The sequence below is a fragment of the Sinomonas atrocyanea genome, assembly GCF_030812675.1.
Lineage (GTDB): Bacteria > Actinomycetota > Actinomycetes > Actinomycetales > Micrococcaceae > Sinomonas > Sinomonas atrocyanea_B.
Genome location: NZ_JAUSTE010000002.1, coordinates 114,639 through 225,534 on the forward strand (window position 1 = coordinate 114,639; position 110,896 = coordinate 225,534).

Here is a 110,896-nt window from a genome sequence, read left to right on the forward strand (position 1 = left end):
ATCTGGTCGAGGAGCGCCACCAGCGCCTCGGCTGCCGGCTGGACTTCCGCCTCCGTCCTGCGGACGTCGTTGGCCTCGAGGGACAGCGTTCCCCGCCGCGCGCCGACGGCCACATGCCGCTCCCCGGTGCCGTCCGGGAGCTCGTACACCACCGCGTAGGCGGCATCCCCCCGGGGAACGGCCGCCAGCGGCCTGAGGGAGGACCAGGCCCGGGTCTGCGAGACCCCCATGACGTCCTCGGTGACGGACGTGCAGGTCCGCAGCGCCTCGGCCCGGGCATCGAAGGGGTAGGGCTGCGGGATGGAGTCGGCCATGCTGACCGCGAGCACGGTGATGAACGACTTGCCGGCCTGGCTTCCCGAATACTGTGCCTGGGCCATCGAGGAACCGGCGAGGGCGCCGAGGTATGCGGCGTCGTCGTAGGTGCAGGGCGCCTCGCTGGGGCGCGCGGTGGACGTGGCGCTGGCCGGGATGAGCTGGGCGTTGACCAGCGGGGCGCTGCCGCCGGGACCGGGCACTCCCCTGACCAGGGCGGCCAGCTGCTCCGGCGTCCGGGAGTTCGGCGTCGGCGTGCTCACGGTGGGTGGGTGGCTGGCGGCCTGGTCGATGATCTTCCGGGCGATTCCGGCCAGGGCGTCCAGGGCGGACTGGGCGTCGGCGTCCTGCGCCACGCTGAGCGAGAGGGAGATCGAGAGGGTGCCGGCCAGCACGTGCAGCGTGGCCCCGCCCAGATCGCCCGGTCCGCCCGGCGTTGTCTTCTGGAGCATCGCGAAGGCCCGCTCCCCCACCTTCGGGGCGGGGAGCATCCGGAGGCTGTACGCCGAGGCACTGGTCCCCTGGTCAATCTTCAGTGTGAACTGGCTGCAGCGGGAGGCGAGGCTGTCGCTGTAGTTGAAGTCGGACGCGGCCAGCGCGTCCGCGGCGGCACTCCTGACGATGACGATCGCGGTCGTCGTCGGCCCTCCCGAGCCGGGGCCGGCCGAGGGCGCGACCTCGGACCCGCCGAATGCGGGCAGGGCGCCCTGGGCGAAGGCGACGTTCGCGTCCCGGGCGATGTCGAACGGGTTCTTGGCCGCGAAGGGCTGGCATTCGGCGGGCGTCGCCGTGGACGTGATCGCCGGCCACGAATTGGCCGTGGCACCGATCCGGAAGCTGCGCGAGTCAGAGGCGCCGTAAGGGCGCGTGGTCACCGCGTTGACGATCGCCATGAGCTCGTCGTCCGTGAAGACCCTGGTGGGCTGGCCTGCGGAGGCCCCGGCCGACGGGCTCGCGGCGGATTCCGTGGGTGCTGCCGGAGCACCCCCGGGCGAGCACGCCGCGATGCCCAGGGCGGCCAGCAGGGCCACCAAGGTGAGGCGCAGGCGGCCCGGGCGCCGGCGAGGGCCCCTGACTCGGCGGTGCACGTCCGGGCCTTCATCCGCTCGTCCTGGCATCCCCGCTCCCCTCCCGGTCAGGCTCCCAGCCTCACCGGCCGCGCCGGGGACTGCCAGAGGAGTTCGTCCTACGATGCTGCGGGGATGGCAGCGGACAGCCCATGTCCTCTTCGAGCCTCCGGACCCTTCCGGGGGCGGGGTGGGCCGCCTAGCGTGGGCCCATGGCGTACACCTTCCAAGTGGTCATCGACAGCCACGATCCCCACGCGCAGGCCGACTGGTGGGCCGAGACGCTCGGCTGGACCGTCGAGCCGAGCGACGAGGACTTCATCCGGCGCATGGTCGCCGAGGGCTACGCGGGCGAGGACGAGACGATGACGCACCGCGGCGTCCTCGTGTGGGCGTCCGCGCAGGCCATCTGCCCGGCAGACCAGGTCGGGGACAGGGGCCGGCAGCGGTTCCTGTTCCAGTCGGTGCCCGAGGGCAAGTCGGTGAAGAACCGGGTGCACTGGGACGTGCGGATCGGCGGCGACGACAAGGACGAGGTGCGGGCGCGGCTCGAGGCCCGCGGCGCAACGTTCCTGTGGGAGGGCCACGAGGGGCCGCACGGGTGGTACACGATGGCCGATCCCGAGGGGAACGAGTTCTGCATCTCGTGAGCGCCCGGGGCTCCCCCGCGGCTGCCGGTACCCCCGCGGCTGCCGGTACCCGCCCGGCTGCTAGTACCCGAGCGACTGCGCCGAGGCGCGCAGAGCCTCGGCCGAGCGCCCGAGCCGCGCCAGCTCGCCGTCGTCCATCGGGACTTCGAGGACGCGCCGGACCCCGCCCGCGCCCACCACGGAGGGCAGGCTGAGGGCCACGCCGTGGATGCCGCTCTGGCCCGAGAGCACCGAGGAGACGGGCAGCACGGCGTCCTCCCGGCCCAGGACCGCCTCGACGATGCGGGCGGCGGAGAGCCCGATCGCGTAGTTCGTGGCGCCCTTGCCCTCGATCACGCGGTAGGCCGCGGTGCGGACGTTGTGCGCGAGGGCCTCGAGGGACTCGGGCGTGAACGCGCGGGAGCCGTCGTCGGCCGTCCAGTCCCGGAGCGGCACGCCGCCGATACTCGCGCAGGCCCAGAGCGGGAACTCGGTGTCGCCGTGCTCGCCCACGATGTAGGCGTGGACGGAGGAGCGGGACACCCCGACCCGCTCGCCCAGCAGCCACCGCAGGCGGGAGGTGTCCAGCACCGTGCCCGAGGCGAACACCCGGCCGGCCGGAAGGCCGGAGATGCGCTGCGCGATGACGGTCAGCACATCGCACGGGTTGGTCACGAGCACGTAGACAGCGTCCGGCGCCTGCGCGACCAGCCGCGGCATGAGGGCCTCGAGGATGCGCGCGTTGGTCCCGGCGAGCTCGAGCCGGGTCTGCCCCGGCCGCTGCTTTGCCCCGGCGGTGATCACCACGATGTCCGCTCCCGCCGCAAGCGCCAGGTCCGTCCCGCCGGTGATGCTCGAGGCTCCGGTGAACTGGGTCCCATGCGCGAGGTCGAGGACCTCGGCCTCGGCCTTCGCCTGGTCGATGTCGTAGAGGACCACCTCGCGCGCCGAACCGCGGATGAGGCAGGCGTAGGCCACCGAGCTCCCCACCGCGCCGGCGCCGACCACCACGAGCTTGCCTGCCTGAGCCGCCATGGTCACAGCGTAGCCCGCACCCTCGGGCACGGCTCCCCCCGCGTGCGCCGCCGACTAGACTCTTTCCACGTGACCACCACTTCCGCGAATGAGCAGCCCGCCCTGCCCGAGAAGGTCTCCGACATCTTCGACCCGACGCGGTGGCGCGCGGTCGAAGGCTTCGACTTCGAGGACCTCACCTACCACCGGCAGGTCGAGCGGGACGGGAGCGGCGCCGTCGTCCGCGACCTGCCCACGGTGCGGATTGCGTTCAACCGGCCGGAGGTGCGCAACGCGTTCCGGCCGGGCACGGTCGACGAGCTCTACCGCGCGATGGACCACGCCCGGATGACGCCGGACGTCGCGACCGTCCTCCTCACCGGCAACGGGCCGTCCCCCAGGGATGGCGGCCACGCGTTCTGCTCCGGCGGCGACCAGCGCATCCGCGGGCGCGCGGGCTACCAGTACGCCTCCGGCGAGACCGCCGAGACGATCGACCCGGCCCGCGCGGGGCGCCTCCACATCCTGGAGGTGCAGCGCCTCATGCGCACCATGCCGAAGGTCGTCATCGCCGTGGTCAACGGGTGGGCTGCCGGCGGCGGCCACTCCCTCCATGTGGTCTCCGACCTCACCATCGCCTCCCGCGAGCACGGGAAGTTCAAGCAGACCGACGCGACGGTGGGCTCGTTCGACGCCGGCTACGGCTCGGCGCTGCTGGCGCGCCAGATCGGGCAGAAGCGTGCTCGGGAGATCTTCTTCCTGGCCCGCGAGTACTCGGCCGACGACATGGTGGCCATGGGCGCGGTCAACGAGGCGGTGGAGCATGCACGGCTCGAGGAGGTCGCGCTCGAATACGCAGCGGACATCGCGCGCCAGTCCCCCCAGGCCGTCCGAATGCTCAAGTTCGCGTTCAACCTGGCCGACGACGGCCTCGCGGGCCAGCAGGTGTTCGCGGGCGAGGCCACCCGGCTGGCGTACATGACGGACGAGGCAGTGGAGGGCCGCGACGCGTTCCTCCAGAAGCGCGATCCGGACTGGTCCGCGTTCCCGTACTACTTCTGAGCGCACGGCCGCCAGAGACCCCGCACCACCCCGCCAGAGACCCCGCAACGAGAGGCGCCCCCGCACCGTGAACCTGGACCCCGTGCTCTCAGCCCTCGCCGCCGCACTCGCGGGCGAGGGCCCGGCGGTCGAGTTCGGCCCGGGCGGCCCCGCATTGGCTGGGCACAGCAACGGGTCCGCGCTGCCCGAGGGCACGGCGATCGTGGTCCGCACGTCCGGCTCGACGGGGGAACCCAAGGCGACCGCCCTCACCGTCGAGGCCCTCGCTGCGTCCTCGGCGGCCACGGCGATGCGCCTCAGGGGCGAGGGCCAGTGGCTGCTCGCGCTGCCCCTCGCCTACGTCGCCGGCGCGCAGGTCCTGGTCCGCTCCCTGTTCGCCGGGACGCGGCCCTGGGCGATGGACCTCTCTGGCGGATTCAGGCCCGAGGCCTTCGCCGACGCCGCGGAGGCCCTCACCGATCCGATCCGGTTCACCTCCCTCGTGCCCACCCAGCTGCGCCGCCTGCTCGACGACGGCTCGCCCCGGGTGCTCGCAGCCCTCACCCGCTTCGACGCCGTGCTGCTCGGCGGCGCGGCGATGTCGCAGGACCTCCTCGACCAGGCCCGCGAGGCCGGGGTGCGGGTGGTGACGACGTACGGCTCCGCGGAGACCTGCGGCGGCTGCGTGTACGACGGCGTGCCGCTGGACGGCGTCGACGTCGAGCTCGTGGACGGCCGGGTGTGGCTCGGCGGAGACGTGGTGGCCGCCGGGTATGTGGGAGACCCGGAGCGCACCGAGGCGCACTTCCGCACCGACGCGGACGGCCGCCGGTGGTACCTCAGCTCCGACGTGGGCGAGTTCGCGCCCGACGGTCGCCTCCGGATCCTGGGGAGGGCGGACGACGTCGTCATCACCGGCGGCGTCAAGGCCTCCGCCGCTCGGGTCGCGGCGGCTGTCGAGGCCCTGCCGGGAGTGCGTGAGGCGTTCGTGGCCGGCGTCGACGATCCGGAGTGGGGGCAGGCGCTCGCCGCTGCCGTGGTCCTCGCGGCGCCCGAAGGCCGGGCTGGAGAGCAAGCGGTGCCGGAGGACATCCGCGCGGCGGCCGCGGAGCGGCTCGGCCGGCTCGCGCCGAAGTCGTGGCTGGCCCTGGAGTCCCTCCCGCTCCTGCCGAACGGGAAACCGGACCGCAGGGCCCTCACCGAACTCCTGGCCGCCAGGCACCGCAGGCCCTAGCGCACGCCGCCCCTCAGCCTTCACCCACCCCCACCACCGTCAGAGGAATCAGCCCGTGGCAACACCCGCCCAATGGATCTCCGGCTCCCGGCCGCGAACCCTGCCCATGGCCGTCGCGCCCGTGGTGATCGGCACCGCGGCGGCGTACGGCCTGGGGGCGTTCAAGCCGGTCAACGCCGTGCTGGCCGCCCTCGTTGCGGTCCTGCTCCAGATCGGCGTGAACTACGCGAACGACTACTCCGACGGGATCCGCGGCACCGACGACGACCGCGTGGGGCCCTTCCGGCTCACTGGCTCCAAGGCTGCGGCGCCCGCCCAGGTCAAGCGCGCCGCCTTCATCGCGTTCGGGGCCGCCATGGTGTTCGGCCTCGTGCTCGTGGTGATCTCGCAGGCCTGGTGGCTGCTGCTCGTCGGGGCAGGATGCGTCGCGGCGGCCTGGGGCTACACCGGCGGCAAGAACCCGTACGGCTATCTGGGACTCGGCGACGTCTTCGTGTTCGTGTTCTTCGGCCTCGTGGCCACGCTGGGCACCACGTACACGCAGGCCGGAACCCTCAGTGCGGCGTCCTGGATCGGGGCCGTCGGCACGGGCCTCATCGCGGATGGGCTCCTCATGGCCAACAACGTCCGCGACATCCCGACAGATGAGACGGCTGGCAAGCGGACCCTCGCCGTGCGTCTGGGCGACTACCGTGCGCGGCGGGCCTACGTCTGGATGCTCGGAGTGGCGGTGCTCGGGCCCCTCCTGCTGGCGCCGTGGAACCCGTGGATGCTGATCATGCTGCTGCTCGTCCCGGCGTGCCTCACGCCATCGTGGCTCATGCTCGGCGGGAAGAAGGGACCGCGCCTCATCCCGGTCCTCCAGCAGACCGGATTCATCAACCTCGGCTATGCCGGGCTCTTCACGATCGCCGTGGTGCTGAAGACCCTGTTCTAGACCGTCGGAAGTGACGGCGGCCAGCGGCCGTCCGGGGCAGCCAGAAATGTCGTAGTGGCGTTCTAGTATGTGCCTATGGGAATCGGACAGGGGTTCGAGGACGGCGCTGGGGCCACCGGCTCCGCCGGGGAGAGCGGGCCGTGGGGGGCCGCCCTCGAGCTCGAGGCGATCCGTGAGGCCGAAGAGGAGCGTGCCGCCGCCGGCAGCCCCGTCGAGCCCGAGCCCTGGCTGCTCAGCGCGTGGGAGCGCCGCGACGACCCGTCGACGAGGCCCGTGCTGCCTCCGTGCCCCGATTCCGAACTGCTGGCCCTCATCGCAGATGACCTCGCCGTGGAACACCACCGGGCGAGGAAACGACGGGGGCGGCCCCCGGCCCACTGCCCGAAGGCACCGATCCTGGCGGCGGTCTCCCGTCCCCTGCGGCAATCGTGGCCAGCATCGAGGCCGAGACCGCCCAGCTCCTGATCGCCCGCCTAGAGCGCCTCGACCGCGACGACTCCGCGCGCGCCGCCGAACGCATCGTCACTCTGGCCTCCCTGGCGCGCGCGGTGGGCGGCTCATCGGATGCCCCCTTCCGGCGTCTCGGGGCCCCGTCGATCGCAGCGTCCGAGGTCTCGGCAACACTGAAGCTCTCGGCCCGCACGGCGAAGGGAATGGTCACCGAAGCGCTCGAGCTCTCCCGGCCGGCCTGGCGCCCACTGCTCGAGGCCATGCACGCCGGGCTCGTCCCCCAGCGCCGGGCGCGGACGATCCTCGACGCTGCAACGCCGGTCCCGCAGGAAAGGCTGGCCGCCTTTGTAGCCGAGGCCGTCGCCGTGGCAGCCCCCACCGGCCCTGATGGCAGCCCAGACGCCGACGGGATCCCGAGCCCCGGCGCTCTGGGCCGGAAGCTCCGGCGGCTGGCCGAGAGGCACGCGGCCGAACCCCTCGCTGTCCGCAAGGCGAAGGCGCGCGAGCACCGCCGGGTGGACATCGAGCCCGCGGGAGACGCGATGTGCTGGCTCACGGCCTACCTGCCGCTCGAGGACGCGGCCGCAATCGACACGCGCCTCGAGAGCATGGCACGGTCCCTGCAGGGCCCCTCCGAGAGCCGTACGCTCCCCCAGCTGCGGGCCGATGTGTTCGCGGACCTCGTCAGTGGCGCGTCGCCGGCAGACCTCCGGGCTGCCGCCAGCCCGGGAGCCCAGATCGTCGTCACGGTCCCGCTGGCCACCCTTGAGGGTTCGGGCGACGCTCCCGGGGAGATCCTCGGCTACGGCCCCCTCGATCCTGACGCGGCGCGCCTCGTGGCCGCCGGGGCTGCCACGTGGACCCGCCTGTGGGTCGATCCGAGGACCGGCGCGCCCCTCGCGCTCGGCCGCACGCGGTACCGGCCGAGCGCCGCCATGCGCCAGCAGCTCGGGGCCCGGGACATGGTGTGCCGGTTCCCCGGTTGCGACAGGCCCTCCACGGCCACCGACGCCGACCACACCATGTCATGGGCAAGCGGCGGCGAGACCGGCACCGACAACCTTGCCCTCCTGTGCAGGGAGCACCATCGGCTCAAGAGCGAGGGCCACTGGAGGGCGCGGCAGATCGGGCGCCCGGGGTCAGCTCCGGACGGTCCGGGCCGCCCGGAGGCTCCGGCCGCTGTGCCCCGGCACCTCCCTCCGCCGGGGACGATCGAATGGACCTCTCCCGCCGGCCGGCGCTACATTACCTATCCCGAGGGCGACCCGCCGCCCCCGTTCTAGCGCTAGGAGGCCGTTCCCTCGCCACCGGGGTTCTGGGGGTTCTGGGCCTTCCGGTCCTGCAGCGTCCGGTCTCGGTTCTCATCCGCTGCCCTCTCAGCGGGAACCCCGGTGCGCTCGGTGGCGGTGGCCTCGGTCGCATTGTGCTCGGTCGCGGTGCCCTCGGCGTCGGTGCGCTCGGTCGCGGTGCCCTCGGCGTCGTCGTACTCGGCGTCCTCGTCGGCGCGCTGTGCGTCGTCGAGCGCGTCCTCCACCTCGGCGTCCGCGACCTCGCGCTTGGTGCGCACCTGCTTGCGGCCGCCGAAGACATCGCGGACCTCGCTGGCGGCGGCGTTGCGCTGGCGCGTCAGGAACAGGAAGTTGATCGCGAAGGCGATGAGCACGGCGTAGACGGCAGAGAGGACCACTCCGATGCGCAGCACCATGAACACCGCGAACGGCACAACGAACAGGACGGCACGGAGCAGGAAGTACTTGAGGGAGGCCACTGGACGAGTTTACTAAAATGGTCCTATGATCCGCGTCCTGCCCTGGCTCATCGTCCTGGTCGCATGGCTGTATGGCATGGTCGACTGCGCACTCAGTGACCGCCGCGCCGTCCGGGGTGGCATCTCGAAGACGCTCTGGTTCCTCATCTCGGTGCTCCCTGCCGTGGGCACCATCCTGTGGTTCGCCTTCGGCCGGCCACGGGGCACCACCCCGCCGCGCGGCAGGGACGGAAAGGGCCGCCGCCCGATGGCACCGGACGACGACCCTGACTTCCTCCGCGGACTCTGAGCGCCGCGTCCGCTCTCCCGACGGTCAGCCGGCTCTCCCTACTGTCAGCCGGCGCTGACGCCCGCGTAGGAGTGCAGGCCGGAGAAGTAGATGTTCACCACCGTGAAGTTGAAGATGACGCACAGGTAGCCGACGATCGAGAGCCACGCGGCGCGGACGCCCGTCCAGCCGCGGGTCGCGCGGGCGTGGAGGTAGGCCGCGTAGACGACCCAGATGACGAAGCTCCAGACTTCCTTGGTGTCCCAGCCCCAGAACCGGCCCCACGCCTTCTCGGCCCAGATCGAGCCGAACATCACGGTCAGCGTCCAGCCCACGAACGCGATGGTGTTGATGCGGTAGGACAGGGCCTCGAGGGTCAGCGAGCTCGGCACGAGGCGCATGAACGACCCCGTGTCCAGGCCGCCCGCGGCAATCTTCGCCTCGCGCCGGCTCTGCAGGAGCTGGAGGACGGCCATCGAGAACGTCAGCGTGAACAGCGCCGAGGAGAGCACGGCGATCGAGACGTGGATGACGAGCCAGTAGCTCTGCAGCGCGGGGACGAGGTGGCCCACCGGGATGTAGAACGCGACCGCCGCGGCCACCATCATGACCACCGCGAGGCCGAGCACGAACGTGCCGAGGAAGCGCAGGTCCCGGCGGATGAGCACCACGAGGAACACCGCGACGACGAGGAAGGCGCCCGTGGTGCAGAACTCGTACATGTTGCCCCACGGCACCCGGCCGGCCGCGATGCCGCGGCTGAGCACGCCGGCCGCGTGGATCAGGAGGCCGAGGATGCTCAGGGCGACGCCGACACGGGCGCCCTTGCGGCGCGAGCGGTACTTGAGGTCGGCGTCGGCCACCTCCACGACGCCGGAACCCGAGGCCTTCGACGGGGCGGGGCTGGAGCTGTCCACCGTCGTGGTGCCGCCGCCGGCGCCGGCGAGCACGGCCTGCTTGGCCTCCGCCTTCGCGGCGGACTGCGCCTTCTCTCCGGCCAGCAGGGCGGCGTCGCGCTGGGCGACCTTCCCGCTGGTGGCCATGTCCCACGCGAAGGCGAGGAACGCGACGACGTATGTTCCGGCGGCAAGCAGCATGAACAGCTCGCTGTACGCACCGAGAGTGAAATTGATCTGCGGCATCAGGCGTCCTTCTGAGTACTGGCCGAGGTGGTTGTACTGGCCGACGTGGTTGTACTTGCCGACGTGGTGTTGCTGGCCGACGGGGTCTTCGCATTCCCAGTCTGCGCCCCCGGGTCCTCGCCGGGAACGTCCCAGGCCTTGGCGAGCGCGGCGCGCACGGCCCGGCCCTCGGCGGCCAGGCCGCCGTGGTCCTCGCCGCGGGTGAGGAGGCCGTACTCGATCATGGTGCGCCCGTCCTCGTGCTGGCCCACCCGCACCCACAGGCGCCGCCGGGTCAGGAAGAGGGAGCAGATGAGTCCGGCCAGGGAGAACAGGGCGAAGCCGAGGGCCCATTCCTGTCCCGGGTTGTGGTGGATGTCGAGGGCAACGTAGCGCTTGAGGCCGTCGAAGCTGATCGACCCCTGCCCGTTCGGCAGGCTGTAGGACTGGCCCGCGCCCAGCACGATGCCCCCGGCAGGCTTGTCGCGGCCGTTGACCTGGGTCAGCTTGGCGACGTCGAGCGCGTAGACGTTCTGGGGCTTGCCCTTGTCGAGCCCGAGGTCGCCCACGTACGAGTTCAGGTTGAGCTGGACGTTGAGCGGATCGGGATCGGCGCTGAAGGCGACGTTGTTCGCGCCCTTCTCGGCGGTCGGGAGGAAGAATCCCACGAAGCCGAGCTGGGTGGGCTTGGCGTCGGGGACCTTGATGACGACCGTCGAGGTGTAGACGGCGTCGGTCGGGATGGCCGGAACAGGGCCCTGGAAGGCCACCTTCCCGTCGCCGCCGCGGACCGTCACCACCGGCGCGTAGCCGTTGCCGACGAGGTAGACGTCCGTGGCGCCGATCGAGATCGGGTCGTTGACCTTGAGGTCCTGCTGCCGCTCCGGATCGCCTGGCGAGTCCCGCGTGGTCACGTGCGCGGTGAAGTCGAGCGGCTGGCCGAACTGCTTGACCGACTCGCGGTCGTAGCGGACGTCGAACTTGTCCAGGCGGAGCGAGTACGGGGCGAGCCAGCTGGACTGGAAGTCGGTGCCCGGGTTGAACGTGTCGTACCCGACGAGGGTGTTGACGAACGACTCGCCCTCGATCAGGGTGCGCTGGCCGCTGTAGCCGAACAGGCCGCCGATCGCCACAGACACGAGCACGCCCACGAGCCCGGAGTGGAAGCAGAGGTTTCCGAACTCCTTGAGGTAGCCCTTCTCGGCCCCCACGGAGTGGAACGCGGACGCACGACGGCGAGCACCGCCGTCGGGCGCGTCCGTCGCCTCGGTCTCGGGCGCGGCAGGGCGGAGGTCGACGCGGTAGCCGCGCTTCTTGAGGAGGGCTGCGGCCTGCTCGGCGGCATCCGCCGCGGCGAGGCCGCGCGCGGCCGGGACCACGAGCGTGCCGTAGACCGGCATGCGGGACAGCCGGGCGGGGGTGCGCGGCGGCTTCGAGCGCCAGGACTTCCAGTGGGCGATCGCCCGCGGGACGACGCAGCCGATCAGCGAGATGAACAGCAGCAGGTAGATGGCCGAGAACCAGACCGACGAGTAGACGTCGAACATCTGGAGCTTGTCCAGGAGCGGCCCGTAGTCGGCGTGGTCCTTGAGGTACTGGGTCACGACGGCCGGGTTCGTGGGCCGCTGGGGGAACAGCGATCCGGGAACGGCGGCGACGGCCAGGAGCAGGAGGAGGAAGAGCGCCGTGCGCATGCTCGTCAGCTGGGTCCAGGCCCAGCGGAGCATGCCCACCACCCCCAAGGCGGGCAGGGCTACGTCGGTGCCCGCGGCCTGCCTGCCCTTGCGGCCCTTGGCGGGCTTCGGGCTCTTCTTGTCCTGGGTCTCAGGCTTTGACTTCGTCTCACTCATCAGACGGGCAGCTCCACGGTTCCGATCCAGATCTGCAGCTGGCTGATCCAGTAGGTCCACACCCCGGAGACCATGAGGACTCCGACAAGGATCAGCAGGCCGCCGCCGGCCCCCTGGAGGGCGCGGCGGTGCTTCTTGAAGAACGCCATGGCCCCGAGGCCGCGGCGCAGGCCCAGGGCAATGAGCAGGAACGGCACACCCAGCCCGAGGCAGTAGAAGAACGTCAGCAGGGCGCCCTTGTATGCGCTCGGCCCGTCCGAGAAGGCGAGGACCTGCACGGCAGCGAGGGTCGGCCCGATGCAGGGGACCCAGCCGAGGCCGAACGTGATGCCCAGGAGCGGGGCGCCCCAGAGGCCGGCGGGCGGTCGGGCGTGGACGCGCGCCTCCCGCTGGAAGATGCCGAGGCCGCCCATGAAGACGATCCCCATGAGCACCACGACGATCCCGAGCACGCGTGTGAGCCATCCGGAGGAGATGGCGAGCCACGAGCCGAGCTGGCCGAACACCGCGCCGGTCGCGACGAAGACCACGGTGAAGCCGAGCACGAACAGGCCGATGCCGGCGACCATGCGGCCGCGGCGCTGCTTGGCCAGGTCCACGCCCGTCAGGCCGGTGACGTACCCGAGGTAGCCGGGCACGAGCGGCAGGACGCACGGCGAGAGGAACGAGACGACGCCTGCGAGCAGGGCCACGGGCAGCGCGAGCAGGAGGGAGCCGTTGAGGACGGTGTCGCTGAAGATCCCGCCCACTATTCGGCCGCCGCGGACGTGATGAGGGCCTTGAGCGTGCCCTTGTCGAGCTGGCCGAGCACGCGCGAGGCCACCCGCCCCTGCTTGTCCAGCACGATCGTGGTGGGCACGGCCCCGGGCGGGACGGCGCCGGACATGGCCAGCAGCACCTGGCCGTCCTTGTCGTTGAAACTCGGATAGGTGAGCTTGAAGCTCTGCTCGAAGGCCTCCGCCGTGCCCTTCTCGTCGCGGAGGTTGACGCCGTAGAAGGCCACTCCCTGCGGCTTGAACTCGGTGTGCAGCGCCTCGAGCTCGGGCGCCTCGAGGCGGCACGGGGCGCATGCGGCGAACCAGAAGTTCAGCACCGTCACGTGCCCGGCGAGGTCCTTGGAGCTGACCTTCGTGCCGTCGTAGAGCGTGCCGTCGAAGTCGACCGGAGGCTTGCGCGTGTCCTTCGCGTACTCCGTCACCGAGCCGTCGCCGGCCACGTAGTTCTTGTTGTCCCCCGCGCGCGCCTGCTGGGCGAGCGGGTCGGAGGCCGCGCAGCCCGAGAGCGTGGCGACGAGGAGGGCCGCCGCGGCACCCGTCGCGGCGAGCATCCGGCGGCGGGTCGGACGGATGGAGGCTGCGGGGGCGGCGGACCCGAGGGGCAGCTCGGCACGGGACATCTGGTGCTCCTGGGGCATTCAGGCCCCCGGGGTCGTGGCCGCGCCCGGCAGCAGCCGGGCGGCGGGCTCGGTGTAGCGGACGGAGGTCACGGCGCCCGTGAGGGTGTCGATCGTGAGGGAGGTCAGGGAGGCGAGCGTGCACTCGCGCCTGCGCGGATCGTGGGGCAGGGGCCTGCCCTCGGCCTTGAGGCGGGCCAGCCAGATGGGCAGCTGGTGCGCCACGAGGATGGCCTCCGCACCCTCGCCGCCCAGCTCGGCGGCCCGGCGGGCGGCGTCCCGTGCGGCCTCGAGGACCCGGGCCGCCTGCTCCTCGTAGGGCTCGCCCCAGGAGGGCCGGAGGGGGTTCACGAGGTAGGGCCAGTGCTTGGGCTTGAGGAGCTCGCGCGGGGTGACCTTGAGCCCCTCGAAGTGGTTCTCCGCCTCGATGATGCGCGGCTCGGTCCGGACGGTGAGATTGAGCACCTTGGCGCTCGGCTCCGCGGTCTCCTGGGCCCGGGTCAGGGGCGAGGCCGCGAGCAGGACCACCCGAGCGCCGTCGAGCGCACGCTGCGCGAAGTGGGAGGCGACCGTATTGGCCATCTGGCGGCCTCGCTCGGACAGGTGGAAGTCCGGCAGCCGGCCGTAGAGCACGCCAGCGGGGTTGTACACCTCGCCGTGGCGCAGCAGATGGACGGTCGAAGAGGGCATGGCTCCAGTTTCTCAAACGTGGTGGGCGGCCGTGAAATCGCAGGAGACGGCCCTGCCCGAGATTCTACAAAGGGTAGAACTATCACGCCCACCCTAGAGTTCCCTGTGTAACGTGGGCCACAGCCGCTTGCGGTCCATGCATCTGCATGTTTTGATGGAATCAGCGGTTAGTTGACGCTTCAATCAAAAGTGCTCCGGCACACCTACTCAGGAGGAACCACAGTGACTCTGCCCCACGGCCTCACCCCCGGAACCTGGACCCTCGACGGCTCGCACAGCGAGATCGGCTTCACCGTCCGCCACGCCGGCATCTCCAAGGTGCGCGGCCGCTTCAACGAGGCCACCGCCACGGTGTCGGTCGGCTCGACCGCCGCGGACACCACCGCCACCGCCGTCGTCAAGACCGCGTCCTTCGACTCGGGCGACGCCAACCGCGACGGCCACGTCAAGGGCCCCGACTTCTTCGACGTCGAGCAGTTCCCGGAGATGACCTTCGAGGCCACCTCGATCGAGGCGAAGGGTGACGAGTTCGACGTCACCGGCAACCTCACGATCAAGGGCGTCACCCGGCCCGTCACCATCGAGACCGAGTTCAACGGCGTGGCGGTGGACCCCTTCGGCGCCACCCGCGCCGGCCTCTCCGGCGAGACGACGATCTCCCGCAAGGACTTCGGCCTGACCTGGAACGCGGTCCTCGAGGCCGGCGGCGTCCTCGTCTCCGACAAGGTCGTGATCTCCCTGGACCTCGCGTTCATCGCACCCCAGGCCTGATCCTCCGTAGTCCGGAATGACTGCCCGGGCCTGAGGGGATCAGGCCCGCGGCGATCGGGCCTGCGGCCCCCCGTCCACGACGGTGACCGTGAGCGGCATGCGGCTGGCCCTGCGGAGGCGCCCTGTCAGGAGGCTGCGCAATCCGCGGGCCACCAGCGTCGGCCCGCGGAGGTCCCGGAACTCGGGGGCCCCGTGGTGACGAGGTGGAGCAGGGGGCGCGCGGCGTCGTCGGGAGCCTGTCCCCAGAGGCCCACGACGACCTGCAGCGCCCCCAGGCGCTGCTCTAGCCGCGCTGGGCGGTGACGCGGCCCAGCAGGTCCGTCATGACGAGGCCGGGGTTGAACCCGTGGACCCGGACCCCCGTGCCCTTGGCCTCCCGCTGCAGCGTCTCTGTGAACTGCCGCACCCAGCGCTTGGACGAGGCGTAGGCGTTCTGCAGCGCCACCGGCCCGCGGTCGCCCTGACCGTAGAGGTTGACGAGGTCGCCGTGGCCCTGGGCGAGGAACACGGGCAGGGCAGTCCGGGCGCCATGGAAGGTCCCGAGGATGTTCGTGCGGACCACTCTCTCGAAGTCCTCCGGCGGAGTGGAGGCGGTGGGCCCGTAGACGCCCGAGGTGCCGGCGTTGTTCACCCAGATGTCGAGCATGCCGTGGGCGAGGGCCTCATCCCGGAGTGCCTCGACGTCCGCCATGGCGCCCGTGTCGCAGCGGCGCCCGTGCACCGTGAGGCCCTCCGCCCGCAGGAGGTCGACGGCCGCCCGGACGTGGTCGTCCGATCTGGACGCGAGCACCACCGTGGCGCCGTGGCGGCCCAGCAGCCGCGCCATCGCGAGCCCCAGGCCTCGCGTCGATCCAGTGACCACGGCCACCCGTCCGTGCAGCGGGGCCCCTGCGCCCATGCGCCCTCCGTCTCCCCCGGCCCGCTCCGCGGCAGAGCCCGATAGTCCGGTGCGCCTCAGTGGGAGGGCATCGTGCGGTGGTGGGCCTCCACGGCTGGCCGGACGGCCGCGGCCGTCACCCCTGCTGCGACGATCCCCGCGATCCAGGACGTCCAGGCCGCGCCGGTGTGGTCGGAGTAGGCGCCCATCCAGGGCGAGGCGAAGAGCAGCACGCCCAGGGCGCACTGCGCGTACTCGAGCCACGGGGTGCCGGGCATCGACAGGTTCAGCGCCGCCGCGGCAACCAGGAGGATGCCGAAGACCAGCATGAGGGTCCTCGAGCCGGCCGTCTGCGCAGTCCACAGGACCGCCACCGCGGCATAGAGGCCGCAGACGCCCGCGACGTAGTCCTCCCACCGGCTCCATGTCTTCATTGCCCTTCCTTCCCTTTCTTCCTTCCCGGGGCTCACCAGACGGCGTCGCCGCGGATGACGGCGTCGCTTCCGCCGTCGACGTAGACGATCTGGCCGCAGAGGTGGGTGTTCTCCTCGCCTCCGAGCCACGCCAGGGCGCGGGCCACGACGACCGGCTCGGCGATGCCGTTCAGGGGCATCGGGACCCTCTCGAGCAGCGCCTGCCGCTGCTCGTCCGTGGAGATCATCGCGGCGGTCATGGGCGTGGCGATGATTCCGGGGGCGACGGCGTTGAGGGGGATCCCGGCGCCGGCCCACTCCGGCGAGGCCGCCTGCCGGCGGACCCAGCGCGAGAGCGCGAGCTTGGTCGAGGAGTAGATCAGGCCACCGGTTGTCTCGGGGGCCTTGGCGAGGACCTCTGCGCGGGCCAGCGCCGCCGGTTCGTCCTCGGCGGTGAGCAGCGAGACCAGTTCCGCGTCGCTCGGCAGCAGCGCCGCCATCGACGACACCAGCACGGCCCTCGGCGATGGCGATCCGGCCAGGAGCGGGCGGAGTCCCGCGAGCGTGGCGAGGGTCCCGAAGTAGTTGACGGCGACGGTGGCCGGGGCCGGTGCCGCCAGCCCCGCGACGGCGTACACGGAGTCGATCCGGCCGCCGCTGAGCCGGCGCACGCCCTCGGCCAGGGCAGCCCGGCCTTCGGGCCCCGAAAGGTCGGCGACCACGTCGGCGTCGTGGACGTCGACGCCGATGACGGCCTCGCCCCGCTGTGCGAGCAGATCCCGGGTTGCCCTGCCGATGCCCGACGCCGACCCGGTCACCACTGCTGTCCGAGGCATGATCCGCTCCTCCTGGCACCGGGATCCCCGCCTCCCACTCTCCGACGCGCCCCCGGAGCGGGCCAGAGTCGAAGGGCCTGACGGCCCTGTTCCCCAAGCGGTGGCGTCGGTCCGCCGTACGCTCTCGTGCGGTGGCCTAAGGCCCTATCAGGCGGATCGGCACGGTCCTACCCTCGGTGGCATCAGGCCAGCGATCGAGGAGGCAGACGTGAGCGCTGAGGTCACGATCATCGGCAGCGGAAGGATGGCCCGAGGGCTCGCGCAGACGGCCCTGCGGGGCGGGCGTGCCGTCCAGATCCTGGGCCGCGATGGGGGCCAGACCCGCGACCTCGTGGAGTCGCTCGGCGCGGGCGCCAGCGGCGGAGTCATCGGTGCCCCTGTGGAAGGCGGGCTGGTCATCCTGGCCGTCCCCTACCGGGAGGTCGCCAATGTGGTGCGCGAGCTCGGCGACGCGGTCGACGGGCGTGTGGTCGTGGACATCGCGAACCCCGTGGACGTCGCGACCTTCGACGGGCTCCTCACGCCAGCGGGGACGTCGGCGGCGGAAGAGGTCGCCACGATGGTCCGGGGCCGCGCCGAGGTGGTCAAGGCCTTCAACACCGTCTTCGCCGCGACCCTCGAGGCCGGTTCGGCGGGAGGCCAGCATCTGGACGTCTTCATCGCGGGAGACTCGGAGACTGCCAAGGAGAAGGTGAGCGCGCTGGTCGCCAAGGCCGGGATGCGGCCGATCGACGCAGGACCGCTGCGCCGCTCGCGCGAGCTGGAGGCGTTCATGCTCCTGATCTTCGGCCTCCAGGTCAGCCCGGCCCACGAGACCTTCAACTGGGACACCTCGCTGCGGATCTTCCCCTAGGCCATCGCGCGTCATCCCGCCGGCCCCGCTCGGCCCTTCGCCGGCAGAACGATTGAGACTCCGGCCCGCGGGTACGTCAGGTGGTATCCCCGGGCGCGGAGCCCGGGGGGTTCGCCGACGCGGATGAAGGGAACCCGACCATGGCACATGAGCCGCTCGAATTGGCCTTTGCCTTCTTCGAAGCGTCCCAGAAGGAGGGCACCAGCTCCGCCGAGATCGCGGGATGCCTCGAGCAGGCGCGCACCACGGCGCTGCTGAGCATCGCCGAAAGCCTTGCCGTCATCGCGGCGGCAACGGTGGAGGAACCGACCAGCTGACCGCGGCCCTGCGCGGGCTGACCGTGCAGCAGGGCCGCCGCGCGCGGCACGCCCTCACTGACATCAGGGAGGGGTGCCGGGCCGGTGCCCTCTGGCGCTACAGTGGGGTCAACGCGGCGGGGGCGCGTAGCCGTTCCCCCGTCGGGCCACCTTCAACGATTGGACCCGCATGAGCACGCCCCCTGTCCCGCCGAACGGCGCCGAGCAGCACCACGGGGATCAGCAGCCCGGGCCCGAGCAGGCTGGCCAGGGACAGGCAGGGCAGCGACCGGGGCAGGGCCAGCCGGGACGGCCCGCGCCGAAGTACGGACAGTACGCTCCCGGATACGGGGAGGCGCAGCAGCAGGCGCCAGCGTACGGCCAGCAGCAGCCCCCAACGTACGGCCAGCAGCAGCCGCCGGCCTACGGACAACAGCAACCGCCGGCCTACGGCCAGGCGTGGCAGCAGCCGGGTGCCCCGGGCTACGGAGCCCCGGGCTACGGGCCTCAGGGGTACGGCGCCCCTGGCTACGGCCCCCAGGGCTATGGCACCCCCGCCCCCGGCCCGGACGCCCAGCGCACGGCGGTGCGCCGGGCCTCCCTGCTGATCTTCATCACGGCGGCCGCCGAGGTCGTCATCGGCCTCTTCGCCACGCTTGTCACCCTCAACACGCCGACGTCCGCCCTACGGACCCTCTTCAACGACGCCGGCGGCGCCTCGTCCGGCATCACCTTCGAGCAGTTCCGCCAGATCATCAGCACGTTCGTGTGGCTCGCCCTGGCAGGAGTCGTGGTCAACGCCGTCGTGCTCGTGCTGTGCGGGGTCTTCCTGATGCGCGGGCGGAAGTGGGCCCGGACCCTCGGCACCGTCTTCCTCTGCCTCACCCTCGGCGCCTTCCTCGCGGGCGGGGTGTTCTCCCTCATCACGATCGGCCTCGCAGTCGCATCGATCGTGCTCCTGTTCAGGCCCGCGGTGACGGCCTTCCTCACCGCCCAGAACCAGTTCGCCAATCCCTACACGCCCCCGAAGGGACCGACCTTCGGCAATCCCTACGGACAGTGACGCCATGAGCCAGCAGCCCACGCCGCCCCCGTACCAGCCCGGTCCGCCGGCATACCAGCCGGGCCCCCCGGCCTACCAGGGCGCGCCGCAGCCCGGCGGAGCGCCCGCCTACGGTCCTCCCCCACCCCAGGGCTCATACCAGGGGCCGTGGCCGAGCCAGCTGCCCAGCGGCTCCTTCCCTGGAATGCCGGCCGTCGGGATCGCGCGGCCGCTCACCATCACCCTCGCCGCCTGGTTCCTCGTCGCGAGCTCCATCGCGCCGCTGGCCGGCATCCCGGCGATCCTCGACTGGATGGGCACCTACATGCACACCAGCCTGATGCAGGCCACCACCCGGGCCAACAGGGCCAACGCGGCCGCCTTCGCCAGCCAGTTCACGGCCATCATGACCCCCGCCCTGTGGGTCTCCGCCCTCGTCGGGGTGGCCGTCACCGTGCTGATCGCGCTCGGGATCCGGGCCGGGATGAACTGGGTGCGGATCCTGCTCACGGTGTTCGCGGGCCTCTCGGTCCTCGGCTATGTCAGCAACCTTGCGCTCTCCGCGGTTCTGCCCACCGCGGGCGCCTTCCCGATGCCGGCCTTCGTCTACGTCCTCTCGTTCCTCTCGGGGGCGCTGTACATCGCCGCAGCGGTGCTCACGTGGCTGCGGCCCTCGAGCCAGTACATCGCCGCCCGCCGGGCAGCGAAGCTCGGCGGCGGCTACCTCCGCTGACCCTCCGGGCCCAGCGGGCGCTGGCGCACGACGGCGGCCCCCGCCTCAGGCGGGCTGCCCGCCCGGGTGCGGAACGTCGTCGTACGACGGATCGGGGTCCGAAGGCGTGCCCGTCTCCCCGCCTGCCTCTCCGCGCTGGGCGTGGTAGGCGAGGATCTGGAGCTCGGTGGCCATGTCCACCTTCCGCAGCGTCACCCCGGGCGGGACCTGCAGGATGGTGGGCGCAAAGCTGAGGATGCTGCGGACGCCCACGGCGACCACGCGGTCGCACACCTCCTGGGCCACGGACGCCGGGAGGGCGAGGACGGCCATGTTCGCGCGGGTGCGCTGGAAGACAGCCTCCAGGTTGGCGGCGTCGGAGATGCGGAGCCAACCGATCTCGTTGCCGATGATCTGCGGGTCGGTGTCGAGCAGCGCGACGACGTCGAAGCCGCGTGTACCGAAGCCGCCGTACCTGGCCAGGGCGCGGCCGAGGTTGCCGGCGCCCACGATCGCGACGCGCCAGTCGCGCGTCAGGCCGAGGGCCACGGAGAGGTGCTGGCGGAGGTTCTCGACCTCGTACCCCACGCCGCGGGTGCCATAGGAGCCGAGCTGCGAGAGGTCCTTGCGCAGGGTCGCGGAGCTGACCCCGGACGCCTCGGCGAGCGCATCCGAGGAGACCCGGTCCACCCCGTCCGCGAGGAACGAGTTGAGGGCACGCAGGTAGACGGTCAGGCGGGAGACGACCGCGGGCGGCAGCTGCTTCCCGTCGGTCGCGGGCGCGGCGCCTCGGCTTCCCGACTGGGACCGTCCTGCCACTGCCACCTCATTCCCTCGCGGGCCACGCGCGTGCGCGCTCTACGCTCGGACGCCGCCGTCGCGGCGGCCCCATTCACTCTAGGACCGGGGCGCCCCGGGCACCAAAAGGGCCGCCGCCCTCCGCCGCCGGGCCGTCCGCCGCGCGCCGGCGGTCAGCCCTGACGGGACGCATCGACGGTGCGCCGCAGCCGGGCCTCGTTGATCCGCCAGAAATCCCGCTGGACGCCGTCCACGAGCACCACCGGCACCTCCTCGGCGAACCGGTCGCGCAGGACGGGGTCGTCGTCGATGCTGCGCTCCTCCCAGCCGAGGCCGGCGTCCGACGCCACCCGTCCGACCACGTCCCTGGCCTCTTCGCACAGGTGGCACTGGCTCTTCGTCACGAGAACGATCTCGGGGATGCGCATGCCTCCACGGTAGCGCGCGGCTGTGGCCGAGCTGTGAATCGCTAGACTCGGACCATGCCCGCAGAGAAGAAGGCGCTGGATCCAGCGCGCCCGGCGCCCGTGGGGCGCCAGGTCGAGGCGGCCTTCTTCGACGTGGACAACACCCTCATGAAGGGCGCCAGCCTCTTCCACGTGGCCCGCAAGATGTACGAGCGCGGCGCCTTCACCCTGCGCGACGCGGCCGGGTTCGCCTGGAAGCACCTCGCGTTCCTGTTCCGCGGCGAGAGCCTCGAGGATGTCCGCTCCATCGAGGCCTCCGCGCTGGCGCTCGGCGCCGGGATCCTCGCGGTCGACGTCGAGACGATCGGCCACGAGGTCTACGACGAGTTCATCGAGTCGCGCATCTGGCCGGGCACCAAGGCCCTCGCCGAGCAGCACCTGCGCGTGGGCCGGCGGGTGTGGCTTGTGACGGCGACGCCCATCGAGGTTGCCACCGTGATCGCCGACAGGCTGGGGCTCACCGGGGCGCTGGGAACCGTGGGCGAGATCGAGGACGGCGCCTACACCGGCCGCCTGGTGGGCGAGATCCTGCATGGGAAGGCCAAGGCCGCGGCGGCCTCAGAGCTCGCCGAGCGGGAGGGCCTCGACCTCGAGCGCTGCTGGGCCTACTCGGACTCGCACAACGACATCCCGCTGCTGACGCTCGTGGGGCACCCCGTGGCCATCAACCCCGACGCGCGGCTGCGTTCGCACGCGAACGCGCACAACTGGCCCATCTACGACTTCCGCGCCGGGCGCCGGGCCGCCACGCTCGGGCTCAAGGCCGCCACCGTCGGCGGCGCGCTGTACGGGCTCTGGCGCGGCTACGCCCGCTTCCGCCGCTAGCCCGAACTCACCCCGTGCGCGCGAGGTCACCCGCGGGAAGAACGTGGCCCGGACGCACGTGAGGCCCGCTCCCACGGAGGGAACGGGCCTCACCCACCATCGCCCCTCAAGGGGGCGGCGCGCCTACTTCTTGTTGCGGCGCTGGTGACGAGTCTTGCGAAGCAGCTTGCGGTGCTTCTTCTTGGCCATGCGCTTGCGGCGCTTCTTGATAACCGAACCCATGAAAAGTTCCTTACCGTAGTTGGTGCCCCGGGCTGCTGGCCGGGTCGCGCGCAAGGGCGCCGTTCAACCAACTGCTGGTGACGTGACGTGAAACGTTCCTGAACAGGATACCGTACGCGTCAGGCCGACTCGGTCCTGCCGTCCACGACCGAGTTCTTCAGGTACTGCTCGACCGCCGCCTCGGGAACCCGGTAGGAGCGGCCGAAGCGCACGGCAGGCATCTCCCCCGAGTGCACCAGACGGTAGACCGTCATCTTCGACACCCGCATCATCTCCGCGACCTCAGCGACTGTGAGGAACCGCGACGAGGAGAAATCAGACATACAAACAACTCTAGTTGCTGGAGTGGCCCTTGGGAACGCGCCGGGTGCGAACCGCTCCCGCGAGGTGGTCGAGGATCTGCTCGGTGACCTCCCACTCCATGCACTTGTCCGTGACGCTCTGCCCGTAGGCGAGCTGCGCACGGCCGGCAGCGAACTCGGCGACGTCGAGCGGCTGGGCCCCGCCCACGAGGAAGCTCTCGAGCATGACGCCGGCCACGGCCCCCGCCGTGTCCCCGCCCGCGGCGAGCTCCGCGCCGATCTCGAGGGCCACCTCGGCCTGGCGGTGGTGGTCCTTGCCGCTGTTTGCGTGGCTCGCGTCCACGATGAGACGCGGGTTGAGGCCCTTGCCGGCCATCCGCGCCGAGGCCGCGGCGACGTGCTCGGCGCCGTAGTTCGGTCCAGCAGATCCCCCACGGAGGATGAGGTGGGTGTCCGGGTTGCCGGCGGTCTCCACGAGGGCGGCGCGGCCGCCGTCGTCGATCCCGAGGAAGGCCTGCGCGGCCGCCGCGGCCCCGCAGGCGTCGACGGCGACCCCGAGCCCGCCGTCCGTGCCGTTCTTGAAGCCGACCGGCATCGAGAGGCCGGAGACGAGCTGGCGGTGGATCTGGCTCTCCGTGGTGCGCGCCCCGATCGCGCCCCAGACGATCGCGTCGGCGGTGTACTGCGGGCTGATGGGCTCGAGGAACTCGGTGGCCGTGGGCAGGCCGAGCGCGAGGACGTCGAGGAGGAAGCGCCGCGCGGTCCGGAGCCCGGCGGGGATGTCGTGGCTGCCGTCCAGATGCGGGTCGTTGATCAGGCCCTTCCAGCCCACCGTGGTGCGGGGCTTCTCGAAGTACGTGCGCATCACCACGAGCAGGTCCTCGCGGTGCTCGCGGGCGACGTCGGCCAGTCGCCGCGCGTAGTCGAGGCCGGCCTCGGGATCGTGGATGGAGCAGGGGCCCACGATCACGAGGAGGCGGTCGTCGAGCCCGTCCATGATGGCGCGCACCTCGTCGCGGGCGCGGGCCACGGTCCGGGCGGCACCGTCGGAGAGGGGCAGCTCGTCCAGGACCTCGCCGGGGGACGGGAGCGCGGTGAACTCGGCGACGCGGAGGTTGCCGGTGGCCGAGCTGGCCGGGACGGAGCTGGCGGTCGGGGCGGCGGGCTGGGGATTCATGGGGTCCTGTCCTTCATCTGCAGGCCCCGCGGGGTCCAGAGCCTGCCGTTGGTATGGCAAAGGGCAAGGACCGTGAGGTCCCTGCCCTGTTGGCTCTGGAAGTCGGTACGCGAAACTCTACGCTTGGCCCTCCAGAGCCAACGCAAAATACGCATACCAACGCTTGAACATGCGCTCAGGCTAGCCCGTACGGTCCGCCGTCGCCAAACGCCGCATCAGGACATGCCGTAATACTCCGAAGTTTCCGGCGCGTCCTGATGCGGCGTTGAGGGGACGGGAGATCAGACGAGGCCCTGGGCGAGCATGGCCTCGGCGACCTTGACGAACCCGGCGATGTTCGCACCGAGCACGTAGTTGCCCGGCTCGCCGTACTCCTCGGCGGTCTCGGCGCAGCGGTCGTGGATGCCCACCATGATCTCGGCGAGGCGCTGCTCCGTGTACTCGAAGGACCACGAGTCACGGCTCGCGTTCTGCTGCATCTCGAGCGCGGAGGTGGCCACGCCGCCGGCGTTCGCCGCCTTGCCGGGGGCGAAGAGCACACCGGCCTTCTGGAACACCGCGACGGCCTCCGGGGTGCACGGCATGTTGGCGCCCTCGGCGACGACCTTCACGTCGGCCCGGACGAGGCGCACGGCGGCGGCCTCATCCAGCTCGTTCTGGGTGGCGCACGGCAGGGCGATCTCCGCGTCGACGTCCCACACGCTCCCTCCGTCGACATAGTGGACGCCCGGCCCGCGCCGCTCGGCGTACTCCTTGAGCCGGCCGCGCTCGACCTCCTTGATCTGCCGGACGAGCCCGACGTCGATCCCTGCCTCGTCCACGACGTAGCCGTTCGAGTCCGAACAGGCCGCCACCTTGCCGCCGAGCTGCTGCGCCTTGGCCATGGCGTAGATCGCCACGTTGCCGGAGCCGGAGACCACCACGCGACGGCCCTCGAAGCCGCCGCCGCGCGAGGCGGCCATCTCGTGGGCGAACAGGACGGTGCCGAAGCCGGTGGCCTCGGGGCGCACGAGGGAGCCGCCCCAGCCGAGGCCCTTGCCGGTGAGGACCCCGGACTCGTAGCGGTTGGTGATGCGTTTGTACTGGCCGAAGAGGTAGCCGATCTCGCGGCCCCCTACGCCGATGTCCCCCGCGGGCACGTCGGTGTACTCCCCGATGTGGCGGTAGAGCTCCGTCATGAAGGACTGGCAGAAGCGCATGACCTCGGCGTCGGAGCGGCCGCGCGGGTCGAAGTCGGAGCCTCCTTTGCCGCCGCCGATCGGCATGCCCGTCAGGGCGTTCTTGAAGATCTGCTCGAAGCCGAGGAACTTCACGATGCCCAGGTAGACCGAGGGGTGGAACCGCAGGCCGCCCTTGTAGGGGCCGAGGGCGGAGTTGTACTCCACCCGGAAGCCACGGTTGATCTGGACGCGGCCGGCGTCGTCCGTCCACGGCACGCGGAAGATGATCTGCCGTTCCGGCTCGCAGAGCCGCTCGAGGACCGCCGCCTCGAGATATTCGGGGTGGCGTTCCATCACGGGCCCGAGGCTCTCGAAGACCTCGTTGACGGCCTGGTGGAACTCGACCTCGCCGGGATTGCGGGCATGGACCTGGTCGCGGACGGCGAGCAGCTTTGAATGCATCAGGGCATTTCCTCACAGGGGTTGGGGCTCGCGGCCGGCCTTTCCCCACCGACCGCGCTGCCATTCTCGCACCGGCCTGGGACGTCCCGAGATTTGACCGTTTCGCGGGCGTTCGTCAAGATGATCGACAGGGCAGCGCCGAGCGCCGCCCTGTGCTCAGGAAAAGGGCCGACTTCAGTCCACGCGGCCGACGCTCCTGCGACGGCCGTGCCCCCGAAGGAGCACACCGATGGCCGCCCGGCCCGAGCCACGTCCCGCCACGCACGACCTTCTCCACCTGCTGCTGGCGTACTCCGGGCTCGATGCCTTCCTCTCCGCTCTCGCAGAGCGCACGGGCCGCCGGCTCGCCCCGCTGGGCCGCCCCGACGCCGCGCTGGCCCTCTACCGCCGCAACCGTCCCGTCCTCACGGCCGGGGGCGCCTCCTCGCTCGTCCGGCTCACCCGGGAGCGCCTGGCGGACGACGACGCGTACCTCGCCTCCGCGCTCGAGCACTCCCGGTCTGCGTCCGAGGAGCGGCTGCCCGAGGCCTGGGCGTCGGGAATCGCGTGGGGCGTCGACGCTGGGCTGTTCGTGGCGCCCGTCGCCGCCGGGCCCACGGCCACGGCGGCGCTCGTCCTCGTGGGCACGCCGCCGGCGGGCGCGGCCGCCCGGCGTGCCGCGCTCGCCCTGCTCGGCCGGGCCCGCAATGAGGCCTCGTGGGCACTGCGGATGGCCGTGCGGCTCGCGGACGAGGCAGACCTCGCGGAGCACCGGGCGCACGCGATGCAGAACCGGACCGTCATCGACGTCGCCATCGGAGCGATCATGGCCCAGAGCCGCTGCTCCGCGGACGAGGCCTTCGACGTGCTGCGGCGGGCGTCGAACAACCGCAACGTCAAGCTGCACACCGTCGCGGCCGAGCTCGTCCAGCGCATCCATCCGGTGCTGCCGCAGACGGCCTTCGCCGACTGAGCTGGCCCGGGCCGGCCCAGCCCGTCCCCCGGCCGGCCTCAGCCCGCCCTGCGCATCCCGGAGGCAAGCAGGGCATCGAGCGAGCTGAACGCCTCGTAGGCAACACGGGCTCCCGGAGCATGCGGGAGCGAGCCGAGCCCGGCGTCCTGCTCGAAGCGGCGCTGCGCGGCACGCACCGTGGAACGGGCCGCGTCCGTGTCCCCCGGGTGGCGCAGGAGGCTGACCACCACGCTCTGCAGCGGCCGCAGCGCCGCCTCGAGCGCCTTGGCCTCGCGCCCGTTGCCGCGGTCCCGTTCGTGCCGGCGCCGCAGGTTGATCAGGTCCCAGGCCTCGAGCGCGCCGAGGCACGCGGCCTCGGTGCGCGCGCGGCCGTCCGGGGCGCCCTCCAGGACGAGCAGGGTGCGGACGCTCTCCCAGCGGGCCAGGAGGCCGCGGCGGCGGGGAGTCATGGGCGAGACGCTCATGAGAGCTGCCCTTCCCCGGCTCCCGGGAGGGCCTGTCCACCGGCTTCCGCCTCCCAGACGCCGTCCCTCCACCGGAGCGATTCGGGTGGCGCGGTTCCCGCCGTCGAGAGCACAGCTTCTGCGACGCCGCCTCCGCGGAGCTGGTTGTCGATCAGCTGCGAGGCGAGGATGCGGGCGGATTCGGGCGACGCTGCCCGGAACTGGACGGGGTGCGACCAGCGGGACGCAGGATTGATGAACGTGAGCTCGTAGTGCGGCATCGTCGGGTCTCCTCTGCACGTGCGGGCTTTTAGCCAGCATCTCTGCCCCGTGCGGAGGGTCCACAGGGGAAAAGGTCCCTGCCCGGCTCAGCGCCTGCGAGGGGCGCGCCCGGCCTGGCCGTCCCCGTTCCTGGCGGCCACGTGGAGCGCAGCCTGGGTCCGGTGCTTGAGTCCGAGCTTGGTCAGGACCGAGGAGACGTAGTTCTTCGCGGTCTTCTCCGCGAGGTCGAGCTCCCGGGCGATCTGCCGGTTGGTCAGGCCCTCGGCGATGAGGTCCAGCACCCGGTGCTCCTGCGGGGTCAGCGAGTCGACGAGGGGGTCCCTGGGCTCGGCCGACGAGAGCCGGGCCTTCGCGCGCGCCTCGGCGCCGGGTTCGAAGAGCGGCTCCCCGGCAGCGGCGCGGCCGATGGCCTCCACGAGGGCAGCTGCCGGGGTGTCCTTCGGGAAGTACCCGGCCGCACCTGCGAGCACCGCCTCGAGGACGGCCTGGTCATCGTGGGCGTCATTGAGGATGATGCACTGCACGCTCGGCGCCGCGGACCTGAGCCTGCGGCACACTTCGATCCCGATCCCGTCCGTCAGCAGCGTCCCGAGGACCGCCACATGGGGCTCGAGCCGCGGGACCTGGGCGAGGCCGTCGCGTACTGAACCGGATTCCCCGACGACCGTCATCCCTGCGCTCTCGAGGAGTCCCCGCAGGCCGAGGCGGACCACCTCGTGGCGGTCGAGGATGAACACGCGGACGGACGCACCTGCTGGACTTCCGCTCCCGGTGCCGGAATCACGGCGCTCCATGCCGACCCCCATCTCGCCGCGGCGGCAGCCCCTTCGCTGCAGCCCACGTCATCGTAGGTCCGGGCGCTCGCAGGGGGTCAGGGCACAAGGTCACTGGCGCCGGAGAGCGGCCGCGCGGCAGAGGCCCGCGCGGCGCGGTGGGAGGCCAGGACCTTTTGTCAAAACGGAGGACTTTTAGCAGGACCCGGGACTTTTGGCCCTCCAAGGACGGGGCGACGGTCGGAGACTCTGGAAGGGAGCCGCAGCGATCCGGGTCCCCACGGCATCGGGGCCGACGAGCCGCGGCCGCTGCACCACGTCCTGATCCAGCCCCTGCCCCAGCGCTGCTGGCGCGGGCTGGCGAATTGAGCGGAAACCCATGAAGAGAGCCCCAGCACTCGCACACTACCGCACCCGCACCGCAGAAGCGGCGCTGCACGCCCACCCCTCGAGCCACGTTCCCCCGGTTCCGCCGCGCCCGGCCACCGAGGAGGAACTGGCCGGCCGGTGGAACCGCCTGCACGCCACCTTGGTCCGCGCCGGGCTCGATGAGGAGCAGGCCTGGACCGAGGTGGCGCGCATCGCGGCAGGAGAGCTGTGGTCCGAGGCCGCGGACCAGCTGCGCGGGCACCGCGCCGCGGCCCAGCGGGAGGACGCCCGGGCGTTCGCGCTCGCCCTGCAGTCCGTCCGCGGCGTCCTGCAGCCGCTGACCCTGCGGCCGGGCGACCTGCCCGCCGCCCGCACGGCCGTGACGAAGGCGCGCCTCCGGCTCCAGCACAACGGCGAGCTCCTGCAGCGGCTGCAGCGGCCCCACCCCGCCTTCGAGCGGACCGGGCAGGCCTTCGCGGCCCTCGAGGCCTTCCTCGCCCCCGGGGCGAGGCCCTCGGTCGCCGGGGCCGGCTCCCCCGACGCTGATCTCCGCCCGCGGCCGCGGCGCGGGCACGTCTCCAGGTCGGGGTCGCGCGGCTGAAGCGGCGCGGGGTCCCCAGAGGCTCGGCTGCCCAACCGGAACGGAACCCGGCTCGTATGTCCGCCTGACTCGGATGTCGGAGGCGGCAGGGATGATCCAGCCATGAGTGAGCTGAACAAGATCGGCGAGCCCGAGCCGGACCCGATCGTGGCGCCGGTCGGGGAGGCCGGCCGGAAGGGGGCCGTCCGCGCGCACCGTCCCCTTCCGGTGTGGGTGCGGCTGACGTTCGACGACGGCCGCCCGGACCGCACCGAGAAGGGCTTCGCGCTGGGCTGGAGCGGGCAGCACGTGCTCGTGCAGGTGCTCTGGGGCATGTCCTACTACCGCGGGGCGCGCGAGTTCTGGGTCGAGGCCGACCAGGTGCGGCGACGGCACCTCGAACCCCAGTGGCTCGGACGCTCCGCCTGAGCGCCAGGGGCCCTTGGCCCGTACCGCGGTCCGGGCACCACCGCTAGCGTCGAAGCCGTGGGGGCTCCCTGCCCTCTGTGCGGACACCCGCTGCACCATCCCCTGAGGAGGTTCCACCATGAAGGCGCTCGTCTACCACGGCCCGGGCCAGAAGGCCTGGGAAGAGGTGCCCGACCCGGTCATCAAGGATCCGACGGACGCGATCGTGAAGGTGGAGACCACCACGATCTGCGGTACGGACCTGCACATCCTCAAGGGGGACGTCCCGGCGGTCACGGACGGTCGGATCCTCGGCCACGAGGGGGTCGGCGTCGTGACCGAGACGGGCCCCGACTGCACCCGCGTCAAGGTCGGCGACCGGGTGATCATCTCCTGCATCAGCAAGTGCATGGAATGCGACTTCTGCACCGCCGGCCTCACCTCCCACTGCCGCACCCTGGGCGGCATCGGCTGGATCTTCGGCCACCTCATCGACGGCACCCAGGCCGAGTACGTGCGGGTCCCCTTCGCCGACAACGGGCTCATCCCGCTGCCCGACGGCGTCACTGCGGAACAGGGCGCGATGCTCAGCGACATCCTGCCCACCGGCTACGAGATCGGCGTCCTCTACGGCAAGGTCGGCCCCGGTGACGAGGTCGCGGTCATCGGCTCCGGTCCGGTGGGCCTCGCGTCGATCATGACGGCGGGCCCGGCCGGCGCCGCGAAGGTCATCGCCGTGGACGGCAACGAGTACCGGCTCGAGCAGGCCAGGGCGTTCGGCGCGACCGACACGCTCCGGGCCGGAGAGGGCGTGGACGTCGCGGCCGAGATCAAACGGCTCAGCCGCGACGGGCTGGGCGTGGACGTCGCGATCGAGGCCGTGGGGATCCCCGCGACCTTCGGCGCGGCGCTCGGCGCGATCCGCCCGGGCGGCCGTGTCGCCAACGTCGGCGTGCACGGCAAGCCGGTCGACTTCCCGCTCGACCGCGACTGGATCAACAACATCACCGTCACCACGGGCCTCGTGAACGCGACGACCGCCCCGGAGCTGCTCGCCAAGATCACCGCGGGCGAGATCGACCCCGGCAAGTTCGTCACCCACAGGTTCGCGTTCGGCGAGATCATGGCGGCCTACGACACCTTCGCCAACGCCGCCTCCGAGCACGCGCTCAAGGTGGTCATCAACGCCGCGTGAGCGGTGGCCGAGCGGGGCTCCGGCCCCGCTCGGCCCCCTGGGCCCCCTCAGACGGCCTCGAGCACGCTGACGTAGTTGGCGATCGCCAGGCCGCCCATGTTGTGCACCGCGGCCCGCCGGGCGCCGGGCAGCTGCATCTCCCCCGCAGTCCCCGCCAACTGCATGGCCGTGATGACGTGCTGGGAGACGCCGGTCGCGCCGACGGGGTGGCCCTTGGCCTTCAGGCCGCCGGAGAGGTTCACCGGCAGCCGGCCGCCGCGGAAGACCGAGCCGTCCTCGATGGCCACGCTGCCCTTGCCGCGCTCGGCCAGGCCCATGGCCTCGTACATGACCAGCTCGGCGATCGTGAAGCAGTCGTGCACCTCGGCGAGGTCGAGGTCCGCGAGCCCCACGCCGGCCATCCCGAGTGCCCGGGACCAGGCCGCGCGGCTGCCGGCGAACTCGAGCGGGTCCCGCTTGGCGGCCGGCAGGAAGTCGTTGGCGTGGCCGAAGCCGGCCAGGCGCACCGGAGCGGCGGCGGCGCCCGACGGCGCGTGGTCGGCCGAGAGTACGACTGCTGCGGCGCCGTCGGACACCGGGGAGCAGTCCGTGCGGCGCAGGGGCGCGTCGATGAGGGGGTTCTTCTCGGAGACGGTGCGGCAGAACTCGACGCCGAAGTCGCGGTGCATCTGGGCGTACGGGTTGGCCATGCCGTTGTGGTGGTTCTTGGCCGCGATCGAGCCGAGCACGTCCGATACGGCGCCGTAGCGCTCCTCGTAGGCGCGGGCGACCTCGGCGAACAGGCCAGTGAAGCCGGTGCGCGAGGGGTGGCCCGCGGACTCGTAGCCCGCGGCGAGGAGCGCGGCGCCGACCGTGTCCGCCCCGGCGGAGGTCATCTTCTCCGCCCCGATGACGAGGACGTTCCGGGCGGTCCCGGCGAGCAGTGCCTTCACGCCCTGCTGGAACGCGCCGGAGCCGGAGGCGCAGGCGTTCTCGACCCGCGTTGCGGGGACGTTCGCGAGCTCGTCGGAGACCTGGAGGGCGAGCGAGGAGGTGAACGCGAGCGGCACCATGCCGGCGTTGTAGTTGCCCACGTAGATCTCGTCGATCTGGCCCGGCTCGAGGCCGGAGTTGGCGATGGCCTCGGCGGCCGCGGCGACGATGAGCGACTCGAGCGTCTGGTCCTCGAGCTTGCCGAAGCGCGTGTGGCCCCAGCCGGTGAGCAGGACGTCGGTGCCGAACTGGTCCTTGAGCGCCATCAGAGCGCCACCTCCACGCGCGCCTCGTCCGCCGAGGCCGCATCGTCCGCCTCGGGCGCGACGTCGAACTCCGCGCCCGTCTTCTCCCGCAGCTCCTCGAGCCCGACACCGGGGGCGCGGCGCACGAGCGTGAGCCGCCGTGCGCCGTCGGCCGCCGCTGCCACGTCGAAGACGGCGAGGTCCGTGACAATCCGGTCCACGACGCCGACCCCGGTGAGCGGCAGGCTGCACTCGGCGACGATCTTGGGCGTGCCGTCCTTGGCGACGTGCTCGGTGAGGACGACGACGCGCGGGGTCCCCGCGACGAGGTCCATCGCCCCGCCCATGCCCTTGACCATCTTCCCGGGGATCTGCCAGTTCGCGAGGTCGCCGTTGCCCGCGACCTGCATCGCGCCGAGGATCGCAACCTTGACGTGGCCGCCGCGGATCATGCCGAAGCTCGTCGCCGAGTCGAAGATCGAGCCTCCCGGCAGGACGGTGACGGTCTGCTTGCCGGCATTGATGAGGTCGGCGTCCTCGTCGCCCTCATACGGGAACGGGCCCATGCCGAGCAGGCCGTTCTCGCTCTGCAGGTGCACAGTCACGCCGTCGGGGAGGTGGTTGGCCACGAGGGTCGGGATGCCGATCCCGAGGTTCACGTAGTCGCCGTCGGAAAGCTCGGTGGCGGCGATGGCCGCCATCTCGTCGCGGGTCCAGGCCATGGGATGGCCCTCCTTCTGGGAGTCAGGTTCTGGGGGTCAGGTTCTGGGAGTCAGGTTCTGGGAGTCAGGTTCTGGGAGTCACCTTCTGGAGGTCACGCGAGGTGACTCCCAGAAGCTGACCTTCAGATGGACGCGGGTCAGCCGGCGACGGCCGCGGCCGCCTTCTCGGGCTCGGGCCGCGGGCGCGTGGTGACCTGCTCGATGTGCTTCGCCCGGTCGCTCGCCTGGAGGAGCCGCTGGACGTACACGCCCGGGGTCACGATGTGGTTGGGGTCGAGCGCTCCGGCGGGGACGATGTGCTCGGCCTCCGCGACCGTGAGCCGGCCGGCCGTCGCGACGACCGGGTTGAAGTTCCGCGCCGTGTACCGGTACACGAGGTTGCCGGCGGTGTCCGCTGTGTGGGCGTGCACGAGCGCGACGTCGGCCACGATCCCGCGCTCCTGGACGTACAGCTCGCCGTCGAACGTCTCGTGCGGCTTGCCCTCGGCGACGAGGGTCCCCACGCCGGTCTTCGTGTAGAAGGCCGGGATGCCGGCCCCGCCGGCGCGCAGGCGCTCGGCGAGCGTGCCCTGCGGGGTGAACTCGACCTCGAGCCGGCCGGCGAGGTACTGCTCGGCGAACAGCCGGTTCTCGCCGACGTAGCTCGCGATGACCTTGGCGACCTGCCCGGCCTCGATGAGCACGCCGAGGCCCTTGCCGTCCACGCCCATGTTGTTCGAGACGACCGTCAGGCCCGTCACGCCGGAGTCCCGCACGGCGTCGATGAGGTCGGCGGGGATGCCGCTCAGGCCGAAGCCTCCCACGGCCAGGGTCATACCGTCGGCGAGCGCCCCGGCGAGGGACTCGGCGGCGTCGGTGTACAGGGTGGGCATGGGCTCCTCCTCGAGCTGACGGTGTCCTGCGGCCCGCACCGGCCACGTTGTGGACTGTTCTGGTCAGCGAGCCTAGGCACGTGTTGCGCGCGTCACAAGGGATGTGCGGCGCTGACGTTCACGTCGTGGCAGCGGCGCCGTAGAATGTCCACATTGTGGCGGATTTCTGCTGAGGGAGGCCATGTCCGGGATCCAGGGCACCCAGGTGGTGGGGCGGGTGGCCCTCGTCCTGCGGGTCATCGCGCGCACCGGCGGCGCGGGCCTGTCGCTCGCTGGGATCGTGCGCGCCTCCGGCCTCACGCGTCCGACCGTCCATCGGCTGCTCAAGGCCCTCGCCGCGGACGGGCTGCTGGACTTCGACGAGGCCTCCGGGCGCTGGCACCTTGGCCCTGAGCTGTACGTCATGGGCACGGTCGCCGCGGGCAGGTTCGCCGTCGAGCACCTCGCCCGCCCCGCCCTCCGCCGGCTCGCCGAGGCCACCGGCGAGTCCGCGTTCCTCTCGATCCGCCGGGGCGAGGAGACCGTGTGCCTCGCGCGCGAGGAGGGCAGCTTCCCGGTGCGCTCGTTCGTGCTGTACGAGGGCAAGCGCTTCCCGCTCGGCGTCGCCTCGGCCGGGATCGCGATCCTCGCCTTCCTCCCCGCCGGAGAGGCCGAGCCGATCATCGAGGACGACCGCGAGCGCATCGCGGAGTACGGCCCCACCCATGCCGCGGCCCCCCTGCGGGAGCGGCTGGCGGAGACCCGCGAACTCGGCTACTCGGTGAACCCGGGGCTCGTGGTCGAGGGGTCCTACGGGCTGGGGGCCGCGGTGTTCGACCCTTCCGGGCGGCCGGCGTGGGCCCTCTCGCTCACGGGCATCGAGCCGCGCTTCCGGCCGGGCCGGCGCGAGGAGCTCGGCCAGGAGCTCCTCGCCGAGGCCCACCGGCTCTCGACGGCGATCGCCTCGCCGCGGCCCTGACGGCTGCCCGCCCCGGCCGAGCAGCCCGCACGATGACGGTGCTCCCCGGTCGGCTCAGGCCGCCGCGCCGCCGAGGTGCCGGGCGAAGAACGCGAGCGAGCTCGCGTCCTCGTGGTCCGGGACGTCGCCGTGGACCCCGGGATTGGCGTGCAGCGTCTTGTCCTTCGAGCCGACCAGGTCGAACAGGCGCAGTGCGCTGACGCGGGAGACGAGCGGATCGTCCCACTGCATGACGAACTGGAGCGGCACCCGGATCGCCCGGGCGCTCTCCGCCACGGTCTCGCCGATCAGGCCCAGAACGGCGGCCTGGATGCGTCCTTCCGCCGCGACGAGCGGGAAGCCGATGGCGGCGCCGAGGGAGTAGCCCCAGTACCCGGCGTGGGCAGCGCCGGCCACGCCTTCCGCCTCGAGGGCGTCGAGCAGCAGGCCCCACTCGGGGACCGCGTCGTGGGCCACGGCCGCGTTGAGGTCGGCGACGGCGACGCCGAAGTCCGGGCTGCCCTGCGCGTCCCGCATGCGCTCGATCCGCTGCTCGAGGTCCGCCGTCCTGGGCCGGCCGCCGTGGCCGGGGGCGTCCAGCGCGGCCACCGCGTAGCCGCTGTCCACGAGGGCCTCGGCGCGGGCACGCATCCCCGGCGCCTGGGTGCTCTGCCCTCCCCCGTGGCCCAGCAGCACGAGGGGCCGCGCGGCGGCGTCCTCCGTGCCCCAGAGCACCCCGGTGGCGGTGTCCCCGATCCGGAACGCACGTCTGGCGGCCGCGCCTGCCGGCGCCGAACCGATGTACTGCAGCATGTCGGTCTCCTCCTCGAACCCCCGCCGTGAAAGGTCCCGTGGGAGGCTTGCCGCCCCACATGGTGCGAGTAGCCTAGCCTCCATGGGGGACGATCTCACCGGATGGCTCCTCGACGCCGATCCCTCCCTGCGATGGCAGGTCGAGCGCGACCTGGCCGGTGCCGCGCCCGGGGTCTGGCAGGCCACCCGGACCAGGGTGGCGACCGAGGGCGATGGAGCCCGGCTGCTCGCGCTCCAGGACCCCGACGGGCAGTGGGCCGGGGGCGCGTTCTTCCCCGCGGACTTCGACTTCCACGGCACGGAGGCGGCTCCGGAGGCCGGCCAACCCTGGACGGCGACGACGTGGACGCTCACGACCCTGCGCGAGTGGGGCCTCGACGCCGCGGCCCTGGCTGGGACCGCGGAGAAGCTCGCCGCCAGCTGCCGCTGGGAGTACGACGACCTGCCCTACTGGGGCGGCGAGGTCGACGCCTGCATCAACGCCGCCACGCTCGCCAACGGCGCCTGGCTCGGGGCGGACGTCGGGGCGCTCGCCCAGTGGTTCGTGGACCACCAGACGCCTGAGGGCGGGTGGAACTGCGAATGGGTCAACGGCTCGGTCCGCTCGTCGTTCGACTCGACCCTGAGCTGCCTGCGGGGCATCCTCGCGTTCGAACAGTCCGGCCAGGGGCGCACGACGGCCGTCGAGGGGCTCCGCGAGGCCCGCAGGGCCGGCGAGGAGTACCTCCTGGCCCGGCGCCTGCTGTACCGCGCCACCACGGGCGAGCTGGTCCGTCCGCGGTTCCGGGTGCTCGCGTACCCCTTCCGCTGGCACTACACCGCACTCCGCGCGCTGGACTACTTCCGTGCGGCGGCCCTCCACGACGGCGCGGCCCCTGATCCGCGCCTCGAGGACGCCGTTGCCCTGGTCCGCGGCAGGCGGCGTCCCGACGGCACGTGGGTGCAGGAGCACCGGTACCCGGGGCGGACGTGGTTCGACGTCGACGTCCCTCCCGGGGAGCCCTCGAAGTGGCTTACGTTCCACGCCGCCCGGGTCCTGGACTGGTGGGACGGGCGCGCCTGAGGGCTACTTGCGGCGCCCGAACTTCGGCAGGTTCGCCATGAGTTCCGTGGCCCGGGCGGCAGCCCGCTCGACCGTGCGCTGGATCTGTGCGGGGCGGCTCCCCTCCGGCCTCGCCTCGAGCCGCTCGGCCGGCGCGGGCACGACGGCGGCCGGCACCAGCGCGGCCTCCTCGCCGGGGCGAGGGCCGGGAGCGGCGGGCTCGACGGGAGGCGCCTCGGCCGGCACCGGGCCGGCCGCAGCGGCGGGCGGGACGGCAGCGGCGGCCGGGGACGGCGCCGTCGTGCGCAGGCCCGCGAGCCAGCCGCCGACCTCGTCGAGCGGCTCCAGCCGGAGGGCGTAGAAGCGCTTCTGCCCCTGGGCTCGGGTGGTCACGAGGCCCGCGTCGCGGAGGACCTTGAGGTGCTTGGACACCGTCGGCTGGCTCGCGGCGAGGGCCTCGACGAGTTCGCCCACTGCCTTGTCACCGGTCCGCAGCGTGTCGAGGATGTCCCTCCGCGTGCGGTCAGCGATGACGGCGAAGATGTCAGTCACCATGCTTCCAGCCTACCCATCCCGGCGAGGGCCGCGGGCTCAGTCGAACCACGGATCGAGGCCGTGCAGCGGGAAGATCTCCTTGCGGGTGGCCATGACGGCGCGGTCCACCGGGTCGTTCGGGTTGAAGCCGATCTCCCACGAGCGCCACCACGTGTCGGCGTCCTCCCCCATGAGCGCCGGGGCGTTCCTGCCGTACTTCTCGTGCACGTAGTCGCGCCACGGCTGGGGCGTCGGCGTGCGGAGGTTCACGGGATGCCCCGCCGCGATCCCGACTAGGTGGGCCCACGCACGCGGGACGACCTGGACGACCTCGTAGCCGCCGCCGCCCGTGGCGATCCAGCGGCCGCCGCAGAACCGGCGGGCGAGCGCCGAGAGGGACAGCGCAGCCTCGCGCTGGGCGTCCACCGTGACCTTGAGGTTGGTCAGGGGGTCGAGGTGGTGGGAGTCGCAGCCGTGCTGGCTCACGATCACCTCGGGCCGGAACGCCTCGACGAGCTGGGGGACGACGGCGTGGAAGGCCCGGAGCCAGCCTGCGTCCCGGGTGCCGGCGGGCAGGGCGACGTTGACCGCGGTGCCCTCCGCGTGCGGGCCGCCCACCTCGTTCGGGAAGCCGGATCCGGGGAAGAGCGTCAGGCCGCTCTCGTGGAGCGAGATCGTCAGGACGCGCGGCTCGTCCCAGAAGATGCGCTCCGTGCCGTCGCCGTGGTGGGCATCCGTGTCGATGTACGCCACCCGCTCCACGCCCCGGTCCAGGAGCCGGCGGATCGCCGCGGCGGCGTCGTTGTAGATGCAGAAGCCGCTGCCGCGGTCGGCGGCGGCGTGGTGCATGCCCCCGGCGAAGTTGACGGCGTGCACCGCGGAGCCGTCGAGGACGGCGTCGGCCGCGGCCAGCGATCCCCCGACGATCCGGGCGCTCGCCTCGTGCATGCCGGCGAAGGCTGGATCGTCCTCGGTCCCGAGTCCGCGGCCCGGCTCGGGCTCGGACGGGTTCTCGCTCACACGGCGGACGGCGGCGATGTACTCGCGCGTGTGGACCGTGGCGAGCTCGTCGTCGGTGGCCACGGGCGGCTCGACGACGCGCACCACCGGCAGGCCGAACAGCCCGAGCTCCTCGCACAGCCGCGCGGTCAGGTCCAGGCGCGCCGGGCTCATGGGGTGGTGCGGGCCGAAGTCGTAGGCGAGGACGTCCTCGCTCCACGCGACGACGGTGGGGTACTCGACCCTGCGGACGGCGCTGGCGGGGCCGCTGGCCTGCTGCGCTGCGCCGTCGGACATGCGCCTAGGCTACCGGAGACCCCCTCGCGTGCGGTCCTCGGGGGCCGTTGGTGGTTTACTGTGACACGAAGCCGCCGCCCGGGCCCTCCGGGCGGCCAGGACGCACACAGGACACGCTCTCCATGGCCCAGACGAAGCCGACATGGCAGCCCATGCCGCAGCGCGAGGGCCTCGGTCCCCTCACGGGCCTGCGGGACTTCGTGGACCGCCTCGCGGCGTCGTCTCCCGCACGGCTCGCGATGCTCGCGTTCGCCGCCGTCATCATCGTCTTCACGCTCCTGCTCTCCCTGCCCGCCTCCTCCGCGGACGGCCACGTCACGCCCCTGCACGAGGCCCTCTTCACCGCCGCGTCCGCGGTGTGCGTGACCGGCCTGACCGTGGTCTCCACGGCCGCGCACTGGACGTTCTTCGGCCAGCTCGTGATCCTGGTCGGCATCTTCGTGGGAGGCCTCGGCACACTCACGATCGCCTCGCTCCTGACCCTCATGGTGAGCCGGCGGCTCGGGCTGCGCAGCAAGCTGATCGCCCAGGAGGCGCTGAACAACTCGAGCCGGCTCGGGGAGGTCGGCGAGCTGCTGCGGATCGTGATCATGACCTCGATCGTGATCGAGGGCTCCCTCGCTGTGGTGCTCACCGGGCGGTTCCTGGCCCTCGGCGAGGGCTGGTGGACGGCGGTGTGGCACGGCGTCTTCTACTCGATCTCGGCCTTCAACAACGCGGGATTCACGCCCCACTCGGACGGGATCGTGCCGTACGAGGAGGACCTGTGGATCCTCGTCCCGCTGGCCCTGGGCGCGTTCGTCGGCTCGCTCGGCTTCCCGGTGATCCTCGGGCTGCGCCAGGCCGGCTTCCGCTGGCGGCGGTGGAGCCTGCACGTCAAGCTGACCATCCAGGTCTCCGCGATCCTCGTGGCGGTCGGCAGCGTCCTGTGGGGCTGGATGGAGTGGGACAATCCCCGCACGATCGGCAGCATGGGCGTGGGGGAGAAGATCATCCACGCGGTCTTCGCGTCGATCATGACCCGCTCGTGCGGCTTCAACCTCGTGGACCAGAACCATCTGGAGGGCACCACCCGGCTGCTCACGGACGCCCTCATGTTCGCCGGCGGCGGCTCCGCGTCCACGGCGGGCGGCATCAAGGTCACGACGATCGCCGTGCTGTTCCTCGCCATCGTGGCGGAGGGCCGCGGGGACAGCGACGTGAAGGTGTACGGGCGCACCATCCCGCAGAGTGCTCTGCGGGTGGCCATCTCCGTGATCGTCGCCGGGGCCACGCTCGTCCTCGTCGGCTCGTTCCTGATGTCCGCCATCACCCAGCAGTCGCTGGACCGGGTCCTGTTCGAGGTGATCTCTGCCTTCGCGACGTGCGGGCTGAGTTCGGGGCTGAGCGCGGAGTCGCCCCCGGCCGGCATGTACGTCCTGACCGCCCTCATGATCGCCGGCCGCCTCGGCACGATCACGCTCGCCTCCGCCCTCGCGGTCCGCCAGCGCATCCAGCTGTACCACTACCCGGAAGAGAGGCCGATCATTGGCTAATCCCACGCCCAGCGCCACGGGCGCCAGCCGGCGGCCCAACCCCTCGGCCCCGGTCCTCGTCATCGGCCTCGGCCGCTTCGGCGCGGCCACCGCCGAGCAGCTCGTCAAGCAGGGCCGCGAGGTCCTCGCGATCGAGCGCGACATCAATCTCGTCCAGAAGTGGTCGGGGACCCTGACCCACGTGGTGCAGGCGGACGCGACGAACATCGACGCCCTCCGGCAGCTCGGCGCCCAGGAGTTCCAGTCCGCGGTGGTGGGCGTGGGCACGTCGATCGAGTCCTCCGTGCTCATCACCGCCAACCTCGTGGACCTCGGGATCGAGCACCTGTGGGTCAAGGCGATCACGCCCTCCCACGGCAAGATCCTCACCCGCATCGGCGCCAACCACGTGATCTACCCGGAGGCCGACGCCGGGGTGCGCGCCGCCCACCTCGTCAGCGGGCGGATGCTCGACTTCATCGAGTTCGACGACGACTTCGCGATCGTGAAGATGTACCCGCCCAAGGAGACCCAGGGGTTCACCCTCGCCGAGTCCGCGGTCCGCTCCAAGTACGGGGTCACGATCGTGGGGGTCAAGAGCCCCGGCGAGGACTTCACGTACGCCCAGCCCCACACCAAGGTCACGAGCCGGGACATGCTCATCGTCTCCGGCCATGTGGACCTGCTCGAACGGTTCGCGGCGCGCCCCTAGGCATCGGCGTCTCTGCGGCCGGGCGGGGCCCCGCCGCTCTTGCTTCGGGTGCTCCTGCACGGGTAAGCCTCCTCAGACCGCCTGTCCGGGGGCCCGGGTGGATCGATGTCTGGGGAGGCAGCAGCCGTCGTGACGATGGCCCTCGGAAGTCCCTGCGGCAGACGCACACCTTCGAGGAGCACGAATGCCCGAGAACGAGAACATCCAGATCCCCGGCTCCCCCGGGGCCGTTCCGCCCGAGGTCGCGGAACAGACGACGCCGCACGAACCCCTGCCGCCCAAGCCGGACCAGCGCGGGCCCGAGCAGGTCTCCCCGACGGGCACGCCGACCGGCGCACCGGAGACCTCCCGAGCCCAGTCGGGGCCCTTCCTGACCACGGCGCAGGGTGCCAGACTCCCCGACACCGACCATTCCCTGAAGGCGGGCGCGCGGGGGCCGATCCTGCTGCAGGACCACCACCTGCGCGAGAAGATCACGCACTTCGACCACGAGCGCATCCCGGAGCGCGTGGTGCACGCCCGCGGCTCGGCCGCGCACGGCGTCTTCCGCTCCTATGGCACCGCGGCGAACATCACCAAGGCCGGATTCCTCGCGAAGGACGTCGAGACGCCGGTCTTCGTGCGCTTCTCCACGGTCCTCGGCTCGCGCGGCTCGGCGGACGCCGTCCGCGACACCCGGGGGTTCGCCACGAAGTTCTACACCGACGAGGGGACCTATGACCTCGTCGGCAACAACATCCCTGTCTTCTTCATCCAGGACGGGATCAAGTTCCCCGACGTGGTGCACGCGGCCAAGCCGCATCCGGACCGTGAGATCCCGCAGGCGCAGAGCGCGCACGACACCTTCTGGGACTTCGTCTCGCTGCACACCGAGGCCCAGGCGCACACGATGTGGAACATGTCCGACCGGGCGCTCCCGCGGTCCCTGCGCACCATGGAGGGCTTCGGCGTCCACACCTTCCGCTTCGTCGCGGCCGACGGCGGGACCACGCTCGTCAAGTTCCACTGGAAGCCGAAGCAGGGCGTGCATTCGCTGCTGTGGGAGGAAGCCCAGATCATCAACGGCATGGACCCCGACTTCCACCGCCGCGATCTGGCCGACTCCATCGAGGCCGGCGCCTGTCCCGAGTGGGAGCTGGGGGTGCAGACGTTCCCTGACACCGAGGACCAGATGTTCGAGGGCATCGACCTGCTCGATCCCACCAAGTTCGTCCCCGAGGAGCTCGCTCCCGTGCAGCCGATCGGGCTCATGACGCTGACCAGGAACCCGGTGAACTTCTTCGCCGAGACCGAGCAGGTCGCCTTCCACCCGGGCCACCTCGTCCCCGGCATCGACGTGACCAACGATCCGCTGCTCCAGGCGAGGCTGTTCTCCTACCTCGACACGCAGATCTCGCGGCTCGGGGGCCCCAACTTCAGCCAGATCCCGATCAACCGCCCTCAGGCCCCGGTCAACGACATGCTGCGCGACGCCATGCACCAGAGCGCAGTGCACACCGGAGTGGCGCCCTACCGGCCCAACTCGCTCGATGGCGGCTGCCCCTTCCGTGCCGGTGCGGACGCGGGGGCCTACGTGGAGGTGCCGGAGCCGGTCGCCGCCTCCGTGAAGGAGCGCGCGCCCCAGTCGTCCTTCGAGGACCACTTCAGCCAGGCGGGGCTGGTCTTCCGGAGCCTCAGCCCCGTGGAGAAGGACCACGTGATCCAGGCCTACACCTTCGAGTTGGGCAAGTGCTTCGAGACGGCAGTCCGCGAACGGCAGCTGCAGGCGCTGGCCAACATCGATGCGGCCCTCTGCGCCGCGGTGGCCGCCGGGCTCGGCCTGCCCGCACCGGAGCCTTCCGAGGCCCCCACCGACGCCGCGGAGAGTCCGGCCCTGTCCCAGCTCGCGGGCACGTGGCCGGTGGCGGGGAGGGTCATCGGGATCGTCGCGGACGGCTCGAGTGACCTCGCTGCCGTGGAGGCGGCCCGCGAGGCCGCCGTCGCGGCCGGCATGGTCCCGCTCGTCGTGGCGCCATCGGGGGGCTCGCTCGGCGACGGCGGCGTGACGGTCCAGCGGACCTACCTCACCGCGCGCTCCATCGAGTTCGACGCGCTCCTCCTCGCCGGCACCGCCGCGCCGGCGCCCGACGCGCGCCAGGGGCTGGATGCCGAGGCCGCTGGGGCCCAGGACCACTCGGTCGATCCGCGCGTGGCGCTGCTGCTCACCGAGGCCTTCCGGCATGCCAAGGCGATCGCGGGGCTCGACGGGGCCGAGCCGGTGCTCACAGCGGCGGGGATCCGCGCGGGGGCGCCCGGCGTCGTCGTCGGCGATGTCCCGGCAGTCATGGAGGAACTGACCACGCTCCTGGCCGCCCACCGCGTCTGGGAGCGCTTCCCGGCGGCGAGCGCCTAAGCGGCCCCCCGCACCGTGGCCGGCGCCGTCCTACGCCGCCCTCAGAGGCGGCGGAGGACGGCGTCGAGCATCTCCTCGGTCAGCCGCCTCGTGGACGTGTTGTGGGGACTCACGTGGTAGCTGCCCAGTAGCCGGACGCCGCCACCGCCGGGAAGGCCCAGGACCGTCTCTGCGCTGTGGCCGAAGGCGGGCTTGGGCCGGGGCACCGCCCAGCCGAGCCGGCGCGCCGCGGCGAGGGCCGCGCTCCACGCCACCCCGCCGAGCGCCAGGACGGAGTCCAGTCCCCCAGCCGAGGCGGCGGTGAGGTCGAGGTCGCGGTCGAGCCAGTGCCCGCACGTGGCGAGCTCGGCCGGCGTCGGCCGGTTCGCCGGAGGTGCGCAGCGCACCGAGGCGACGATCCGGATGCCGGTGAGCACGAGCCCGTCCCCTGCCGCCGAGGAGGTGGCCTGGTTGGCGTAGCCGGTGCGGTGGAGGGCCGCGTAGAGCCAGTCGCCGGAGCGGTCCCCCGTGAACATGCGCCCCGTCCGGTTCGTCCCGTTCGCGGCGGGAGCGAGGCCCAGCACGAGCTTCGACGCGGCGGGGTCGCCGAACGAGGGGCCGGGGCGGCCCCAGTAGGGCTGGTCCGCGAACGCGGCACGGCGCCCCGAGACCGCAACCGCCTCGCGCCACTGGACCAGGCGCGGGCACGCCCGGCACACCGAGCTCAGCGCGTCCACGTCCTGGACCGTGTCGGCGGCGGCCGCGAGGCGGGAGACGTCCGCGGCGTCGTGGGCGACCGGCGTGCTGGCGGTGGCCGGGTCCCCAGGCCATCCCGTGCCCGGCGGGACGGGCGAGGGGAACAGCGCTGCGGTGGCGGGGTGGGGCTCGAGGGTCATCTCTTCACGCTAGCGGCCGGGGCATGGCCTCGTCCCAGAGCGCGGCGAGGGACGCCGCGACGCGCTCCGGCTCGGCGCGGTGCGGAGGGTCGAAGTGGTGCCTGCCGGGGAACACCTCGAGCCGGAACCGGGGGAAGACGCCGGAGAGCCGGTCGGCGATCTCGCCGTAGTCGTCGGGGTTGGAGAGGCCTCCGAGGGCGAAGTAGACCGGGCGGTCGAACCGCTCCAGGGCGCTGCGGTCGAGGCTGTACGTGGAGAACGTGGCCAGGAAGGCCCGGATGCCCGCGGGCCGAAGGGCCATCCAGGGCGGCTGTTCCCCGCCCGGCACCGGCAGGCCCGCCGTCACGCCGGGGCGCACGCCGAGACGGACGAACCGGGCCATGAACTCATCCGGCGGGAGCCCGTCCAGGTGGGCGTACTGCTTCCAGAGGGCGCGGTGGGCGGGACTCCATTCCCAGTTCCCCGCCCACGCCGGCTCGAGCAGCGCGAGCGACTCGAGCAGCTCGGGGTGTCTCGCCGCGACGGCGAGGGCTGAGGCTCCCCCGCCGGAGTACCCCACGAGATGGAAGGTGTCCCAGTGCAGCTCACGGGCTGCGCGCACGACGCCGGCCACCTCCTTGTCGAGGGAATAGTCGGCGGGCGGCGTGGTCCCGGCATAGACCTCGAGGTCCTTGGCGACGGGCTGGACCGCAGCCCCGAGCCTGGCCTGCAGGGCCGCGATGAGCGCCCCGTAGGCCGGGGCTGCGGGGAGGACGGTGCCGGGGAGGAGGAGGACACGGTGTACGGCTGCGGTGTTCATGTCCCAAGGATCCGTCTGCTCGGGCCGCGCCGCATCGCGCGATCGCGCTATGCCGCCCCGCTGCCCGGCCGACGCTGTACGGCCGACGCTGTACGGGCGCCTCCGCCCGCGCGATCATCGTCGCATGACGCGCCCGTTGCGCCTGGCCGAATTCGCCGCCGCCGCATCCCTCGCCACCGACCTCGGCATGGGCCAGCCGCTCGAGCAGGGCCTGCGGACCTGTCTCACGGCCCTCGAACTGGCAGATGCCGCGGGCGTGGACCGTGGCCTGCTGCCCGAGGTGTACTACACCGCGCTCCTGCGGTTCCTCGGCTGCACCGCCGACGCGGCCGCGGCAGCGGCGCTCGCGGGCGGCGACGAGATCGCGCTGCGTGCCGCGATCGCGCCCGTGCTCGGCGCGCCGCCGCGGGAGTTCCTCCGCGCAGTCCTGCCCGGGCTCGCCCCCGACCGCGCCCTCCTGCCCCGCCTCGGGGCCGCGGCGGTCTTCCTCGCCCGGGGCCGGGAGACGCTCCGCGCCGGGGTCCGCGCCCACTGCGAGGCCGGCGAGGTCCTCGCCGCACGGCTCGGCCTTCCCCCGGGGACGAGGGCGGCGCTGAGGGCAGCATTCGAGACCTGGGACGGCCGGGGCTTCCCCGACGGCGTGGCCGGCGAGGAGATCCCGCTTCCCGCGCGGATCGCGTTCGCTGCCCGTGACATCGAGGTCATCGGACGGCTCCGGGGCCGGGAGGCCCTGAGCGCGGCGCTCCGGGACCGGTCGGGGCGCTCCCTCGACCCGGAGCTGGTGGGCACCGCCCTGAGGCACCTCGACGGGCTTCTCGACGCCGCCGGCACCGAGCGGCCCTGGGACGAGGCCCTGCGCCGCGAGCCCGCGCCGCTCGCCGTCCTCCCGGCGGACCGGATGGACGAGGTCCTCGCGGTGCTCGCCGACTTCGCGGACCTCAAGGTGCCCGCCCGCGCCGGGTTCTCGCGCGACGTCGCCGCGCTCGCCGCCTCCGCGGCCCCCGACCATGCCGAGGCCGTGCGCCGTGCGGGCCTGGTGCAGGACCTCGGGCGGGTGGCGGTCCCGGCGGGACCGGCGTCCGGGTCGCTGGAGGTGTCCGAGCGGCTCCGGCTGCACCCGTACTACAGCGAGCGCATCCTGGCCCGGATCCCGGCCACGGCGCCGCTCGCGCGGCTGGCGGGCCTGCACCACGAACGGCTCGACGGCTCCGGCTACTACCGGGGCGCCACGGCCGGGGACCTGCCGTGGGAGGCCAAGGTCCTTGCTGCCGCGGACGCGTTCCGGGAACTGCTCATCGCCCCGGCCGGCCGGCAGCAGGTCCCCCTCGCGGACGCCGCAGAGGCCCTCAGCCGGGAGGCACCGGACCGCCTCGACCGCGAGGCGGTCGACGCCGTCCTCGCCGCCGCAGGGGCGAGGGGCCGCCGCACACGGCCGGCGTGGCCGGCGGGCCTCACCGCGCGGGAAGTCGACGTCCTCCGCCTCCTCTGCCGCGGCGCGACCAAGAAGGAGGTCGCTGCCGCCCTGGGGATCTCGCCGGCGACCGCGGACCACCACGTGCGCCACATCTACAGCAAGACCGGGTGCTCCACGCGGGCCGGAGCAGCCCTGTATGCCGCGGGCCATGACCTCCTCTGAGGCTGGCCGGGATCAGCCCTGCGGTGCGCGGCTGAGCTCGCGGGTGATCTCGTCCGAACGTTCGACGGCGGCGCGGGCCCCCTCGGCGATGATCCCGGGCAGGCCCCGCTCGTCGAAGACCCGGATGGCCTGCTCGGTGGTGCCCTTGGGGCTCGTCACGGCGCGCCGGAGGGCGGCGGGGTCCGCGCCGGGCTCGTCCAGCATGTACCCGGCCCCGACCACGGTCTCGCGGGCCAGCTGGAGGGCGAGCCCGGGCTCGAGGCCCAGCGACTCGCCGGCCTTGGCCATGGCCTCGGCGAGGTAGAAGGCGTACGCGGGGCCGGAGCCGCTCACCGCGCTCACGGCGGCGATCTGGTCCTCGGAAACCTCCACCACGAGCCCGAGACCGCTGAAGAGCTTCTTGACGTGCTCGACCTGGTCGGTGGTGGCGTGCGTTCCGCGCGCGACGGCGACCACGCCCTTGCCGAGCCGGGAGGGGGTGTTGGGCATGGTGCGGATCACCGGCTGGCCTTCGGGGAGCTCACCCTCGAGCTGCTCGACCGACACGGCGGCGGCGACGCTCACCACGACGGCTCCGGGGCTGAGCACCGGCGCGATCTCGCGTGCCACGGCCGCGACCCCGACGGGCTTGACGCCGATGACGACGATCGAGGCCCCGCGGGCTGCCTGCGCGTTGGAGTCGCCCTCCTCGTCCCAGGCCATGACGGTCACGCCGTAGCGTTCAGCCAGCTCGGAGGCGCTCTCCCTGCGCCGCACCGTGGCGACGATGTCCGTCTTGGGGAAGCCGGCCGCGAGCAGGCCGCCCATGATGGCCCCGTTCATGGAACCCGTGCCGAGGAATGCGATCTTGTTGCTCATGCCCCCATCCTGCCAGCCGAGCGCGGCGGCCGCATGCTGGCCGGTGGCACCTTTCCCAGCCTTTTCCCACCCTCGCCCCGGTGTTCTCCCATACTCCGTCCCTACAGTAATAACTACCTCACAGGGTGCGAGTGATGGGGCGGTCAGTCTCCCCCCAAGACTGACCGCCAGGCACTGGCAGTTCGGATGTATGGTCCCCTAACCTTCCCCGAACTGCCAGTGCCGAACTCGTTTAAGGGGTCCTCGTCCTCAAGGGCGCGCGGACTGCTCCGGCGCCGGCCCCGGGCAGAGGCCGCCGCCGAAGCCCCTGCCTAGATTCCGCTGCCGGCGTCGAGGCGGGCGCGCTGGCCCAGATGGGTGCGGGCGAATTCGAGGGTCTCGGCGAGCATGCGCTCGCGCTCCCCCGCCACCTTGGCCTTGCGCGTGCTGATCTCGGCGACCACCGCGCCGTCGAATCCGTTCCCGCCCAGGTGCGCGAGGCACTCCGCGACCCGCTGCGTCCCCTGGCCGGGGAGGAGGTGCTCATCGCGGAACGAGCGTCCGGACCCGTCGGTCAGGTGGACGTGCCGCAGCGTGCTGCCGAGCGCCTTGATCGCCGCGAGGCTGTCCTCGCGCGCGGTGGCCGCGTGCGAGAAGTCCCACGTGACGTCCTGGTAGCCCTGTCCGATCGGGTCCCAGTGCGGGAGGTAGGCGAGGGTCTCGCGGCCGCGGACGCGCCAGGGGTACATGTTCTCGACCGCGATCCGGACCCCGTACGCGTCGGAGAGGTCCCGGACACCGTGCGCGAACGTCTCCGCGTAGTTGCCCTGCCAGCGGAACGGCGGGTGCACCACCACGGTCTCGCAGCCGACGTCGACCGCCATCTTGCAGGACTGGCTGATCTTGTTCCACGGCGACCCCCACACCTGCTGGGTCAGCAGGAGCGTGGGCGCATGGATGGACACGATCGGCTGGTCGTAGTGCTGCGCGAGCTGGATGAGCTCCTCGGCCTTCTGGCTCGTGGAGTTGTTGGTCACCATGACCTCGACGCCGTCGAAGCCGAGGTCGGCGGCCACCGCGAAGGCGTCGTGGACGCTCAGCGGATAGACCGAGGCGCTCGAGAGGGCCACCGGGATCTCCCCTCCGTCCGGGCGCTGGTCCGCCTCTGGTGCCGCCTGGGGTGCTGTCTCCACGTGGGTTCCCGCTTCCGCTCCGGTGCCGCTGGATGAGTTCATACGCGCGCCCTCGAGGGGTGCATGCGCTCTGACCGCCGACGCTCGCTCTGGATGGGCCCGATGTGGGCCGGGGGCTCGAGCGGGCCGTCGTGGACAAGCTGGTCGAGCCGGCGCAGGATCAGGCCCTCGCGCAGGGCCCAGGGGCAGATCTCGAGTTCCTCGACCTCGAACTGCTCCATCGCCGCCTCGGCGGCGAGGGCGCCGGCGAGGAGCTGGGGGGCGCGCGCCTCCGAGACCCCGGGGAGGTGGACCCGGTCGGAGGCCGCCATCGCGGAGATGCGCTGGGCCCACAGGCCGAGGTCGGTCCGCTGCAGGACGCGCCGCACGTACGGCCCTGCGCCCGACGGCGCGGCGCCGGCGATGCGGGCGAGCGAGCGGAAGGTCTTGGAGGTCCCGGTGACCAGGTTGGGCCGGCCGGCCTTCTCGAAGCCCTTGACCACCGGCCGCAGCGTGTCCCGGAGGTGCTTGCGCAGCTCCTTGATGCTCTTGGCGGTCGGGGGGTCCTGGGCCAGCCAGTCGCGCGTAAGGCGCTGGGCGCCGAGCGGGACGGAGGTCGCGACGGCGGGCAGCGAATCGTGCCCCATCGCCATCTCGAACGAGCCGCCGCCGATGTCGAGGTCGAGGATGGTCCCGGCGCCCCAGCCGTACCAGCGCCGGACGGCGAAGAAGGTCATCGCGGCCTCCTCGGGCCCGGTGAGCTCCTGCAGCGTCACGCCGGCCTCCTGCTGGACCCGGTCGAGGACGGCGTCGCCGTTGGGCGCCTCGCGGATCGCGGAGGTGCAGAACGCGAGGAGGTCCTCGGCGTGGTGCCGGCCGGCGAACGCCCAGGCCTCCTGGACGAAGTCGACGAGCTCCTTCTGGCCGCGCTCGCTGATGCTGCCGTCCTGCTCGAGGTACCGCACGAGGGAGAGCGGCCGCTTGTGCGAGGCGTAGGCCACCGGCTGCGCACCCGGATGGGCGTCCACCAGGAGCAGGTGCACGGTGTTCGAGCCGATGTCGAGGACGCCTAGCCGCATGTGCCCATTATTCCCCGGCTGGACCCGCCGGGCCGTCCTGGCCCAGCTCGCCCGGCTCGGCGGGGCGGAAGTCGCGCAGCACGGCGGCCACGTGCTCCGCGTTCAGCTCGAAGCCGTAGGCGCTGCCCGGGTTCAGCACCAGGCCGAGTTCGCTGCCGAGGTTCTGCAGCAGCAGGGCGCCCTGGGTCTGCACCACGGTCGGCGCGTGCTCGAGGAAGTCCGGCCGGATCCGCGCGCGGTGGGTGAAGGCCGCGACCACGGGCTGGCCCTCGCCGTTGGAGAGGATGAGCGGCTCGACTGTGTCCCCACCCCCCGCCTCCCCCGCCGGCTCCGGCACGAGGAGGCACACGAGGCTGTTGAGGAAGACCAGGATGGACTGCTGGGCGTCGTCGTCCGCCCCGGAGGCCGTTGCCGAGGCCAGTGCGGCCTCGAGCTCGGTCAGGGGCACCGGATCGAGGTGCGCGGGCACCGCCGTCGGGTCCGCGGACGACGCCGCGTGCTCGCCGCCAGTGACCGGCTCGCCGTCGTGCATGCTCACTTGGCACCCGCCTTCGCTCGGCCGCCCGACGACCGCCGGGCGGGCTTCTTGGCGGGCCCCTTGGCCCGCTTCTCCGCGAGGAGCTCGATGGCGTGCTCCCGCGTCAGTTCCTCGATCGCGGTGGACCGGGGAACGGTGATGTTCGTCTCGCCGTCGGTGATGTACGGGCCGAAGCGGCCCTCCTTGACCACGATGGGTTTTCCTGAGGCCGGGTCGTCGCCGAACTCGGCCAGCGGGGCCGCGGCCGTCCGGCCGCCGCGGGTCTTGGGCTGGGAGTAGATCTCGAGCGCCTGCTCGAGGGTGATCGTGAAGATCTCCTCCTCGGAGCCAATCGAGCGCGAGTCCGTGCCCTTCTTCAGGTACGGTCCGAACCGGCCGTTCTGCACCGTGATCGCGGTGCCCTCCGCGTCCTCGCCGAGGCGGCGCGGGAGCGTGAGGAGCTGCAGCGCCTGCTCGAGGGTCACGGTGTCCAGGGTCATCGACTTGAACAGGCTGGCCGTGCGGGGCTTGACCTTGACGGGCTTCTTGGGCGGCTTCGGCTTGCCGTTCTTGTAGTACTCGACCGGCTGCGCCGCGAGCTGCTCGGGGGTCATCTCGGGGATCACCTCGGTGACGTAGGCCCCGTACCGGCCGTTCTTGGCGACCACGGTGTGCCCGGTGTGGGGGTCCTGGCCGAGGACGCGCTCCTCGGGGCCCGCGCTCTCCATGAGCTCGAGCGCCTTCTCGGCGGTGAGCTCGTCCGGGGCGAGGTCCTCGGGAACGTTGGCCCGCTCGGGCACGGTGCCCTCGGGGGCGTCCGCTGGGAGGGGCTTCTCGAGGTACGGCCCGTACTTGCCGACGCGCAGCACGATGCCGGGGGCGATCTCGACCGAGTTGACCTCGCGCGCGTCGATCTCGCCGAGGCCGCTCACGATCGTGGTCAGTCCCGGGTTGGTCCCGTCGCCGAAGTAGAAGTGGCTGAGCCAGTCGGCGCCGGCCTGCTGGCCGGCGGCGATCTTGTCGAGGTCCTCCTCCATCTCGGCGGTGAAGTCGTAGTCGACGTAGTCGTGGAAGTGCTCCTCGAGCAGCCGGACCACCGAGAACGCGATCCAGCTCGGCACGAGCGCCGTGCCGCGGGTGCGCACGTAGCCGCGGTCCATGATCGTGGAGATCGTCGCCGCGTAGGTGGACGGGCGCCCGATCCCGCGCTCCTCGAGCGTCTTCACGAGCGAGGCCTCGGTGTAGCGCGGGGGCGGGGAGGTCTGGTGGCCGTTGGCGGCGATGTCGAGGGCGTCGAGGGCCTGCCCCTGGGCGAGGACCGGGAGGCGGCCGCCCTCGCCGGACCCTGCCCCTGCGCCGTTCGCGGCGCTCTCGGCGTCTTCGCGGACCTCGTCGCGGCCCTCCTCGTACGCGGCGAGGAAGCCGCGGAACGTGATGACGGTGCCGGACGCGGCGAACTCGGCGTCCCGGCCGGCCGCGTCGCCCGAGACGGCCGTCGCGCCGAGGCGGACCGTCGCGGTGGAGCCCTTCGCGTCCTCCATCTGCGAGGCGACCGTGCGCTTCCAGATGAGCTCGTAGAGGCGGAACTCGTCCCCGCGGAGCTGCTTGGCGACCTGGGCGGGGGTGCGGAAGGAGTCGCCCGAGGGGCGGATGGCCTCGTGGGCCTCCTGGGCGTTCTTGGACTTGGACGCGTACACGCGGGGCCGCGACGGGATGTACTCCGCGCCGTAGAGCTCCGAGGCCTGCCGCCGCGCGGCCGTGACGGCCTGGTCGGACAGCGCCGTCGAGTCGGTACGCATGTAGGTGATGTAGCCGTTCTCGTACAGGCGCTGGGCGACCTGCATCGTCACCTTCGCGGAGAAGCGCAGCTTGCGCGCCGCCTCCTGCTGCAGGGTGGAGGTGGTGAAGGGGGCGGCGGGGCGCCGGGTGTAGGGCTTCTCCTCGACGGAGCGGACGGCGAACGCTGCGTCCCGCAGGCCCTCTGCGAGGGCGGTGGCGGTCGCCTCCGTGAGGAGCTCGGCGTTCTTGGCCTTGAGCTGGCCGCGGTCGTCGAAGTCGCGGCCGGTGGCGACCTTCTTCCCGTCCACCTGCGCGAGGCGCGCCTGGAAGCTCTGGCGGGAGGCGGCGTCGTCCGTGCCCTCCGCCGCGGGGGCGAGGGTCGCGAGGAGGTCCCAGTAGCTCGCGGCGCGGAACGCCATGCGTTCCCGTTCGCGCTCCACCACGAGCCGGGTGGCCACCGACTGCACGCGGCCCGCGGAGAGGCCGCCGGCGACCTTGCGCCAGAGCACCGGGGAGATCTCGTAGCCGTACAGGCGGTCCAGGACGCGGCGCGTCTCCTGGGCGTCCACGAGCGACTCGTCGACGTCGCGCAGCTCCGCCATGGCGCGCTGGATCGCTTCCTTGGTGATCTCGGGGAACGTCAGGCGGTGCACGGGCACCTTGGGCTTGAGCACCTCGAGCAGGTGCCACGCGATGGCCTCGCCCTCGCGATCGCCATCGGTGGCGAGGTAGAGCTCGTCGGCGTCCTTGAGCTTGGCCTTGAGCTCGGCGACCTTCTTCTTCTTGTCCGGCGAGACGACGTAGTACGGCTCGAAGCCGTGCTCGATGTCCACGGCGAACTTGCCCACCGAGGACTTCTTCAGCTCGGCGGGCAGGTCCGAGGGCTGGGGGAGGTCGCGGATGTGGCCCATCGACGCGTCGACTTCGAAGCCGTCGCCCAGGTACTGGGCGATCGTCTTGCTCTTGGCCGGCGACTCGACGATCACGAGCTTCTTGCCGGTTCTAGCCTTCGTGGCCACGGTACTCCTCGCCAAACTGCTGCAGATCTCCCGTGCCCTGGCAGACCCGGAGCAGGCCGGCGTCGTGGCACGAGGGGGCGCGGCGGAGCGCCGCGCAAGTCCCTAGTTCACCATACGACGGCCGCCCACGCGCAAGCCGGGCCTGGAGCTGTGGACAGCCGGCCTCAGGAGCCCGCGACGGCGGCGGGGTGCGCCGCGCCGCCCGAGGACGCCCGCCCCGGGGCTTCCGCGCCGGGCTTGCGGGCCGCGCCCCGGCGCGCGGCGGGGCGCCGCCCCTCGCCCGCCTCCTTGGGCGCAGACTTCACCGCCTCGCGCACCTCGGGCAGCATCGACCAGACGAAGTACATGCGCTCGGTGTCCTCGTCCCCGGGATGCTCCTCGAGCTCGAACTCGTCCATGAGCTCGAGCATCCGCTGCTTGAAGCGGGCCCGCTGCTCGAGGGTGAGCTTGAGGACGTTGCCCGAGATCATCATGACGGGGGACTCGTCCGGCTCGCCTCGCCGCCGGGCCGCGTCGCGGTGCTTGGCGTGGCTGGCGATGCGCGTGCGCAGCGAGTCGATCTCCATGTCGATGATCGCGAGGCCCGGGGTCTGGCCGGTCGTGGCCGTGTCCAGGTTCAGGTCGGTGCCGGCGGCCTTCCAGCGCCGCTCCCGGCCGTCGCCGTCGCTCGGCGCGTCCACCACGATGCCCCACTTCTTCAGGGCGCGGAGGTGATAGCTCATCGCACTCGGGGTGAGCCCGGTGAACGCTGCCAGTTCGGTGGCGGTGCGGCTTTCCTGGCTCGAGTAGAGCTCGTTGATGGCCTCGAGGCGGGCCGCGTGGGCGAGCGCGCGGATGGCCTTGGGGTCTGTGATCCGGACCGGGTTCTCGGTGCGGGAACTGCGCTTCTTGTCCGTCATGCTGCTTTTTCGTTGTGCCGGTATTGGAGTGTAATAAACGCCACACTCGGGGCGATGTCAAGCTGTCTCTTCACGGTTTGCCCTCCCCGCGTCATGGGCGTCTCCGGCGGCGGTTCCGGCCGGGTCTCCGGCCCCGGTTCCGGCCGGAAGGAGGAAGCCGTCGGCGACCAGGTTCGCGGCCTCGGCGAGGAGGCCCGGGCGGAAGCCCTCGTCGTCGCGGTCCAGGAGCGCCGCGAGCGCGGACGCGATCTGCCCGGCCGTGAGCCCGCCGTCGCACGCCGAGACGAAGCCGGCCAGCTCGGTGCTCAGCAGGCTCGTGCGGCGGAACCCCGCGCCCTGGCGCAGGAGGATCACCCCGGGATGCTCCGCCCCGGGCCGCTGATGGCGCTCCTCGGTGACGTCGTCCGCGACGACGAGGCGCTCGGCTGCCAGGTCGGGGTGGGCGGCGAGCCAGTCGGCACGCTCCACGGCCGAGGCCCAGTGCGGCCCGATCGGCTGCTCGAGCGGATGGGTGAGCTCCTCGAAGCGGTCCAGGCGGGCCTGGCCCGGCGCGGGGCGCCGCAGCCAGATCGCGCCGAAGCCGATCGCGGCGGTCCCGCGGGCCGCGAAGTCCGCGAGGTAGGCGGCGTAGGCCTCCTCGTAGGCGGCGGCGTCGCGCTGCTGCGAGGCGTCGGCGAGCCACGTCTCCGCGTACTGCCCGGGGCCGACCTGCTCGCGCTGGAGGACCCACGCGTCGACGTCCGCGGGCACCCAGGAGCGGACGCGCCGGTGCCACGGTGCGCCGGCCGGGATCTCCCAGTTGCCCAGCAGCTGCGCGGTGCCTCCCTCGGCCAGCACGGCGGGCAGCCCCGCCACGAGACGGGCCACGAGCTCGTCCCCGGCCAGCCCGCCGTCGCGGTAGGTGAACTGGTCCTCGGCCCGCTCGCCCGGGCCCCGCGGGGTGATGACGAACGGCGGGTTGGAGACCACGAGGTCGAACAGCTCCCCCGCGACCGGGCCGAGCAGGCTGCCGCGGCGGAGCTCGACGCGGTCTCCGAGGCGCTTCGGGTCGAGGCCGAGGACGCCCGCGTTGAGGACGAGGTTGAAGCGGGTGAACGCGAGCGCCCGTTCGGAGATGTCCGTCGCGACCACGTGGCGCGCGTGGCCGAGCAGGTGGAAGGCCTGGATCCCGCAGCCGGTGCCGAGGTCCAGCGCGCGCCCGACCCGGCGTCTGGCCGTGGTCTGGACGAGGGTGGTCGAGGCGTGCCCGATCCCCAGCACGTGGTCCGTGCGGAGGACCCCGGCACGCTGGTGGGCAGCGAGGTCGGAGGCCACCCAGATCTCCTTCGCCCCGTCGCCGGCGTCCCATGCGTAGGGGCGGAGGTCGACGGCCGCGGCGAGCCCCCCGCCGTCGGCCGCCGGCTCGGCCAGCCCGAGCGCGCGGAGGCCGTCCGCACCGAGCGCGGGGAACACGGCGTCGAGCCCCGCCGCCGGCAGGGGCCGGGCGAGGAGGAAGAAGCGCACGACGGCGCCGAGCGGGGTCCGCGCGGGATCCTCGCCGGCGGCGCGGGTCGCCGCGAGCGCCGGCACGATCTGGTCTCGGGAGAGGGCCGCGTGCGCCTCGGGGCCGAGGAGCTCGGCGACCGCGTCGACCGTGTAGTGCGCGGCGGCGAGGTCGTGGGCCAGCGCGCGCAGCAGCTCGGGCCGGTCTGAGGCGGGGGCGTCGTCCGGGGTGGTTGAACTCACTACGGAAGTCTAGGCGGATCCGCGCGGCCGGTGCGGGGGCAGAATGGTCGCATGAGCCGCTCCGCCGCCGCGCGACCCGCCAGGGCGAGGACCCTGCAGGCTTGCCTCGGGGTGCTCCTCGCGGCCGGCGCGTCCGGCTGCGCGTACCAGTACGACGACGGGCTGCCGCCCCTGGGCCAGCGCAGCGCCGCGGCGGCCGCCTCGGCGGCGGCCAGCGCGTCGGCGGCGGCCGCCGAGCACGACCGCAGGTCGCGGGTGGCGCGGGGCATCGCGACGGCCGCGCCCCTGGACCAGCCGCTGGCCGGGGAGGCCCTGCAGGCGTGGGCGTCCACGGTCCTGCCGGACACCTCGGGGGTGTCGCTGGCCCGCGACGCGAGCACGGCGTGGCCGGGCAGGCCGGCGCGGCGCATGGGCGTCGCGGCACAGCCGGGCCCGGCGACCCTGCGCGTCGCGTGCCGGGGCGAGGGCCTGGCAGACGTGCGCCTCACCGCGGGCGACGTGCAGCTGCTGGACTTCACGTTCGCGTGCAACCGCCCGTGGTCGCGGCCTGTCGAGGTCCCGGCCGGGGGCCGTCTCGACGTGCAGTTCAGCGCCCCGGGCGACGCGGCCGCCAACGTGGCGTACCGGCTCACCCGGCCGTGACGCGCGCGGATGCCCCTTCTGCCGCGCCTTCCGCCTGCTGGCACCCGTCCGGGCACCGGAGGGTCTCGGGGGACGAGGCGCACTGCGGGCAGTAGAGGGTCAGCCGGCGGCACGCGGGGTCGGAGCAGTTGTGGAAGTCGGGCGTCGGAGCGGCGCAGCGCGCGCACCGGCCGATCGTGGCGGCGTCCTCGCTGAACTCGAGGTGCATGCGCCGGTCGAAGACGTAGAGCGAGCCTTCCCACAGGCCGGCGTCGCCGTAGGCCTCGCCGTACCGCACGATCCCGCCGTCGAGCTGGTACACCTCCCGGAAGCCGCGGCGCCGCATGTGCGCGGTGAGGACCTCGCAGCGGATGCCGCCCGTGCAGTAGGTCACGACGGGGCGGTCCTTGAGGTCGTCGTACTTGCCGGAGTCGAGTTCGGCGAGGAAGTCGTGGGTCGTGGAGGTGTCGGGGACGATCGCGCCCTTGAAGCGTCCGATCTGTGCCTCGAAGGCGTTGCGCCCGTCGAAGAACACGACCTCGCGCCGGGCGTCCTCGGCGGCGCTGCCCGAGGCGACGAGGTCGTGGAGCTGCTCGGGGGTGAGCCGTTCGCCGCCGCCGACCACGCCCTCGTCGCCGACCTCCAGTTCGCCGGGCGCGCCGAAGGACACCAGCTCGGGACGCGCCTTCACGGACAGGCGGGGGAAGTCCGCGGCGCTGCCCTCGGACCACTTCACGTCGAGGTTCCGGAACCCGGGGTACTCCTTGGTGGCCCGCAGGTACCGCTTGACGGCGCTGAGCTCGCCGCCCACGGTGGCGTTGATGCCGTCCGGGGAGACGATGATCCTGCCCCTGACTCCGAGCGCCTCGCAGAGGGTTCGCTGCCAGAGCCGGACTGCCTCGGGGTCCGCCAGCGGGGTGAAGCAGTAGAAGAGGACGATACGGTGCAGGGCCACCCATCAAGGGTACCGGCGGCCCCGCCGCGGCCCCGGTGACAGTTCTGTCACGGCCCTTATCAGGCTCGCGTCGTTGCGGTTATCGTCATGGCTATGGGAGAGCCATCGCTGAGCGAACTTCTGGGCATCTGGGTCGAAGGCTGGGCCTCCACGCGCCACTATCCGGTCCAGGACGTCGGGGCGTTCAAGACCGTGCAGCTCACGGACAAGTCCGGCGACTGGGAGGCCTTCGCGGCCGATCCGAGCGAGCAGGAGTTCGCCGGGCTCGCCGCCTTCGTCGCGGAGTCCTCGCCCCGGCTGATGACCGTGCTCACCGACGACCTGGGCGCCTACCGCGCCCTCGGCGAGAAGCACGGCCTCGTCGTCCTCGCCGCGGACCAGGAGCTCATGATCATGGACTTCGAGGGCAAGGACGTCGAGGCGCCCTGGCTCAACGACGACGAGCTCAAGCTGACCACCGACTACGAGGACCACAGCGCCACGGTGACGGTCGCGACCGCCGACGGCACGCTGGCCGCGCGCGGCCACGTGGCCGTGGCGCACGGGTACGCGGTGTTCGACCGGATCATCACCGAGCCGGCTTTCCGCCGCCGGGGCCTGGGCAGCTTCGTCATGCGGGCCCTCACGGCGGCGATGAGTGAGCACAACCTCGACCAGGGACTGCTCATCGCGTCCACCGACGGCCAGCACCTCTACCACCACCTCGGCTGGAGCGACGTGTCCCAGGTGCTGGTGCTCACCAACGCCGGCAACACCCAGGGCGGTTCGCTCTCCGCGGACTGAGACCGCCCCCGGCGCCCCACGGTCCGGCGCGTCCGGCCGGTGCTGGAAGAATGCTGGTGTGGCCGCGCACGACTCCCTCCTCTCGCTCCTGGGCCGGTCCTCGGCCCCGGAGGAGCTGCGGCATCTGCGCACGATCCCCGCACGATCGGCCCGGTATGCGCCCTGGCCGGCGTGGGCCCACCCGGACCTGGTCGAGGCGTACCGGCGCCTCGGCGTCGAGACGCCCTACATCCACCAGGTCGAGGCGGCCGACCTCGCCCACGCCGGCCGCCACGTGGTGCTCGCCACCGGGACCGCGTCGGGCAAGTCCCTCGCATACCAGCTCCCCGCGCTGGACGCCGTCCACCGCTCGGAGCTGCGCGTGGCAGAGCAGCCCGGACGGATCCACGACGACGGCGCCGCCGTGCTCTACCTGTCCCCCACCAAGGCGCTGGCGGCCGACCAGCTCACGGCCATCCGTTCGCTCGGGCTGCGCACGGTCCGCGCCGAGACCTACGACGGCGACACCGAACAGTCGGCCCGGCGGTGGATCCGGGACCACGCGAACGTCATCCTCGCCAACCCGGACATGCTCCACTTCGGCATCCTGCCGAACCACCCCTGGTGGGCCGCGTTCTTCCGGCGCCTGAAGTTCGTGGTCATCGACGAGGCCCACTCGTACCGCGGCGTCTTCGGGTCGCATGTTGCCAACCTCCTGCGGCGGCTCCGGCGGGTCTGCGCGTACTACGGCGCCGCCCCCGTCTTCATCGCGGCCTCCGCAACCTCCGGGGACCCGGAGGGCTCGGTGGGGCGGCTGATCGGCGACGCCGTCACAGCAGTCACCGAGGACGGCTCGCCGCACGGGGCCACCGAGGTGGCCTTCTGGGAGCCGGCCCTGACCGACGCCCGCGGGGAGAACGGCGCTCCGCAGCGGCGCACGGCGATCGCCGAGAGCGCGGATCTGCTGGCCAACCTCGTCTCGGCACACGTGCGGACCATCGCCTTCATCAAGTCGCGCCGCGGGGCCGAGACGATCTCCTCGATCGCGCAGCGGCTCGTCGACGAGGTCGATCCGAGCCTCCCCGGGCGCATCGCCGCGTACCGGTCCGGGTACCTGCCGGAGGAGCGGCGCGAGCTCGAGCGGCGGCTGCGCTCCGGGGAGCTGCTGGGGGTCGCGAGCACCTCGGCGCTGGAGCTCGGCATCGACATCTCGGGGCTCGATGCGGTCCTCGTGGCGGGCTGGCCCGGCACGCGGGCCTCGCTGTTCCAGGAGATCGGCCGAGCCGGGCGCTCGGGCCAGGACGCGCTCGCTGCGTTCGTCGCCAGCGACGACCCCCTCGACACCTATCTCGTGAACCACCCGGAGGCGATCTTCGACACCTCGGTCGAGGCCACCGTCCTCGATCCGTCCAACCCCTACGTCCTCGGCCCGCACCTGTGCGCTGCCGCGGCCGAAAGGCCCATCACCGCCTCCGACCTCGCCCTGTTCGGCCCCACCAGCGAGCGCCTCCTGGACCAGCTCGTGGCCCAGGGATACCTGCGGAAGAGGCCGGGCGGATGGTTCTGGACCCACCCGGAGAGCGCCGCGGGCATGGTGAGCCTCCGGGCGGACGACGGCGGCCCCGTGAGCATCATCGAGGCCGAGACCGGACAGCTGCTGGGCTCCATGGATTCGCCCCAGACGCACTACCAGGCCCATCAGGGCGCCATCTATGTCCACCAGGGCGCGAGCTACCTCGTGGAAGAGCTCAACGAGGCCGAGCACTGCGTGGTGGTCCGGCGGGTGAACCCCGACTACTACACGACCGCGCGGGACCTCACCACGGTCGAGGTCCTCGGCGAGGAGCGCAGCGAGCAGTGGGGCCCGGTGGGCGTCCACTTCGGCGAGGTCAGGGTGACGACGCAGGTCGTCTCCTTCCAGCGCAAGGCGCTCATCTCCAACGAGGTCCTCGGCGAGGAGCCGCTCGAACTCGGCGCACGGGACCTCTTCACCAAGGCGGTCTGGCTCACCCTGCCCGAGCCGACGCTCGCGGCGGCGGGACTGATCGCTGCGCAGTTCCCCGGCGCCCTCCACGCCGCCGAGCACGCGTCGATCGGCCTCCTGCCCCTCGTCGCCTCGAGCGACCGGTGGGACGTGGGCGGGGTGTCCACCGCCCTGCATGCCGACACTGAGCAGCCCACCATCTTCGTCTACGATGGGCACCCCGGCGGGGCGGGCTTCGCCGAACGCGGGTTCGAGCGCATCAGGGTGTGGCTGCGGGCGACCCTGGACGCCATCGAGGCCTGCGAGTGCGACGCCGGGTGCCCCTCGTGCGTCCAGAGCCCCAAGTGCGGCAATAAGAACAACCCCCTGGACAAGGCCGGGGCAGTGGCCCTCCTGCGTGCGGTCCTCCTCCAGGCGGACCTTGCCGCCGAGCTGGTCTGACCCAGGCTGGCTGACCATCCGGGCCTCACCCGCTGCCAGGACTGGGCGGGGGCCCGGCCCGTGCACGCGCCACGGCGGGACCCCAGAGGGCGCCCGTGTCCAGCTCGACCGTGACCCGGACAGTGCTCCCGGGCTTCTCCACGGTGCAGGATGCGAGGGCGGCGCCGTTGAGCTCTGCCACGCTCTGGGCCGTCGCGCATGCGGCCCCGGGACGGAGGCCGCGCTCGGCGTCGGCTGCGGCGAGCGCGGCCAGGTCCGCCGCCGCGCCGGCCCGCGATGACGCCGCGAGGGCCTGGCCGAGCAGCACGAGGGCGGCACAGGCCAGGATGAGGACCATCCCGAGCCCGAGGGCCAGGACCGTTCCCGACCCGGCCTCGGCGCACCGGCTGCTGGCGCAGTCGGCCCGGCGCACGCACCCGCCGCCCGGCGTAGGCGTGCGGCTCACGGCGGGGCCTCCCTGCTCAGGCTGGCGGTGGCCTGCGCGCGCAGCCCGGCCGCCGCCGCCACGGGTCCAGGCACCGCAGTGCTGACCCGGACGGTGACTACTCCGGCAGAGGCATCGATCGAGTGCTCGGTGCCGGCTCCGGCGACCCGGGCGATCTCGCGCGCCACCGTGCCGGGGTCCTCCCCTCGGGCGACCGCACGCGCGCCGGCCCTCGCAGCCTCCTCCACTCTCACCTGGCACACGGCCGCGGAGAGGGCGCCGAGGAGGAAGCCGAGCAGGAGGATCACAGCCGGGACCGCCACCGCGAACTCGGCGGTGACCGAGCCCCGCGGGGACGCCGGGCCCTCGTGGGCGCCGGCGGCCCCACGGACCCGCCTCACGGCAGTGCGAGGGCTTGGCGGATGATCGCTAGGAGGAAGCCCCGCACCTCGTCACTGCGCATGATGACCACGAGCAGGCCCGCGAAGGCCACGGCGCCCAGGGTGGCAATCGCATATTCCGCCGTTGCCATCCCGCGCTCCCCAGCGGCCCTGCCCTCGAGCCAGAGCCGCAGGAGCTGCACACGGACGGCTGTCCTCCGCCGCACCCGGGTGCCCAGGACGCGCGACCGGCGGCGGGGCCTCCGACGCACTCCACGGCCGTCCCGCGGCCCGGGCAACGCGGCCGGACGGGCTCCGAGCTCGGAAGCGCGCGCGGCGGCCTCCTCCCGGTCCTGGCCGCGCCGCTCCACGCTGCGCGGGCCGCCCGGAGGGAACAGCTCGATGATCCGGCAGGTCTCCCCCGACGCCCCGAGGGCGTCGGGCCGGGGGCCGGCACCCGGGGCGAGCTCGAGCCGTGCGGGTTCGCCGGATTGGTCGGGGCGGGCCCTGACGCCGTTCCGATGTGGCAGTGCGGACATGGTTCCTCCTTGATGGGTCGGACGCAGCCGTGGTGCAGGCTCCAGGGAGGGGCGTGCCGGCGCGCCGTGGGATGCCCTGCCTCGCGGCGGGCCGTGGCGCCGTGGGCGCCGCCTGCCCGAGGTGGACAGGAGATCGTGGCGGCGGGGTCACCCGCCGGGCAGCATCGCCAACAGCACCGGCACGACTCCGAGGCATAGGAAGGCCGGAAGGGAGCAGACCCCTAGGGGGATGACGAGCCGGACCCCCAGTGCGGCAGCGCGCTTCTCGAGCTCGCGGTGCCTGCTCCGCCGCAGCTGCCGTGCCCGCGAGTACAGCAATTCGGCTGAAGGGGCTCCGGTGGACGCCGCGAAGCCCAGGGCCTCACGGAGCTCGTCGATGGCGGACCCGGGCACCGCGTCAGGCCACGCATGGTCCCAACCGGTCCCCAAGCGCAGGGCAGCGGAGGCCCTCAGCAGAGCAGGGCCCGGTCCGTCGGCGACGCCGGCAGCCACCTCGAGCGCCCGCGGCAGGGCCAGGCCCGCCTCGAGCATGGCGCCGAGCAGCTCGAGCAGGAGGGGCACCTCATCGGATCGTGCGGCCAGTCGTCGCCCTTGGCCGCCGGCCCGGTGGGACAGCGTCCGGCCGTCCTCGCCCGCGAGCGCCGCCTCGCCGATGGCGGGCTGGACACCCAGAAGTCGCTCCGCTCGCCGTCGGCCGCCCGCGAGCGCGAGGGCGGCTCCCGCCCCGGCGGCAGCGAGGCCGAGGGCCAGGAGGGCGCTCATCGTGCCTCCGACGCGGACCGCACGAGCCGGTCCGACCACCAGCGCCCGGCCACCGTCAGCGCTGCCCCGAGGCCGAGGCACACCGCCCCCAGCGGCGTGGAGAGCAGGATCCCGAACGGGTCCGCGCCCATCAGCATCCCGAGTCCGAGCCCTGCCACGGGGAGGACGCTCAGCACCTTCGCGGTGGCCCGGGGGCCGGCGAGGGCCACCGCCCGTGCTGCAACCGCGTCTGCGTCGGCCTCGAGCTGGGCCGCGAGCCTCTCGAGGACGTCGGCAAGGGCACTCCCCGAGGCCTCCGCGGCCTCGATGCAGGCCGCCACGCTGCGCCAGATGCCGGGCACCGCTCCGGCGGCCCGCGGAGAGGAGGGATCGCGGTCGCCCACCGCCGCCCGGAGGGCCGCCGCGACCGGGCGCCCCAGGTCCGCGGCCATGGCGGCCGACCGCAGCATACGAGGGGTGAGGTCTGCGCTCCCCCGCTCCCCGACCCGGTATGCCGCGGCGGCCTGCCGCCACATCTGCTCCGGCGTGCGGCCCGCGCGCAGCAGGGCGGCGAGCTGCCCGACCAGGATGGCCGCGTGCTGGAACTCCTCGGCCGGCCGCTCACTGTGCCTCCCCGCGCCGAGTCCCGCTCGTCGCGGGTGCAGCCGCTCGGGCCCCCGGGGGACACCGTGGGTGCGGAGGCGGCGCCGGTACGCGCTCGTCGCCCCTGGCCCGGCGCCGAGGCGCCAACTGGCGAACAGCAGCACAGCGATCGTGGCACCCACGACGGATCCGACGCTCACGCGGCCGCCCCCAGCGCGCGGGGAAGGGCCAGTTCCGCGGCGAGCCGGACCCAGCCGGGTCCCGGTTCCGAGGCCCGGGCCGTCCCGGAGACGCGGCGCAGGGCATCGGTGACCGTGAGCCCGTCCGGTCCTTGGGTGACCACGGCAATGCTCGCGACCCGTCGTCCCTCCGGTGCCCTCTCCAGGTGCACTACAGCGTCCAGGGCACTCGAAGCCTGGAGGAAGGTGGCTTCGCGGGTGAGCCCCGCGAGCGCCCCCAGTGCGGCAAGCCGTGCCACGACGGAGGCCGCCGCATTGGCATGGACTGTCCCCGCCCCGCTGTGCCCCGTGTTGAGCGCGGAGAGGAGGTCCCGGACTTCGGCGCCGCGGCACTCGCCCACGACGAGCCAGTCCGGGCGCATCCGCAGCGCCTCCCGCACGAGCCGGCCGAGGTCAACCCCGCCGGCGCCTTCGACATTGCCATGGCGCGCTTCCAGGCCGACGGCGTGGCCGTGGTCGGGGACCAGTTCGGCGGCGTCTTCCACCAGCACGATCCGGTCGCCGGAAGGGACCAGGCCGAGGAGGGTGCTCAGCAGTGTGGTTTTGCCTGACCCGGTGGACCCGCTCACGAGGAAGCTCCTCCGCTGCGCCACCAGGGCCTCGAGCACGGTTCTCTGGTCCGGCAGCACCGTGCCTGCCGCCTCCAACTCATCCAGGGTCATCGGCCGCGCACGCCGGATGCGGATGGAGAGCAGCGTTCCGCCGGTGGAGACGGGCGGCAGCACGGCGTGGACCCGGTAGCCTCCGGGAAGCCGCACGTCGACGCACGGCGAGGAGTCGTCGAGCCGGCGCCCCGCCGCCGCCACGAGGCGGACGGCGAGGGCGCGCAGGGCCTCCTCCGAGGGGAAGGACACCGCGCTCCGTTCGAGTCCGTGCCCCCTGTCGAGCCACACGCTCTCCGGTGCGTTGACGAACAGATCCGTCACCGCGGGATCGTTGGCGAGCACCTGCAGGGGCCCGAGCCCGCGCAGCTCGGCCATGATGGTCTCCACAGCGGCGAGTGCGCCGGCTGTGCCCAGCACGCGGCCGCTGCTCTGGAGGGCAGCCGCGACCCGCGCGGGGGTCACCGGCCCCGGGGTCGAGAGCACCGATCTGCGCACTGCGTCCAGCAGCTCCGCGTCGATCTGGCCCCTCACCGCGCGACCCTCCGACCGCGGCCGGCGAGCCTGGCACCCATGGCGAGGGCCGCGGCGTCGTCCGCGGGAGCCGGCGGAACCTGCTCGGGCAGCGCCTCGAGCACCGCGGCGGCGAGCCGCCGCAGGGACCTCGAGCGCGCCAGCTCCATGAGGCGCCCGCCCTCCGCGGCGCCCGCGGCACGCCGGAGGTGCGGAATCCGGGTCACGAGCGGGCAGCCGACGAGCCCGGCCAGCTGCTCGGCATCGACACCTTCGGCCGTGCGTCCGCGGACCACGATGCCCTGCGGCACCGGGGGCAGCTCATGGACGAGCTGGGCGGCGGACAGGGCCCCGCCCAAGGTCCCGGGAACGACGACGAGGATCCGGTCGCTGGCCCATCCGAAGTCCTCGAGCCCTTCCCGCCCTCGTCCGACATCGACGACGACGAGGTCGAACGCCGACCGTGCCGCCTCGACCACCCCGGAGACCGCGGACGCAGGGACGCGAACCGCACGGCGCGGCCCTGCGGGCCAGGACAGCACCGCGGCGCCTCCCGCCCGCGGCAGCGACGCGGCGAGCTGGTCAGGGTTGATGGCCCCGCTGGCGGAGGCGAGGTCCGGCCAGCGCAGGCCCTCGAGCGGCTGCTCGCCCAGGACGGCCTCGAGCCCTCCCGCGAGCCTGTCGCCGTCCACGAGCAGCACCCGGGAGCCGTGGTGCGCCGCGGCGCCGGCGAGCAGCACCGCCGTCGTGCTGGCACCCGCGCCCCCGCATCCCCCGACGACGCCGACGACGACCCCGGACGGCCCCTCCGCGCCCCTCCTGCCCAGGAACTCCACGAGCCAGCCAGCAGCCTCCGGCAGCTCGGCCACATGGTCGATCCCGAGTGCCGCCGCCCTGTCCCAGAGCAGACGGCGCTGGCCCGCACCGCCGACGAGGACGGTCGAGCCGCGCCGCTGCGGCGGTACCTCGCCGACGTCGGCGCCGAGCAGCACCAGGTCCGCTCTGGTCCAGAGGCCTGCGTCGCCTCCCACAGCCGGGACCCCCTCGAAGACGACGCCTGCCACCGCCGCCGCCCTCGCGCACTCATCCCGGAGGGTAGCGTCGCCGGTGACACAGCACACGACCGGCCCCGCCTCGGGGATCCATCGCCCCGTGCCGTCCGACTGTTCCTGCTCGTTCCTCGCCATGCCGTCCAGACTTCCCAGTCCGGGCATCCGCCGGAACCGACCGGGCCGCCCATGTGGACAAATCGCCTCGGATGAAGCTGTGGAGGACGAGTGAAGCCGTGCGGACAGGGAAGAATGGGAGGCGTGTACCAGCTCGTCGCCCCCGCATCGGACGGCGGAGTGCTGCTGCAGCGCCTCGACCGGGCTTGTGCACCAGCCGGTCCTGCGCGGACTGTGTCCGGCAGCGGGTTCGCAGAGCTCGTCCGGCAGGTCGATGCCCGCGAGCACCCACGGTGGGTGTGGCAGCGCACCTCCGACTGGTACCCGCGGCTCCTCGCAGCGGGCGTCGAGGTCGAGCGGTGCCATGACCTCACCCTCAGCGCCGCGATCCTCGCCCACTCGTCCTACACGGCCGGCAGCGGCTACACGCCGTCGATCCCGGTTGGCAGTCTCCTCGACGAGCCGGACGCCGGGCGGGGAGCGTGGCCCGCCCAGCACCAGGACGCCCTGTTCGAGGCCCGGCCCACCGGCGTCGGCGCCGACGCGGCCACCGCGGAACTCGCGGCCCAGCTGGCCGCGGTCGCCGCGTCGCCGCGCCGCCAGCGGCTCGCCCTGCTGCTCGCGGCGGAGTCCGCGGGGGCCCTCGCCGCAGCGGAGATGCAGCATTCGGGCGTCCCGTGGGATGCGGCAGTCCACGATGCGCTCCTCGCCGAACGGCTCGGTCCGCGGCCGCAGGGGACGGCACGGCCCGCCCTGCTCGAGGCCAAGGCCGCGGAGCTCCGCGACCTCCTGGGCGCCCCACGCCTCAACCCGGATTCACCGCAGGAGCTCATCCGCGCGCTCCACCGGGCCGGCATCGAGGCGAACACCACGCGTGCCTGGGAGCTGCGGAGGTTCACCCACCCGGCGGTCGCCCCGCTGCTCGAGTACAAGAAGATGGCGCGGCTGCTCGCCGCCAACGGCTGGTCGTGGCTGGACACGTGGGTCTCGGACGGCCGCTTCCGGCCGGAGTACGTGGTGGGCGGTGTCGTGACCGGGCGCTGGGCCTCACGCGGCGGAGGCGCGATGCAGATCCCTGCCGAGGTCCGGTCCGCGGCCCGGGCACACCCGGGGCACCGACTCATCGTGGCGGATGCCTCGCAGCTCGAACCGCGGGTCCTCGCGGCCCTGGCGGCCGATGAGGCGATGGCCGGTGCCGCGCGTGGGCGAGACCTCTACGCGGGGATCGCGGCCGCGGGCTTCGGCGGCGACCGGGCCCAGGCGAAGGTCGCCCTCCTCGGGGCCATCTACGGCGCGACCACTGGTGAGTCGGGCCGGCTGATGCCGCAGCTCACGCGCCTGTATCCGCGGGCCGTCGCGCTCGTGGAGCAGGCGGCACGGGACGGCGAGCGGGGGCTCACGGTGACGACCCACCTGGGCCGGAGCACCCCTCCCCCGTCGCCGCGCTGGCTCGCGTCCCAGCGCACCACGAGTGCCCAGGAGCAGCACCGTGCCGATGCGATCGCCCGCGACAGGGGCCGCTTCACGCGCAACTTCGTGGTACAGGGGACGGCGGCCGAGTGGGCCGAGTGCTGGATGGCCGACCTGCGGGGGAGGCTGCGGCGCATCAGGTCGCACGGTCGCCGGGCGGAACTCGTCTACTTCCTCCACGACGAGGTCGTCGTCCATGCCGAGGACGCCGTCGCCGAGGAGTGCGCCGCCGCGGTCCAGGACGCCGCGAAGACGGCCGGCCGGCTCCTGTTCCATGGCGCCCCCGTGGAGTTCCCCCTCAGCGTCGCCGTCGTCGAATCCTACGACCGTGCGAAGTAGCCGCGCCCGCGGCCGACGCGGCTAGGGGTCGACCCGGCGCTCCCGGGTCCGGTCCCAGGGGACGGCCCAGCCCAGGGCGGTGAACAGCGAATCGAGGACCATCGCGGTGAAGCCCCAGACGAGGACGCCATTGACTTCGAACCCGGGGCTCGCGAAGCGCGCTCCCCGGCGGTGGAGCACCGCCATGACGCGGTTGTCCGGGTCGAGCAGGTCCCGGACCGGGGTGCGGAACACCTGTGCGGACTCCCCGTAGTCCACCACGTCCACCGGAGACGGAGAGGACCACCACCCCACCACGGGGGTGACGAGGAAGTTGCTCACCGACATGCCCAGCGGCGGAAGCTCGCCCAGCACCTCGACCCCGGCAGGGTCAAGGCCCGTCTCCTCCCTGGCCTCGCGGAGGGCGCAGTCCACCAGGGTCGCGTCCTCGGGGTCCTGGCCTCCGCCGGGGAAGGCGACCTGGCCCGGGTGCGAGCCCAGGGTCGCGGCCCGCTCGAGGAGCAGGACGTCGAGATCGGCGGGGGCGAGGGGACGGCGCGAGACGGCCGGGACGTCGTCGAGGACGCCGAAGAGGACGAGGACGGCGGCTCTCCGCGCGGCCCCGGGCAGGGTCGCCGGGTGCCAGCGGCGGTCGAAGGGGTCGGTGTGGCCGGCGCTGATGGCGCGGACGAGCTCCGCGAGTTCGGCTCTGGCGCTCACGGGTGCCGGTCCGACGTGGCATCCGGGAGTGGCTCCGGACCCGCTGGAGACGCCGCCGCGGCGGCCAGCGTCTCCGTGCGCCGGCGGATCGCGGCGGCGTCGGAGGAGTTGGCCACCATCTCGGCGTGGAGGTCCTCCCGGCCCGGGGCCATCTCGAACCGGAGCAGGCGCCGTGCCTTGGCTGGGTCGGTCTCCCCTTCACCGAACGAGGGGCACAGGGAGGCCACCGGGCACGCGCCGCAGGCAGGCTTCCGCGCGAGGCACACGCGCCGCCCATGGAACACCACGCGGTGGGAGAGCATGGTCCAGTCCCGCGGCTCGAACAGTTCCATCACGTCCCGCTCGATCACCACGGGGTCCTCCGAGGCCGTCCACCCGAAGCGCTTGGCCAGCCGCGCGAAATGGGTGTCCACGGTGATCCCGGGGACCCCGAAGGCATTCCCGAGCACCACGTTGGCCGTCTTGCGGCCGACGCCGGGCAGCGTCACCAGTTCTGCCAGTGTCCCGGGCACCTTGCCGTCGAATTCGTCGACGACCTTGCGGGCCAGCGTGTGGATGCTCCGCGCCTTGGCCCTGAAGAAGCCGGTTGGCCGGATGATCTCCTCGATGTCGGCGAGCTCGCCCTCCGAGAGGGCCAGCGCATCCGGGTACCGGGCGAACAGGACAGGGGTGACCTGATTGACCCGGACATCAGTGGTCTGCGCGCTCAGCACGGTGGCCACCAGGAGCTCGAACGGGTCCCGGAAGTCCAGCTCGGCATGCGCGTAGGGGTAGGCCTCGGCGAGCACCCGGTTGATCTTCCGGGCCCGTCGCTTGAGCGCCAGGGGGGTCTCGTCCTGGCTCATCCGCCGGCGGCGAGGCTCGGCAGCGGTACCGCTCACGCGCGTTCGATTCCCGAGAGGTCTCGCAGGACCCCGACGCGCCCGTCGGGGCTCTGCACCACGAACTCCTGGCCACGGTCCTGGAGCGCGAGGATCCACTGCCCGGGCTCGAGGGTGAACACCGGCTGGCCGGTGGTGGCATCCACCGCAGTGCGGGGCTGGCTGACGGCGAACCAGAACGCCTCGTAGCGCGTGCCCTCGTCCTCGTACGGCCTGGTCGCCCCGATGTCCTCGGCGGCGGCGCTCCCCTGCCCGGCGACGCCGGAGTCTGTGGGCCCGCGGCCCGCGGCCGGGAACACTGCCGTGGCCGGTCCTGCACCCGCTGCCTCGACGACCTCCGTCGGGGCCACCGGTCCATCCGGCTCGGCGGACGGAGCGGGCACCGTGGGGGCCGCGGGCCGAGCGGCCGCGGCGGGCTCCGCGGAGCCGGTGTGTCCAACGGGTGCCGCGGCTTCAGCCGGGACACCAGGCTCAGCGGCGGCATCGGCCCCAGCGGAGGCACCGGCCCGAGCAGCGACACCAGGCTCGGCGGCAGTCTCTTCAGCGGTTGCCTCCCGCTCGGCAGGCTCCGCCGCGGCAGGCTCCACGGGGGCCTCCGATGCGGCGGGAGCACCGTAGGCCTCGCCGTCGGCTGCCCCGAAGACGCCGACGGCGCGCTCGGGCGCCCCATCGTCGTCGGGCGCGGGAGCGTTCGGCTCGGTGCCCGCGGCAGCCTCCACGGTCGGCGCCGGGGTCGTCCCTGCGAACGGCGCCACCGGGCCCCCGGTGCTCGGGCCGGCGCCGGGGACGGCGGCGGCCTCACCGGGCCGTCCGGGCGCCTGCGCAGCGGCCGGGCCGGTCCACTCGCCGGTGGCCGGGCTGCCCCACTCGTTCCCGGCGGCGCCGGAGCCGGCCGCAGCGCCGGCGCGTCCGCGCTGGGGCTTTGCAGCCCCGGCAGGGCGCGGCGCAGGGGGCACGGCGTCGCGCGCCATGACGTGCGCAGGCACCTCCGGCCGGCCCAGGAAGTCGACGGCGAAGACGGGGATCAGCCGCGCGATCGTGGTGGCGGCGAGCATGGCAAGGCCCCCCAGCAGGCCCACCACGGCGCCGGGCGAGAGCGTGGTGACGGTGCCGAGGAAGTAGAACGCGGCGCTCAGGACTGCGGCGACCGAGGCGAACTGGTCCACCGAGAGGGAGCCGACGCGCAGCCTCCGCGAGGGCTCGAGCCGACGCCAGGCGAACAGGGCCGCGGCCGCCACCGGGACGAGGATGCCGATCCCGAGGAAGTAAAGGCCCGCGGCGTTCCAGAGGTTCCCGACCCCGAACAGTGGCAGGAGGGAGGCCACGAACGTGATGAGCACACCCCCGAACAGGGTCAGATCACGCGTGGTGAACGGTCCGAGCACGGACTCGCTGCGGCGCCCCTCGGACGGGCTCTGGCTGGGGTCAGACATGAGTCACTCCTTCGGTCTTGAGTTCAGCCTAGCCACACCGGCACGGGCGCACCTAGGCGGCTCCGGGCGCGACGGAGGCCGCCCGACGGGATGGAGGACGACGGCGCGCGCCGGCCACTCGGCGTCGGGCGCCTACCGCCCGCCGCATGTCCGCGGCCGTCCGGCGCGGCAGTGTGACGCTCGCAACGTCGCCGCGACCCCATTGGGGCTACTGTTGACATCAGGCAGCCGGTGTGTGCGGCCTCACATCCGACGGTGGCGTCCTGCCCCGCGGCCGGGGCTGCAGGATCGGCTGGATCATGCGAGGAACGAGCCGAAAGGACACCATGGCCCACGAAACCGTCACGGGCGACGCCTTCGAGAACCTGCTCCGGGAGAAGCGCCAGTTCGCCCCCTCCCCCGAGTTCGCGGCGGGGGCGAACGTCCACGAGGGCATCTATGCCGAGGCGAACGCTGATCCCGAGGCCTTCTGGGCCGCCCAGGCGCGCGAGCGCCTGACGTGGTCGAAGGACTTCTCGCAGACCCTGGACTGGTCGGACCCGCCCTTCGCCAAGTGGTTCGTCGGCGGGGAGGTCAACGCCGCCTACAACGCGCTCGACCGCCACGTCGAGAACGGCCTCGGCGACCGGGTCGCGATCCACTTCGAAGGGGAGCCGGGCGACACCGAGACGATCACCTATGCGGATCTGACCGAGCGCGTCAAGCGCGCCGCGAACGCCTTCGAGTCGCTCGGCGTCGCCAATGGCGACCGTGTCGCCGTGTACCTGCCGATGATCCCCGAGGCCGTCGTGACGATGCTCGCCTGCGCGCGCATCGGGGCGATCCACTCCGTGGTCTTCGGCGGCTTCTCCTCCGAGGCCCTGCGCAGCCGCATCGACGACGCCGAGGCCAAGCTCGTGGTCACCGCAGACGGGACCTACCGCCGCGGCAAGCCCAGCCCGCTCAAGCCGGCGGTGGACGAGGCCCTCGCCGAGGACGGGCACACGGTCCAGCACGTCGTCGTGGTGGAGCGCAACGGCCAGGACGTGGCCTGGACCCAGGGCCGCGACCTGCGCTGGTCGGAGGTCATGGCCGCCGCCTCCCCCGAGCACACCGCAGTTGGCCACGACGCCGAGCACCCGCTGTTCATCCTCTACACGTCCGGCACGACGGGGAAGCCCAAGGGCATCCTCCACACGACGGGCGGGTACCTCACGCAGACCGCCTTCACCCATTCGGCCGTGTTCGACCTCAAGCCGGAGACGGACGTCTACTGGTGCACCGCGGACATCGGCTGGGTCACCGGGCACTCCTATGTGACCTACGCGCCCCTCGTGAACGGTGCCACCCAGGTCATGTACGAGGGCACGCCGGACTCGCCGCACCAGGGCCGCTGGTGGGAGATCGTCCAGAAGTACAAGGTCTCGATCCTCTACACCGCGCCCACCGCGATCCGCACCATGATGAAGTGGGGCTCGGACATCCCCGCCAAGTACGACCTCTCCTCGATCCGCGTCCTCGGCTCCGTGGGCGAGCCCATCAACCCCGAGGCATGGATGTGGTACCGCGAGGTGATCGGCGGCAACGGCGGGCGCCGCGAGGAGCGTGCCCCGATCGTGGACACCTGGTGGCAGACCGAGACCGGCGCGATCATGATCGCGCCGCTGCCCGGCGTCACGGCCACGAAGCCCGGCTCGGCCCAGGTTCCGCTGCCGGGCATCGCGGTCGACGTCGTCGACGAGGCCGGCCAGCCCGTGCCGAACGGGCACGGCGGCTTCCTCGTGCTCCGCAAGCCGTGGCCGGCCATGCTCCGCACCATCTGGGGCGACCCTGAGCGGTTCAAGGACACCTACTGGTCCCGCTTCGAGGGGATGTACTTCGCCGGCGACGGGGCGAAGAAGGACGACGACGGCGACATCTGGCTCCTGGGCCGGGTCGACGATGTCATGAACGTCTCGGGCCACCGCCTCTCCACCACCGAGATCGAGTCCGCGCTCGTCTCCCACCCGTGGGTCGCCGAGGCCGCGGTGGTGGGGGCCGCGGACGAGACGACGGGCCAGGCGGTCGTGGCCTTCGTGATCCTGCGGGGCGAGGCGAGCATCCCCGAGGGCGAGGACCCGGCGGCGGTGCTGCGGGCCCACGTGGGCCACGAGATCGGCCCGATCGCCAAGCCGCGCCACATCCTCGTGGTTCCGGAGCTGCCCAAGACCCGGTCGGGCAAGATCATGCGCCGCCTGCTCAAGGATGTGGCCGAGGGGCGCGACCCGGGCGACGCCACGACGCTGGCGGACCCGACGGTCATGCACAAGATCGCCCAGGACCTGCGCAAGTAGGCCCGGCGGCGCGGACGGCAAACCGTGCACGACGGCGGCGCCTCGCCCGAGCGGGCGGGGCGCCGCTGCGGTCGTTGCCGTGCAGTGCCCGGCGGTCCCCGCTAGGACCTCACGGCGATGTCCCCGACCATGCCCATCTCGTCGTGGAACTGGCAGATGTAGTGCCAGGTGCCGGCCGTGCCGAACGTCCACGTGAAGTGGTCCGGGCCCCCGCCCGCCTTGGGGAGGAGCGTGCCGGAGTCGACGGGCTTGCCGCCGGCGCGGGTGAGCTTGGTGAACGTCACCGTGTGCGGGACGACCCCCTGATTGGCGCTCATGTCGAACGTCACCGTGGTCCCGGCCCTGATGTGGTCCAGGGACGGCATGAACCGCATGACCATGGCTGTGTCGTCCATGGCCCCGACGAACACGTGCGTGGAGGTCGCCCTCTCCATCGTCTCGTGCATGAGGGCGTACCCGTCGCGGATGATGTGCCTGCTCTCCACGTGGGCGCGCCGGTCGTAGTAGGCCTGGCTGTGCGGGAGCGGGGACCCCTGGTGCCGGACGTGGACCACGATGTTCATCATCTGGCCGTGCAGGATGCAGTAGAAGGTGAAGGTTCCGTATTCGGCGAACTTGAGCTGGTACGTCCGCACGGTCGGGATCCCCGGCGTGGGCGGCGCGATCACGCCGGAGTTCATCCACCGGGCCTTCGGGTCGAACAGGGGCCCGCCGACCGGCTTGAACGCGTCGGCCTCGAGGTTCGCGATCGAGGTCGGGGGCAGCGGCGGCGTGCCGTAGCTGACCGTATGGAGTTCGGCGCTGTTGGAGAGGAACCGGATCGAGTCTGCCTGGTGGATCCAGATCTCTCCCGGCAGGAACCGCATGCCCTGGATGGCCATGTCCTTGGACTGTTCGCCCACGAGGACGTTCCACGTCTGCGGGGCGGCCGCGGAGCCCGCCCCGGCCTGCGCCGGTGCGGTGCCGAGGAGGCCGATGAGCAGGGTGAGCAGGGCCGTGGCAACCACGGCGGGCGCCCGGAGCCGGGCGCGGGATGACGGTGACATTGGACTGCTCCCATGGTGAAGCAGTGGGCCCGGGCCCTTCCAGCGAGGGCTCCGGCTCGGAAGCGCCGGCGGGCGGAGGGCGCGGGCCGGCCACGCGGCGTCGTGCACCTCCAGCGGGGGTGCCGCCGCCTCGGCGCCGAGACTGCGCCGATCCAGGGTGCTGTCCTCCGGCCCCCTCGACCTCTGGCCCCCGCGAGGACACGCCACAGGATAGACCTCCGCGGCCTGCCGGGGAAGGCCAGTCCGGCGCGGCGCGGACGCCCTAGAGTGAAGCCATGGCACAGACCCGCGGCACCGTCCTCGTCCTCAACGGCCCCAACCTGAACCTGCTGGGCACGCGCGAGCCGGAGAAGTACGGCACGCACACCCTCGCCGACATCGAGCGCCTCTGCACCGATGCGGCCCAGGCCCAGGGGCTGGACGCGCAGTGCTTCCAGTCGAACCATGAGGGCGCGCTCGTGGACGCGATCCACGCCGCCCGCGGCACGGCCCTCGGGATCGTGCTCAACGCCGGCGCCTACACCCACACCTCGGTGGCGATCCGCGACGCCGTCGCGGCCGTCCAGCTGCCGCTCGTCGAGGTGCACATCACGAACGTGCATGCCCGGGAGCCGTTCCGGCACCACTCCTACCTCAGCGACATCGCCAAGGCCGTGATCGCTGGCGCCGGGGTGCTCGGCTACCGGTTCGCGATCGAGTACCTCGCGGACCTCACGGCGACCCGCAGGCCCCTGGACGTCTAGCTACTTCCGGGTGCAGACGCCGGGCTGGACCTGCTGGCTGAGGCCGGGAGCCTTGGTGGCCACGGGGGCCAGCTCCTCCATGGTGATCGCGTAGCCGACGTTCGCCGTGGAGTCGCTCTTGGCGAAGACCACGCCCGTCACGCGTCCGTCGAGGGTCATCAGCGGGCCGCCCGAGTTGCCCTGCTGGACGTTCCCGGAGATCTGGTAGACGTTCTTGGGCACCTCGTTGGTGCCGTAGATGTCCGGGGCGAGCACCGTCGTCGTGCCCTGCACCACCGCGGGGCGGAGCTGGTAGGGGCCGCCGAGGGGGTAGCCGCCGAACGCTGCGGAGGTGCCGGCCGGGCTCGTGCCGGTCAGCTGGAGGGGCGCCACGCCCAGGCCGTCCACCGCGACCACCGCGAGGTCGTGCACCGCGTCGAAGTAGACCACGCGCCCGCTGCGGGCGCCCCCGCCGGGAAGCTCGACGACGGGCTCGCTCACCCCGGCCACGACGTGCGCGTTGGTGACGATCCTCCCCGGGGACACCACGAAGCCGGAGCCGGTCTGGTTCTGGCCGCACTGGTATGCGGTGCCGGTGATCCTGAGGATGGACGGCGCGGCGCTGCGGAGCTGGGCGGTGTCCACCGAGTCCGGGACCTTGACGGGCTGGGCCGGGGCGATGCCCTCGATCAGCTTGGGCAGGCCGTCGCCGATGACGAACGCGCGGAGGGCGGCCGCCTGCTCCTTCACGGGATCCGGCGTCGCGTCGTCGAGCGCCCGGACCACCGTGGAGCCGGCGATCTGCTGGGTGAGCAGCGGCACGCCCATGCTTGAGACGGTGAACGCCGTCATCGAGATGACGAGCGCTGCGACCACCACGCTGACCACTCCGCCGAGGCCGCGGTCGATCGCGGTGGCCCCCTTCCAGCGGATCCCCCGCCGGATGCGCTGGCCGAGCGCCGAGCCCACGGCATTGCCCGCGGCCATGAGGAGGACCGCGGTGATGATGATGCCGGCCGCGCGCCAGCCGCCGGGCGCAAGCCAGCTGCTCACGATCGGGACGGCGAAGAAGGCGGCCACCCCGCCGGCGACGAAGCCGAGGATGCCGCTCAGGCTCACGACGAATCCCGCCCGGATCCCGTTGAGGAGGTAGCCCACGAGAACGAGCACGAGGAGGACGTCGAGGAGATTCACCCTCGGGAGTCTACCGACGGGTTCTGGCGCCAGACTGGGAGGCCGGCGCGCCCCTCCCGCGCGTCCCCGCGCGGGCTGTGTGCTGTGTCGCCTGCCAAGTTCGTCACAAAAGGTCCGCGGTATCTGAAACAATGAGCCCAGCGCAAGCAAGCGAATGCAACTGACACTAGGAGACTGAATTGGACCTCGAGGTACTGCGCCGCGCACCGCTCTTCGCCACGCTCGACGACGAAGGGTTCCGCCTGCTGACGGATGAGCTCACCGAGGTGGACCTGTCGCGGGGCGCGTCGGTGTTCCGCGAAGGCGACCAGGGCGACCAGCTCTACTTCATCGTCTCCGGCAAGGTGAAGCTGGGCCGCACCTCCCCCGACGGCCGTGAGTCCCTCGTGGCGATCCTCGGCCCCGGCGAGCTCTTCGGCGAGATGGCCCTGTTCGATCCGGCCCCCCGCAACGCCACGGCGACCGCTGTGTCCGAGACCCGCCTCGCCGGCCTGAAGAACGAGGCCCTCGTCGCGCTCCTGCGGTCCCGCCCGGAGGTCTCCGCGCAGCTGCTGCAGGCCCTGGCCCGCCGCCTGCGCCGCACCAACGACTCGCTCTCGGACCTCGTGTTCTCGGACGTCCCCGGCCGCGTGGCGAAGGCCCTCCTGGACCTCGCCGACCGCTTCGGCCGCCCGGCGACGGACGGCGTGCTCGTGGCCCACGAGCTCACCCAGGAGGAGCTGGCCCAGCTCGTGGGCGCGTCCCGCGAGACGGTCAACAAGGCCCTGGCCGAGTTCGTCCAGCGCGGCTGGATCCGCCTCGAGGCCCGCGCTGTGGTGATCCTGGACATGCAGCGGCTGCGCCAGCGCTCCCGCTGAGCCCCCGCTATGTGGAAGGAGCCGGACCCCTGCGGGTCCGGCTCCTTCCGTCTGTGCGCGGCTGCGTGCGCCTGCCTCAGGCCATCCCTGCGCTATGCCTGCTCGGCGGGACGGCCGACGGCGCGCAGCGCCTCGGTCGGCGGCGCGACGGCTCCCGGGGCGCTCACCTCGAGGTAGAGCTGGCCGCCCTCCTCGACGAGCTCGGCCTGGTAGACGTGGTTGCTGCGCTTGATGTTGAGGTAGGCGATACAGCCCCTGGCCTTGGCCATCTTGGCGAGGATGATCTCGGTGGCCGGGACGAGGAGTTCCGGCAGCGCGAGCCCGCGCGTGTCCGGCTGGCCCACCTCGTCGCCGAGGGCGCTCGTCTCCTTCTCGGCCATGAGCGTGGCGGCGCTCACCCACTGGCCCCACACGCCCTTGCTCGGCAGGAGGGTGGGGGTCTGCCCGACGGGAAGCGTGGCCGCGAAGTAGCGGGTGTCGAACCGCCGGTGCGCGAAGTCGGGCGTGACCCAGTGCACGAGGGACCGCAGCAGGTCCGTCCGCAGTCCCAGGCCGCGCTTGGCGAGCAGCTCGGCGAAGCCGATCTCCTGGCCGGCGAGCGCCTCGCGGGCGCGGACCCAGTCCGCCGTGCTCGTGCCCTCGACCACGAGCGATTCGTCGGAGCCGGCCAGGAGCACGCCGGTCTCCTCGAACAGTTCGCGGATGGCGGCGACGACGTGGACCCGGGCGAGGGCGTAGTCCTCAGTCCCGAGGACCTCGGCCCACTGGCCCACGCTCGGCCCGAACCAGTCGAAGGAGTCCTGGTCGGCGTTCTCGACCGAGCCGCCCGGGAACGCGACGACTCCGAGGGGCGAGTCGCCCGTGCGGTAGGTCAGCCAGGTCTCGGTGCCGTCGGGGGCGTCGCGCACGAGGGCGACGGACGAGGCGAGACGGGGCTTGCGCGGTGCCCGGTCGGCTTCATCGAGCCAACTGCGGGCCGCGCCCTGCAGGCGCTTGGGCAGCGTGAAACGGCGCCTATGCGAAATCGGCAATCAGCTCAACCTCCACTGGGGCGTCGAGCGGCAGGACCGCGACGCCGACGGCGGAGCGGGCGTGCGTGCCGGCCTCGCCGAAGATCTTGCCGAGCAGCTCCGAGGCGCCGTTGACCACCCCGGGCTGCCCCGTGAACTGCGGGTCGGAGGCGACGAACCCCACGACCTTGACGATGCGCGTGACGCGGTCGAGGTCCCCGATCTGGGCCTTGACGGCGGCGAGCGCGTTGATGACGCACACCTCGGCGTGCTTCTTGGCGTCCTCGGCGCTGACCTCGGCGCCGACCTTGCCGGTCGCGGGGAGCTTGCCGGAGACGAACGGCAGCTGGCCGGAGGTGTAGACGGTCGAGCCGCTCACCACCGCCGGGACGTAGGCCGCCACGGGCGCGGCGACCTCGGGCAGGCTCAGGCCCAAGTCCGCGAGGCGGCGCTCGACGGCGCTGCTCACCTCGGCCTCGGCGGCCCCTTCCGCTGGTGCGGCCTGGTCGTGGCTCATGCCTGCTTCTCCCTCTTCATGTACGCGACGAGTCCGTTGCCCCCGGGGCCCGGGACCACCTGGACGAGCTCCCAGCCGTCCTCTCCCCACTGGTCGAGGATCTGCTTCGTCGCGTGGACGATGAGCGGCACGGTCGCGTATTCCCAGGCGGTCATGAGGCCAGATTAGCCCCTCCCGTTAGACTGGCACACATGGCGTCTGGCAAGAACCCTGTCTTTGACACGGCCACCACTCTGGGCAAGATCTTCGCATTCCTCGGCGTGAGTGCGGTCTGTGGCGTGCTGGTTGCGGGGCTCCTCGTGCCCGCCGCGGCCGTCACCGGCAGCGCAGCGAACGGCTCGGTCCAGTTCTTCGACAGCCTGCCCAGCGAGCTCACCGTCGAGCCGCCCGGGCAGGTCACGAAGATCCTGGCCTCGGACGGCTCGCAGATCGCCACGCTGTTCTCGGAGAACCGCACCAAGGTCTCGCTCGACCAGATGTCCCCGTACATCAAGGACGGGATCGTCGCCATCGAGGACTACCGCTTCTACGAGCACGGCGGCGTGGACACGACCGGCATCCTGCGCGCGCTCGCGGCCAACTTCCGGGGCGGCCGGCAGGGCGCCTCGACCCTCACGCAGCAGTACGTCAACAACGTGATCAACGAGAACCTCGTGGCGCAGGGCAAGGCGAACGAGGTGCTCCTGAACGGCCTGAACAAGGGCGTCGGGGACAAGCTGCGCGAGATGAAGCTGGCCATCGCCCTCGAGAAGAAGTTCAGCAAGGACCAGATCCTCGAGGGCTACCTCAACATCGTGTTCTTCAACGCCAACGCCTACGGGATCGAGGCGGCGAGCCAGTACTTCTTCTCGACGGACGCCAAGAGCCTGACGCTGCCGCAGGCGGCGCTCCTCGCCGGCCTCGTCAACAGCCCCTCGATGTACGACCCGATCGCGCACCCGGAGGCGGCGAAGAAGCGCCGCGACCTGGTGCTCGACGCGATGCTGCAGCACGGCAAGATCAACCAGAAGCAGCACGACGACGCCGTGGCCACCCCGGTGAAGACCAAGGTCAACCCGCCCAAGCAGGGCTGCCAGTACGCGCAGTCCGCGCAGTACTTCTGTGACTACGTGCTCCACCAGATCCTCAACGATCCCGCCTACGGCGCCGACGAGAACGAGCGCACGTCCCGGATCATGCGCGGGGGCCTGACCATCAAGACCACGCTCGACCCGCGCCTCCAGGCGCCGGCCCAGCAGCAGGTCGACTCGACGGCCGGGGCGAACCCGCTCAAGTGGGCGGCGTCCCTCGTGACCGTCCAGCCCGGCACCGGCAAGATCGTCTCGATGGCCCAGAACTCCCGCATGCTGGACGGCCAGGGATCGAGCTTCGTGACCTCGTACAACGTCAACGTCGAACGCAGCGACCCCTCCGGCAACCCCCTCGGCGGCGCGGGCGGCATGCAGCCCGGATCGACGATGAAGCCCGTGACGCTCGCGGCGTGGCTCAACGAGGGCAAGTCCACCAACGCCATCGTGAACGCGGCCCAGCGCCGCTACCCCAAGGGCTATCCGTGGAAGACGACCTGCGACCCGGTCGTCGGCTGGTACGACGACACGGTGGAGGGCTCCACCGACCTCCAGAACGACGAGCCGAACTGGTACCGGCCGATGACGGTGCGCGAGGGCATCTACCAGTCGATCAACACGGCCACCTTCGCCTCCGCCGCGGGCCTGAACGACTTCTGCGACATCCAGCGGGCTGCCGATGCGCTCGGGATGCACGATGGCGAGGGCAACGGCAAGAAGCTCGACCTCCATTACCTCGGCAATCTGCTCGGCGGCATGAACGTGGCACCGCTGACCATGGCGAGCGCCTTCGCGACCTTCGCGGCGGACGGCACCTACTGCACCCCGATCTCCATCACGGACGTGACGGACGCGCAGGGGAAGCGGATCGGGGGCCAGGCACCGACCTGCCAGCAGAACGCGATCAAGCCCGAGGTAGCGAGGGCGGCCACGAACGTGCTCCAGGACGTCCTGACGAAGGGCTCCGGCTACAACATCAAGGACGCCTCCGGCCAGACCATCAAGCTGCCCTATCCCGACGCGGCCAAGACCGGTACCAACAACTTCAACAACCAGACCTGGGTGGTCGGGTACACGAAGGGCCTCGCGACCGCGTCCTTCTTCGGAGAGGCGCTGAAGGATCCCGCGTCCTCCACCATGGGACGGGAGATCACCATCAACGGCCGGTTCTACAAGTCAGTGGACGGCGCGTTCATCGCCGGTCCGCAGTGGGCCTACTTCATGCAGAAGGCCGCGCCGCTCTACGACAACGGCAGCTTCGAGGCGCCGCCGCAGAATCTGATCACCGGCGCCAACACGGACTCCACCCCGTCCACGTCGCAGCAGGGCGTGCAGCAGCAGCAGAATCCGCAGCCCGCGCCCGTGGCCCCCGCGCCGAAGCCGCAGCCCGCCCAGCCTCCGGCCCAGAAGCCGGCCCCCTCGCCCGCGCCCCAGCCCACCTCGGGCAAGGGCAAGGGCGGGAACGGCTGAGCCGTGGGTCCTGCACTCGAGAGCGCCCCGGTGCGCGCCGGGGGCCGGGTCGGTCCCGCGGTGGCCAGGGCGGCGCGGCGTGCCGCCCTCCTCGCCGGCCTGGGCCTGAGCGCGGGCGCCGCAGCCGCGGCGTACGGATGGTGGGAGAAGGACCAGTTCACGGTCCGCGAGGAGACCGTGCCCGTGCTCCCTCCGGGCGCGGGGCCCCTCCGGGTTCTGCACCTGAGCGACATCCACTTCGTGCCCGGCCAGGCCGCGAAGGTCCGCTGGCTCGCCGGGCTCGCCGCCCTCGAGCCCGACCTCGTGGTCAACACCGGCGACAACCTGAGCCACCCGGACGCGGTGCTGCCGCTCGTCACGGCCCTGAAGCCGCTCCTGCGGTTCCCGGGCGTGTTCGTTCCCGGCTCCAACGACTACTACGCGCCGGTCGCGAAGAACCCGGCGGCCTACCTCCTCGGGCCCTCGAACCGGAAGCCCCTCCCCCGCCGCATCGAGCTGGACTGGCGCAGCCTCTTCACGGCATTCGGCGCCGCGGGCTGGCTGGACCTGACGAACCGGGCGCAGTCGATGAGCGTCGGCGGCGTCCGGCTCGACCTCTCCGGGGTGGACGATCCGCACCTGCGGCGCGAGCGCTACGCGGGCTGGCCGGTGCCGGCCCCCGGCCCTTCGGAGGGGCCCGCGCTCAAGGTCGCCGTCATCCATGCCCCGTACCAGCGGGTGCTCGACCACTTCGCCGACTCCGGCGCCGAGCTGATCCTCGCGGGCCACACGCACGGCGGGCAGATCTGCCTTCCCGGCTACGGCGCCCTCGTCTCCAACTGCGACCTGCCGACGTGGCGCGCCAAGGGCCTCACCCTCTGGGAGGAGGGCGGCCGTTCGGTGCCGCTGAACGTCTCCGGCGGAATCGGCACCTCGCGCTTCGCCCCAGTGCGGATCGCCTGCCGCCCGGAGGCGGTCCTGCTCACGCTCACCGCCCGCCCGGCGTAGGGTAGTTGCCACAGCTAACTACTCCTCCCCAGGTGTGTGAACCCCGGCATGCCACAGCGCGCCCCCGTTGACCCCACGGCACCGATCCCGCAGCAGAGCCCGTACTGGGCCTCCATCGCGCGTCTCGGCCCGATCGTGCGCCCCATCGTGCCGCGCCTCGTGATGGGCCTCGTCGTCGCCCTGGCCGCCTCGGCACTCGCCCTCGCCGTCCCGCAGGTGCTGCGGCTCGTGATCGACGAGCTGCTCCGCAGCGGAACCCAGCCAGCGGCGGTGTGGGGAGCGGCCGGCGTCGTGCTCGTCCTCGGGGTGCTCGAGGCGACGATGATCTACCTGCGCCGCGTCCTCGTGATCGAGCCGAGCATCACGCTCGAGCGGCGGATGCGCACCTCCATGTACGACCACCTCCAGGACCTGCCCGTCTCGTTCCACGACCGCTGGGGCTCGGGGCAGCTGCTCTCGCGGTCCGTCGCGGACCTGGGGTTCCTGCGGCGGTGGCTCGCGTTCGGGGCGATCTTCCTCGTGGTCTCGATCAGCACGGTGGCCCTCGGCGTGGTCCTGCTGTTCACGCTCTCGTGGCAGCTCGCGCTGATCTTCCTCGCGGCCGCCGTGCCGATCATGGTCTACGGGGCGATCTTCCGCCGCCGCTTCTCGCTCGCCACCCGGCGCAGTCAGGACCAGGCCGGCGACCTCGCGACCGCGGTCGAGGAATCTGTGCACGGCATCCGCGTCCTCAAGGCCTTCGGCCGCGCCCGCGAGGCGCTCGAGGGCTTCACCGAGCAGGCGCGGCACCTGCGCGAGACCGAGGTGGCCAAGGCCCGGCACCAGGCCCTGTTCAGCCTCGTCGTGACCCTGCTGCCCGAACTCGCGCTCGGCACGGGCCTCGTCACCGGCATCTGGCTCACTGCCGCCGGGCACCTGAGCATCGGCTCGCTCGCCGCCTTCTTCGCGACGGCCGCGGCGGTCGCGCAGCCGGTCGAGGCCAGCGGCATGCTCGTGGGCATGGCGCTCACGGCGAAGACTGCCGTGGACCGGCACTTCGAGGTCATGGATGCCACGAACACGGTGGCCGACCCGGAGCACCCGCGCCACCTCGTCGCCCCCCGCGGCGAGCTGGCCTTCCGCGGCGTCCGCTTCTCCTTCGGAGCCCCCGGGGCGCCCGACGCCGGCCGTCCGCCCCGGGCCGCCGGCCCACGGTCGGAGGTCCTGCGCGGGGTGGACCTGCAGGTGCGGCCCGGCGAGACTATGGCGCTCGTGGGCGCGACGGGCTCCGGCAAGAGCACGCTGCTCCAGCTCGTGCCGCGGCTCTACGACGTGGGCACGGGCGCCGTGGAGGTCGACGGCGTGGACGTCCGGGACCTCCCGCTGGCCGAACTGCGCCGGCTCGTCGCCGTCGCGTTCGAGGACACCACCCTGTTCTCCTCCTCGGTGCGGGAGAACGTGCTCCTCGGCGCCCCCGCCCAGGAGGGCCCGGAGGCGGACGCCGTGCTGGCCGAGGCCCTCGAGGTCGCCCAGGCCCAGTTCGCGTACTCGCTCCCCGACGGCCTCGCCACCCGCATCGGCGAGGAGGGCCTGAGCCTCTCGGGCGGCCAGCGCCAGCGCATCGCGCTGGCGCGCGCGATCGCAGCCCAGCCGTCCGTGCTGGTCCTCGACGATCCGCTCTCCGCCTTGGACGTCGCCACCGAGGAGCGCGTGTCCGAGGGCCTGCGCGCGGCGCTCGCCCACACGACCACGCTCATCGTGGCCCACCGCCCCTCGACCGTGGCCCTCGCGGACCGCGTGGCGCTCCTGCGCCACGGCGTGGTCGAGGACGTGGGCACCCACGCCGAGCTGCTCGCCCGCAGCGACCACTACCGCTGGGTCATCGCGAGCCTGCCCGGGGAGCCGCGGGACCTTGACCGGGACGAGGAACCGGACCTGGACACCGTCTTCTCCGAGGAGGCCCGATGAGCCGCACCCGCAGCAGCACCTCCCCCCGCCCCGTGCAGCCCGGCGAGCCGGTGCGGGACCAGGGCGGGCGGGGGACCCGCGGCGAGGACGCGGTGGACCTCACGCGGGAGGCGAGCCGCGCCGTCCGCCGTCGTTCGCTCAGGCTCCTCGGGGACCTCGTCCGGCCCGTGCGCGGGCGCCTGTGGGCGACCCTCGCGATGGTCGTCGTCTCCCAGGCGTCCCGCGCGGCGGGCCCTGCGATCATCGCCTTCGGGATCGACCGCGCGCTGCCGGCCCTCGTCTCCGGCGACCCGGCGCAGATGTGGCTCGCCGGGGCGGCGTACGTCGCGGCGGCCCTCGTCACCGGCGTGCTCACCGCCGGCTACGTGACCTCGACCGCGAAGCTGAGCCAGGCCATGCTCCTGGACCTGCGCGTCTGGGTCTTCCGCCACACGCAGCGGCTGAGCCTGGACTTCCACGAGACCTACATGTCCGGGCGCATCATCTCGCGGCAGACCTCGGATCTCGAGGCGCTGCGCGAGCTGCTCGACTCGGGCATCAGCTCGCTCGCCTCCGGCCTGCTGTTCATGGCGTTCACCGCGATCACGGTCTTCGCGCTCGACTGGCCCTCGGGACTCATCATGCTCGCCGCCGCAGTCCCCATGCTCTTCCTCGCCCGCTGGTACCAGGTCCGGTCCCAGCGGGCCTACCGCTCCTCCCGGGTCGTCTCGGCGCGGCTGATCGTGCACTTCGTCGAGACGATGACGGGCATCCGCGCGGTCAAGGCCTTCCGGAAGGAGCGCGCCAACAGCGCCGAGTACGGCCGCCTGGCCGACGACTACGCCGCCGCCACCCAGCGTTCGGTGATGCTCAACGGCGTCTTCCAGCCGGGCCTCGTGCTCATCGGCAACGTAACCGTGGCCGTGATCCTGCTCGTCGCGGCGTTCCGCGTGCTCGACGGCGGCCTCGCCGTGGGCATCCTGCTCGCCGTGGTGCTCTCGACCAAGCGGTTCTTCTCACCGCTCGAGCAGATGGCCATGTTCTACAACTCCTTCCAGAGCGCCCAGGCGGCCCTCGAGAAGGTCTCCGGGCTGCTCGAGGAGGTCCCCAGCGTGCAGCCGCCGCAGGAACCGGTGCCCCTGCCGCACGCCCGCGGCGCGGTCGCCTTCGAGGCGGTCTCCTTCTCCTATGCGTCCGGGCCCGAAGTCCTGCCCGAATTCACCCTGCGGATCCCTGCGGGCCAGACGGTGGCGCTCGTCGGGGCGACGGGCGCGGGGAAGTCGACGATCGCCAAGCTCGTGGCCCGGTTCTACGACCCCACCTCGGGGGCGGTGACGCTCGACGGCGTGGACCTCCGGCGGCTCTCGACGAAGGACCTGCGGCGTGCGGTCGTCATGGTGACGCAGGAGGCCTACCTGTTCTCGGGCTCGGTCGCGGACAACATCGCGCTCGGGCGGCCGGACGCCGCGCGGGAGGAGATCGAGGCTGCGGCCCGCGCGGTGGGCGCCCACGAGTTCATCGCGGCGCTGCCCGCCGGCTACGACACGGACGTCACCAAGCGCGGCGGGCGGGTCTCGGCCGGGCAGCGCCAGCTCATCTCCTTCGCGCGGGCCGTGCTGGCGAACCCGTCGGTGCTGATCCTGGACGAGGCGACGAGTTCCCTCGACATCCCGTCCGAGCGGCTCGTGCAGTCCGGGCTGGCCAGGCTGCTGGGCTCGGGCCCGGGCCGGGAGGCTGGCAGGACCGCCGTGATCATCGCCCACCGGCTCTCGACCGTGGAGAACGCGGACCGCGTGCTCGTGGTGGACGGCGGGCGCATCGTCGAGGACGGCTCCCCGGCCGAGCTCCTCGCCGGCGGAGGGCGATTCGCGGCCCTCCACGGAGCGTGGCGGGACTCCCTCGTCTAGCTCGGGCCGCCCGGGTGGAGGGCCCTCCCCGATTTCATCTTCGCCCCCCGATCGGGTACTCTGGATGAGTTGCTTCGGGGAGACTCGGGTGACGGATCGGGATGTAGCGCAGCTTGGTAGCGCGCTTCGTTCGGGACGAAGAGGTCGCAGGTTCAAATCCTGTCATCCCGACCATGTGAAGGCCCCACGGCATGAGCCGTGGGGCCTTTTTGTCGTGCGTCGTCGTCGTCCTGCGTTCTCCCGTGCTGGCCCTCCGCAGGGTGGCGCCCTCAGTGGTGCGGGAGGACTGGGTGTGTCCTCCCGGCGCCCCAGCGGTGCCGGAGCATCTTGTGGAACGCGTCTCCGGCCAGCACGCCCGGGATCGCGAAGGCGGCGACGGCCAGACCCTCGAGGGGCGGCGGCGCCTGGCCCAGCAGCGTGGCCACCGGGCCGATGAAGAGGAAGACCGCGAGCAGCACGAGTTCGGCGGCGATGGCTCCGAGCAGCATGCGGTTGGTCCCCCACGGGAGCCGCCACGCCGGCCGGCTGGCGCTGCGGCAGGCGTAGGCATTGGCCAGCTGGCCTAGCACCACCGCCGTGAAGGCCGCCCCGGAGGCCGCCGCGACCGTCGCGGCGTCGGGGAGGGCACCGCCGGGGTGCCAGCCCGCGAGCCAGAGCACCGTGGCGAAGGCCGCCATCTCGACCACGACCTCGGCCGGACCCAGCACCGCGAACACCCGGAACAGCAGGCTCGCGTCCATGAGGTGGCGCCGCTCCGGCGGCCGCCTGAGGACGCCCGCGCTCGGGTTCTCCCCGCCGAGTGCGAGCGCGGGCAGGAGGTCCGTGCCGATGTCGAGGCAGAGGATCTGCAGCACCCCGAGGGCCAGCGGGAAGTGGCCTGCGGACAGGGCCCACACGACGAACGGGGTCAGCTCGGCCACGTTGTCCGTGAGGTGGTAGGTCAGGAAGCGCCGGATGTTCGCGTAGGTCGCCCGGCCCTGCTCCACCGCCACGATGATCGTCGCGAAGTCGTCGTCGAGCAGGACGAGGTCGGCGGCGTTCCGCGCCACGTCGGTGCCGCTGCGCCCCATCGCCACCCCGATGTCGGCGGCCTCGAGGGCCGGACCGTCGTTGACGCCGTCGCCCGTCATGGCGACGCAGTGGCCCCGGGCCTGCAGGGCGTGCGCGACGCGCAGCTTCTGTTCCGGGGTGACCCGCGAGATCACCACGCCGTCCCGGTCCAGGAGCGCGCCGAGCACCTGGAGGTCTTCAGGGAGCGCGGCCCCCTCCAGTACCGCCTCCGTCCCCGTGCCGCGCCCGATCAGCCCGATCTCCCGGGCGATCGCCGCGGCCGTCACGGGGTGGTCCCCCGTGACCATCGCGACCCGGATCCCGGCCTCGCGTGCCTGCCGGATCGCGTCGGCGACGGCGGGGCGCGGTGGGTCGTGCAGTCCGATCAGGCCGCGCAGCACGAGCTCCCGCTCGAGGACGACGGCGTCCGCCTCGCCGCGCGACGCGGCGGCCGCCTCGGCGGCCGTGAGCTCGCGCGACGCGACCGCCAGCACCCTCAGGCCCCGCGCGGCCAGCTCCGCGAGCGTCAGGCGTGCTCGGTCCAGCCATGCCCCCTCACCGCCGCCGGGCCCGGGGCTGGGTGAGCCGTCACCCACGCACAGGGCGAGGAGCGTCTCCGGGGCGCCCTTGACCCACAGTTCCGTCCTCCCGCCCGCGCCGGCGGGGAGGACCGCGCTCTGCCGTTTGCGCTCCTCGTCGAACGCGAAGCCGGCCAGCGCCGCGGGGCCCTCTGCTGCCCCGCCGAGCCTGCGGTCGAGCGCCGCGAGGGCGCCCTCCATCGGATCGCCGACGGCGCGCCACTCGCCGTCGTGCTCCTCGATGTCCCCCTGGGAGGCGGCCCGGGAGCCGGCGGCGAGGCGCGAAGCCGCCGCGACCGCGGGCGGAGTGCCCGCGACCGCGGCCTCGGGCGCGTACCCGCGCCCCTCGAGGCGGACGGAGCCCTGCGGGGTCCACACCTCGACGGCGCTCATCCGGTTCTGCGTGAGGGTCCCGGTCTTGTCGGTGCAGATGAATGTTGTGGAGCCGAGCGTCTCGACGGCCTGGAGGTTGCGCACGAGCGCATGGCGCCTGCTCATGCGCTGGGCTCCCATGGCCAGGGAGAGCGTGACGGTGGGCAAAAGCCCCTCGGGCACCAGGGCCACAGTGACCCCGATCGCGAACAGGAAGGCCCCCGCGAGGGGATTGCCGATGAGGAACGAGATGACGAAGAACACCGCACCGACGGTCACGGAGACCATGGCGATCACCTTCACCACGCGCGTGAGCTCGAGGTCGAGCGGGCTGGGCGGCGCCTCGGCCCGGGTGGTCAGGCGGGCAATCTCGGCCAGCCGCGTGGACACGCCGGTCGCGCTGACGCGCCCGACGGCGTCTCCCGTCGCGACGAAGGTGCCGCCGGTCGCCGCCGTGCCCGCCTCCCTGACCACGGGCAGGCTCTCCCCGGTGAGCATGGACTCGTCGAGGGACAGCCCTGATGCGTGGAGGATCTCGAGGTCTGCGGGCACGCGGTCCCCGGCGGCGAGCAGGACGATGTCCCCTGGGACCAGCTCGACGGCACCGACTACGGTGGTCCGGCCGCCGCGCCGGACCTGGACGTTGCTCGGCAGCAGGTCGCGCAGCTTGGCCGACGCCCGCTCCGCACGGGCCTCCTGGACGAAGGCGAACAGCCCGTTGATGATGACCACCGCGGCGATCGCCCAGCCGAGCTGCGGCATCCCCGCAACGAACGCGAGGATGGCGGCCGTCCACAGCATGAGGGCGAAGAAGTGCGCGAGCTCAGCGCCGAGCCGGACCCACCAGGGGCGCACCCTCTCGCGCGGCAGGCTGTTGGGGCCGTAGCGGGCCCTCAGCTCCGCGACCTCCGCATCTGCGAGCCCCGCGGGGGCCGCAGGCCCCGGCACGCCCGGGCGCGGCGGCCCGGTGGGAAGGCGGGGGGTGACGCTCACGGGGGCATTCTCCCGGACCCCGAGGCGGCCGTGGAAGGGAAGGAAGGCCCCGCTCTGGGCCCGCGGACGCAGAAGTGCCCCGGACCGGAGTCCGGGGCACTCTCCGACTGGCGTCAGCACTCCCCCACAGGTGTACTGGGCTGACGGGCCGGTCAGCGTGAAGCGGCTGCGCCGCGTCCGGTCAGAGGCTGCTGCCCGTGGCCTTCATCGGGTCGGGCCAGTTGCCGATCGCGGTGGCCTTCATCGGGTCGGGCCAGTTGCCGATCGCCGTGGACTTCATCGGGTCGGGCCAGTTGCCGATCGCCGTCGACTTCATCGGGTCGGGCCAGTTGCCGATCGCCGTCGACTTCATGGGATCCGGCCAGTTGCCGATCGCCGTGGGGGCGCCGGCAACCCCGGACACTGCGAGCGCGCCGCCAAGTGCGAGGGCCGCAATCAGTTTCTTCAGCATGAGCTTGTCCTTCGTCTTTAGTCCCGTTGGAAGGTGGGACAGGGTGCGTCTAACTGGGCAGAGCGTGCTTTGTCATGATTGACATTCCCAGTAAAATATCTCCCACATTGCCTGTCAAGGAATACCGTCGCCCTCTTGACGGCCCATGATGGATATTAAAGACAAACGCGCTCCGGTTCACGAGGTTCCGGGCCGGGCCAGGAGGTCATCGTGGGGAGTGGATTCGGCGAGAAGCTGCGTGCCGAGCGACTGGAGCGCGGACTCACTCAGGCCGAACTCGGCAAGGACCTCTACTCGCCCAGCTACATCTCGCTGCTCGAGACCGGGCGGCGCGAGCCCACCGCGGAAGTGATCCAGGAGCTGGCACGCAGGCTGCAGCTTGCCCCGAAGGCCCTCGAGGCGTGGAGCCAGCCCGTGAGCGCCAACGACGCGGAGTACGTGCTCGCGGGGCTCTACGCGCGGCAGGCCTGGGACCTCCGCGACTACGCGCAGGCCGCGACCCATGCCGCGACGGCGGCGCAGTTCGCCCTCGACGGCAAGAACAACAGCGCGTGGTGGAACATGACCTACATGCAGGCCGAGTGCCTCATGAAGCAGGGCGAGCTGGCGGAGTGCCAGCGGATCGTCCAGCACCTCCTCGAGCATCCGATCGTCGCCGAGTCGGCCGGCCTCGCGGTGCGCGCGCGCCAGATGCTGGCGGCGGTCTGCCACGGGCTCGGACAGCTCAGCACGGCGGTCGAGCACGCCCGGGAGGCGGTGCGGCTCGCGTCCCAGCTTCCCGCGGGGTCCACGATCTACATCGGCGCCCTGCGCGCGCTCATCGGTGCCCTCGCGGAGAGCGGGAAGCTCGACGAGGCCTGGGAGCAGTGCCGGATCCTCGAGACCCTCGTCGACGAGGAATCCATGGGCCAGCTCGCGGGCGAGATCGAGTGGGTGATCGGCAACGTCGCGTTCATGCGTGCCGACTACGCCGAGGGCGTCAAACACCACGAGCGGGCCGCCAAGCTCCTCTCCCCCGCCAACGACATCGAGCTCTGGGCCCGCTTCAACAAGGCCTCGGCGGCCGTGCGGCTCTCGGGCGGCATCATCGAGCCCGAGACCCTCGCGGCGATCGAGCGCGCCGAGCTGGCCCTGAGCATCGTGGGCGGCTCGCGCTCGGAGCAGCTTGAAGTGAGCTTCATCCGTGCCCGGTGGCTGTACCTCAACGGCCAGATCCCGGAGGCCATCGAGCTCCTGCGCACCATCCACGCCGAGAAGGCGGTGCTCGGCCGCCACACCGCCGGGGAGGTCGCCCTCCTCTACGGCCGGGCGCTCAAGGCGCTGGGCCGCAACGACGAGGCCCTCGAGCTCCTCGCCGACGCCCGTGAGCAGTTCAGCTACGCCGGGGCCTCGGACAAGGTCCAGCAGGTCATGGACGCGATCCTCGAGATCCGGCTCGCCACCCAGCGCGCCGCGAAGGAGTCCTCGGCCGGGGCCAAGGCCCCCGCGAAGGACGGCGTCAGCTGAAGGCGCGGCCGGTGAGCCGCTCGTACGCCTCGATGTAGCGGTCCCGGGTGCGCCCGACGACCTCGGCCGGCAGGGCCGGCGGCTCCTGCCCCGAGGCACGGTCCCAGCCGGACTCCGGGGATGTGAGCCAGTCGCGCACGAACTGCTTGTCGAACGAGGGCTGCGCGTGCCCCGGCTCCCAGGTGGCCGCGTCCCAGAAGCGCGAGGAGTCCGGGGTGAGCACCTCGTCGCCGAGGGTGATGTACCCGGTGGTCGGGTCGACGCCGAACTCGACCTTGGTGTCCGCGAGGATGATCCCCCGCTCGCGGGCGATCCGCTCCGCCTCCCGGTAGATCTCGAGCGTGAGGTCGCGCAGCTGCGCCGCGGCCTCGTCGCCGACCATGCCCGTGACGTCCTCGTAGGTGATGTTCACATCGTGCTCGCCGAACTCGGCCTTGGCCGAGGGCGTGAAGACCGGCTCGTGGAGGCGGGACCCGTCAACGAGGCCCGGAGGCAGCGGGATCTCGCACACCGTTCCGGACTCCCGGTACTCGGCGAGGCCGGAGCCCGTGAGGTAGCCGCGGGCAATGCACTCGACCGGGTACATCTCGAGCCTGCGGCAGACCATGGCGCGCCCGGCGACCTCGGCGGGAACGCCGTCGTCGACCGTCGCGGCCACCACGTGGTTGGGCACGTTGAGCTGCTCGAACCACCACAGGCTCAGCTGGGTGAGGATCCGGCCCTTGTCCGGAATGGTGCTCGCGAGGACGTAGTCGTAGGCGGAGATGCGGTCGCTCGCGACGACGAGCACCTGGTCCGCCGGCCCGTCGACGGGCTCGTACAGGTCCCGGACCTTGCCGGAGTAGATGTGCCTCCAGCCCGGCAGCTCGAGAACCTCGGCGGAGAACCCTGCCTTGTCGATGCTCATCGCTCTGCTCCCGTTCCGGCGCCGTTGCGCACCCCCGGCACGCTGATTTCCCCGCGTGCTGCCTTGGCCGCGATGTCGCGGCGGTACTGCCCGCCCTCGAGCCTGATGAGGCCCATGCCCTCGTAGGCCAGCTCGCGCGCCTGGGCCAGTCCTTCGCCGAGGGCCACAACCGCGAGCACGCGGCCGCCGGCGGAGACCACCTTGCCGTCCTCGTCGGCCGCGGTGCCGGCGTGCAGGACGTGGACGCCCTCGAGCTTCTCCGCCTTCTTCAGCCCACGGATGCGGTCGCCGGTGCGCGGCGTCCCGGGGTAGTTGTGCGACGCGAGGACGACGGCGACCGCGGCCTCGGGCGCCCAGCGCAGGTCCCCGGCCGTCTCGAGCTGGCCGGTCGCGGCGGCCAGCAGCAGGCCGCCGAGCGGCGTCCTGAGCCTGGCGAGCACGGCCTGCGTCTCGGGATCGCCGAACCGGGCGTTGAACTCGATGACACGGGTGCCCCGGGAGGTGAGCGCCAGGCCGCAGTAGAGCACGCCCACGAACGGGGTGCCGCGCTTGGCCATCTCGTCGATGGTGGGCTGCGCGACGCGCTCGACGACTTCCTCGACGAGCCCGGCGGGGGCCCACTCGAGCGGGCTGTAGGCGCCCATGCCGCCGGTGTTGGGGCCCCCGTCGCCGTCGAAGATGCGCTTGAAGTCCTGGGCGGGGGCGAGCGGGACGACCGTGTGGCCGTCGGAGAGGACGAACAGGGAGACCTCGGGGCCGTCGAGGTACTCCTCGACGACCACGGTGCCGCCGGCCTCGAAGCAGGCCTGGGCGTGGGCGAGGGCCTCGCTGCGGTCCGAGGTGACCACCACGCCCTTGCCGGCGGCGAGACCGTCGTCCTTGACCACGTAGGGCGCCCCGAAGGCATCCAGCGCGTCGGCGGCCTCGCCGGGGTTGACGGCCACGCGCGCCATAGCCGTGGGAACGCCGGCCTCCGCCATGACCTGCTTCGCGAAGGCCTTGGAGGCCTCGAGCTGGGCGGCGGCCCGACTGGGGCCGAACACGGGGATCCCGGCGGCCCGGACGGCGTCGGAGACGCCCGCAGCGAGGGGCGCCTCGGGGCCCACCACGACGAGGTCCGCCGCGAGGGTCCGCGCGAGGGCCGTGACCGCGTCCGGATCGTTCGCGTTGACCGGATGGGTCGGGACGATCTGGGCGATTCCGGCGTTGCCGGGCGCGGCGTGCACCTCGGAGACGGCCGGATCGGCGAGGAGGGAGCGGACGATGGCGTGTTCGCGGCCACCCGGGCCGATCACGAGAACCTTCACGCCCCAAGGGTATCGGCCAGCCCGTGCGCGGCGCACCCAGGCATCCCCGGCAACCCGGCCCCGCCCACCTAGACTGAGGCCATGGCCCACGCAACCTTCACCGCGGACGACGCCGTCGAGCTCGCCGTGATCGAGCGCAGCGGCTTCATCGAGTCCCGCCACCTCGGCTCGGCCGTGGTGCTCGCCGGCGACGGCTCCGTGGTCACCGAACTCGGGGACATCCGCACCCCCGTGCTCGCCCGCTCCACGCTCAAGCCCTTCCAGGCGCTCGCGTCCATGCAGGCCGGCGTGCCGCTGCGGGGCACCCAGGTGGCCCTCGCGTGTGCCTCCCACACGGGCTCGCTGGACCACATGGATGTGGTCGAGGGGATGCTCCACGCCGCGGGCCTGGGCGAGGCGGACCTGGGCTGTCCGGCCGAGTGGCCTGCGGACGAGAACGCCCGGGCCTGGCTGGTCCGCTCGGGCCAGGGTCGGCGGAAGCTCGCGTACAACTGCTCCGGCAAGCATGCGGCCTTCCTGTGGGCCTGCGTGGAGAACGGGTGGGACCGGCGCAGCTACCTCGAGCCGAACCACCCGCTCCAGCAGCGCGTCCGGACCACGATCGAGGAGTACGCCGAGGAGCCGATCGCGCACCTCGGGATCGACGGCTGCGGGGCCCCCGTCGCCGCGCTGTCCCTGCGCGGGCTCGCCCACGCCTACTCGCGGCTCGCGAAGTCGCCCGGGAACGACGCCGCCAACGCCCGCGCCGCGACCATCGCCACCTCGATGCTCGACTACCCGTGGGCGGTCCAGGGCCACGACAAGGAGAACACGATCGTCATGGAGGAGCTGGGGATCCTCGCCAAGGTCGGCGCCGAGGGCCTCCTCGTGCTCGCCACCCCGCAGGGGGCCACGGCGGCCGTGAAGGTCCTCGACGGCAACGTCCGCGCCACGACCCTCGTGGGCCTGACGATGCTCGCAGCGGCCGACGCCGTGGACGTCCCCGAGGTCGCCCGGGTCCTCGAGCGGGTGGTCGACCCCGTGCTGGGCGGTGGACGCCAGGTGGGCCGCATCCGGCTGGGGCGCGCCGTCTCGGCGCTGCTGGACTGAGGGAGGCCGCCATGGCTGTCCGCCGCAGGATCGCGCACGACGCCGGGCGCGCCGCCGTCGCTGCCTGGCTCGCCGCACGCCGGGGCCACGCCGCCGCCGGGGGGAACGCCTCGGGCGAGGCCGCGGCGGAGGGCGGCCAGGCCGGCGTCGTCCGCGGCGCCGTGGACCGGCAGACGACCGCCACCGCGGTGCGCTACCTGCTCGAGGAGCTCGCGGAGCGGGCCCCCGGGAACTCGGTCGAGGTGCGCGTGCCGCCGTTCGGGGTGGCGCAGTGCGTCGAGGGTCCGCGGCACACGCGCGGGACGCCCCCGAACGTTGTCGAGACGGATGCCGAGACGTGGCTCGCCCTCGCCACCGGCACGCTGGAGTGGCCCGGGGCCGTCGCCTCCGGCCGGCTCACGGCCTCCGGGATCAGGACGGACCTGAGCGAGTTCCTGCCGCTCGCGTAGCTACCCCCGGCCTACGAAGGGCATGCCCGCGGCGGTGATGAGCAGGGTGCCGACGCTGGCCTCTGCCGGGAGCGAGGCCATGAAGGCCACGGCCGCGGCGGCCTCCTCGACGGCGAAGGTGGGCTCGACCCGGCGCGAGCCGTCCGCCTGGAGGGCGCCCTCGCCGACGCCCACCGTGTAGTTGAGCTGCTCGACGAGCTCGGTGCGGGTGTTGCCGATGTCGATCTGCCCGCACGTGATCCCCCACGGCCGCCCGTCGAGCTCGATGCTCTTGGTCAGGCCCGTGATGGCATGCTTCGTGGCCGTGTAGGCGACGGACCGCGGCCGCGGCGAGTGCGCCGAGATCGAGCCGTTGTTGATGATCCTGCCTCCCTGCGGCTCCTGGGCCTTCATGGCCCGGAACGCCGCGGCCGCGCACAGGAAGCTCCCGGTGAGGTTCACGGCCACCGTGGACTCCCATGCCGCAGGGTCGATCTCGCCGACATCGCCGGAGGGGCCGAACGTCCCGGCGTTGTTGAACAGCACGTCCACGCGCCCGAACGCCTCGACGGCGTCCGCGAAGAGCCGCTCGACGTCGGCCGGCACGGTGACGTCGCAGGGCACCACGAGCGCGGCCGGGGCCGCCCCCGCCGTCTCCTCCAGCGGCGCCCGCCGCCGGCCCGCGAGGGCCACGCTCCACCCGTCGGCGAGGAGCCGGCGGCCCACGGCCCGGCCGATCCCGCTGCCGGCCCCGGTCACCACGGCGACGCCGGGTGCTTCGCGCTTGCTCATTGCTGCCTCCATTCCGTCATGGACTTGACGCGCGTCACGTCCACAGGCCACGCTAGTTTCACATTACAGTATTTCTCTTCCGCTATATGGAATATAGCCATCGGGCGGAGGAGCGGCGGGGACGTCCCGCCGACGCTCGACGCGCGGCACCAACGCGCGCAGAAGGAGGTTGGCCGTGCTCACGTCAGAGCCTACCCAGCAGTTCCTCGGCGGCGCCGGGGCCGCCGTGGACCGCGACCCGGAGGAGACCGCCGAGTGGATCGAGTCGTTCGACTCGCTCGTGGCAGAGCGGGGCACCGAACGGGCCCAGTTCATGGTCAAGAACATCCTGCAGCGGGCGGGCGCGCAGAGCGTCGGCGTGCCCATGGTCCACACCACGGACTACATCAACTCGATCCCGGCCGACCAGGAGCCCGAGTACCCGGGCGATGAGGAGGTCGAGCGCCGCTACCGCGCGTACATGCGCTGGAACGCCGCGATCATGGTCCACCGGGCCCAGCGCCCCGGCATCGGGGTCGGCGGCCACATCTCGACCTACGCCGGCGCGGCCACGCTGTACGAGGTCGGCTTCAACCACTTCTTCCGCGGTAAGGACCACCCCGGCGGCGGCGACCAGGTCTTCTTCCAGGGCCACGCCTCCCCCGGCATGTACGCCCGGGCGTTCATGGAGGGCCGCCTGTCCGAGGAGGACCTCGACGGGTTCCGCCAGGAGAAGTCCAAGGAGGGCCATGCCCTCTCCTCGTACCCGCACCCCCGCCTCATGCCTGCCTTCTGGGAGTTCCCGACCGTGTCCATGGGCATCGGCCCCATGAACGCGATCTACCAGGCGCAGTCGAACCGGTACCTGCACCACCGGGGGATCAAGGACACCTCCGACCAGCACGTGTGGGCCTTCCTGGGCGACGGGGAGATGGACGAGCCCGAGTCCCGCGGCCTGCTCCAGCTCGCCGCGAACGAGAACCTGGACAACCTCACGTTCGTGGTCAACTGCAACCTCCAGCGGCTGGACGGGCCGGTGCGCGGCAACGGCAAGGTCATCCAGGAGCTCGAGGCCTTCTTCCGCGGCGCCGGCTGGAACGTCATCAAGGTCATCTGGGGCCGCGAGTGGGACTCGCTGCTCGCCCACGACGACAACAACCAGCTCGTCAAGATCATGAACGAGACGCTCGACGGCGACTACCAGACCTACAAGGCCGAGTCCGGCGGGTTCGTCCGCGACCACTTCTTCGGCAGGACCCCGGAGACCAAGGAGCTCGTGGCCGACTACACGGACGAGCAGATCTGGAACCTCAAGCGCGGCGGCCACGACTACCACAAGGTCTTTGCGGCCTACAAGGCGGCCACCGAGTTCAAGGGCAAGCCCACGGTCATCCTGGCGAAGACGGTCAAGGGCTACGGCCTGGGCCCGCACTTCGAGGGCCGCAACGCGACCCACCAGATGAAGAAGATGACGCTGGGAGACCTCAAGGACTTCCGCGACTACCTGCGCATCCCCATCTCGGACGAGCAGCTCGAGGCCAACCCGTACGAGCCCCCGTACTACCACCCGGGCTTCGACGCCCCGGAGATCCGCTACCTCCTCGCCCGGCGTGCCGAGCTCGGCGGCCCGGTCCCCGAGCGGCGCAAGGAGCACCGCGCCGTGCCCCTTCCCGCAGAGAAGGCCTACGCGATCGCCAAGCGCGGCTCGGGCAAGCAGCAGGCGGCCACCACGATGTCCTTCGTGCGCCTGCTCAAGGACATCATGCGCGATGCGGACTTCGGCCAGCGGATCGTCCCGATCGTCCCCGACGAGAGCCGGACCTTCGGCATGGACGCGTTCTTCCCCACGGCCAAGATCTACAACCCCAAGGGCCAGAACTACCTCTCAGTGGACCGCGACCTCGTCCTGGCCTACAAGGAGTCCCCGGCCGGGCAGCTCATCCACCCCGGCATCAACGAGGCCGGCGCCGTCGCGGCGTTCACCGCGGCCGGCACCGCCTATGCGACCCACGGCGAGCCGCTCGTGCCCGTCTACGTCTTCTACTCGATGTTCGGCTTCCAGCGCACCGGCGACGCCTTCTGGGCAGCGGCGGACCAGATGGCCCGCGGGTTCGTCATCGGCGCCACCGCCGGCCGCACCACGCTCACCGGCGAGGGCCTCCAGCATGCCGACGGGCACTCCCCCCTGCTCGCCGCCACCAACCCGGCCGTCGTCACCTACGACCCGGCCTACGGGTACGAGATCGGGCACATCGTGCGCGCCGGGCTCGAGCGCATGTACGGCGGCAAGCACCCGCAGCCGAACGTCATGTACTACCTCACGGTCTACAACGAGCCGATCGTCCAGCCGGCCGAGCCGGAGGGCCTCGACGTCGACGCGCTGCTGAAGGGCATGCACCGGCTGACGTCCGACGCCGCCTCCGGCCTCGCCGCCGATGCTCCCCGCACGCAGCTGCTCGCCTCGGGCGTCTCGGTGCCCTGGGCGCTCGAGGCGCAGCGGATCCTCGCGGAGGACTGGGGCGTGGCCGCCGACGTGTGGAGCGTGACGAGCTGGAGCGAGCTGCGCCGCGAGGGCCTCGCCGCCGAGGAGCAGGCCTTCCTGCACCCCGAGCTCGAGGCACCCACCCCGTTCGTCACCCGGCAGCTCGCGGACACGTCGGGCCCGGTCGTGGCCGTCACGGACTACAACAAGTCGGTCCCGGACCAGATCCGCCAGTTCGTCCCCGGCGACTACGCCGTGCTCGGCGCCGACGGCTTCGGCTTCTCGGACACCCGCGCCGCCGCGCGGCGGTTCTTCAAGATCGACGCGCACTCCGTGGTGGTGCGGGCGCTGCAGATGCTCGCCCTCCGCGGCGAGGTCGACGCCGACGCGCCGCGCCAGGCGTTCGAGAAGTACCGCCTGCTCGACGTGAACGCCGGCACGACCGGGAACGCGGGAGGCGAGAGCTAGACCCTTCCCGCAGCACGGCCGGCAGGCGCCGGCCCACACGCTGCCCCCGCACCGTCCCCTGGGGCCTGGTTGGACGGTGCGGGGGCCGGCGGCCGATCCACAGGTGGCCGCCACCGGGCGGCCCTCCTCGCGCAACGGGAGGGCCGCCGTCGTCGTGTCGGGCGGCCGCCTCAGACGTGCCAGCGGGGCCCCGCCTGCCGCCCGGGGCCGGGCCGACGGCCGAGGTGCATCACAGCGCGCACGAAGGCGACCAGCTGGGCCAGGATCCCGATCAGGGCGCCCACGATGCCGAGCACGAGCAGGACGCGGACCAGGAGGGCCCAGTCGGGCGCCCCGCCGGGAAAGGCGAACGGGAACACGTTCCAGACTCTGACTGTGGCCACGATCCCGAAGACGAGCACCACGATCTCCCCGACCGCGCGGAGTGCAGGGGTGCCGGCCACCAGGTAGACGGCGTTGGCCACGAGCCCCGCGATCCAGGCGGCATTGACCGCCCCTATGACCTCGGAGGCCTGGGGGGTCACGAACGGCACGGCCCACCAGCCCGGCCAGACATTCGCGGCGTAGAGCAGGACGCCGATCACGACGATCGACGGGACGGCGCCCTCGCGCCCCGTGCTCCTCCGCTCAGCCCGCTCCATGGCCCCATCACATCCTTCTCCCCGCCGCCGCGCGAGAGGCTTTCGTCCCGGGCGCCCCGAAACGGCAGCGGCCCCGCTCCCGGAGAGGGAGCGGGGCCATTCGGCCGGTGAGCGGCGGGGCTGGAGCCGCGGAGGCCCGGGTCAGCGCCCCAGGAACCAGTTCAGCACGGGGACGCGCGCGGCCCAGCCGCGGCGCTCCCCCTCACGGGCGGGCCGGAGCGCCAGATCCGGATCGATGTGCGTGACCTTCGGGATGTAGCGCTCGGCGGGCTGCTGGGCGAGGCGGGACGCCTCCGTGGCAGATGGACGCGCGACGGTCGTGCTGGTGGACATCTCTCTCCCCTTTCCGGGCTCCTGGTCGGCGATCATGCTCGCAGCTCCTCCTCGTGGGCTGGCTCCGCAGAGCGCGGCACTTTCCACCCTTGGTTCTTCCACTTCGTGGAAGAATTTTATTGATATATGGAATTCTACCGGGATACCAGAGAAGGGGTCAAGAGCTGCAGCCCCACAAGACGACGAAGCGGGGGCGCGCCGCGGACGGCGCACCCCCGCTTCGGGTGCAGGTCAGCCGGGCGCCCTCCGCGGGCGCGCCGGCTCAGGTCCGATTGAGCTCGGCCGAGATCTTCGCGGCCGCCTCGCGCAGGAGCGGCACGGCCCGCTCGCCGAACGACTCGTCGACGCGGGACACGGGGCCCGAGACGGAGATGGCCGTGGGCGTCGGGGCGTGGGGAACGGCCATGGAGAAGCAGCGCACGCCGATCTCCTGCTCCTGCTCGTCGATCGCGTACCCGCGCGCCCGGATCTTGTCGAGGTCGGACAGCAGCGACTCGATGTCGCCGAGGCTGTAGGCGGTCGGCGTCGGCATGCCCTGGCGCGCCACGATCGAGCGGACCTGCTCGTCGTCGAGCTGGGCGAGGATGGCCTTGCCGACGCCGGTGTCATGGGTATGGGCGCGCCGGCCCACCTCGGTGAACATGCGCATCGCGTGGGGCGAGGGGACCTGGGCGACGTAGATGACCATGTCCGAGTCGAGGACGGCCATGTTGGCGGTCTCCCCGAGCCGCTCGACGAGCATCGCGAGCTGCGGCGCCGCCAGGGCCCCGAGCTGCTTGTTCGCGCCCTCGCCGAGCCGGATCAGCCGCGGGCCGAGCGCATAGCGCCGGTTGGGCAGCTGGCGCACGTAACCGAGGCTCACGAGTGTCCGGAGGAGCCGGTGGATCGTGGGCAGCGGGAGTTCTGTCGAGGACGAGAGCTCGCTGAGGGTGACGTCGCCGCCCGCATCCGTGATGAGCTCGAGGAGCTCGAAGACCCGCTCGACGGACTGGACGCCGCCGGACGCCTTCTCTGCCATAGTTCCCTCCTGGGTGCCGCCGGACCTGTTCCGGCAAAAATTATCCGCATCCCGGAAACTTGCGGCATTTCCACGATACCCCACCCGGCACTCGCCGACTAGGCAGGCGCAGATCCCGAGCTCGGTACTTGTTTTTCCAAGATACAGAGAATAATATCCGTAGTACGGAAAAAGAGCCACTGAGGCGTATGCCTCCCGATCCAAGGACGATTCAATGGCGAGTCCCAGCCCCGGCAACTCCATCACCCTGCGCGTGGATGCCCCCAGCCGCATCAGCATCACGAGCGAGCTCGCGGCCGCCGTCGCGGCGGCCGGCGCGCCCGTCACTGCGCTGGACATCAGCGAATCCCACCACGATCAGCTCGTGGTGGACATCACGTGCAACACCACGTCCGAGCAGCACGCGGAGCAGGTCGCCGCAGCGCTCGAGGCCCTCGACGGCGTGACCGTCCGCAAGGTGTCCGACCGCACCTTCCTCATGCACCTCGGCGGCAAGCTCGAGGTCGTCCCGAAGGTTCCCCTCCGCAACCGCGACGACCTCTCGCGCGCCTACACACCCGGCGTCGCCCGCGTGTGCCGCGCCATCGCCGAGAACCCCGACGACGCCCGCCGCCTGACCATCAAGCGCAACACGGTCGCGGTGGTCACGGACGGCACCGCGGTGCTCGGCCTCGGCGACATCGGCCCCGCAGCCGCCCTTCCCGTGATGGAGGGCAAGGCCGCGCTGTTCAAGCAGTTCGCCAACGTCGACGCGTGGCCCGTCTGCCTCGACACCAAGGACACCGAGGAGATCATCCGGATCGTCAAGGCCCTCGCCCCCGTCTACGGCGGCGTGAACCTCGAGGACATCGCCGCGCCGCGCTGCTTCGAGATCGAGGCCCGCCTCCGCGAGGAGCTCGACATCCCGGTCTTCCACGACGACCAGCACGGCACCGCGATCGTCACGCTCGCGGCCCTCGTGAACGCCCTCAAGATCGTCGAGAAGGACATCGCGGACGTCCGCATCGTCGTCTCCGGCGTCGGCGCGGCCGGCAACGCGATCATCCAGCTCCTCAAGGCCCAGGGCGCCCGCAACATCATCGCGTGCGACCGCAAGGGGGCCATCCACCGCGGCCAGCAGCACACGGATGCGCACCGCGTGTGGATCGCGGAGAACACGAACCCGGAGGCCTTCTCCGGCACGCTCATCGAGGCACTCAAGGGCTCGGACGTGTTCATCGGAGTCTCGGCCCCGAACCTGTTCGGGCCCGAGGAGGTGGCCACGATGGCCGAGAAGGCGATCGTCTTCGCGATGGCCAACCCGGACCCCGAGACCGACCCGGTCGCTGCCGCGGACCACGCCGCCGTCGTCGCCACCGGCCGCAGTGACTTCCCCAACCAGATCAACAACGTCCTCGCGTTCCCGGGCGTCTTCCGCGGCCTGCTCGATGCTGGCGTGGCAGACATCACCCCTGAGATGCTGGTGGCCGCGGCCCGGGCCATCGCCGCCCGCGTCTCCGACGAGGAGCTCAACCCCAGCTTCATCGTCCCGAGCGTGTTCGATCCGCACGTCGCCCAGGACGTCGCCGCCGCCATCGTCGCGGCCGTGCAGGCGTAGTTCCCCAGCTGCAGAACAACCAGGCCCCAGGGAGAGACCCGGATACCGGGAGAAGGAGGATGGCATGGCCATCACTGTGACCGACCACGCGCCCATCGCGCGCGCCGACGAGATCCTCACCGCCGAGGCCCTCGCCTTCGTCGAGGAGCTCCACAGGCGCTTCGCCGCCGAGCGCAACGCCCGGCTCGAGGCGCGCAAGGCCCGCCGGGCCGAGGCCGCGAGCACCGGCAGGCTAGATTTCCTGCCCCAGACGGCCGAGATCCGTGCCGGCGACTGGAAGGTCGCCCAGGCCCCCGCGGCGCTGCAGGACCGCCGTGTCGAGATGACCGGCCCGGCGAGCCCGGCCAAGATGGCGATCAACGCCCTCAACTCCGGCGCCAAGGTCTGGCTCGCGGACATGGAGGACGCCTCGAGCCCGCTGTGGGCCAACGTGGTCGACTCCGTCCTCAACCTGCGCGACGCCGCCACCGGCTCCCTCTCCTACACCTCCCCCGAGGGCAAGGAGTACCGCCTCCGCACGGACGCGCCGCTCGCCGTCGTCGTGACCCGCCCGCGCGGATGGCACATGGAGGAGCGGCACGTGCTGGTCGACGGCGAGCCCGCCGTCGGCGCCCTCGTGGACTTCGGCCTGCACTTCTTCCACGTCGCCAAGGCCCTCATCGCCTCCGGCCGCGGCCCGTACTATTACCTGCCGAAGATGGAGAGCCACCTCGAGGCCCGCCTCTGGAACGACGTCTTCGTCTTCGCCCAGGACTACCTCGGCATCCCCCAGGGCACCGTCCGCGCCACCGTGCTGATCGAGACCATCCCGGCCGCCTTCGAGATGGACGAGATCCTCTACGAGCTCCGCGACCACGCCTCGGGCCTCAACGCGGGCCGCTGGGACTACCTGTTCAGCATCATCAAGTTCTTCCGCGACGCCGGCGAGAAGTTCACCCTCCCGGACCGCGCCTCGGTGGCCATGACCGCGCCGTTCATGCGCGCCTACACGGAGCTCCTCGTGCAGACCTGCCACAAGCGCGGGGCGTTCGCGATGGGCGGCATGGCCGCGTTCATCCCGAACCGCAAGGAGCCGGACATCACGGCCGCGGCGATCGAGAAGGTCCGCGCGGACAAGACCCGCGAGGCCACGGACGGCTTCGACGGCTCGTGGGTGGCCCACCCCGACCTCGTGCCGACCTGCCGCGAGGTGTTCGACTCCGTCCTCGGCGACAAGCCGAACCAGGTGGACCGCCAGCGCCCCGAGGTCTCGGTCACCGCCGACGACCTCCTCGACGTCTCCTCCGCCTCCGGCGAGGCCACCGAGGCCGGCCTGCACCTCAACCTCTACGTCGCGGTGGCCTACACGGCGGTGTGGCTCTCGGGCAACGGCGCGGTGGCGATCCACAACCTGATGGAGGACGCGGCGACCGCCGAGATCTCCCGCTCGCAGGTGTGGCAGCAGATCCACAACAAGGTGGTCCTCGCCGACACCGGCAACGCCGTGACCCGCGAGCTCGTCGAGCAGATCCTCGCCGAGGAGACCGAGCGCCTCCGCGGCGAGGTCGACCCGAAGATGTTCGCCAAGTTCTACGAGCCGGCGAGCCGCCTCATCGCGGACATCTGCCTGTCCGAGGACTACACGGACTTCCTCACCACCCCGGCCTACGAGCTGGTGGGCTGATGAGCGAGCCCCGCGCGGCCCTGGGCCTGACGGCCCGAGTGCTCGACGACACCGACCTCGCCCGCATCGACGCGAGCCTCGCGGACACCGACCGGCTGCTCCACGAGGGCTACCCCGGTGACTCGGGGACCCGCCAGCCCGTCCACACGGTGTACGTGCCCGCCGACCGCGTCACTGTGCAGCTCGCTGCAGAGTGGGGCGCCGCGGCGCTCGCCGCCGCGGACGAGGTCGGCGGACTCGAGGCCCTTGCCCGCCGCGTGGGGCTCGCCCCCGACCTCGCCGCCCAGATCGCCCCCAGGGTCGAGGCCAAGCTGCGCACCGAGCCCATCGAGGACCTCCGGATCGACTTCGAGGACGGCTACCTCGCCCCCGCCAGGGCGGCGAAGGCGGGCGGCGACGCGGAGGGGACGGAGGACGCCGAGGCGGTCCGGGCGGCGGACGGCGTCGCCGACGCGCTCGCGGCTGCGGCCAGCGGCAAGGGAACTGCCACGCCGTTCGTCGGCATCCGCTTCAAGTGCTTCGAGGAGCCCACCCGTAGGCGGGGCCTGCGCACGCTCGACCTGTTCGTGGCCCGCCTCGTGGCCCGCCTCGGGACCGAGGGCCTCCCCGAGGGCCTCATCCTGACGCTGCCCAAGGTCACCACGGTCGACCAGGTGAAGGCGATGGTGTTCGCGCTCGAGCGCCTCGAGTCCTCCCTCGGACTCGCCCGGGGCCGCCTCGGCTTCGAGGTCCAGGTCGAGACGCCCCAGCTGATCATCGGTCCGGACGGCTCGCACCCGGTCGCACAGCTGCCCCACGTGGCAGACAAGCGCATCACCGCCCTGCACTACGGCACCTACGACTACTCGGCGTCGCTGCAGATCGCCGCGGCCTACCAGTCGATGGAGCACCCGGCCGCGGACTTCGCCAAGGAGGTCATGCAGCTGGCCGTCGCCGGCACGGGCATCCGCCTCTCCGACGGCTCGACCAACATCCTCCCGCTCGGGGACGCCGACCAGCGCCTGGCGGCGTGGGAGCTGCACGCGCGGCTCGTCCGCCGCTCCCTCGAGCGCGGCTACTACCAGGGCTGGGACCTCCACGCCCACCAGCTGCCCACCCGGTACATCGCCACCTACGCGTTCTACCGCGAGGGTCTCGATGCCGCCACAACCCGCCTGCGCAACTATGTGCAGCAGACGGTGGGCGCCGTCCTCGACGAACCGGCGACGGCCCGGGCGCTCGCGGCCTTCGTGCTCCGCGGCGTCCAGTGCGGGGCCGTCGGCGCCGACGAGGTCCTGGCCTCGACCGGCCTGGGCGAGCTCGAGCTCACGCACCTGGCGCACCCGCGGCTGGCCGAGACGCATCCGGCCGCCGCCCCGAACTGACCCAAGGAAGGGACTCATGGGCAAGTACTACTACCCCGAAGGCGGCCTGCCGCCCCAGACGCACCTGACCACCGAGCGCGCCATCGTCACCGAGGCGTACACGGTCATCCCGAAGGGCGTCCTGACCGACATCGTCACGAGCAACCTCCCGGGCTTCACCAACACCCGCTCGTGGATCATCGCCCGGCCCATCTCAGGGTTCGCCACGACCTTCTCGCAGCTGATCGTGGAGATCAGCCCGGGCGGCGGCGCCCCCAAGGCCGAGTTCGAGGCCGGCGTCGAGGGCGTCGTGTTCGTGGTCAAGGGCACCGTGAACCTCACCCTGGGCGGCGAGGTCCACGAGCTCGGCGAGGGCGGCTACGCCTACCTGGCCGCCGGCGACGCGTGGGGCCTCGAGAACGTCTCGGACGACATCGTCTCGTTCCACTGGGTCCGCAAGGCGTACGAGCGGCTCGAGGGCTACGAGGCCAAGAGCTTCGTCACCTCGGACGCCGAGGTCGCTCCCCGCGAGATGCCGAACGTGGACGGCGTGTGGAAGACGACCCGCTTCGTCGACCCCGAGGACCTCGCGCACGACATGCACGTGAACATCGTGACGTTCCAGCCCGGCGGGGTCATCCCCTTCCCCGAGACCCACGTCATGGAGCACGGCCTCTACGTCCTCTCGGGCAAGGCCATGTACCTGCTCAACAACGACTGGGTCGAGGTCGAGGCCGGCGACTTCATGTGGCTGCGCGCGTTCTGCCCCCAGGCCTGCTACGCCGGCGGCCCGGGCGAGTTCCGCTACCTCCTGTACAAGGACGTCAACCGCCAGGTGAAGCTCACCTGAGGCTCTCCTCGCACCACCCTTGAGCACGACGGCGCACTCCGCCGCCCGTGCCCCTTGAGCGCGACGGCGCTGGTCTGCCTGGCACTGAGCCGGCCGGCGCCGTCGTATCCACTCCCGGGCCCCCGGACGCTTCGAGCGACCGGGGGCCCGGTGATGCATTGACCGCCCCTCCCCCTCCGTTTCGGGTACGCATCTCGTCGCCGATCCGGCGTTCCGGGTACGCATCTCGTCGCCGATCCGGCGTTCCGGGTACGACAGCAGTGATGCAGTGCCGCCGTCACCGAGGGGCAGGGAGGCGAGGGGCGGCCTCGTGCGTCCGCTCCGCGCACCCGGAATGCGCAGAACCCGACGAGATGCGTACCCGAGACGGGCAGAACCCGACGAGATGCGTACCCGAAACGGGTGGACGGGAGGGCGGCCCGGAGCGGGGTGGGCGGGTCAGCCGCCCCGGCCCGAGCCCTCGACGGCCTCGGAGGCCCCGTCGTCGACCACGGGCGCCCTGTCGTCGTCGTCCTGGGGGGCGTCCTCCTGGTTCTGCGGCCTCCAGCTCAGGTGCACGCAGGCGCCGCCCTCCTCCGCCTCGATGCGCATGACGATGTCCTGGTCGATCAGGTGCTGGTGATCGAGGTAGCTGCGGTCGGCCTGTGCGGACTCGAGCAGCCGCTTGAGGGCGACCGCCATCGCGCGCCCCCAGTCATGCGGATCCTTGCTCGATGCGTGCTCCATTGCTCTGTACGTGACCATGTCCCCATCTTTCCCCGAGGTCGCCTCTGTTAACCAGAGCCCGAGGACTCATCCCCATCTGGTATCCAAAAGAGTTGACCGCGGTCACACTCGCGCCCTACACTTTCATTCAGAGAGAATTTATTTCCACTATCTGAAATACAGTGGACCGATCGAGAGGGACCCGACGATGACCTACACGGTGAACTGCTCCATCCTGCTGACCGAGCTGCCCCTGCTCGAGCGCCCCGCCGCCGCGAAGGCCGCAGGCTTCGACGCCGTGGAGTTCTGGTGGCCGTTCAGCGAGGCCGTGCCCGCGGACAAGGACGTCGACGCCTTCATCGGCGCCCTCGAGGACGCGGGCGTGGCGCTCTCCGGGCTGAACTTCTTCGCCGGCGACATGCCCGCCGGGGACCGGGGCCTCGTCTCGTGGAAGGGCCGCTGCGGCGAGTTCAAGGACAACATCGACGTGGTGGTCGGCATCGCCGAGCGCACCGGCACCAAGGCGTTCAACGCCCTCTACGGCAACCGCCTCGACGGCTTCACCCCCGAGGAGCAGGACGAGCTCGGGCTGAAGAACCTCGTCGCGGCCGCCCAGGGCGTCGCCAAGGTCGGCGGCACGGTCCTCCTCGAGCCGGTCTCCGGCACCCCGGCCTACCCGCTCAAGACCGCGGCCGACGCCCTCGCCGTGATCGCCAGGACCCAGGACGCCGGCGTCGAGAACGTCAAGCTCCTCGCCGACTTCTACCACCTCGCGGTCAACGGCGACGACGTCGCCGCCGTGATCGAGGAGCACGCCAAGGACTTCGGCCACATCCAGATCGCCGACAACCCCGGCCGCGGCGCCCCCGGCACCGGCAGCCTCCCGCTCGGCGAGTGGATCAGCCGCTCCCGCGAGCTCGGCTACACCGGCTACATCGGGCTCGAGTACAAGGCGCCCCGGGCCGAGGCCTTCAGCTGGGCCATCCGTCCCGTCGCCTGACCGGCCGCCCCACCCCTTCCAGAGACTTCAGGAGAACAGCATGAGCAACGTCGCAGTCATCGGCCTCGGCATCATGGGCCTCCCCATGGCCATCAACCTCGTCAAGGCCGGCCACGCCGTCACCGGCTACAACCGCAGCGAGGACAAGGTCAACAAGCTCGCCGCCGAGGGCGGCACGGGCGCCAAGAGCATCGCGGAGGCCGTCAAGGACGCCGAGGTCATCATCACGATGGTCCCGGACTCCCCCGACGTCGAGGGCGTCGTCAGCGGACCCGACGGCGTCTTCGCGAACGCCCCGAAGGGCGCGCTCTGGATCGACGCGTCCTCGATCCGCCCCGACGTCTCGGGGCGCCTGGCCGCCGACGCCCGCGAGGCCGGCATCCGCCCCCTCGATGCCCCCGTCTCCGGCGGCGAGCAGGGCGCGATCGACGCCGTCCTGTCCATCATGGTCGGCGGCGAGAAGGCGGACTTCGAAGCCGCCCTGCCGATCCTCGAGGCCGTCGGCCGGACCATCGTCCACGTCGGCCCCTCCGGCTCCGGCCAGACCGTCAAGGCCGCGAACCAGCTCATCGTCGCCGTGAACATCCAGGCCCTCTCCGAGGCCGTCGTGTTCCTCGAGGCCTACGGCGTGGACACCGACGCCGCGCTCAAGGTCCTCGGCGGCGGCCTGGCCGGCTCGAAGGTCCTGGACCAGAAGGGCCAGAAGATGCTGGACCGCAACTTCGACCCCGGCTTCCGCCTGGCCCTGCACAACAAGGACCTCGGCATCGTCACCTCCGCCGCCCGCGAGGCCGGCGTGGTGGTCCCGCTCGGCGCCGCGGTCGCCCAGCTCGTCTCGGCCCTCGTGGCCCGCGGCGACGGCGGCCTCGACCACTCGGGCCTCTTCAAGCTCACCGCCGAGCTCTCCGGCAAGAGCTGACCGCCGACGGCGACCACTCGCCGTCGTGCGTCCCGCACCAGCGGCGCGCACCCACAGACAGCCGGCCCCGGGCGCGCAACCTCGGGGCCGGCCCCTTTCCCCGCCTCTTCCACCCCACCTCACCACCAAGGAGCTTCCGACATGGCAAAGATGCGCACTGTCGACGCGATCGTGGCCATCCTCGAGAAGGAGGGCGCCACCGAGGCCTTCGGCCTGCCCGGCGCCGCGATCAACCCCCTCTACTCGGCCATGAAGGCCCACGGCGGCATCCGCCACACCCTCGCCCGCCACGTCGAGGGCGCCTCCCACATGGCGGACGGCTACTCCCGGGCCAAGGCGGGCAACATCGGGATCTGCCTGGGCACCTCGGGCCCCGCGGGAACCGACATGATCACGGGCCTCTACGCCGCGCAGGCCGACTCGATCCCCATGCTGTGCTTCACGGGCCAGGCTCCCGTGGCCAAGCTGCACAAGGAGGACTTCCAGGCCGTGGACATCGAGTCCATCGCCAAGCCCCTGACCAAGATGGCCATGACCATCCTCGAGCCCGGCCAGGTTCCCGGCGCGGTGCAGAAGGCGTTCCAGCTCATGCGCACCGGCCGCCCCGGCCCCGTGCTCCTGGACCTGCCGTTCGACGTGCAGATGGCCCAGATCGAGTTCGACATCGACGCCTACGAGCCGCTGCCCGTGCAGAAGCCCCGCGCCACCCGGAAGCAGGCCGAGAAGGCACTCGACATGCTCACGGCCGCCCAGAAGCCGCTCATCGTGGCCGGCGGCGGCATCATCAACGCCGACGCCGCCCCGGCGCTCGTGGAGCTCGCCGAGACCCTCAACGTGCCCGTGGTGCCCACGCTCATGGGCTGGGGCGCGATCCCGGACGACCACCGCCTCATGGCCGGCATGGTGGGCCTGCAGACCTCCCACAAGTACGGGAACGCGACGTTCCTCGAGTCCGACTTCGTGATCGGCATCGGCAACCGCTGGGCCAACCGCCACACCGGCTCGGTGGAGAAGTACACGGCAGGGCGCACGTTCGTGCACGTGGACATCGAGCCCACCCAGATCGGCCGCGTGTTCTCCCCCGACTTCGGCATCGTCTCCGACGCGGGCGCCTTCCTCGAGGAGATCCTCGAGGTGGCCCGCGAGCGCAAGGCCGCCGGCTCGCTGCCGGACTACAGCGCCTGGGCCGCCTCGGCGCAGGACAAGCGCGGCCGGATGCAGCGCAAGACCCACTACGACAACGTGCCGATGAAGCCGTTCCGCGTCTACGAGGAGATGAACCGCGCCTTCGGCCCGGACACCACCTACGTGACCACGATCGGCCTGTCCCAGATCGCCGGCGCCCAGATGCTGCACGTGTTCGGCGCCCGCAAGTGGATCAACGCCGGCCAGGCGGGCCCGCTGGGATGGACCGGCCCGGCCGCCCTGGGCGTGGTGCGCGGCAAGCCCGGCGAGACCGTGGTGGCCCTCTCGGGCGACTACGACTTCCAGTTCATGATCGAGGAGCTCGCCGTCGGCGCGCAGTTCCAGCTGCCCTACATCCACGTGGTCGTGAACAACTCCTACCTGGGCCTCATCCGCCAGTCCCAGCGCGGCTTCGAGATGGACTACCACGTCTCACTCGCGTTCGAGAACATCAACTCCGAGGACGCGGGCACCGCGGCCGGCTACGGCGTGGACCACGTCAAGGTGGCCGAGGGCCTGGGCTGCAAGGCCATCCGGGTCGAGCACCCGGACGACCTCGGGCCGGCCTTCGAGAAGGCCCGCGCCCTCATGGCCGAGTACAAGGTCCCCGTGGTGGTCGAGGCGATCCTCGAGCGCGTGACCAACATCGCCATGGGCACGGAGCTGGACAACGTGGTCGAGTTCGAGGACCTCGCCGAGCGGCACGAGGACGCCCCGACCGCCATCGTGGCGCTGCTGGACTGAGGCAGACCCGATGAAGATCGTCCTCGCCCCCGACAAGTTCAAGGGCTCCCTCACCGCCCCCGAGGTGGCCGAGGCGCTCGCGGAGGGCATCGCCGAGGTGCTTCCGGAGGCCGAGCTCGTCCTGGTCCCCGTGGCCGACGGCGGCGAGGGCACCGTGACGGCGGCGCTCGGCGCGGGCTTCACCCCGCGCCGGGCGGCCGTGGCCGGACCCACGGGTGCCACGCTCACGGCGGAGTTCGCCGTGTCCGGCACCCGGGCGGTCATCGAGATGGCCGCCGCGTCCGGCCTCGACGTCCTCCCGGGCGGCGCCAAGGACGCGCGCGGCGCGACGAGCCTCGGCACGGGCCAGCTCATCCGCGCGGCCCTCGACGCCGGCTGCCGGGACATCGTGCTCGGCGTCGGCGGCAGCGCCTGCACCGACGGCGGGGCGGGCATGCTGGCCGGCCTCGGCGCGCGCTTCACGGACGACGCCGGCGCGGACCTCCCGCTCGGCGGCGCGGCCCTCGCGCGGATCGCCGCGGCGGACCTGTCGGACCTGGACACGCGCCTCGACCGGGCGCACCTGACCCTTGCGGCCGACGTCGACAATCCCCTCACGGGACCCCGCGGCGCCGCCGCGGTGTTCGGCCCGCAGAAGGGGGCCACGCCGTCGGACGTCGAGGAGCTCGACGCCGCCCTCGAGACGTTCGCCGCCGTCCTGGGGGCGGCGATGGGGCCGGCCGCCGCGGCAGCGAAGGGCCTGCCCGGCGCGGGCGCGGCCGGCGGCGTCGGCTACGCGGCCCTCGCCCTGGGCGCGAGGCGGCGGCGCGGGATCGACGTCGTGGTCGAGTTCACGGGCCTGCGCGGCAAGCTCGCCGGGGCCGACCTCGTGGTGACCGGCGAGGGCAGCCTCGACGCCCAGAGCCTGTCCGGGAAGGCGCCAGTGGGCGTCGCGGCCGAGGCCCGGGCGCTGGGCGTGCCGGTGGCGGCGGTGTGCGGCCGCAGCCAGCTCGCGGATCCCGCCGCGGCCGGCTTCGACGCCGTGCACGCGCTCACGGACCTCGAGCCGGACGTCGAGGCGTGCATCCGCGGGGCGCGCAGCCTCGTGCGGCAGGTCGGGATCGATCTGGCCGCATCTATCGTTGGAGACAAGAGCGGAAGGGAACCTGTGCGGTGACTGATATCGAATACGACCTCGTGGTCCGCGGGCAGCGGGTCCTCACGGACGAGGGCATCCACCCGCGCGAGGTGGGCATCTCCGGCGGCCGGATCGCCGCCGTCGAGCGCCTCGGGGCCGGCCTCGCCGGCCGGGACGTCGTCGAGCTGGCCGAGGACGAGACCCTCATCCCCGGCCTCGTCGACTCCCACGTGCACGTCAACGAGCCCGGCCGCACGGAGTGGGAAGGCTTCGCCTCCGCCACCAAGGCCGCGGCCGCGGGCGGCGTCACGACCATCATCGACATGCCGCTCAACTCGATCCCGCCCACCGTCAGCGTGGACGCGCTCAACGTCAAGCGCCGCTCGGCCGAGACGCAGTCCTTCGTGGACGTGGGCTTCTGGGGCGGGGCGATCCCGGGCAACACCGGGGACCTGCGCCCGCTCCACGAGGAGGGCGTGTTCGGCTTCAAGTGCTTCCTCCTCCACTCCGGCGTGGACGAGTTCCCGCACCTGGAGATCGACGAGCTCGAGAAGGACCTCGCCGAGATCGCCTCGTTCGACGGGCTCATGATCGTCCACGCCGAGGACTCCCAGTCGATCGACCACGCCCCCGCCCCCGAGGGCGCCGTCTACGAGCGCTTCCTGCACTCGCGTCCCCGCGGGGCCGAGAACGTCGCGATCGCCGCGGTCATCGAGCGGGCACGCTGGACCGGGGCGCGGGCCCACATCCTGCACCTGTCGTCCTCCGACGCGCTCGCGATGATCGCCAGCGCCAAGCGCGACGGCGTGAAGCTCACCGTGGAGACCTGCCCGCACTACCTGACGCTGCTCGCGGAGGACATCCCCGACGGCGCCACGGCATTCAAGTGCTGCCCTCCGATCCGCGAGGCCTCCAACCGGGAGCTGCTGTGGAAGGGCCTCGAGGACGGCGTCATCGACTGCATCGTCTCGGACCACTCCCCCTCCACCGTGGACCTCAAGGACCCCGAGCACGGCGACTTCGGCGTGGCCTGGGGCGGGGTCGCGTCGCTCCAGCTCGGGCTGCCGCTCATCTGGACCGAGGCGAGGCAGCGCGGCATCCCGCTCGAGCGCGTGGTCGAGTGGATGGGGCGCAGGCCGGCCGAACTGGCCCGGCTGGAGCGCAAGGGCCACCTCGCGCCGGGCTTCGACGC

106 protein-coding genes, 1 tRNA gene and 1 pseudogene (2 of these 108 only partly in view) are annotated in these 110,896 nt (G+C 72.4%); 48 read left to right on the forward strand and 60 right to left on the reverse strand.

What is annotated here, in order from left to right; translation table 11 throughout:
- Nucleotides 1-1,403 carry the 5' portion of a hypothetical protein gene (locus J2W20_RS04275; RefSeq protein WP_307004901.1) on the reverse strand. 22 nt of this gene lie to the left of the window's left edge, so 1,403 of the gene's 1,425 nt are visible here — the first part of the coding sequence; it begins with the start codon at nt 1,401-1,403; its stop codon lies beyond the left edge, outside the window.
- A 191-nt stretch (nt 1,404-1,594) separates the two neighbouring features.
- On the opposite strand from J2W20_RS04275, the gene J2W20_RS04280 reads away from it, so the two are divergent.
- Complete coding sequence (locus J2W20_RS04280; protein WP_307004903.1) at nt 1,595-2,032, forward strand: VOC family protein; 438 nt, start codon at nt 1,595-1,597, stop codon at nt 2,030-2,032.
- Nucleotides 2,033-2,092: 60 nt separating this feature from the next.
- Here J2W20_RS04280 and J2W20_RS04285 read toward each other — a convergent pair whose 3' ends face one another.
- Nucleotides 2,093-3,046 carry an L-lactate dehydrogenase gene (locus tag J2W20_RS04285; protein ID WP_307004905.1) on the reverse strand — a complete coding sequence of 318 codons (954 nt, stop codon included), beginning with the start codon at nt 3,044-3,046 and terminating at the stop codon, nt 2,093-2,095.
- 69 nt (nt 3,047-3,115) lie between these two features.
- Between J2W20_RS04285 and J2W20_RS04290 the strand changes: the two genes are divergently transcribed.
- The 5 genes from J2W20_RS04290 (at nt 3,116) to J2W20_RS04310 (ending at nt 7,970) form a co-directional block, all read left to right on the forward strand.
- A complete protein-coding gene (locus J2W20_RS04290) occupies nt 3,116-4,087 on the forward strand; it encodes a 1,4-dihydroxy-2-naphthoyl-CoA synthase (protein ID WP_307004908.1) in 972 nt (323 codons plus the stop codon).
- Nucleotides 4,088-4,154: 67 nt separating this feature from the next.
- Nucleotides 4,155-5,300 (forward strand): AMP-binding protein, encoded by a 1,146-nt coding sequence (locus tag J2W20_RS04295; RefSeq protein WP_307004909.1) that lies wholly within the window; start codon nt 4,155-4,157, stop codon nt 5,298-5,300.
- A gap of 55 nt (nt 5,301-5,355) precedes the next feature.
- Nucleotides 5,356-6,237 (forward strand): 1,4-dihydroxy-2-naphthoate polyprenyltransferase, encoded by an 882-nt coding sequence (locus J2W20_RS04300; protein WP_307004910.1) that lies wholly within the window; start codon nt 5,356-5,358, stop codon nt 6,235-6,237.
- Between the two features lie 75 nt (nt 6,238-6,312).
- On the forward strand, nt 6,313-6,702 hold the full coding sequence (locus J2W20_RS04305; RefSeq protein WP_307004912.1) for a hypothetical protein: 390 nt from the start codon (nt 6,313-6,315) through the stop codon (nt 6,700-6,702).
- A complete protein-coding gene (locus J2W20_RS04310; RefSeq protein WP_307004913.1) occupies nt 6,666-7,970 on the forward strand; it encodes an HNH endonuclease signature motif containing protein in 1,305 nt (434 codons plus the stop codon). Before J2W20_RS04305 ends, J2W20_RS04310 begins: the two co-directional genes overlap by 37 nt.
- 2 nt (nt 7,971-7,972) lie before the next feature.
- On the opposite strand, the gene J2W20_RS04315 is transcribed toward J2W20_RS04310, so the two are convergent.
- A complete protein-coding gene (locus J2W20_RS04315) occupies nt 7,973-8,455 on the reverse strand; it encodes a DUF4229 domain-containing protein (RefSeq protein WP_307004915.1) in 483 nt (160 codons plus the stop codon).
- A 25-nt stretch (nt 8,456-8,480) separates the two neighbouring features.
- Between J2W20_RS04315 and J2W20_RS04320 the strand changes: the two genes are divergently transcribed.
- Nucleotides 8,481-8,744 carry a PLD nuclease N-terminal domain-containing protein gene (locus J2W20_RS04320; protein WP_307004918.1) on the forward strand — a complete coding sequence of 88 codons (264 nt, stop codon included), beginning with the start codon at nt 8,481-8,483 and terminating at the stop codon, nt 8,742-8,744.
- A 44-nt stretch (nt 8,745-8,788) separates the two neighbouring features.
- Here the strand turns inward: J2W20_RS04320 and ccsB are convergent, their stop codons facing one another.
- The 5 genes from ccsB to J2W20_RS04345 all read right to left on the reverse strand — a co-directional run bounded on the left by ccsB (nt 8,789) and on the right by J2W20_RS04345 (nt 13,777).
- A complete protein-coding gene (gene ccsB / locus J2W20_RS04325) occupies nt 8,789-9,865 on the reverse strand; it encodes a c-type cytochrome biogenesis protein CcsB (RefSeq protein ID WP_307004920.1) in 1,077 nt (358 codons plus the stop codon).
- Nucleotides 9,865-11,694, reverse strand: coding sequence for a cytochrome c biogenesis protein ResB (resB, locus tag J2W20_RS04330; protein WP_307004922.1), 1,830 nt, complete (start codon nt 11,692-11,694; stop codon nt 9,865-9,867). Before resB ends, ccsB begins: the two co-directional genes overlap by 1 nt.
- Nucleotides 11,694-12,443 carry a cytochrome c biogenesis CcdA family protein gene (locus J2W20_RS04335; RefSeq protein WP_307004924.1) on the reverse strand — a complete coding sequence of 250 codons (750 nt, stop codon included), beginning with the start codon at nt 12,441-12,443 and terminating at the stop codon, nt 11,694-11,696. Before J2W20_RS04335 ends, resB begins: the two co-directional genes overlap by 1 nt.
- Nucleotides 12,443-13,021, reverse strand: a complete 579-nt coding sequence (locus tag J2W20_RS04340) for a TlpA family protein disulfide reductase (RefSeq protein WP_307005443.1) — start codon at nt 13,019-13,021, stop codon at nt 12,443-12,445. Before J2W20_RS04340 ends, J2W20_RS04335 begins: the two co-directional genes overlap by 1 nt.
- A gap of 87 nt (nt 13,022-13,108) precedes the next feature.
- Nucleotides 13,109-13,777: a histidine phosphatase family protein gene (locus tag J2W20_RS04345; RefSeq protein WP_307004926.1), complete on the reverse strand. Its 669-nt coding sequence runs from the start codon at nt 13,775-13,777 to the stop codon at nt 13,109-13,111.
- Between the two features lie 222 nt (nt 13,778-13,999).
- Here J2W20_RS04345 and J2W20_RS04350 point away from each other — a divergent pair, with 222 nt between their 5' ends.
- Nucleotides 14,000-14,548: a YceI family protein gene (locus J2W20_RS04350; RefSeq protein ID WP_307004928.1), complete on the forward strand. Its 549-nt coding sequence runs from the start codon at nt 14,000-14,002 to the stop codon at nt 14,546-14,548.
- Nucleotides 14,549-14,831: 283 nt separating this feature from the next.
- Here J2W20_RS04350 and J2W20_RS04355 read toward each other — a convergent pair whose 3' ends face one another.
- From J2W20_RS04355 to J2W20_RS04365, 3 genes are read right to left on the reverse strand one after another with little or no spacing between them, the layout of a single operon-like run.
- On the reverse strand, nt 14,832-15,446 hold the full coding sequence (locus J2W20_RS04355; protein WP_307004929.1) for an SDR family NAD(P)-dependent oxidoreductase: 615 nt from the start codon (nt 15,444-15,446) through the stop codon (nt 14,832-14,834).
- 56 nt (nt 15,447-15,502) lie between these two features.
- A complete protein-coding gene (locus J2W20_RS04360) occupies nt 15,503-15,859 on the reverse strand; it encodes an SPW repeat protein (protein ID WP_307004931.1) in 357 nt (118 codons plus the stop codon).
- A gap of 32 nt (nt 15,860-15,891) precedes the next feature.
- Complete coding sequence (locus J2W20_RS04365; protein WP_307004933.1) at nt 15,892-16,674, reverse strand: SDR family oxidoreductase; 783 nt, start codon at nt 16,672-16,674, stop codon at nt 15,892-15,894.
- 208 nt (nt 16,675-16,882) lie between these two features.
- Here J2W20_RS04365 and J2W20_RS04370 point away from each other — a divergent pair, with 208 nt between their 5' ends.
- The 4 genes from J2W20_RS04370 (at nt 16,883) to J2W20_RS04385 (ending at nt 19,598) form a co-directional block, all read left to right on the forward strand.
- Entirely contained in the window at nt 16,883-17,527 is a 645-nt protein-coding gene (locus tag J2W20_RS04370) for an NADPH-dependent F420 reductase (protein WP_307004935.1), read from the forward strand.
- 140 nt (nt 17,528-17,667) lie between these two features.
- Nucleotides 17,668-17,844 carry a hypothetical protein gene (locus J2W20_RS04375; RefSeq protein ID WP_307004937.1) on the forward strand — a complete coding sequence of 59 codons (177 nt, stop codon included), beginning with the start codon at nt 17,668-17,670 and terminating at the stop codon, nt 17,842-17,844.
- Nucleotides 17,845-18,013: 169 nt separating this feature from the next.
- Complete coding sequence (locus J2W20_RS04380) at nt 18,014-18,886, forward strand: hypothetical protein (protein ID WP_307004940.1); 873 nt, start codon at nt 18,014-18,016, stop codon at nt 18,884-18,886.
- A gap of 4 nt (nt 18,887-18,890) precedes the next feature.
- On the forward strand, nt 18,891-19,598 hold the full coding sequence (locus tag J2W20_RS04385) for a hypothetical protein (protein WP_307004942.1): 708 nt from the start codon (nt 18,891-18,893) through the stop codon (nt 19,596-19,598).
- A gap of 45 nt (nt 19,599-19,643) precedes the next feature.
- On the opposite strand, the gene J2W20_RS04390 is transcribed toward J2W20_RS04385, so the two are convergent.
- Nucleotides 19,644-20,396: a redox-sensing transcriptional repressor Rex gene (locus J2W20_RS04390; protein ID WP_307004943.1), complete on the reverse strand. Its 753-nt coding sequence runs from the start codon at nt 20,394-20,396 to the stop codon at nt 19,644-19,646.
- 152 nt (nt 20,397-20,548) lie between these two features.
- Nucleotides 20,549-20,803, reverse strand: coding sequence for a glutaredoxin family protein (locus tag J2W20_RS04395; RefSeq protein WP_307004945.1), 255 nt, complete (start codon nt 20,801-20,803; stop codon nt 20,549-20,551).
- A gap of 54 nt (nt 20,804-20,857) precedes the next feature.
- Here J2W20_RS04395 and J2W20_RS04400 point away from each other — a divergent pair, with 54 nt between their 5' ends.
- Nucleotides 20,858-21,667 carry an HAD family hydrolase gene (locus tag J2W20_RS04400; protein ID WP_307004947.1) on the forward strand — a complete coding sequence of 270 codons (810 nt, stop codon included), beginning with the start codon at nt 20,858-20,860 and terminating at the stop codon, nt 21,665-21,667.
- Between the two features lie 123 nt (nt 21,668-21,790).
- Here J2W20_RS04400 and J2W20_RS04405 read toward each other — a convergent pair whose 3' ends face one another.
- The 4 genes from J2W20_RS04405 to gdhA all read right to left on the reverse strand — a co-directional run bounded on the left by J2W20_RS04405 (nt 21,791) and on the right by gdhA (nt 24,990).
- On the reverse strand, nt 21,791-21,889 hold the full coding sequence (locus tag J2W20_RS04405; protein ID WP_003792170.1) for a 30S ribosomal protein bS22: 99 nt from the start codon (nt 21,887-21,889) through the stop codon (nt 21,791-21,793).
- Between the two features lie 119 nt (nt 21,890-22,008).
- Nucleotides 22,009-22,212, reverse strand: coding sequence for a helix-turn-helix domain-containing protein (locus tag J2W20_RS04410; protein WP_066500031.1), 204 nt, complete (start codon nt 22,210-22,212; stop codon nt 22,009-22,011).
- Nucleotides 22,213-22,222: 10 nt separating this feature from the next.
- The gene (locus tag J2W20_RS04415; RefSeq protein WP_307004951.1) at nt 22,223-23,368 is read right to left on the reverse strand and encodes a 3-deoxy-7-phosphoheptulonate synthase; all 1,146 of its coding nucleotides are present in this window, start codon (nt 23,366-23,368) and stop codon (nt 22,223-22,225) included.
- Between the two features lie 281 nt (nt 23,369-23,649).
- Nucleotides 23,650-24,990, reverse strand: coding sequence for an NADP-specific glutamate dehydrogenase (gene gdhA / locus J2W20_RS04420; RefSeq protein ID WP_307004953.1), 1,341 nt, complete (start codon nt 24,988-24,990; stop codon nt 23,650-23,652).
- Nucleotides 24,991-25,219: 229 nt separating this feature from the next.
- Between gdhA and J2W20_RS04425 the strand changes: the two genes are divergently transcribed.
- Entirely contained in the window at nt 25,220-25,942 is a 723-nt protein-coding gene (locus tag J2W20_RS04425; RefSeq protein WP_307004955.1) for an ANTAR domain-containing protein, read from the forward strand.
- Nucleotides 25,943-25,980: 38 nt separating this feature from the next.
- On the opposite strand, the gene J2W20_RS04430 is transcribed toward J2W20_RS04425, so the two are convergent.
- From J2W20_RS04430 to J2W20_RS04440, 3 genes are all read right to left on the reverse strand, one after another.
- Nucleotides 25,981-26,406: a hypothetical protein gene (locus J2W20_RS04430; RefSeq protein ID WP_307004956.1), complete on the reverse strand. Its 426-nt coding sequence runs from the start codon at nt 26,404-26,406 to the stop codon at nt 25,981-25,983.
- Nucleotides 26,403-26,666, reverse strand: a complete 264-nt coding sequence (locus J2W20_RS04435) for a hypothetical protein (RefSeq protein WP_307004958.1) — start codon at nt 26,664-26,666, stop codon at nt 26,403-26,405. The genes J2W20_RS04430 and J2W20_RS04435 overlap by 4 nt, the downstream gene beginning before the upstream one ends.
- A gap of 87 nt (nt 26,667-26,753) precedes the next feature.
- Entirely contained in the window at nt 26,754-27,461 is a 708-nt protein-coding gene (locus J2W20_RS04440) for a LuxR C-terminal-related transcriptional regulator (RefSeq protein WP_307004959.1), read from the reverse strand.
- Nucleotides 27,462-27,819: 358 nt separating this feature from the next.
- Between J2W20_RS04440 and J2W20_RS04445 the strand changes: the two genes are divergently transcribed.
- From J2W20_RS04445 to J2W20_RS04455, 3 genes are all read left to right on the forward strand, one after another.
- The gene (locus J2W20_RS04445; RefSeq protein WP_307004961.1) at nt 27,820-28,410 is read left to right on the forward strand and encodes a hypothetical protein; all 591 of its coding nucleotides are present in this window, start codon (nt 27,820-27,822) and stop codon (nt 28,408-28,410) included.
- A 102-nt stretch (nt 28,411-28,512) separates the two neighbouring features.
- Nucleotides 28,513-28,818: a hypothetical protein gene (locus J2W20_RS04450; protein WP_307004963.1), complete on the forward strand. Its 306-nt coding sequence runs from the start codon at nt 28,513-28,515 to the stop codon at nt 28,816-28,818.
- 118 nt (nt 28,819-28,936) lie between these two features.
- Nucleotides 28,937-29,992 (forward strand): zinc-dependent alcohol dehydrogenase family protein, encoded by a 1,056-nt coding sequence (locus tag J2W20_RS04455; RefSeq protein ID WP_307004965.1) that lies wholly within the window; start codon nt 28,937-28,939, stop codon nt 29,990-29,992.
- A gap of 47 nt (nt 29,993-30,039) precedes the next feature.
- Here J2W20_RS04455 and J2W20_RS04460 read toward each other — a convergent pair whose 3' ends face one another.
- From J2W20_RS04460 to J2W20_RS04470, 3 genes are all read right to left on the reverse strand, one after another.
- Nucleotides 30,040-31,230 (reverse strand): acetyl-CoA acetyltransferase, encoded by a 1,191-nt coding sequence (locus tag J2W20_RS04460; protein ID WP_307004966.1) that lies wholly within the window; start codon nt 31,228-31,230, stop codon nt 30,040-30,042.
- Entirely contained in the window at nt 31,230-31,931 is a 702-nt protein-coding gene (locus J2W20_RS04465; protein WP_307004968.1) for a 3-oxoacid CoA-transferase subunit B, read from the reverse strand. The genes J2W20_RS04460 and J2W20_RS04465 overlap by 1 nt, the downstream gene beginning before the upstream one ends.
- Nucleotides 31,932-32,068: 137 nt before the next feature.
- On the reverse strand, nt 32,069-32,803 hold the full coding sequence (locus tag J2W20_RS04470) for a CoA transferase subunit A (RefSeq protein ID WP_307004969.1): 735 nt from the start codon (nt 32,801-32,803) through the stop codon (nt 32,069-32,071).
- Nucleotides 32,804-32,984: 181 nt separating this feature from the next.
- Between J2W20_RS04470 and J2W20_RS04475 the strand changes: the two genes are divergently transcribed.
- Nucleotides 32,985-33,761, forward strand: a complete 777-nt coding sequence (locus J2W20_RS04475) for an IclR family transcriptional regulator (RefSeq protein WP_307004971.1) — start codon at nt 32,985-32,987, stop codon at nt 33,759-33,761.
- 54 nt (nt 33,762-33,815) lie between these two features.
- Here J2W20_RS04475 and J2W20_RS04480 read toward each other — a convergent pair whose 3' ends face one another.
- Nucleotides 33,816-34,553, reverse strand: a complete 738-nt coding sequence (locus J2W20_RS04480) for a dienelactone hydrolase family protein (RefSeq protein ID WP_307004973.1) — start codon at nt 34,551-34,553, stop codon at nt 33,816-33,818.
- 82 nt (nt 34,554-34,635) lie between these two features.
- On the opposite strand from J2W20_RS04480, the gene J2W20_RS04485 reads away from it, so the two are divergent.
- The gene (locus tag J2W20_RS04485) at nt 34,636-35,616 is read left to right on the forward strand and encodes a squalene cyclase (protein ID WP_307004974.1); all 981 of its coding nucleotides are present in this window, start codon (nt 34,636-34,638) and stop codon (nt 35,614-35,616) included.
- Between the two features lie 3 nt (nt 35,617-35,619).
- Here J2W20_RS04485 and J2W20_RS04490 read toward each other — a convergent pair whose 3' ends face one another.
- Nucleotides 35,620-36,150: an ArsR/SmtB family transcription factor gene (locus J2W20_RS04490; protein WP_307004975.1), complete on the reverse strand. Its 531-nt coding sequence runs from the start codon at nt 36,148-36,150 to the stop codon at nt 35,620-35,622.
- 36 nt (nt 36,151-36,186) lie between these two features.
- Nucleotides 36,187-37,425 carry an acetoin utilization protein AcuC gene (locus tag J2W20_RS04495; RefSeq protein WP_307004977.1) on the reverse strand — a complete coding sequence of 413 codons (1,239 nt, stop codon included), beginning with the start codon at nt 37,423-37,425 and terminating at the stop codon, nt 36,187-36,189.
- 122 nt (nt 37,426-37,547) lie between these two features.
- Between J2W20_RS04495 and J2W20_RS04500 the strand changes: the two genes are divergently transcribed.
- The 3 genes from J2W20_RS04500 (at nt 37,548) to J2W20_RS04510 (ending at nt 42,043) form a co-directional block, all read left to right on the forward strand.
- On the forward strand, nt 37,548-38,960 hold the full coding sequence (locus J2W20_RS04500; RefSeq protein ID WP_307004979.1) for a TrkH family potassium uptake protein: 1,413 nt from the start codon (nt 37,548-37,550) through the stop codon (nt 38,958-38,960).
- Nucleotides 38,953-39,651 carry a potassium channel family protein gene (locus tag J2W20_RS04505; protein WP_307004980.1) on the forward strand — a complete coding sequence of 233 codons (699 nt, stop codon included), beginning with the start codon at nt 38,953-38,955 and terminating at the stop codon, nt 39,649-39,651. Before J2W20_RS04500 ends, J2W20_RS04505 begins: the two co-directional genes overlap by 8 nt.
- 184 nt (nt 39,652-39,835) lie before the next feature.
- Nucleotides 39,836-42,043 (forward strand): catalase, encoded by a 2,208-nt coding sequence (locus J2W20_RS04510; RefSeq protein WP_307004981.1) that lies wholly within the window; start codon nt 39,836-39,838, stop codon nt 42,041-42,043.
- 41 nt (nt 42,044-42,084) lie between these two features.
- Here J2W20_RS04510 and J2W20_RS04515 read toward each other — a convergent pair whose 3' ends face one another.
- Nucleotides 42,085-42,918: a uracil-DNA glycosylase gene (locus tag J2W20_RS04515; protein WP_307004982.1), complete on the reverse strand. Its 834-nt coding sequence runs from the start codon at nt 42,916-42,918 to the stop codon at nt 42,085-42,087.
- Between the two features lie 4 nt (nt 42,919-42,922).
- Complete coding sequence (locus J2W20_RS04520) at nt 42,923-43,717, reverse strand: alpha/beta fold hydrolase (RefSeq protein ID WP_307004984.1); 795 nt, start codon at nt 43,715-43,717, stop codon at nt 42,923-42,925.
- Between the two features lie 124 nt (nt 43,718-43,841).
- Between J2W20_RS04520 and J2W20_RS04525 the strand changes: the two genes are divergently transcribed.
- Nucleotides 43,842-45,353, forward strand: coding sequence for an HD domain-containing phosphohydrolase (locus J2W20_RS04525; RefSeq protein WP_307004986.1), 1,512 nt, complete (start codon nt 43,842-43,844; stop codon nt 45,351-45,353).
- 12 nt (nt 45,354-45,365) lie between these two features.
- On the opposite strand, the gene proC is transcribed toward J2W20_RS04525, so the two are convergent.
- From proC to J2W20_RS04560, 7 genes are all read right to left on the reverse strand, one after another.
- On the reverse strand, nt 45,366-46,211 hold the full coding sequence (gene proC, locus J2W20_RS04530) for a pyrroline-5-carboxylate reductase (protein WP_307004988.1): 846 nt from the start codon (nt 46,209-46,211) through the stop codon (nt 45,366-45,368).
- 311 nt (nt 46,212-46,522) lie between these two features.
- Nucleotides 46,523-47,383: a sugar phosphate isomerase/epimerase family protein gene (locus J2W20_RS04535; protein ID WP_307004990.1), complete on the reverse strand. Its 861-nt coding sequence runs from the start codon at nt 47,381-47,383 to the stop codon at nt 46,523-46,525.
- Between the two features lie 38 nt (nt 47,384-47,421).
- The gene (locus J2W20_RS04540; RefSeq protein ID WP_307004992.1) at nt 47,422-48,441 is read right to left on the reverse strand and encodes a Ppx/GppA phosphatase family protein; all 1,020 of its coding nucleotides are present in this window, start codon (nt 48,439-48,441) and stop codon (nt 47,422-47,424) included.
- A 7-nt stretch (nt 48,442-48,448) separates the two neighbouring features.
- Entirely contained in the window at nt 48,449-48,973 is a 525-nt protein-coding gene (locus J2W20_RS04545) for an SseB family protein (RefSeq protein ID WP_307005444.1), read from the reverse strand.
- Nucleotides 48,974-48,975: 2 nt separating this feature from the next.
- The gene (gene topA, locus J2W20_RS04550) at nt 48,976-51,756 is read right to left on the reverse strand and encodes a type I DNA topoisomerase (protein ID WP_307004994.1); all 2,781 of its coding nucleotides are present in this window, start codon (nt 51,754-51,756) and stop codon (nt 48,976-48,978) included.
- Between the two features lie 164 nt (nt 51,757-51,920).
- Nucleotides 51,921-52,655, reverse strand: coding sequence for an ArsR/SmtB family transcription factor (locus J2W20_RS04555; protein WP_307004996.1), 735 nt, complete (start codon nt 52,653-52,655; stop codon nt 51,921-51,923).
- Nucleotides 52,656-52,712: 57 nt separating this feature from the next.
- Nucleotides 52,713-54,380, reverse strand: a complete 1,668-nt coding sequence (locus J2W20_RS04560; RefSeq protein WP_307004997.1) for a DUF7059 domain-containing protein — start codon at nt 54,378-54,380, stop codon at nt 52,713-52,715.
- A gap of 51 nt (nt 54,381-54,431) precedes the next feature.
- Between J2W20_RS04560 and J2W20_RS04565 the strand changes: the two genes are divergently transcribed.
- A complete protein-coding gene (locus J2W20_RS04565; RefSeq protein ID WP_307004999.1) occupies nt 54,432-55,022 on the forward strand; it encodes a hypothetical protein in 591 nt (196 codons plus the stop codon).
- On the opposite strand, the gene trhO is transcribed toward J2W20_RS04565, so the two are convergent.
- Entirely contained in the window at nt 55,009-55,956 is a 948-nt protein-coding gene (gene trhO / locus J2W20_RS04570; RefSeq protein WP_307005000.1) for an oxygen-dependent tRNA uridine(34) hydroxylase TrhO, read from the reverse strand. The genes J2W20_RS04565 and trhO overlap by 14 nt on opposite strands.
- Before the next feature lie 93 nt (nt 55,957-56,049).
- Between trhO and J2W20_RS04575 the strand changes: the two genes are divergently transcribed.
- Nucleotides 56,050-56,739 carry a GNAT family N-acetyltransferase gene (locus tag J2W20_RS04575; protein ID WP_307005001.1) on the forward strand — a complete coding sequence of 230 codons (690 nt, stop codon included), beginning with the start codon at nt 56,050-56,052 and terminating at the stop codon, nt 56,737-56,739.
- A 58-nt stretch (nt 56,740-56,797) separates the two neighbouring features.
- The gene (locus J2W20_RS04580; protein WP_307005003.1) at nt 56,798-59,143 is read left to right on the forward strand and encodes a DEAD/DEAH box helicase; all 2,346 of its coding nucleotides are present in this window, start codon (nt 56,798-56,800) and stop codon (nt 59,141-59,143) included.
- A gap of 25 nt (nt 59,144-59,168) precedes the next feature.
- On the opposite strand, the gene J2W20_RS04585 is transcribed toward J2W20_RS04580, so the two are convergent.
- From J2W20_RS04585 to ssd, 7 genes are all read right to left on the reverse strand, one after another.
- The gene (locus tag J2W20_RS04585; protein WP_307005005.1) at nt 59,169-59,588 is read right to left on the reverse strand and encodes an Rv3654c family TadE-like protein; all 420 of its coding nucleotides are present in this window, start codon (nt 59,586-59,588) and stop codon (nt 59,169-59,171) included.
- The gene (locus tag J2W20_RS04590; protein ID WP_307005006.1) at nt 59,585-59,968 is read right to left on the reverse strand and encodes a TadE family type IV pilus minor pilin; all 384 of its coding nucleotides are present in this window, start codon (nt 59,966-59,968) and stop codon (nt 59,585-59,587) included. Before J2W20_RS04590 ends, J2W20_RS04585 begins: the two co-directional genes overlap by 4 nt.
- Nucleotides 59,965-60,318, reverse strand: a complete 354-nt coding sequence (locus J2W20_RS19190) for a DUF4244 domain-containing protein (protein ID WP_373457963.1) — start codon at nt 60,316-60,318, stop codon at nt 59,965-59,967. The genes J2W20_RS04590 and J2W20_RS19190 overlap by 4 nt, the downstream gene beginning before the upstream one ends.
- Nucleotides 60,319-60,633: 315 nt before the next feature.
- Nucleotides 60,634-61,248: a type II secretion system F family protein gene (locus J2W20_RS04600; protein WP_307005008.1), complete on the reverse strand. Its 615-nt coding sequence runs from the start codon at nt 61,246-61,248 to the stop codon at nt 60,634-60,636.
- Complete coding sequence (locus J2W20_RS04605; protein WP_307005010.1) at nt 61,245-62,030, reverse strand: type II secretion system F family protein; 786 nt, start codon at nt 62,028-62,030, stop codon at nt 61,245-61,247. The genes J2W20_RS04600 and J2W20_RS04605 overlap by 4 nt, the downstream gene beginning before the upstream one ends.
- The gene (locus J2W20_RS04610) at nt 62,027-63,205 is read right to left on the reverse strand and encodes a TadA family conjugal transfer-associated ATPase (RefSeq protein WP_307005012.1); all 1,179 of its coding nucleotides are present in this window, start codon (nt 63,203-63,205) and stop codon (nt 62,027-62,029) included. Before J2W20_RS04610 ends, J2W20_RS04605 begins: the two co-directional genes overlap by 4 nt.
- Nucleotides 63,202-64,371 carry a septum site-determining protein Ssd gene (gene ssd / locus J2W20_RS04615; RefSeq protein ID WP_307005014.1) on the reverse strand — a complete coding sequence of 390 codons (1,170 nt, stop codon included), beginning with the start codon at nt 64,369-64,371 and terminating at the stop codon, nt 63,202-63,204. Before ssd ends, J2W20_RS04610 begins: the two co-directional genes overlap by 4 nt.
- 114 nt (nt 64,372-64,485) lie before the next feature.
- On the opposite strand from ssd, the gene J2W20_RS04620 reads away from it, so the two are divergent.
- Nucleotides 64,486-66,159 (forward strand): bifunctional 3'-5' exonuclease/DNA polymerase, encoded by a 1,674-nt coding sequence (locus J2W20_RS04620; RefSeq protein WP_307005016.1) that lies wholly within the window; start codon nt 64,486-64,488, stop codon nt 66,157-66,159.
- Nucleotides 66,160-66,180: 21 nt separating this feature from the next.
- Here J2W20_RS04620 and J2W20_RS04625 read toward each other — a convergent pair whose 3' ends face one another.
- The 3 genes from J2W20_RS04625 to J2W20_RS04635 are packed head-to-tail and all read right to left on the reverse strand — an operon-like array spanning nt 66,181 to nt 69,172.
- Entirely contained in the window at nt 66,181-66,858 is a 678-nt protein-coding gene (locus J2W20_RS04625) for an NUDIX hydrolase (protein ID WP_307005018.1), read from the reverse strand.
- Nucleotides 66,855-67,703 carry an endonuclease III gene (nth, locus tag J2W20_RS04630; protein ID WP_307005446.1) on the reverse strand — a complete coding sequence of 283 codons (849 nt, stop codon included), beginning with the start codon at nt 67,701-67,703 and terminating at the stop codon, nt 66,855-66,857. Before nth ends, J2W20_RS04625 begins: the two co-directional genes overlap by 4 nt.
- Nucleotides 67,704-67,735: 32 nt before the next feature.
- Nucleotides 67,736-69,172 carry a hypothetical protein gene (locus J2W20_RS04635; protein ID WP_307005020.1) on the reverse strand — a complete coding sequence of 479 codons (1,437 nt, stop codon included), beginning with the start codon at nt 69,170-69,172 and terminating at the stop codon, nt 67,736-67,738.
- Between the two features lie 326 nt (nt 69,173-69,498).
- On the opposite strand from J2W20_RS04635, the gene acs reads away from it, so the two are divergent.
- Nucleotides 69,499-71,484: an acetate--CoA ligase gene (acs, locus tag J2W20_RS04640; protein ID WP_307005022.1), complete on the forward strand. Its 1,986-nt coding sequence runs from the start codon at nt 69,499-69,501 to the stop codon at nt 71,482-71,484.
- Nucleotides 71,485-71,585: 101 nt separating this feature from the next.
- Here the strand turns inward: acs and J2W20_RS04645 are convergent, their stop codons facing one another.
- A complete protein-coding gene (locus J2W20_RS04645) occupies nt 71,586-72,530 on the reverse strand; it encodes a plastocyanin/azurin family copper-binding protein (RefSeq protein ID WP_307005024.1) in 945 nt (314 codons plus the stop codon).
- Nucleotides 72,531-72,805: 275 nt separating this feature from the next.
- Here J2W20_RS04645 and aroQ point away from each other — a divergent pair, with 275 nt between their 5' ends.
- Nucleotides 72,806-73,273 (forward strand): type II 3-dehydroquinate dehydratase, encoded by a 468-nt coding sequence (aroQ, locus tag J2W20_RS04650; protein WP_307005026.1) that lies wholly within the window; start codon nt 72,806-72,808, stop codon nt 73,271-73,273.
- Here the strand turns inward: aroQ and J2W20_RS04655 are convergent, their stop codons facing one another.
- Nucleotides 73,274-74,446, reverse strand: a complete 1,173-nt coding sequence (locus J2W20_RS04655; protein ID WP_307005028.1) for a MarP family serine protease — start codon at nt 74,444-74,446, stop codon at nt 73,274-73,276.
- Between the two features lie 179 nt (nt 74,447-74,625).
- Between J2W20_RS04655 and J2W20_RS04660 the strand changes: the two genes are divergently transcribed.
- Nucleotides 74,626-75,303, forward strand: a complete 678-nt coding sequence (locus J2W20_RS04660; protein WP_066500145.1) for a Crp/Fnr family transcriptional regulator — start codon at nt 74,626-74,628, stop codon at nt 75,301-75,303.
- 92 nt (nt 75,304-75,395) lie between these two features.
- Here J2W20_RS04660 and J2W20_RS04665 read toward each other — a convergent pair whose 3' ends face one another.
- From J2W20_RS04665 to J2W20_RS04675, 3 genes are read right to left on the reverse strand one after another with little or no spacing between them, the layout of a single operon-like run.
- Nucleotides 75,396-76,334, reverse strand: coding sequence for an NUDIX hydrolase (locus J2W20_RS04665; protein WP_307005031.1), 939 nt, complete (start codon nt 76,332-76,334; stop codon nt 75,396-75,398).
- Nucleotides 76,318-76,830, reverse strand: coding sequence for a RidA family protein (locus J2W20_RS04670; protein ID WP_307005033.1), 513 nt, complete (start codon nt 76,828-76,830; stop codon nt 76,318-76,320). The genes J2W20_RS04665 and J2W20_RS04670 overlap by 17 nt, the downstream gene beginning before the upstream one ends.
- Nucleotides 76,827-76,985, reverse strand: coding sequence for a DUF4177 domain-containing protein (locus J2W20_RS04675; protein ID WP_084249599.1), 159 nt, complete (start codon nt 76,983-76,985; stop codon nt 76,827-76,829). The genes J2W20_RS04670 and J2W20_RS04675 overlap by 4 nt, the downstream gene beginning before the upstream one ends.
- Nucleotides 76,986-77,021: 36 nt before the next feature.
- On the opposite strand from J2W20_RS04675, the gene J2W20_RS04680 reads away from it, so the two are divergent.
- The 5 genes from J2W20_RS04680 (at nt 77,022) to J2W20_RS04700 (ending at nt 84,361) form a co-directional block, all read left to right on the forward strand.
- Nucleotides 77,022-79,367: a transglycosylase domain-containing protein gene (locus tag J2W20_RS04680; protein ID WP_307005035.1), complete on the forward strand. Its 2,346-nt coding sequence runs from the start codon at nt 77,022-77,024 to the stop codon at nt 79,365-79,367.
- Between the two features lie 30 nt (nt 79,368-79,397).
- The gene (locus J2W20_RS04685; RefSeq protein WP_373457964.1) at nt 79,398-80,354 is read left to right on the forward strand and encodes a metallophosphoesterase; all 957 of its coding nucleotides are present in this window, start codon (nt 79,398-79,400) and stop codon (nt 80,352-80,354) included.
- Nucleotides 80,355-80,438: 84 nt separating this feature from the next.
- Nucleotides 80,439-82,301 (forward strand): ABC transporter ATP-binding protein, encoded by a 1,863-nt coding sequence (locus J2W20_RS04690; RefSeq protein ID WP_307005450.1) that lies wholly within the window; start codon nt 80,439-80,441, stop codon nt 82,299-82,301.
- Nucleotides 82,298-84,187 (forward strand): ABC transporter ATP-binding protein, encoded by a 1,890-nt coding sequence (locus tag J2W20_RS04695; protein WP_307005037.1) that lies wholly within the window; start codon nt 82,298-82,300, stop codon nt 84,185-84,187. The genes J2W20_RS04690 and J2W20_RS04695 overlap by 4 nt, the downstream gene beginning before the upstream one ends.
- A gap of 97 nt (nt 84,188-84,284) precedes the next feature.
- A tRNA-Pro gene (locus tag J2W20_RS04700) sits at nt 84,285-84,361 on the forward strand.
- 95 nt (nt 84,362-84,456) lie between these two features.
- On the opposite strand, the gene J2W20_RS04705 is transcribed toward J2W20_RS04700, so the two are convergent.
- Nucleotides 84,457-87,180, reverse strand: a complete 2,724-nt coding sequence (locus tag J2W20_RS04705; RefSeq protein WP_373457958.1) for a cation-translocating P-type ATPase — start codon at nt 87,178-87,180, stop codon at nt 84,457-84,459.
- A 181-nt stretch (nt 87,181-87,361) separates the two neighbouring features.
- Complete coding sequence (locus tag J2W20_RS04710) at nt 87,362-87,631, reverse strand: hypothetical protein (RefSeq protein WP_307005039.1); 270 nt, start codon at nt 87,629-87,631, stop codon at nt 87,362-87,364.
- 210 nt (nt 87,632-87,841) lie between these two features.
- On the opposite strand from J2W20_RS04710, the gene J2W20_RS04715 reads away from it, so the two are divergent.
- Nucleotides 87,842-89,137, forward strand: a complete 1,296-nt coding sequence (locus tag J2W20_RS04715; RefSeq protein WP_307005041.1) for a helix-turn-helix domain-containing protein — start codon at nt 87,842-87,844, stop codon at nt 89,135-89,137.
- Here the strand turns inward: J2W20_RS04715 and J2W20_RS04720 are convergent.
- Both J2W20_RS04720 and purD read right to left on the reverse strand, forming a co-directional pair.
- Nucleotides 89,130-90,044 (reverse strand): phosphoribosylaminoimidazolesuccinocarboxamide synthase, encoded by a 915-nt coding sequence (locus tag J2W20_RS04720; protein WP_307005043.1) that lies wholly within the window; start codon nt 90,042-90,044, stop codon nt 89,130-89,132. The genes J2W20_RS04715 and J2W20_RS04720 overlap by 8 nt on opposite strands.
- Nucleotides 90,041-91,351, reverse strand: a complete 1,311-nt coding sequence (purD, locus tag J2W20_RS04725) for a phosphoribosylamine--glycine ligase (RefSeq protein ID WP_307005045.1) — start codon at nt 91,349-91,351, stop codon at nt 90,041-90,043. Before purD ends, J2W20_RS04720 begins: the two co-directional genes overlap by 4 nt.
- Before the next feature lie 81 nt (nt 91,352-91,432).
- Here purD and J2W20_RS04730 point away from each other — a divergent pair, with 81 nt between their 5' ends.
- Together J2W20_RS04730 and J2W20_RS04735 are read left to right on the forward strand one after the other, a co-directional pair.
- Complete coding sequence (locus J2W20_RS04730; RefSeq protein WP_307005046.1) at nt 91,433-92,440, forward strand: asparaginase; 1,008 nt, start codon at nt 91,433-91,435, stop codon at nt 92,438-92,440.
- 11 nt (nt 92,441-92,451) lie between these two features.
- Entirely contained in the window at nt 92,452-92,889 is a 438-nt protein-coding gene (locus tag J2W20_RS04735; RefSeq protein ID WP_307005048.1) for a sterol carrier family protein, read from the forward strand.
- Here the strand turns inward: J2W20_RS04735 and J2W20_RS04740 are convergent, their stop codons facing one another.
- A complete protein-coding gene (locus J2W20_RS04740; protein WP_307005050.1) occupies nt 92,890-93,660 on the reverse strand; it encodes an SDR family oxidoreductase in 771 nt (256 codons plus the stop codon).
- A gap of 175 nt (nt 93,661-93,835) precedes the next feature.
- Here J2W20_RS04740 and aceE point away from each other — a divergent pair, with 175 nt between their 5' ends.
- The gene (gene aceE / locus J2W20_RS04745; RefSeq protein ID WP_307005052.1) at nt 93,836-96,589 is read left to right on the forward strand and encodes a pyruvate dehydrogenase (acetyl-transferring), homodimeric type; all 2,754 of its coding nucleotides are present in this window, start codon (nt 93,836-93,838) and stop codon (nt 96,587-96,589) included.
- Nucleotides 96,590-96,759: 170 nt separating this feature from the next.
- Here the strand turns inward: aceE and J2W20_RS04750 are convergent, their stop codons facing one another.
- The 3 genes from J2W20_RS04750 to J2W20_RS04760 form a co-directional block, all read right to left on the reverse strand.
- On the reverse strand, nt 96,760-97,230 hold the full coding sequence (locus J2W20_RS04750; protein ID WP_307005054.1) for a hypothetical protein: 471 nt from the start codon (nt 97,228-97,230) through the stop codon (nt 96,760-96,762).
- 141 nt (nt 97,231-97,371) lie between these two features.
- On the reverse strand, nt 97,372-97,563 hold the full coding sequence (locus J2W20_RS04755) for a hypothetical protein (RefSeq protein ID WP_307005055.1): 192 nt from the start codon (nt 97,561-97,563) through the stop codon (nt 97,372-97,374).
- A gap of 262 nt (nt 97,564-97,825) precedes the next feature.
- Nucleotides 97,826-98,581, reverse strand: coding sequence for an IclR family transcriptional regulator (locus J2W20_RS04760; protein WP_307005056.1), 756 nt, complete (start codon nt 98,579-98,581; stop codon nt 97,826-97,828).
- Between the two features lie 214 nt (nt 98,582-98,795).
- Between J2W20_RS04760 and J2W20_RS04765 the strand changes: the two genes are divergently transcribed.
- The 4 genes from J2W20_RS04765 (at nt 98,796) to J2W20_RS04780 (ending at nt 104,034) form a co-directional block, all read left to right on the forward strand.
- Complete coding sequence (locus J2W20_RS04765; protein WP_307005058.1) at nt 98,796-100,178, forward strand: NAD-dependent malic enzyme; 1,383 nt, start codon at nt 98,796-98,798, stop codon at nt 100,176-100,178.
- Between the two features lie 64 nt (nt 100,179-100,242).
- Entirely contained in the window at nt 100,243-101,841 is a 1,599-nt protein-coding gene (gene aceB, locus J2W20_RS04770; RefSeq protein WP_307005060.1) for a malate synthase A, read from the forward strand.
- On the forward strand, nt 101,841-103,205 hold the full coding sequence (locus J2W20_RS04775; RefSeq protein WP_307005062.1) for a DUF6986 family protein: 1,365 nt from the start codon (nt 101,841-101,843) through the stop codon (nt 103,203-103,205). Before aceB ends, J2W20_RS04775 begins: the two co-directional genes overlap by 1 nt.
- Nucleotides 103,206-103,221: 16 nt before the next feature.
- Nucleotides 103,222-104,034: a bifunctional allantoicase/(S)-ureidoglycine aminohydrolase gene (locus tag J2W20_RS04780; protein ID WP_307005063.1), complete on the forward strand. Its 813-nt coding sequence runs from the start codon at nt 103,222-103,224 to the stop codon at nt 104,032-104,034.
- 438 nt (nt 104,035-104,472) lie between these two features.
- On the opposite strand, the gene J2W20_RS04785 is transcribed toward J2W20_RS04780, so the two are convergent.
- Nucleotides 104,473-104,778: a hypothetical protein gene (locus tag J2W20_RS04785; protein ID WP_307005065.1), complete on the reverse strand. Its 306-nt coding sequence runs from the start codon at nt 104,776-104,778 to the stop codon at nt 104,473-104,475.
- A gap of 169 nt (nt 104,779-104,947) precedes the next feature.
- Here J2W20_RS04785 and J2W20_RS04790 point away from each other — a divergent pair, with 169 nt between their 5' ends.
- The 5 genes and pseudogenes from J2W20_RS04790 to allB all read left to right on the forward strand — a co-directional run.
- The gene (locus J2W20_RS04790) at nt 104,948-105,739 is read left to right on the forward strand and encodes a hydroxypyruvate isomerase family protein (protein WP_307005068.1); all 792 of its coding nucleotides are present in this window, start codon (nt 104,948-104,950) and stop codon (nt 105,737-105,739) included.
- A gap of 25 nt (nt 105,740-105,764) precedes the next feature.
- Nucleotides 105,765-106,658 (forward strand): annotated as a pseudogene (locus J2W20_RS04795) (2-hydroxy-3-oxopropionate reductase); the annotation flags it as partial.
- Nucleotides 106,659-106,799: 141 nt separating this feature from the next.
- Nucleotides 106,800-108,587 (forward strand): glyoxylate carboligase, encoded by a 1,788-nt coding sequence (gcl, locus tag J2W20_RS04800; RefSeq protein ID WP_307005070.1) that lies wholly within the window; start codon nt 106,800-106,802, stop codon nt 108,585-108,587.
- A gap of 10 nt (nt 108,588-108,597) precedes the next feature.
- A complete protein-coding gene (locus J2W20_RS04805) occupies nt 108,598-109,743 on the forward strand; it encodes a glycerate kinase (RefSeq protein WP_307005071.1) in 1,146 nt (381 codons plus the stop codon).
- Nucleotides 109,740-110,896, forward strand: partial view of an allantoinase AllB gene (gene allB / locus J2W20_RS04810; RefSeq protein ID WP_307005073.1) — the 5' portion only. 187 nt of this gene lie beyond the right edge of the window; the window shows 1,157 of its 1,344 coding nt (coding positions 1-1,157); it begins with the start codon at nt 109,740-109,742; its stop codon lies beyond the right edge, outside the window. Before J2W20_RS04805 ends, allB begins: the two co-directional genes overlap by 4 nt.

What these genes read in the sequence shown, in the direction of transcription:
- J2W20_RS04280 (WP_307004903.1), top strand. Translation starts at nt 1,595, where the DNA reads ATGGCGTACACCTTCCAAGTGGTCATCGACAGCCACGATCCCCACGCG.
- J2W20_RS04285 (WP_307004905.1), bottom strand. Translation starts at nt 3,046, where the DNA reads ATGGCGGCTCAGGCAGGCAAGCTCGTGGTGGTCGGCGCCGGCGCGGTG.
- J2W20_RS04305 (WP_307004912.1), top strand. Translation starts at nt 6,313, where the DNA reads ATGGGAATCGGACAGGGGTTCGAGGACGGCGCTGGGGCCACCGGCTCC.
- J2W20_RS04320 (WP_307004918.1), top strand. Translation starts at nt 8,481, where the DNA reads ATGATCCGCGTCCTGCCCTGGCTCATCGTCCTGGTCGCATGGCTGTAT.
- ccsB (WP_307004920.1), bottom strand. Translation starts at nt 9,865, where the DNA reads ATGCCGCAGATCAATTTCACTCTCGGTGCGTACAGCGAGCTGTTCATG.
- resB (WP_307004922.1), bottom strand. Translation starts at nt 11,694, where the DNA reads ATGAGTGAGACGAAGTCAAAGCCTGAGACCCAGGACAAGAAGAGCCCG.
- J2W20_RS04340 (WP_307005443.1), bottom strand. Translation starts at nt 13,021, where the DNA reads ATGCTCGCCGCGACGGGTGCCGCGGCGGCCCTCCTCGTCGCCACGCTC.
- J2W20_RS04345 (WP_307004926.1), bottom strand. Translation starts at nt 13,777, where the DNA reads ATGCCCTCTTCGACCGTCCATCTGCTGCGCCACGGCGAGGTGTACAAC.
- J2W20_RS04355 (WP_307004929.1), bottom strand. Translation starts at nt 15,446, where the DNA reads ATGGGCGCAGGGGCCCCGCTGCACGGACGGGTGGCCGTGGTCACTGGA.
- J2W20_RS04360 (WP_307004931.1), bottom strand. Translation starts at nt 15,859, where the DNA reads ATGAAGACATGGAGCCGGTGGGAGGACTACGTCGCGGGCGTCTGCGGC.
- J2W20_RS04365 (WP_307004933.1), bottom strand. Translation starts at nt 16,674, where the DNA reads ATGCCTCGGACAGCAGTGGTGACCGGGTCGGCGTCGGGCATCGGCAGG.
- J2W20_RS04375 (WP_307004937.1), top strand. Translation starts at nt 17,668, where the DNA reads ATGGCACATGAGCCGCTCGAATTGGCCTTTGCCTTCTTCGAAGCGTCC.
- J2W20_RS04380 (WP_307004940.1), top strand. Translation starts at nt 18,014, where the DNA reads ATGAGCACGCCCCCTGTCCCGCCGAACGGCGCCGAGCAGCACCACGGG.
- J2W20_RS04385 (WP_307004942.1), top strand. Translation starts at nt 18,891, where the DNA reads ATGAGCCAGCAGCCCACGCCGCCCCCGTACCAGCCCGGTCCGCCGGCA.
- J2W20_RS04395 (WP_307004945.1), bottom strand. Translation starts at nt 20,803, where the DNA reads ATGCGCATCCCCGAGATCGTTCTCGTGACGAAGAGCCAGTGCCACCTG.
- J2W20_RS04400 (WP_307004947.1), top strand. Translation starts at nt 20,858, where the DNA reads ATGCCCGCAGAGAAGAAGGCGCTGGATCCAGCGCGCCCGGCGCCCGTG.
- J2W20_RS04405 (WP_003792170.1), bottom strand. Translation starts at nt 21,889, where the DNA reads ATGGGTTCGGTTATCAAGAAGCGCCGCAAGCGCATGGCCAAGAAGAAG.
- J2W20_RS04410 (WP_066500031.1), bottom strand. Translation starts at nt 22,212, where the DNA reads ATGTCTGATTTCTCCTCGTCGCGGTTCCTCACAGTCGCTGAGGTCGCG.
- J2W20_RS04415 (WP_307004951.1), bottom strand. Translation starts at nt 23,368, where the DNA reads ATGAATCCCCAGCCCGCCGCCCCGACCGCCAGCTCCGTCCCGGCCAGC.
- gdhA (WP_307004953.1), bottom strand. Translation starts at nt 24,990, where the DNA reads ATGCATTCAAAGCTGCTCGCCGTCCGCGACCAGGTCCATGCCCGCAAT.
- J2W20_RS04425 (WP_307004955.1), top strand. Translation starts at nt 25,220, where the DNA reads ATGGCCGCCCGGCCCGAGCCACGTCCCGCCACGCACGACCTTCTCCAC.
- J2W20_RS04430 (WP_307004956.1), bottom strand. Translation starts at nt 26,406, where the DNA reads ATGAGCGTCTCGCCCATGACTCCCCGCCGCCGCGGCCTCCTGGCCCGC.
- J2W20_RS04435 (WP_307004958.1), bottom strand. Translation starts at nt 26,666, where the DNA reads ATGCCGCACTACGAGCTCACGTTCATCAATCCTGCGTCCCGCTGGTCG.
- J2W20_RS04440 (WP_307004959.1), bottom strand. Translation starts at nt 27,461, where the DNA reads ATGGAGCGCCGTGATTCCGGCACCGGGAGCGGAAGTCCAGCAGGTGCG.
- J2W20_RS04445 (WP_307004961.1), top strand. Translation starts at nt 27,820, where the DNA reads ATGAAGAGAGCCCCAGCACTCGCACACTACCGCACCCGCACCGCAGAA.
- J2W20_RS04450 (WP_307004963.1), top strand. Translation starts at nt 28,513, where the DNA reads ATGAGTGAGCTGAACAAGATCGGCGAGCCCGAGCCGGACCCGATCGTG.
- J2W20_RS04455 (WP_307004965.1), top strand. Translation starts at nt 28,937, where the DNA reads ATGAAGGCGCTCGTCTACCACGGCCCGGGCCAGAAGGCCTGGGAAGAG.
- J2W20_RS04460 (WP_307004966.1), bottom strand. Translation starts at nt 31,230, where the DNA reads ATGGCGCTCAAGGACCAGTTCGGCACCGACGTCCTGCTCACCGGCTGG.
- J2W20_RS04465 (WP_307004968.1), bottom strand. Translation starts at nt 31,931, where the DNA reads ATGGCCTGGACCCGCGACGAGATGGCGGCCATCGCCGCCACCGAGCTT.
- J2W20_RS04470 (WP_307004969.1), bottom strand. Translation starts at nt 32,803, where the DNA reads ATGCCCACCCTGTACACCGACGCCGCCGAGTCCCTCGCCGGGGCGCTC.
- J2W20_RS04475 (WP_307004971.1), top strand. Translation starts at nt 32,985, where the DNA reads ATGTCCGGGATCCAGGGCACCCAGGTGGTGGGGCGGGTGGCCCTCGTC.
- J2W20_RS04480 (WP_307004973.1), bottom strand. Translation starts at nt 34,553, where the DNA reads ATGCTGCAGTACATCGGTTCGGCGCCGGCAGGCGCGGCCGCCAGACGT.
- J2W20_RS04485 (WP_307004974.1), top strand. Translation starts at nt 34,636, where the DNA reads ATGGGGGACGATCTCACCGGATGGCTCCTCGACGCCGATCCCTCCCTG.
- J2W20_RS04490 (WP_307004975.1), bottom strand. Translation starts at nt 36,150, where the DNA reads ATGGTGACTGACATCTTCGCCGTCATCGCTGACCGCACGCGGAGGGAC.
- J2W20_RS04495 (WP_307004977.1), bottom strand. Translation starts at nt 37,425, where the DNA reads ATGTCCGACGGCGCAGCGCAGCAGGCCAGCGGCCCCGCCAGCGCCGTC.
- J2W20_RS04500 (WP_307004979.1), top strand. Translation starts at nt 37,548, where the DNA reads ATGGCCCAGACGAAGCCGACATGGCAGCCCATGCCGCAGCGCGAGGGC.
- J2W20_RS04510 (WP_307004981.1), top strand. Translation starts at nt 39,836, where the DNA reads ATGCCCGAGAACGAGAACATCCAGATCCCCGGCTCCCCCGGGGCCGTT.
- J2W20_RS04515 (WP_307004982.1), bottom strand. Translation starts at nt 42,918, where the DNA reads ATGACCCTCGAGCCCCACCCCGCCACCGCAGCGCTGTTCCCCTCGCCC.
- J2W20_RS04520 (WP_307004984.1), bottom strand. Translation starts at nt 43,717, where the DNA reads ATGAACACCGCAGCCGTACACCGTGTCCTCCTCCTCCCCGGCACCGTC.
- J2W20_RS04525 (WP_307004986.1), top strand. Translation starts at nt 43,842, where the DNA reads ATGACGCGCCCGTTGCGCCTGGCCGAATTCGCCGCCGCCGCATCCCTC.
- proC (WP_307004988.1), bottom strand. Translation starts at nt 46,211, where the DNA reads ATGAGCAACAAGATCGCATTCCTCGGCACGGGTTCCATGAACGGGGCC.
- J2W20_RS04540 (WP_307004992.1), bottom strand. Translation starts at nt 48,441, where the DNA reads ATGCGGCTAGGCGTCCTCGACATCGGCTCGAACACCGTGCACCTGCTC.
- J2W20_RS04545 (WP_307005444.1), bottom strand. Translation starts at nt 48,973, where the DNA reads ATGCACGACGGCGAGCCGGTCACTGGCGGCGAGCACGCGGCGTCGTCC.
- J2W20_RS04555 (WP_307004996.1), bottom strand. Translation starts at nt 52,655, where the DNA reads ATGACGGACAAGAAGCGCAGTTCCCGCACCGAGAACCCGGTCCGGATC.
- J2W20_RS04565 (WP_307004999.1), top strand. Translation starts at nt 54,432, where the DNA reads ATGAGCCGCTCCGCCGCCGCGCGACCCGCCAGGGCGAGGACCCTGCAG.
- J2W20_RS04575 (WP_307005001.1), top strand. Translation starts at nt 56,050, where the DNA reads ATGGGAGAGCCATCGCTGAGCGAACTTCTGGGCATCTGGGTCGAAGGC.
- J2W20_RS04600 (WP_307005008.1), bottom strand. Translation starts at nt 61,248, where the DNA reads ATGAGCGCCCTCCTGGCCCTCGGCCTCGCTGCCGCCGGGGCGGGAGCC.
- ssd (WP_307005014.1), bottom strand. Translation starts at nt 64,371, where the DNA reads ATGGCGAGGAACGAGCAGGAACAGTCGGACGGCACGGGGCGATGGATC.
- J2W20_RS04620 (WP_307005016.1), top strand. Translation starts at nt 64,486, where the DNA reads ATGGGAGGCGTGTACCAGCTCGTCGCCCCCGCATCGGACGGCGGAGTG.
- nth (WP_307005446.1), bottom strand. Translation starts at nt 67,703, where the DNA reads ATGAGCCAGGACGAGACCCCCCTGGCGCTCAAGCGACGGGCCCGGAAG.
- J2W20_RS04635 (WP_307005020.1), bottom strand. Translation starts at nt 69,172, where the DNA reads ATGTCTGACCCCAGCCAGAGCCCGTCCGAGGGGCGCCGCAGCGAGTCC.
- acs (WP_307005022.1), top strand. Translation starts at nt 69,499, where the DNA reads ATGGCCCACGAAACCGTCACGGGCGACGCCTTCGAGAACCTGCTCCGG.
- J2W20_RS04645 (WP_307005024.1), bottom strand. Translation starts at nt 72,530, where the DNA reads ATGTCACCGTCATCCCGCGCCCGGCTCCGGGCGCCCGCCGTGGTTGCC.
- aroQ (WP_307005026.1), top strand. Translation starts at nt 72,806, where the DNA reads ATGGCACAGACCCGCGGCACCGTCCTCGTCCTCAACGGCCCCAACCTG.
- J2W20_RS04670 (WP_307005033.1), bottom strand. Translation starts at nt 76,830, where the DNA reads ATGAGCCACGACCAGGCCGCACCAGCGGAAGGGGCCGCCGAGGCCGAG.
- J2W20_RS04675 (WP_084249599.1), bottom strand. Translation starts at nt 76,985, where the DNA reads ATGACCGCCTGGGAATACGCGACCGTGCCGCTCATCGTCCACGCGACG.
- J2W20_RS04680 (WP_307005035.1), top strand. Translation starts at nt 77,022, where the DNA reads ATGGCGTCTGGCAAGAACCCTGTCTTTGACACGGCCACCACTCTGGGC.
- J2W20_RS04695 (WP_307005037.1), top strand. Translation starts at nt 82,298, where the DNA reads ATGAGCCGCACCCGCAGCAGCACCTCCCCCCGCCCCGTGCAGCCCGGC.
- J2W20_RS04710 (WP_307005039.1), bottom strand. Translation starts at nt 87,631, where the DNA reads ATGCTGAAGAAACTGATTGCGGCCCTCGCACTTGGCGGCGCGCTCGCA.
- J2W20_RS04720 (WP_307005043.1), bottom strand. Translation starts at nt 90,044, where the DNA reads ATGAGCATCGACAAGGCAGGGTTCTCCGCCGAGGTTCTCGAGCTGCCG.
- J2W20_RS04730 (WP_307005046.1), top strand. Translation starts at nt 91,433, where the DNA reads ATGGCCCACGCAACCTTCACCGCGGACGACGCCGTCGAGCTCGCCGTG.
- J2W20_RS04735 (WP_307005048.1), top strand. Translation starts at nt 92,452, where the DNA reads ATGGCTGTCCGCCGCAGGATCGCGCACGACGCCGGGCGCGCCGCCGTC.
- J2W20_RS04740 (WP_307005050.1), bottom strand. Translation starts at nt 93,660, where the DNA reads ATGAGCAAGCGCGAAGCACCCGGCGTCGCCGTGGTGACCGGGGCCGGC.
- J2W20_RS04750 (WP_307005054.1), bottom strand. Translation starts at nt 97,230, where the DNA reads ATGGAGCGGGCTGAGCGGAGGAGCACGGGGCGCGAGGGCGCCGTCCCG.
- J2W20_RS04755 (WP_307005055.1), bottom strand. Translation starts at nt 97,563, where the DNA reads ATGTCCACCAGCACGACCGTCGCGCGTCCATCTGCCACGGAGGCGTCC.
- J2W20_RS04760 (WP_307005056.1), bottom strand. Translation starts at nt 98,581, where the DNA reads ATGGCAGAGAAGGCGTCCGGCGGCGTCCAGTCCGTCGAGCGGGTCTTC.
- J2W20_RS04765 (WP_307005058.1), top strand. Translation starts at nt 98,796, where the DNA reads ATGGCGAGTCCCAGCCCCGGCAACTCCATCACCCTGCGCGTGGATGCC.
- aceB (WP_307005060.1), top strand. Translation starts at nt 100,243, where the DNA reads ATGGCCATCACTGTGACCGACCACGCGCCCATCGCGCGCGCCGACGAG.
- J2W20_RS04775 (WP_307005062.1), top strand. Translation starts at nt 101,841, where the DNA reads ATGAGCGAGCCCCGCGCGGCCCTGGGCCTGACGGCCCGAGTGCTCGAC.
- J2W20_RS04780 (WP_307005063.1), top strand. Translation starts at nt 103,222, where the DNA reads ATGGGCAAGTACTACTACCCCGAAGGCGGCCTGCCGCCCCAGACGCAC.
- J2W20_RS04785 (WP_307005065.1), bottom strand. Translation starts at nt 104,778, where the DNA reads ATGGTCACGTACAGAGCAATGGAGCACGCATCGAGCAAGGATCCGCAT.
- J2W20_RS04790 (WP_307005068.1), top strand. Translation starts at nt 104,948, where the DNA reads ATGACCTACACGGTGAACTGCTCCATCCTGCTGACCGAGCTGCCCCTG.
- gcl (WP_307005070.1), top strand. Translation starts at nt 106,800, where the DNA reads ATGGCAAAGATGCGCACTGTCGACGCGATCGTGGCCATCCTCGAGAAG.
- J2W20_RS04805 (WP_307005071.1), top strand. Translation starts at nt 108,598, where the DNA reads ATGAAGATCGTCCTCGCCCCCGACAAGTTCAAGGGCTCCCTCACCGCC.